Source organism: Pseudomonas syringae pv. tagetis (assembly GCF_022557255.1).
In the GTDB taxonomy this organism is placed as follows: Bacteria; Pseudomonadota; Gammaproteobacteria; order Pseudomonadales; family Pseudomonadaceae; genus Aquipseudomonas; species Aquipseudomonas caricapapayae.
The window spans coordinates 912,501-1,027,843 of sequence record NZ_CP092923.1 but is presented as its reverse complement, the minus strand read 5'-3'; the positions used below and the strand labels follow the sequence as shown (position 1 = coordinate 1,027,843).

General features: G+C 57.3%; 93 protein-coding genes, 1 tRNA gene, 2 rRNA genes and 10 pseudogenes (2 of these 106 cut by a window edge). 55 read left to right on the top strand and 51 right to left on the bottom strand.

Translation table 11 applies throughout. The features are described 5' to 3' along the window. The 3 genes from rfbD to MME58_RS04555 all read left to right on the top strand — a co-directional run. On the top strand, window positions 1-356 hold the 3' end of the coding sequence (gene rfbD / locus MME58_RS04565; protein WP_055006099.1) for a dTDP-4-dehydrorhamnose reductase. The gene continues 550 nt to the left of window position 1, outside the view; the window shows 356 of its 906 coding nt (coding positions 551-906); its start codon lies off the left edge, out of view; it ends in the stop codon at window positions 354-356. 8 nt (window positions 357-364) lie between these two features. Next, window positions 365-1,246, top strand: a complete 882-nt coding sequence (gene rfbA, locus MME58_RS04560) for a glucose-1-phosphate thymidylyltransferase RfbA (protein ID WP_055006098.1) — start codon at window positions 365-367, stop codon at window positions 1,244-1,246. A gap of 251 nt (window positions 1,247-1,497) precedes the next feature. Continuing rightward, window positions 1,498-3,420: a hypothetical protein gene (locus MME58_RS04555; protein WP_233590944.1), complete on the top strand. Its 1,923-nt coding sequence runs from the start codon at window positions 1,498-1,500 to the stop codon at window positions 3,418-3,420. A gap of 76 nt (window positions 3,421-3,496) precedes the next feature. Here the strand turns inward: MME58_RS04555 and MME58_RS04550 are convergent, their stop codons facing one another. From MME58_RS04550 to MME58_RS04500, 11 genes are all read right to left on the bottom strand, one after another. Then, complete coding sequence (locus MME58_RS04550; RefSeq protein WP_055006097.1) at window positions 3,497-5,419, bottom strand: hypothetical protein; 1,923 nt, start codon at window positions 5,417-5,419, stop codon at window positions 3,497-3,499. Window positions 5,420-5,447: 28 nt separating this feature from the next. Then, window positions 5,448-6,749: an NAD(P)/FAD-dependent oxidoreductase gene (locus tag MME58_RS04545; RefSeq protein ID WP_055006096.1), complete on the bottom strand. Its 1,302-nt coding sequence runs from the start codon at window positions 6,747-6,749 to the stop codon at window positions 5,448-5,450. Between the two features lie 30 nt (window positions 6,750-6,779). Next, on the bottom strand, window positions 6,780-7,814 hold the full coding sequence (locus MME58_RS04540; RefSeq protein ID WP_055006095.1) for a lysylphosphatidylglycerol synthase transmembrane domain-containing protein: 1,035 nt from the start codon (window positions 7,812-7,814) through the stop codon (window positions 6,780-6,782). After that, complete coding sequence (rfbF, locus tag MME58_RS04535; protein ID WP_055006094.1) at window positions 7,795-8,562, bottom strand: glucose-1-phosphate cytidylyltransferase; 768 nt, start codon at window positions 8,560-8,562, stop codon at window positions 7,795-7,797. Before rfbF ends, MME58_RS04540 begins: the two co-directional genes overlap by 20 nt. Window positions 8,563-8,571: 9 nt before the next feature. Further along, window positions 8,572-9,546, bottom strand: coding sequence for a glycosyltransferase family 2 protein (locus MME58_RS04530; RefSeq protein ID WP_055006093.1), 975 nt, complete (start codon window positions 9,544-9,546; stop codon window positions 8,572-8,574). A gap of 14 nt (window positions 9,547-9,560) precedes the next feature. Further along, window positions 9,561-10,373, bottom strand: coding sequence for an NAD-dependent epimerase/dehydratase family protein (locus MME58_RS04525; RefSeq protein WP_055006092.1), 813 nt, complete (start codon window positions 10,371-10,373; stop codon window positions 9,561-9,563). Next, window positions 10,370-11,452 (bottom strand): CDP-glucose 4,6-dehydratase, encoded by a 1,083-nt coding sequence (gene rfbG / locus MME58_RS04520; protein WP_055006091.1) that lies wholly within the window; start codon window positions 11,450-11,452, stop codon window positions 10,370-10,372. The genes MME58_RS04525 and rfbG overlap by 4 nt, the downstream gene beginning before the upstream one ends. A gap of 278 nt (window positions 11,453-11,730) precedes the next feature. Further along, window positions 11,731-14,220 carry a glycosyltransferase family 4 protein gene (locus MME58_RS04515; RefSeq protein ID WP_055006090.1) on the bottom strand — a complete coding sequence of 830 codons (2,490 nt, stop codon included), beginning with the start codon at window positions 14,218-14,220 and terminating at the stop codon, window positions 11,731-11,733. Next, the gene (locus MME58_RS04510; RefSeq protein ID WP_055006089.1) at window positions 14,220-15,863 is read right to left on the bottom strand and encodes a class I SAM-dependent methyltransferase; all 1,644 of its coding nucleotides are present in this window, start codon (window positions 15,861-15,863) and stop codon (window positions 14,220-14,222) included. The genes MME58_RS04515 and MME58_RS04510 overlap by 1 nt, the downstream gene beginning before the upstream one ends. Then, window positions 15,860-17,077 (bottom strand): ABC transporter ATP-binding protein, encoded by a 1,218-nt coding sequence (locus MME58_RS04505; protein ID WP_055006088.1) that lies wholly within the window; start codon window positions 17,075-17,077, stop codon window positions 15,860-15,862. Before MME58_RS04505 ends, MME58_RS04510 begins: the two co-directional genes overlap by 4 nt. Beyond that, entirely contained in the window at window positions 17,074-17,868 is a 795-nt protein-coding gene (locus MME58_RS04500; protein WP_055006087.1) for an ABC transporter permease, read from the bottom strand. Before MME58_RS04500 ends, MME58_RS04505 begins: the two co-directional genes overlap by 4 nt. 531 nt (window positions 17,869-18,399) lie before the next feature. On the opposite strand from MME58_RS04500, the gene gmd reads away from it, so the two are divergent. The 3 genes from gmd to MME58_RS04485 all read left to right on the top strand — a co-directional run bounded on the left by gmd (window position 18,400) and on the right by MME58_RS04485 (window position 21,555). After that, window positions 18,400-19,431 (top strand): GDP-mannose 4,6-dehydratase, encoded by a 1,032-nt coding sequence (gene gmd, locus MME58_RS04495; protein ID WP_054984475.1) that lies wholly within the window; start codon window positions 18,400-18,402, stop codon window positions 19,429-19,431. Continuing rightward, a complete protein-coding gene (locus MME58_RS04490; RefSeq protein ID WP_054984476.1) occupies window positions 19,431-20,327 on the top strand; it encodes a GDP-mannose 4,6-dehydratase in 897 nt (298 codons plus the stop codon). Before gmd ends, MME58_RS04490 begins: the two co-directional genes overlap by 1 nt. Before the next feature lie 115 nt (window positions 20,328-20,442). Then, on the top strand, window positions 20,443-21,555 hold the full coding sequence (locus tag MME58_RS04485; protein WP_082427437.1) for a glycosyltransferase family 4 protein: 1,113 nt from the start codon (window positions 20,443-20,445) through the stop codon (window positions 21,553-21,555). Window positions 21,556-21,615: 60 nt separating this feature from the next. On the opposite strand, the gene MME58_RS27735 is transcribed toward MME58_RS04485, so the two are convergent. Then, window positions 21,616-22,641, bottom strand: a complete 1,026-nt coding sequence (locus MME58_RS27735) for a methyl-accepting chemotaxis protein (protein ID WP_411741102.1) — start codon at window positions 22,639-22,641, stop codon at window positions 21,616-21,618. Window positions 22,642-24,009: 1,368 nt separating this feature from the next. On the opposite strand from MME58_RS27735, the gene MME58_RS04475 reads away from it, so the two are divergent. From MME58_RS04475 to MME58_RS04440, 8 genes are all read left to right on the top strand, one after another. Beyond that, the gene (locus tag MME58_RS04475) at window positions 24,010-25,131 is read left to right on the top strand and encodes a J domain-containing protein (RefSeq protein WP_055006085.1); all 1,122 of its coding nucleotides are present in this window, start codon (window positions 24,010-24,012) and stop codon (window positions 25,129-25,131) included. A gap of 117 nt (window positions 25,132-25,248) precedes the next feature. Further along, window positions 25,249-25,325: transfer RNA gene (locus MME58_RS04470), tRNA-Met, on the top strand. Between the two features lie 166 nt (window positions 25,326-25,491). Then, a complete protein-coding gene (locus MME58_RS04465; protein WP_055006084.1) occupies window positions 25,492-26,739 on the top strand; it encodes a tyrosine-type recombinase/integrase in 1,248 nt (415 codons plus the stop codon). A gap of 90 nt (window positions 26,740-26,829) precedes the next feature. Then, complete coding sequence (locus tag MME58_RS04460) at window positions 26,830-27,540, top strand: hypothetical protein (protein WP_055006083.1); 711 nt, start codon at window positions 26,830-26,832, stop codon at window positions 27,538-27,540. A 50-nt stretch (window positions 27,541-27,590) separates the two neighbouring features. Next, window positions 27,591-28,753 (top strand): IS3 family transposase gene (locus tag MME58_RS04455; RefSeq protein ID WP_103715205.1). Its coding sequence is split into 2 segments (ribosomal slippage): window positions 27,591-27,846 and window positions 27,846-28,753, totalling 1,164 coding nucleotides; the frame shifts between segments, so codons are not numbered across the junction. Window positions 28,754-29,140: 387 nt separating this feature from the next. Continuing rightward, on the top strand, window positions 29,141-29,407 hold the full coding sequence (locus MME58_RS04450; RefSeq protein WP_055006525.1) for a helix-turn-helix transcriptional regulator: 267 nt from the start codon (window positions 29,141-29,143) through the stop codon (window positions 29,405-29,407). Beyond that, window positions 29,408-29,704, top strand: a complete 297-nt coding sequence (locus MME58_RS04445) for a helix-turn-helix domain-containing protein (protein ID WP_055006524.1) — start codon at window positions 29,408-29,410, stop codon at window positions 29,702-29,704. A gap of 299 nt (window positions 29,705-30,003) precedes the next feature. Continuing rightward, window positions 30,004-30,159 carry a hypothetical protein gene (locus MME58_RS04440; RefSeq protein WP_162838978.1) on the top strand — a complete coding sequence of 52 codons (156 nt, stop codon included), beginning with the start codon at window positions 30,004-30,006 and terminating at the stop codon, window positions 30,157-30,159. 1,118 nt (window positions 30,160-31,277) lie between these two features. Here MME58_RS04440 and MME58_RS04430 read toward each other — a convergent pair. Further along, window positions 31,278-31,595 carry a hypothetical protein gene (locus MME58_RS04430; RefSeq protein WP_055006521.1) on the bottom strand — a complete coding sequence of 106 codons (318 nt, stop codon included), beginning with the start codon at window positions 31,593-31,595 and terminating at the stop codon, window positions 31,278-31,280. Beyond that, on the bottom strand, window positions 31,592-31,798 hold the full coding sequence (locus tag MME58_RS04425; protein WP_055006520.1) for a hypothetical protein: 207 nt from the start codon (window positions 31,796-31,798) through the stop codon (window positions 31,592-31,594). The genes MME58_RS04430 and MME58_RS04425 overlap by 4 nt, the downstream gene beginning before the upstream one ends. Window positions 31,799-32,541: 743 nt before the next feature. On the opposite strand from MME58_RS04425, the gene MME58_RS04415 reads away from it, so the two are divergent. The 5 genes from MME58_RS04415 (at window position 32,542) to MME58_RS04405 (ending at window position 37,440) form a co-directional block, all read left to right on the top strand. Next, a complete protein-coding gene (locus MME58_RS04415; RefSeq protein WP_055006518.1) occupies window positions 32,542-32,787 on the top strand; it encodes a helix-turn-helix transcriptional regulator in 246 nt (81 codons plus the stop codon). A 1,138-nt stretch (window positions 32,788-33,925) separates the two neighbouring features. After that, on the top strand, window positions 33,926-34,060 hold the full coding sequence (locus MME58_RS27435) for a hypothetical protein (RefSeq protein WP_277623050.1): 135 nt from the start codon (window positions 33,926-33,928) through the stop codon (window positions 34,058-34,060). After that, entirely contained in the window at window positions 34,060-34,188 is a 129-nt protein-coding gene (locus MME58_RS27430; protein ID WP_267898493.1) for a hypothetical protein, read from the top strand. Before MME58_RS27435 ends, MME58_RS27430 begins: the two co-directional genes overlap by 1 nt. Further along, window positions 34,185-34,757: a hypothetical protein gene (locus tag MME58_RS04410; RefSeq protein ID WP_147479881.1), complete on the top strand. Its 573-nt coding sequence runs from the start codon at window positions 34,185-34,187 to the stop codon at window positions 34,755-34,757. Before MME58_RS27430 ends, MME58_RS04410 begins: the two co-directional genes overlap by 4 nt. A 307-nt stretch (window positions 34,758-35,064) precedes the next feature. Beyond that, window positions 35,065-37,440, top strand: coding sequence for a right-handed parallel beta-helix repeat-containing protein (locus MME58_RS04405; protein WP_055006515.1), 2,376 nt, complete (start codon window positions 35,065-35,067; stop codon window positions 37,438-37,440). A gap of 131 nt (window positions 37,441-37,571) precedes the next feature. Here MME58_RS04405 and MME58_RS04400 read toward each other — a convergent pair whose 3' ends face one another. Further along, window positions 37,572-38,426 carry a S1 family peptidase gene (locus MME58_RS04400; RefSeq protein WP_055006514.1) on the bottom strand — a complete coding sequence of 285 codons (855 nt, stop codon included), beginning with the start codon at window positions 38,424-38,426 and terminating at the stop codon, window positions 37,572-37,574. Window positions 38,427-38,587: 161 nt separating this feature from the next. On the opposite strand from MME58_RS04400, the pseudogene MME58_RS04395 reads away from it, so the two are divergent. Continuing rightward, window positions 38,588-38,764: pseudogene (locus MME58_RS04395) on the top strand (glycoside hydrolase family 19 protein); the annotation flags it as partial. A 296-nt stretch (window positions 38,765-39,060) separates the two neighbouring features. Continuing rightward, entirely contained in the window at window positions 39,061-39,678 is a 618-nt protein-coding gene (locus MME58_RS04390; RefSeq protein ID WP_055006513.1) for a recombinase family protein, read from the top strand. 113 nt (window positions 39,679-39,791) lie between these two features. On the opposite strand, the gene MME58_RS04385 is transcribed toward MME58_RS04390, so the two are convergent. Further along, window positions 39,792-40,157: a hypothetical protein gene (locus MME58_RS04385; RefSeq protein WP_233591006.1), complete on the bottom strand. Its 366-nt coding sequence runs from the start codon at window positions 40,155-40,157 to the stop codon at window positions 39,792-39,794. Between the two features lie 1,234 nt (window positions 40,158-41,391). Between MME58_RS04385 and MME58_RS04380 the strand changes: the two genes are divergently transcribed. Next, on the top strand, window positions 41,392-41,721 hold the full coding sequence (locus tag MME58_RS04380) for a hypothetical protein (protein WP_080398003.1): 330 nt from the start codon (window positions 41,392-41,394) through the stop codon (window positions 41,719-41,721). Between the two features lie 411 nt (window positions 41,722-42,132). Here the strand turns inward: MME58_RS04380 and MME58_RS04375 are convergent, their stop codons facing one another. Further along, window positions 42,133-44,217 (bottom strand): hybrid sensor histidine kinase/response regulator, encoded by a 2,085-nt coding sequence (locus MME58_RS04375; RefSeq protein ID WP_055006511.1) that lies wholly within the window; start codon window positions 44,215-44,217, stop codon window positions 42,133-42,135. Beyond that, window positions 44,207-45,706 carry an ATPase domain-containing protein gene (locus MME58_RS04370; RefSeq protein WP_082427532.1) on the bottom strand — a complete coding sequence of 500 codons (1,500 nt, stop codon included), beginning with the start codon at window positions 45,704-45,706 and terminating at the stop codon, window positions 44,207-44,209. The genes MME58_RS04375 and MME58_RS04370 overlap by 11 nt, the downstream gene beginning before the upstream one ends. A gap of 431 nt (window positions 45,707-46,137) precedes the next feature. Between MME58_RS04370 and MME58_RS04365 the strand changes: the two genes are divergently transcribed. Continuing rightward, window positions 46,138-46,401, top strand: a complete 264-nt coding sequence (locus tag MME58_RS04365) for a hypothetical protein (protein WP_054984481.1) — start codon at window positions 46,138-46,140, stop codon at window positions 46,399-46,401. Window positions 46,402-46,556: 155 nt separating this feature from the next. Here the strand turns inward: MME58_RS04365 and MME58_RS27730 are convergent, their stop codons facing one another. Together MME58_RS27730 and MME58_RS27725 are read right to left on the bottom strand one after the other, a co-directional pair. Beyond that, window positions 46,557-47,282, bottom strand: coding sequence for a methyl-accepting chemotaxis protein (locus tag MME58_RS27730; RefSeq protein ID WP_375233084.1), 726 nt, complete (start codon window positions 47,280-47,282; stop codon window positions 46,557-46,559). 180 nt (window positions 47,283-47,462) lie between these two features. Then, window positions 47,463-48,437: pseudogene (locus MME58_RS27725) on the bottom strand (cache domain-containing protein); the annotation flags it as partial. Between the two features lie 479 nt (window positions 48,438-48,916). On the opposite strand from MME58_RS27725, the pseudogene MME58_RS27720 reads away from it, so the two are divergent. Then, window positions 48,917-49,831 (top strand): annotated as a pseudogene (locus MME58_RS27720) (methyl-accepting chemotaxis protein); the annotation flags it as partial. Window positions 49,832-49,870: 39 nt separating this feature from the next. Further along, window positions 49,871-50,734, top strand: coding sequence for a methyl-accepting chemotaxis protein (locus MME58_RS27715; protein ID WP_375233083.1), 864 nt, complete (start codon window positions 49,871-49,873; stop codon window positions 50,732-50,734). Between the two features lie 150 nt (window positions 50,735-50,884). Here MME58_RS27715 and budC read toward each other — a convergent pair whose 3' ends face one another. Further along, entirely contained in the window at window positions 50,885-51,649 is a 765-nt protein-coding gene (budC, locus tag MME58_RS04350) for a meso-2,3-butanediol dehydrogenase (protein WP_054984486.1), read from the bottom strand. 224 nt (window positions 51,650-51,873) lie between these two features. On the opposite strand from budC, the gene MME58_RS27425 reads away from it, so the two are divergent. The 12 genes from MME58_RS27425 to MME58_RS04295 all read left to right on the top strand — a co-directional run bounded on the left by MME58_RS27425 (window position 51,874) and on the right by MME58_RS04295 (window position 62,012). Beyond that, window positions 51,874-52,002 (top strand): hypothetical protein, encoded by a 129-nt coding sequence (locus MME58_RS27425; protein ID WP_259641491.1) that lies wholly within the window; start codon window positions 51,874-51,876, stop codon window positions 52,000-52,002. A gap of 140 nt (window positions 52,003-52,142) precedes the next feature. Then, the gene (locus tag MME58_RS04345; RefSeq protein WP_055006509.1) at window positions 52,143-53,411 is read left to right on the top strand and encodes an OprD family porin; all 1,269 of its coding nucleotides are present in this window, start codon (window positions 52,143-52,145) and stop codon (window positions 53,409-53,411) included. Window positions 53,412-53,602: 191 nt separating this feature from the next. Next, on the top strand, window positions 53,603-54,427 hold the full coding sequence (locus MME58_RS04340; protein WP_054984488.1) for an NAD-dependent epimerase/dehydratase family protein: 825 nt from the start codon (window positions 53,603-53,605) through the stop codon (window positions 54,425-54,427). A gap of 42 nt (window positions 54,428-54,469) precedes the next feature. Next, window positions 54,470-55,354: a glucurono-1,5-lactonase gene (locus tag MME58_RS04335; RefSeq protein WP_054984489.1), complete on the top strand. Its 885-nt coding sequence runs from the start codon at window positions 54,470-54,472 to the stop codon at window positions 55,352-55,354. A gap of 56 nt (window positions 55,355-55,410) precedes the next feature. Continuing rightward, window positions 55,411-56,436: a TRAP transporter substrate-binding protein gene (locus MME58_RS04330; protein ID WP_055006508.1), complete on the top strand. Its 1,026-nt coding sequence runs from the start codon at window positions 55,411-55,413 to the stop codon at window positions 56,434-56,436. A 61-nt stretch (window positions 56,437-56,497) separates the two neighbouring features. Continuing rightward, a complete protein-coding gene (locus MME58_RS04325) occupies window positions 56,498-57,025 on the top strand; it encodes a TRAP transporter small permease (RefSeq protein ID WP_055006507.1) in 528 nt (175 codons plus the stop codon). Further along, a complete protein-coding gene (locus MME58_RS04320; RefSeq protein WP_054984492.1) occupies window positions 57,026-58,306 on the top strand; it encodes a TRAP transporter large permease in 1,281 nt (426 codons plus the stop codon). Between the two features lie 81 nt (window positions 58,307-58,387). After that, window positions 58,388-59,371 carry an EamA family transporter gene (locus tag MME58_RS04315; protein ID WP_055006506.1) on the top strand — a complete coding sequence of 328 codons (984 nt, stop codon included), beginning with the start codon at window positions 58,388-58,390 and terminating at the stop codon, window positions 59,369-59,371. Then, window positions 59,346-60,224, top strand: coding sequence for an aldose 1-epimerase (locus tag MME58_RS04310; protein WP_055006505.1), 879 nt, complete (start codon window positions 59,346-59,348; stop codon window positions 60,222-60,224). The genes MME58_RS04315 and MME58_RS04310 overlap by 26 nt, the downstream gene beginning before the upstream one ends. 113 nt (window positions 60,225-60,337) lie before the next feature. Further along, window positions 60,338-60,529, top strand: a complete 192-nt coding sequence (gene vapB / locus MME58_RS04305) for a type II toxin-antitoxin system VapB family antitoxin (protein WP_055006527.1) — start codon at window positions 60,338-60,340, stop codon at window positions 60,527-60,529. A 308-nt stretch (window positions 60,530-60,837) separates the two neighbouring features. Continuing rightward, the gene (locus tag MME58_RS04300; protein WP_054984526.1) at window positions 60,838-61,350 is read left to right on the top strand and encodes a sigma-70 family RNA polymerase sigma factor; all 513 of its coding nucleotides are present in this window, start codon (window positions 60,838-60,840) and stop codon (window positions 61,348-61,350) included. Continuing rightward, window positions 61,350-62,012, top strand: a complete 663-nt coding sequence (locus MME58_RS04295; protein ID WP_055006504.1) for a ChrR family anti-sigma-E factor — start codon at window positions 61,350-61,352, stop codon at window positions 62,010-62,012. The genes MME58_RS04300 and MME58_RS04295 overlap by 1 nt, the downstream gene beginning before the upstream one ends. A 22-nt stretch (window positions 62,013-62,034) precedes the next feature. On the opposite strand, the gene MME58_RS04290 is transcribed toward MME58_RS04295, so the two are convergent. The 3 genes from MME58_RS04290 to MME58_RS04280 all read right to left on the bottom strand — a co-directional run bounded on the left by MME58_RS04290 (window position 62,035) and on the right by MME58_RS04280 (window position 64,878). After that, window positions 62,035-63,291 (bottom strand): 3-phosphoshikimate 1-carboxyvinyltransferase, encoded by a 1,257-nt coding sequence (locus MME58_RS04290; RefSeq protein WP_054984496.1) that lies wholly within the window; start codon window positions 63,289-63,291, stop codon window positions 62,035-62,037. 96 nt (window positions 63,292-63,387) lie between these two features. Next, window positions 63,388-63,870 (bottom strand): PAS domain-containing protein, encoded by a 483-nt coding sequence (locus MME58_RS04285; RefSeq protein WP_055006503.1) that lies wholly within the window; start codon window positions 63,868-63,870, stop codon window positions 63,388-63,390. A 3-nt stretch (window positions 63,871-63,873) separates the two neighbouring features. Beyond that, a complete protein-coding gene (locus MME58_RS04280; RefSeq protein WP_055006502.1) occupies window positions 63,874-64,878 on the bottom strand; it encodes a response regulator in 1,005 nt (334 codons plus the stop codon). A 265-nt stretch (window positions 64,879-65,143) separates the two neighbouring features. On the opposite strand from MME58_RS04280, the gene MME58_RS04275 reads away from it, so the two are divergent. Further along, window positions 65,144-65,593 (top strand): DUF2384 domain-containing protein, encoded by a 450-nt coding sequence (locus MME58_RS04275; RefSeq protein WP_055006501.1) that lies wholly within the window; start codon window positions 65,144-65,146, stop codon window positions 65,591-65,593. Then, on the top strand, window positions 65,590-66,051 hold the full coding sequence (locus tag MME58_RS04270) for an RES family NAD+ phosphorylase (RefSeq protein ID WP_055006500.1): 462 nt from the start codon (window positions 65,590-65,592) through the stop codon (window positions 66,049-66,051). Before MME58_RS04275 ends, MME58_RS04270 begins: the two co-directional genes overlap by 4 nt. A gap of 165 nt (window positions 66,052-66,216) precedes the next feature. Here the strand turns inward: MME58_RS04270 and MME58_RS04265 are convergent. The 12 genes and pseudogenes from MME58_RS04265 to MME58_RS04210 form a co-directional block, all read right to left on the bottom strand. Then, window positions 66,217-67,221, bottom strand: a pseudogene (locus MME58_RS04265) (alginate O-acetyltransferase AlgX-related protein); the annotation flags it as partial. Continuing rightward, a pseudogene (locus MME58_RS04260) lies at window positions 67,208-69,314 on the bottom strand (tetratricopeptide repeat protein); the annotation flags it as partial. The pseudogenes MME58_RS04265 and MME58_RS04260, both read right to left, overlap by 14 nt. Then, entirely contained in the window at window positions 69,290-70,501 is a 1,212-nt protein-coding gene (gene bcsZ, locus MME58_RS04255; protein WP_055006499.1) for a cellulose synthase complex periplasmic endoglucanase BcsZ, read from the bottom strand. The pseudogene MME58_RS04260 and the gene bcsZ, both read right to left, overlap by 25 nt. 3 nt (window positions 70,502-70,504) lie before the next feature. Next, window positions 70,505-72,587: pseudogene (bcsB, locus tag MME58_RS04250) on the bottom strand (cellulose biosynthesis cyclic di-GMP-binding regulatory protein BcsB). 188 nt (window positions 72,588-72,775) lie between these two features. Continuing rightward, window positions 72,776-74,997: pseudogene (gene bcsA, locus MME58_RS04245) on the bottom strand (UDP-forming cellulose synthase catalytic subunit). Beyond that, window positions 74,994-76,133: a cellulose biosynthesis protein BcsQ gene (bcsQ, locus tag MME58_RS04240; protein ID WP_055006498.1), complete on the bottom strand. Its 1,140-nt coding sequence runs from the start codon at window positions 76,131-76,133 to the stop codon at window positions 74,994-74,996. Before bcsQ ends, bcsA begins: the two are co-directional and overlap by 4 nt. Before the next feature lie 279 nt (window positions 76,134-76,412). Next, the gene (mltA, locus tag MME58_RS04235) at window positions 76,413-77,603 is read right to left on the bottom strand and encodes a murein transglycosylase A (RefSeq protein ID WP_054984504.1); all 1,191 of its coding nucleotides are present in this window, start codon (window positions 77,601-77,603) and stop codon (window positions 76,413-76,415) included. 127 nt (window positions 77,604-77,730) lie between these two features. Further along, complete coding sequence (locus MME58_RS04230) at window positions 77,731-78,972, bottom strand: phospholipase D-like domain-containing protein (RefSeq protein ID WP_055006497.1); 1,242 nt, start codon at window positions 78,970-78,972, stop codon at window positions 77,731-77,733. Between the two features lie 64 nt (window positions 78,973-79,036). After that, entirely contained in the window at window positions 79,037-79,687 is a 651-nt protein-coding gene (locus tag MME58_RS04225) for a MotA/TolQ/ExbB proton channel family protein (RefSeq protein ID WP_055006496.1), read from the bottom strand. A 25-nt stretch (window positions 79,688-79,712) separates the two neighbouring features. Then, entirely contained in the window at window positions 79,713-81,995 is a 2,283-nt protein-coding gene (locus MME58_RS04220; RefSeq protein WP_055006495.1) for a TonB-dependent receptor, read from the bottom strand. 20 nt (window positions 81,996-82,015) lie between these two features. Continuing rightward, window positions 82,016-82,780 (bottom strand): energy transducer TonB family protein, encoded by a 765-nt coding sequence (locus MME58_RS04215; protein ID WP_055006494.1) that lies wholly within the window; start codon window positions 82,778-82,780, stop codon window positions 82,016-82,018. 2 nt (window positions 82,781-82,782) lie between these two features. Next, the gene (locus MME58_RS04210) at window positions 82,783-83,190 is read right to left on the bottom strand and encodes an ExbD/TolR family protein (protein WP_003380333.1); all 408 of its coding nucleotides are present in this window, start codon (window positions 83,188-83,190) and stop codon (window positions 82,783-82,785) included. Between the two features lie 201 nt (window positions 83,191-83,391). On the opposite strand from MME58_RS04210, the gene MME58_RS04205 reads away from it, so the two are divergent. The 3 genes from MME58_RS04205 to ycaC all read left to right on the top strand — a co-directional run bounded on the left by MME58_RS04205 (window position 83,392) and on the right by ycaC (window position 86,300). Continuing rightward, window positions 83,392-83,955 (top strand): GNAT family N-acetyltransferase, encoded by a 564-nt coding sequence (locus MME58_RS04205; RefSeq protein ID WP_054984509.1) that lies wholly within the window; start codon window positions 83,392-83,394, stop codon window positions 83,953-83,955. Beyond that, window positions 83,952-85,520: an alkaline phosphatase D family protein gene (locus MME58_RS04200; RefSeq protein ID WP_055006493.1), complete on the top strand. Its 1,569-nt coding sequence runs from the start codon at window positions 83,952-83,954 to the stop codon at window positions 85,518-85,520. Before MME58_RS04205 ends, MME58_RS04200 begins: the two co-directional genes overlap by 4 nt. 153 nt (window positions 85,521-85,673) lie before the next feature. Then, window positions 85,674-86,300, top strand: a complete 627-nt coding sequence (gene ycaC, locus MME58_RS04195) for an isochorismate family cysteine hydrolase YcaC (protein WP_005746486.1) — start codon at window positions 85,674-85,676, stop codon at window positions 86,298-86,300. 9 nt (window positions 86,301-86,309) lie between these two features. Here ycaC and MME58_RS04190 read toward each other — a convergent pair whose 3' ends face one another. The 4 genes and pseudogenes from MME58_RS04190 to MME58_RS27705 form a co-directional block, all read right to left on the bottom strand. Beyond that, window positions 86,310-87,170 (bottom strand): SH3 domain-containing protein, encoded by an 861-nt coding sequence (locus tag MME58_RS04190; RefSeq protein ID WP_054984512.1) that lies wholly within the window; start codon window positions 87,168-87,170, stop codon window positions 86,310-86,312. 26 nt (window positions 87,171-87,196) lie between these two features. Beyond that, window positions 87,197-88,465: a hypothetical protein gene (locus MME58_RS04185; protein ID WP_055006492.1), complete on the bottom strand. Its 1,269-nt coding sequence runs from the start codon at window positions 88,463-88,465 to the stop codon at window positions 87,197-87,199. A 158-nt stretch (window positions 88,466-88,623) separates the two neighbouring features. Then, window positions 88,624-89,058, bottom strand: a pseudogene (locus MME58_RS27710) (methyl-accepting chemotaxis protein); the annotation flags it as partial. 165 nt (window positions 89,059-89,223) lie between these two features. After that, a pseudogene (locus MME58_RS27705) lies at window positions 89,224-89,847 on the bottom strand (PAS domain-containing protein); the annotation flags it as partial. 398 nt (window positions 89,848-90,245) lie between these two features. Here MME58_RS27705 and MME58_RS04175 point away from each other — a divergent pair. Continuing rightward, a complete protein-coding gene (locus tag MME58_RS04175) occupies window positions 90,246-91,439 on the top strand; it encodes a GGDEF domain-containing protein (protein WP_054984515.1) in 1,194 nt (397 codons plus the stop codon). An 83-nt stretch (window positions 91,440-91,522) separates the two neighbouring features. Further along, window positions 91,523-91,960 carry a GNAT family N-acetyltransferase gene (locus MME58_RS04170; RefSeq protein WP_055006490.1) on the top strand — a complete coding sequence of 146 codons (438 nt, stop codon included), beginning with the start codon at window positions 91,523-91,525 and terminating at the stop codon, window positions 91,958-91,960. Between the two features lie 8 nt (window positions 91,961-91,968). Here the strand turns inward: MME58_RS04170 and MME58_RS27700 are convergent, their stop codons facing one another. The 3 genes from MME58_RS27700 to MME58_RS27690 all read right to left on the bottom strand — a co-directional run bounded on the left by MME58_RS27700 (window position 91,969) and on the right by MME58_RS27690 (window position 93,615). Further along, on the bottom strand, window positions 91,969-92,154 hold the full coding sequence (locus tag MME58_RS27700; RefSeq protein WP_371913018.1) for a hypothetical protein: 186 nt from the start codon (window positions 92,152-92,154) through the stop codon (window positions 91,969-91,971). A 7-nt stretch (window positions 92,155-92,161) separates the two neighbouring features. Then, entirely contained in the window at window positions 92,162-92,644 is a 483-nt protein-coding gene (locus MME58_RS27695; RefSeq protein ID WP_395569316.1) for a methyl-accepting chemotaxis protein, read from the bottom strand. 257 nt (window positions 92,645-92,901) lie between these two features. Then, the gene (locus MME58_RS27690) at window positions 92,902-93,615 is read right to left on the bottom strand and encodes an MCP four helix bundle domain-containing protein (protein ID WP_371913020.1); all 714 of its coding nucleotides are present in this window, start codon (window positions 93,613-93,615) and stop codon (window positions 92,902-92,904) included. A gap of 266 nt (window positions 93,616-93,881) precedes the next feature. Here MME58_RS27690 and MME58_RS04160 point away from each other — a divergent pair, with 266 nt between their 5' ends. After that, on the top strand, window positions 93,882-95,894 hold the full coding sequence (locus MME58_RS04160) for an alkaline phosphatase D family protein (RefSeq protein ID WP_055006489.1): 2,013 nt from the start codon (window positions 93,882-93,884) through the stop codon (window positions 95,892-95,894). 87 nt (window positions 95,895-95,981) lie between these two features. Then, a complete protein-coding gene (gene pcsA / locus MME58_RS04155; RefSeq protein WP_003433808.1) occupies window positions 95,982-96,701 on the top strand; it encodes a phosphatidylcholine synthase in 720 nt (239 codons plus the stop codon). Between the two features lie 66 nt (window positions 96,702-96,767). On the opposite strand, the gene MME58_RS04150 is transcribed toward pcsA, so the two are convergent. The 3 genes from MME58_RS04150 to MME58_RS04140 form a co-directional block, all read right to left on the bottom strand. Beyond that, window positions 96,768-97,976 carry a sugar transporter gene (locus MME58_RS04150; protein WP_054984518.1) on the bottom strand — a complete coding sequence of 403 codons (1,209 nt, stop codon included), beginning with the start codon at window positions 97,974-97,976 and terminating at the stop codon, window positions 96,768-96,770. 268 nt (window positions 97,977-98,244) lie between these two features. Continuing rightward, on the bottom strand, window positions 98,245-98,676 hold the full coding sequence (locus MME58_RS04145) for a thiol-disulfide oxidoreductase DCC family protein (protein WP_054984519.1): 432 nt from the start codon (window positions 98,674-98,676) through the stop codon (window positions 98,245-98,247). Between the two features lie 108 nt (window positions 98,677-98,784). Further along, entirely contained in the window at window positions 98,785-99,129 is a 345-nt protein-coding gene (locus tag MME58_RS04140; RefSeq protein ID WP_054984527.1) for a zinc ribbon domain-containing protein YjdM, read from the bottom strand. Window positions 99,130-99,406: 277 nt separating this feature from the next. Between MME58_RS04140 and MME58_RS04135 the strand changes: the two genes are divergently transcribed. From MME58_RS04135 to MME58_RS27680, 4 genes and pseudogenes are all read left to right on the top strand, one after another. Beyond that, window positions 99,407-101,428, top strand: a complete 2,022-nt coding sequence (locus MME58_RS04135) for an acyltransferase family protein (protein WP_055006488.1) — start codon at window positions 99,407-99,409, stop codon at window positions 101,426-101,428. 65 nt (window positions 101,429-101,493) lie between these two features. Further along, window positions 101,494-102,153: an HD domain-containing protein gene (locus tag MME58_RS04130; protein ID WP_055006487.1), complete on the top strand. Its 660-nt coding sequence runs from the start codon at window positions 101,494-101,496 to the stop codon at window positions 102,151-102,153. A 119-nt stretch (window positions 102,154-102,272) separates the two neighbouring features. After that, window positions 102,273-102,854: pseudogene (locus MME58_RS27685) on the top strand (MCP four helix bundle domain-containing protein); the annotation flags it as partial. Window positions 102,855-103,073: 219 nt separating this feature from the next. Then, complete coding sequence (locus MME58_RS27680) at window positions 103,074-103,937, top strand: methyl-accepting chemotaxis protein (RefSeq protein ID WP_395569315.1); 864 nt, start codon at window positions 103,074-103,076, stop codon at window positions 103,935-103,937. Between the two features lie 71 nt (window positions 103,938-104,008). Here MME58_RS27680 and can read toward each other — a convergent pair whose 3' ends face one another. Continuing rightward, window positions 104,009-104,647 (bottom strand): carbonate dehydratase, encoded by a 639-nt coding sequence (gene can / locus MME58_RS04120; RefSeq protein ID WP_002552086.1) that lies wholly within the window; start codon window positions 104,645-104,647, stop codon window positions 104,009-104,011. Window positions 104,648-104,809: 162 nt separating this feature from the next. Between can and MME58_RS04115 the strand changes: the two genes are divergently transcribed. Then, window positions 104,810-105,214 carry a hypothetical protein gene (locus MME58_RS04115; protein WP_055006485.1) on the top strand — a complete coding sequence of 135 codons (405 nt, stop codon included), beginning with the start codon at window positions 104,810-104,812 and terminating at the stop codon, window positions 105,212-105,214. Between the two features lie 6 nt (window positions 105,215-105,220). Here the strand turns inward: MME58_RS04115 and rimI are convergent, their stop codons facing one another. Together rimI and MME58_RS04105 are read right to left on the bottom strand one after the other, a co-directional pair. Further along, window positions 105,221-105,676 carry a ribosomal protein S18-alanine N-acetyltransferase gene (gene rimI, locus MME58_RS04110; RefSeq protein ID WP_054986305.1) on the bottom strand — a complete coding sequence of 152 codons (456 nt, stop codon included), beginning with the start codon at window positions 105,674-105,676 and terminating at the stop codon, window positions 105,221-105,223. After that, on the bottom strand, window positions 105,669-106,466 hold the full coding sequence (locus MME58_RS04105) for a hypothetical protein (RefSeq protein ID WP_055006484.1): 798 nt from the start codon (window positions 106,464-106,466) through the stop codon (window positions 105,669-105,671). The genes rimI and MME58_RS04105 overlap by 8 nt, the downstream gene beginning before the upstream one ends. Window positions 106,467-106,610: 144 nt before the next feature. On the opposite strand from MME58_RS04105, the gene mksB reads away from it, so the two are divergent. The 4 genes from mksB (at window position 106,611) to MME58_RS04085 (ending at window position 112,823) form a co-directional block, all read left to right on the top strand. Continuing rightward, on the top strand, window positions 106,611-107,888 hold the full coding sequence (gene mksB / locus MME58_RS04100) for an Mks condensin complex protein MksB (protein WP_055006483.1): 1,278 nt from the start codon (window positions 106,611-106,613) through the stop codon (window positions 107,886-107,888). After that, complete coding sequence (gene mksE, locus MME58_RS04095; RefSeq protein ID WP_055006482.1) at window positions 107,878-108,585, top strand: Mks condensin complex protein MksE; 708 nt, start codon at window positions 107,878-107,880, stop codon at window positions 108,583-108,585. The genes mksB and mksE overlap by 11 nt, the downstream gene beginning before the upstream one ends. Next, complete coding sequence (gene mksF, locus MME58_RS04090; protein ID WP_054986309.1) at window positions 108,582-111,401, top strand: Mks condensin complex protein MksF; 2,820 nt, start codon at window positions 108,582-108,584, stop codon at window positions 111,399-111,401. Before mksE ends, mksF begins: the two co-directional genes overlap by 4 nt. A gap of 171 nt (window positions 111,402-111,572) precedes the next feature. Continuing rightward, complete coding sequence (locus MME58_RS04085) at window positions 111,573-112,823, top strand: right-handed parallel beta-helix repeat-containing protein (protein ID WP_055006481.1); 1,251 nt, start codon at window positions 111,573-111,575, stop codon at window positions 112,821-112,823. Between the two features lie 135 nt (window positions 112,824-112,958). Here MME58_RS04085 and rrf read toward each other — a convergent pair. Both rrf and MME58_RS04075 read right to left on the bottom strand, forming a co-directional pair. Beyond that, window positions 112,959-113,074: ribosomal RNA gene (gene rrf, locus MME58_RS04080) — 5S ribosomal RNA — on the bottom strand. A 149-nt stretch (window positions 113,075-113,223) separates the two neighbouring features. After that, window positions 113,224-115,343, bottom strand: a 23S ribosomal RNA gene (locus MME58_RS04075) (it continues 774 nt past the right edge of the window).

Sequence of the window (115,343 nt, the reverse complement as noted above, 5' to 3'; positions counted from 1 at the left end):
ACGGCGCACCGACCGGTGCCGAGTTGATCGCCGACGTGACTGCGCAGATCCTGCATCGAGTGCGCGTCGATCAAAACCCTACGGCACTGGCTGGCGTCTATCACCTGGCCGCAGCCGGTGAAACGTCGTGGCACGGCTTTGCCCGGTTCGTTCTGGAGCACGCCGCACGTAATGGCGCAGCACTGAAAGTATCGCCCGACCAGATCGGCGCGATCCCTACGGAAGCTTATCCACTGCCGGCACCGCGTCCGCACAATTCCCGGCTGGCTTTGGGTAAACTCGAAACCGCTTTTCAATTGAAGATGCCGCCCTGGCAACAAGGCGCACAACGCATGCTGGATGAAATTCAGCGCTAAGGACTCTCATGGCTCGTAAAGGAATCATTCTGGCTGGTGGCTCGGGTACCCGTTTGCACCCGGCCACGCTCTCTGTCTCCAAACAGTTGTTGCCGGTGTACGACAAGCCGATGATCTACTACCCGCTGTGCACGCTGTTGCTGGCGGGGATCCGTGACATTCTGATCATCTCCACCCCCCAGGACACGCCGCGCTTCTCGCAGTTGCTGGGCGACGGCAGCCAGTGGGGCCTGAACCTCAACTACGCAGTGCAGCCAAGCCCCGACGGCCTGGCTCAGGCCTTTACCATCGGCGCAGACTTCATCGGCAACGACGCATCGGCTCTGGTGTTGGGCGACAACATTTTCTACGGCCATGACTTCCAGTCGCTGCTGCTCAATGCCAGCAACCGCGAATCGGGTGCCTCGGTTTTCGCGTATCACGTGCAGGATCCCGAGCGTTATGGCGTGGCCGAGTTCGACGACAGCGGCCGAGTGCTGTCGCTGGAAGAGAAGCCCAAAGTTGCCAAGTCGAACTACGCCGTTACCGGCCTGTACTTCTACGACAATCAGGTAGTTGACCTGGCCCGCCAACTGAAGCCCTCCCCACGCGGCGAGCTGGAGATCACGGATCTCAACATGCTTTACCTGGAGCAAAAGCAGCTGCACGTCGAGATCATGGGCCGTGGCTACGCCTGGCTGGATACCGGTACACATGACAGCCTGCTGGAAGCCGGTCAGTACATCGCCACGCTGGAAAAACGCCAGGGCCTGAAAGTCGCCTGCCCCGAGGAGATCTGCTACCGTGCAGGCTGGATCGACGCGGCACAGCTTGAAAAGCTTGCCCAGCCGCTGATCAAGAATGGCTACGGCCAGTACTTGAGGAATGTCCTCAAAGAAAAGATATTTTGATGCCCCCCTCCTCGCAGGCATGACGTCGCGACGATCGTGCAGGCCTTGAACACCCGCAACGGTGGAAAGCAGCGTTGATAGACGCAGCTTTCCACCGTGAGCAACTTTCAACTATCAACGATAAACGCTTGGCTCATCCCCCGGAGCGGCACTGGGGCTAAAAGCAGTGCAGCGCCATGTAGTTTAAAATCCGCCATGACCTATGCTGTTTAAAGGCCTGTGAAGCGGCCACGTGGACATGACTATACTTTATGGAGACGCCTGAGAAAATGAATGTCCATGAGCCGAGGTTCAATATCTCGACCTGTGCCACGTACGCCACTATTTTTGTATTTATGGCAACGGCACTGGCCATAGTGATATATCTATTCACCGGCCCCAATCAGATTCTATATTGGAAAAGCGATTACGCCATCTTTTTAATAGACATGTTTCACGCGTCGCAGTTTAGCCAGGAGATTGGCATATCGTCGCGGTTTGGCTGGGCGCATCCGGGCCCGTTCAATTATTACATGCTGGCTCCCTGGTACTGGCTTTTTGGCGAAAAGGAAGCAGGTCTGATACTGGGAACCTTCCTCTATAACCTGGGCTTCATTGCGGGATCCACGTGGGCAGTGTCAAGGATCAGCGAGAGAAACACGGCCGCTTTGTTTCTGACCACAGTAATCCTCTATTCATCCGTCGCGTTAGGGGCAAGGGTTTTTCTCGACGTACTTCTGCCTTATTCAACAATATTCCCCTGGGTGTTTGCCCTAAGCCTTTCCCTTGCGGTCATACTGAAACACCGTTACTTCATCCCCCTGCTCGCATTGGCACTGAGTTGTGTCACACAAATGCACATCGCATTCTGGCTGCCCGCTGCCATACTGGGACTGAGCACATTGGCAGGCTCGATGTTAAACAAGAGGCCTGAGCGAACGGAAATACTGTTATGGGTGGCTGCCGCATTTTTATTCGCAATCACATGGATACCGCCCCTCCATGAGCTGCATAACATCTCGAAAATTTTCGAATTCTTCACATCAAGACCTCGCGCTGATCACACACTTCCCGAGGCCGCGCATGCGCTTGCCGTTCTGATGGGAGAGCCCATGCGAGGGGCGACGTTGAGTTATGGGGCAGAGCAGCCGGGAGGCTTGTCACTGTATCTGGGATCACTGGCCATCACAGCCTCGATGCTCTGTACCCTGGTGGCGCGGAGAAACAACAACAAACCTGCGTTGATACTGGGCTGCCTGATCCTGATTCAACTTGTAACCTATCTGTATGCGTTATCAAAAATGGCAGGCCCCATTCTGCATCACAGCATCACATTCATCCCGATGATCAGTATATTTATCGTGCTGCAAGCCCTGCTGCTTATCAACGGCACGCCCCCGAGCACGCGTGTAAAAAACGCGCTTGCTTTATCAGGCAGCCTGGCCAGTCTGGTGTTCATAGCCACGCATTACCAGCAGATGACCCAGTCTGTTGTCATCGCTAAAACACCGGACCAGCACATATCGCGCTTGTCTACAGATCTTGAAGAAGCCATGCATCGCTGCACCGGCACGCCAACCATTAATATGAATCACTCCCTCTGGGAGCCTGTCATGGGTGCAGTGTCCGTGGCGTACCGAAGTGGACAAGCCTTTAGCATCACGCCGTCATTCTGGTCGATTGTATTTGGATGGCGCGTTCCGACAGAGCCTACCCAGTGCGTGATAAGTTTTACCCAACAACATGATCGCATTGTTGTCGATATCAACGATTACGAGAAAATCGGTAAGGTCGACGGATTGCCGGTTGTCAGTCTCGATACGTTGACATTCGAACAATACGGGACGGCGCTTTTCGACAAGGGACGTTTACGCGTCTCTTCCGATTCGTTCACTGACGCCGGTTTTGTGTCCCAGGAACTGACGCTGCCAGCGGGAGCGTACCGATTACATGCGACTCTGGATTCATCAGCCCTTTCTGAAAAACCCGGCAGCAATGCAGGGCATCTTTCATTTCATGGCAAGGGCATGATCTATGCGATAACACAAGCCACTGCTGCACACCAACCCATCACGGCCTACTTCAACTCGGATGGAAAACCGTTCAGGCTATCGTTTGGATTGGGCGGATGGTCTACCGGGAAAGGGTATGTTCAACTGAACAGTCTGGGAATTGAGCTTTTAGAGCAGCAGTGAGTGAAAAAAACCACACCGCCCGGCAAGTGACTGTCGGGCGACATAGGACTGATTTCGCACTAACCGTAACACGGCTTCATTTAAAAGTGACAGCCCTCACAAATACACTCAAGGAGCGTGCATCTTCACTCATACCCAATTGTTGGGGAGAGATCGAATCCGGTGTCGAAAATGTGATAACCATCTTATCGCTGCTCAGAGGCGGCAATTTAATTTCTGTTGCCGTACCTGCCGGATTGGTCAATACCGAACTGTATTGCTCCACACCATTGACGAGTACCTTCACCGCTTGCTTGGGATGCTGAGGGCTCACAAACGGACGCCAGTCTATAATCATTACCGTTGGGGGCTGAGGGTCGACGATACAGTTAAGCTCGGCGCTTTTTCCTACGACCCATGTCCCAGCATTTTCTGCTGAACCAAAGCCCTTCAACCTACGTGGATCAACTAATCCATTTGTTGAGAAGTCGACATGCCCGCGGCAGTAGCTTGACTCGTTTGCCCGCTCCGACAAACATTGTGCGCTGGCCACTGACACACCGGCACCCGAGGACGTCCGGCATTCCTTCGTGTCATACCTCTTGACGCCGCTGGTTGTAATGACGTGACTGTAATTAGCGTAGTTCTGCAACGCGTTAGCGATGAGCACATCCGATATCGCCAGTTCTCTCTGTGTTTTGAAAATAGAGATAGAAAACAGGTAGTCGAAAATGGGCGATCTGCCTTCCAGCCCGATCACCACGTTATTTTCTCCATTCTCGGTAGCCGGTAACTGTAACGCTAATGCGTCCAGTTTTTTCTCCAGCTGCACCAGGTCCGAGAGATCGTATGATTCCAGCGTCAGTATTGAAGCGTTGAAAACAGCATAAAAGCTGACGGCGACAAACGCAGCGTGAACCAACGACTCTCTGTTCGAGGTGTCCGGATCCTCAGTCGTTTTACGACAAAACGCAAAACCCAACAGAATCGCAAGCGAGACAAAAAGATGGCTGACGATGCCAAATACATATTTCTTTACAGCGTAGTCCGAGCCCATTCCAAACTTGACGAGTACCATTTGCAGCAGGCAGAGGCAAGACACCGCCCCACCATAGATAGCAAGGTACTTTACAGCCGGATAGCCCAGCATCGACCTGTTCTTGACGTGAAGTATCAACAGCACCAGCGAAAGAATAATACCCAGCACACACAACGTCGCGACGCCGGTCGGATAGGTAATATTGAAAAAGCTTAATGAGCCGTCATTTTCTGAAATTTTTCTCATTGAAGAAAAGGCGGGATTTAAAACAACCCCCGCCAAGGCCACAACGGGAATCAGAAGGCTGGCTACGGCAGCCGCAACGCTGAGCTTCTTGTCAAGAAAGTCTGAGTAGGCGTTAAACAGTACCAGGCCAGCCAATAAACCAAGCAGTTCCAGGGTCGGCAGCAAATGAACGCCCGTGTTGAGGGCGATGACGCCGATCAAAAAGACATACGCCGTGCCTCTGCCCCTGCGCACCTCAAGAAACACAGCGACAGCCATGCCAAGAACAGCGACGGCCTGACCGACTAATTGGGAGTAAAAATAGTTACCGACTATCTCCGCACCGTGTACGTCGAAATGGAAGACGTACCGATTGACTAAAAGCAGTAGAACAAGCGTTAACGTGGAAGCCCTCGCCACACGCCTGGGCAGCGTGTTCAGCATATAGATGAAGCCGCCCCAGAGGGCGGCCAGCGACAGCAAAGAGACGACCTGCAGCCCCAGGAATGTCGAGTGCAGCGGCCAGCCGACTATCGCAGCCATTACATGGCTGAGCCTGGGGTAGTAATTCATCTCTCCCAGCGTAGGATCGTTTGAGTTTACCAGGTTAAAGTTTTCAGCTATCCGATAGGCCAAGGCATAGTGATGTGCCAGATCAACGGATTGACTTCTCAGCACATCAATATGTGACACCAGCAACCACCCTGTTACCAGCAGCAGCGTGTAGCAGAACAATCGCGACGGTAATAGTTGCATTCGATTCACTCAGACGATCCCTTTCCGGTTAGAGCTTTTGGGCGATCAAACGACCTTCGCGAATCGCGTAGTTCGTTCCCCGGTCCTCTGGATAAATCTGAGCCATCGTCGAAATCAACGCATTATCGAACGGTGTAGAGGCATCAGGTACGTACTGAGAGTAATTACGCTCGGTCACCGGCTGAGCATACTCGGAGCGCCAGACCTTGAAGTCGACAACCCACTCTTTCTCGAAATGAGGGAACATCCGCTTCAGGTGTGACAGGGCGAAATCAAGGTACTCATCATCACTGTAGCCCCAGACCGGATCTTCAGTGGCCAGGTAGCGAGACAGGTAGGCGATGTGAGTGCCCTTGTAATTTTCCGGCGTGTCAAAGTTTGTGTGCTCGATAACACCCACAAACGGGAAGCCCGGGTCATTGACGTTGAGCCAGTAGGTATCTGACAGGCTGTGCTTCAGGCGCAGCACCAGGCACATGTTGCCCAGGTATTTGACCCTGCGCAATTTCGCCAGCCATGCATCGTCTGCGGAGTTCTGAAACATGTCCGCAATCAATGGAAACGAAGGCGTAAACAGGAACTTGTTACCTGCCACGTCACCGTCGTCGGTGGTCACGGCAGTGACTTGTTTACCTGCGGTCACCAGCCCGGTGACTTTGGAATTAAAAATCACTTCACTGCCATTCGCACGAATTGCCGACACGAGCGCTTCCGCCAGGCGTCCGAAACCGCCCTTGAAGTAAGCAAGCTCTTCGCCGCCCTTGTCGTTGCGCGTGCTGCCGCGCAATACCAGCTTTTTCCACATCCAGACGGCGTTGACGGCCTCTGCGTAGACGGAGAACTTGGAGTTGATCAGCGGCTCCCAGACCACTTTGTAAACTGACTTGCCGCACATGCCTTCCAGCCATTCGCGGATACTCAGATGTTCGATCGTCTTCCAGTCCTTGATACGGCGCACTTGAAAAACAAGAAGCCCGAGACGTATGCGATCTACCAGGGACAGCGCCTTGAAGCGAAGCAAATCCAGGGGAGTGGAAAGTTTCCACATTCTGCCATTGAAATACATGCCGGTTCGCGTAGGGAGGAGAATGACATCGCCTTCCAGCCCCAGCTCCTTGACCAGCTCCGGCACAAAGACGTCGTTATTGAACCAGTGGTGATAAAACTTCTCTACACGGACGCCATCATTGAACTCGAAGATCCCGGCCAGACCGCCGGGTGTGGAGTCTGCTTCAATGACTTTTACTCGCTTGCCCTGTTTTGACAGCACGTAAGCAGCCGTGAGGCCTGTGAAACCAGCCCCTACAATCACCACATCATAGTTATTCATTAACATTTACCAGTATAGAGTTTTTCATGGTTATGTCCGCGCTGCCTTGAATAGCGCAGGCCGCGACCATATCGCCAATGCTCCAACAATCGTCGTTGGTAGCCAGAGGGCCAGATGTACAATTATCGCATAGCTGCCTGCTTGAGCCGCAGAACCACCAATGAGCGTCACTGCAGTGAAAGCAGCGAGATGAAACGGACCTACATAACCGGGTGACGAAGGTGCCAGGGTGGACAGTGTTGCGATTGCCATTACCAGCAAGGCCATGAGAGGACTCGCGCTCAGGCCCAGCCCCATCAACGCAAAGTAAAACAAGCCTGCCTCACCCGCCCACACAAGCACTGACAACCCCAGCATCGCGCCAAGCACGCGAGGACGCGACATCACTTCGAAACTCTCGAAAAGTCCTCCGACAGCGTGAAATATCTGCTGCACTCTGGTGGGCTTGATCTGCTCTGACTGACTGCCCCCCAATGAATGAAACAGGCGGGCGAAGCTGCCGGAAAAGAAAAATCCGATCGTCAGCGCCATACCGCCCAATACGGCAAGAACGACAGCCGTCTGGCGGAGTGCCGGAGGCACTTCCACCGTTTGTATGGCAAGTACGCCGAGCGCCAGACAGGCCAGCAGAGTGACCAGGTCTATAAGTCTCTCCACCACCAGACTGGTTGTCGCTGCGGTCTTGGTAACCCCCATGGCATAAGGAAATACCAACGCGCGCACAACGTCGCCCAACCGCAACGGCAATACATTGTTGAGCGCGATAGCGCCCAGAAAAGGCGCCGCACAGTTCCTGAATCCTACGCGGGTACCTGTCGCCGAAAGCATTACAGACCATCGAAAGATACGAACGGAATAGCCGAAGGCGAGCGATAGAACTCCCAGTATCAGGTAGCGCCACTGGAAATGCTCAAGGGCCTCCATGACCTCCGAAAACTTCACCAGACGAAAAATTGCGATAAGGCAAATGAGCGTTATGCCCCCGCCAATCACGTGTTTTATCCAGCGCCTCTCTTTCGTCTGCTGCGTCTGTGTCATGTCTGTCTCAAATCCGCCAAGGGGCATTGTTGGTCGCCCACAAAGCTTCCAGTTCGCGCTTGTCGCGCAAGGTGTCGCACGGCTGCCAGAAGCCGGAATGCTGAAAGGCACACAGGTGGCCATCTTTGGCAAGGTTGGTTAGCGGCTCACGCTCCCAGGATATGCTGTCGCCGTCGATGTACTTGATAACTTCCGGTTCCAGTACAAAGAACCCGCCATTGATCCAGCCGATTTCATCGGCCGGCTTTTCAGAAAAGCTGGACACGTTGTTCTCTGCATCGATATTGAGCACGCCGAAACGTCCAGGCGGCTGCACCGCAGCAACCGTTGCCAGTTTTCCATGTTGACGGTGAAATGCTATTTCTGCACTGATATCAATATCTGAGAGGCCGTCACCGTACGTGAGGCAGAAGGTTTCGTTGTTCAAATAAGGCGCCACGCGCTTGAGGCGGCCACCGGTCATGGTTTCAGCACCGGTATCGACCAGCGTAATCTTCCAGTCTTCGGCCTGGCTGTTCAGAATTTTTTGATCCCCGGTCGCAAGATCGATGGTCATATCTGACATGTGGTTATAGTAGTTGGAGAAAAACTCCTTGATCACATAGCCCTTATAACCCAGGCAGATGACAAAATCCTTGATGCCGTGGTTCGCGTACGAACGCATGATGTGCCAAAGCAAAGGCTTCCCGCCGATCTCCACCATGGGCTTCGGTTTGGTGTCCGATTCTTCCGCGATGCGAGTTCCCAAGCCACCGGCCAAAATTACAGCTTTCATGCTTTCTCCTTATAACTTGAGATCGGAATGTTCGAAATTCAGACTTTGCTGGATGACTGCAATGGGGTCTGCGCGCAGCACAAGGTAAATACGCAGCAAGTATTCACCGATGATCCCCAACAAAAAAGAGTTCAGTCCTATGCCGAACAGCACCAGAATATGAATACTGGCCAGGCCGGGCGGCAACTCAGGGTGGAACAGGCGCAGCAATACATAATACAGCGCGCCTAACACGCTGACCGCCAGAATCAACACGCCGACAAACGAAGCCGTGCGCAACGGCACCGTTGAATGGTTGAAAACAGCGGTGAGCCCCAGCTGAAGCAGTCGACTGAGGTTAAACTTGCTCTCGCCGGCGATACGCGCATCCCGATCGTATGGGATGCCCGTCTGGTTAAAGCCAATACCGGCGATCATTCCCCTCAAATAAGGATTGGCCGTCTTGGTCTTCAGCAGTACGTCGACGACTTTCCTGTCGATCAGTCGAAAGTCGCCCACGTCACGCGGAATAGGGTGTTCGCTGACTTTGTCGATTGCCCAGTATCCCAATCGACGGAAGTTGTTCAGCAGCCAGCCTTCTGGCCGTTTGCGACGTACGCCATACACAACCTCATGGCCTTCCTGCCAGCGAGCAAAAAACTCCTCGAGCATCTCGGGAGGGTCTTGCAGGTCGGCGTCAATTTGCATCACTGCATCGCCTTTCGTGTGCATGTAATTGGCAAGAATAGAGCGCTGAAAACCGTAATTCCGGGAAAAACGTATTGCCTTTACTCTTGTATCTTTGGCCGCAAGTTCTGCCAGCATCGCCCACGTATTGTCATCCGAATGATTATCTGAAAAGACAAACTCCAGATCACAACGGTCTTTCATCTTGGTGGCAAGAGCGTCCAGCCTACGGTACAGGGCTTCGATGTTTCCCGACTCGTTAAGCACCGGGATCGAGATCGATACCAGTGGCCGCTTGCCTGACGTTAAATTTTCCATAAAGAACTCTGCACTCAGGCGTTTATCTGCATTTTCATATAATCAACCACCGAACCCAGGCAGTCGCGAAACACCATCCCCTCCAGCACATCCGGCCGTTCAAAAACATGACCGAAGTTTTCCTGGGCAGGCTCAGGCAATGCGCCCAGGCGGAGGAGATGAGACTTACCGAACGCTTCGAAGATGGCCCCTGCCAAATCCCTGAGGCTGACAGGCTTGCCATGACTCAGCTCAACGACACCCTCGACATGATTGTCCACCAGAAACCTGATGGCGGCCGCATCGTCCATAACATGGTGGTACTCGCGCAATTGCCGTCCCTGCGTCATATCAAAAGGGGTGCCCTCACGCAGGGCGCTCAATATCTGCCCAAGAAACATGAAAGGGCTGGGTTCCGCAGCACCGTAAAGTGTATGGATACGTATGTGCGTCGGCTTGCGCCCCTCGACAACATTCTCGACGAACTGACTCAGCATCAGTTTGCTTTGCACGTACGCATTCGATACGGGCGTGCGCTCCATTGCCGTCCCGAACGTCACGACGTGAGTGCCCAAGGGGGCGACAGCGGCAATAATATTTCGCGGCAGCAAAAAGTTTACGTCGTGTAACTGCGTTGCAGGCAGTCGAGGATCAAGCAACCCGGAACAGATGTACACGACAGAGCTTTCAGGCGCCTGTGCCGAGAAGTACTCGGCAATCGCGGCTGGCGAATCAGGTGCGGCCCAACGCTCATAGACAGCCCGATCAACGCAAACCACTTGATCCGATGGATACTGCCCGGCGATCGCCTGTCCCAGTCGTCCGCGGCTGCCTATGATGAAGATCATTCCTGAATGCCCGCTCGCCACCCATTGATTTGAGCGAGGGTAATGTCCCGTGCACATCCAGGGCTGGCGTAGAAATCCCGGTACCAGGATGCTGTTTTTTCTACCACCTCTTCTGTGTTCCATACCGGAATCCAGTTCAGCTGATTCCTCGCAATGGAACTGTCCAGAGCCAACGCACCCGCCTCAGGCAACGGGTTGTCCATGAATTCAAGATTAGGACGCTGCCAGTCGGCACTCATCAACTCAAGAACATCTCTGACTGAGTACTGCTTCAGCTCTTGAGGGCCAAGGTTCCATGCCTTGGCAACCCGGGCCGGGTTTTCGGACAGCAGTCCGGCGAGAATGACGAGGTAGCCGTGAACAAGCGCCAGAACATGCTGCCAAGGCCGGGTGGCATCGGGATAACGCAGGGTCATGACTTGCCCTTCGTTTACGGCCCGCACGAAGTCAGGGATAAGACGGTCTTCGGACCAATCGCCACCCCCAATGATGTTGCCGCCTCTGGCAGTAGCAACCGCAGGTCCCAGCCCTTGGGAGAACGGGTAGGAGGCAGCATAGCTCTGGATAATCATCTCGGCAGCGGCTTTTGATGCGCTGTAAGGATCTTTGCCACCCAGCGGATCGTTCTCACGATACGGCCATGCCCATTCGTTGTTTTTATAGACTTTGTCTGTCGTTACACAAAGCACGCCGCGCACGCTCTTCACCAGCCGTGCGGCCTCCAGAACGTGCGCCGTTCCCTGAGCATTGACCATGAAGGTCTGCACGGGCTCGCGGTAGGACCTGCGAACGAGAGGTTGAGCGGCCAAATGCAGGATCAAATCCGGCTGGAAAGCTTCAACGGCCTGCAGCAGTTTTTCGAAGTCGCAGATGTCACCCAGCACACTGGTGACATCGTTTTCCAGCCCGATCTCTTCAAAAAGAGAGGGTCTGGTTTCAGGGGCAAGCGAATACCCCGCAACCTCAGCACCGATAGACGTTAGCCAAAGACATGCCCACCCCCCTGTGAACCCGGTATGACCGGTGACCAATACCTTTTTCCCGGCCAGGCTGTCTTCGAACTTGAGTCTGGATGTCATTTTCCTACGCCATCGGTGTTGTGATAATAACTCGTCCCTGATCAACAACGACCAGGGACATGGACAATAAAATCAGCCGTCAAGAATACATGGCTATCACGGCTTTGTGGAGATAAAGGGCACGGAAGTGCCCGCTAGCCCGCCGGAAGATGTCGAAATTTGCCAATGCTAAAAGTCACGGTGACTTTCCAGGCCACCGATGCAACAGTCATTCGCATTTTGAGCACCCGGCTCACAGGTGAACGATCCAGGATTCAACCTGGAAGGCACCTCTCGCATTATTTCGTTATCTCGCCGAGAAGCTGTTGTGCACTTTCTTCCCATGTCAGCCACGGCATTGTTACTGATGCAGGGTGCTCGCCAAGGTCAAACAGCTGCAGCCAGGCCAGAACTGCGGAAGCCAGGTCGTCAGCGCCCATGCCCTGAAAATAAAATGCATGCTCGCCGGCAATTTCCCTGAACACGGGAAGATCACGAATGATCATCGGCATGTGATGCTGAGCCGCTTCAATCAGTGGCAGGCCAAATCCTTCACCTTCTGATGCCGCTATCAGGCAAGTCGAAGCCGAATAGATCTTTTCGAGGTATTCGTCGCTGATACCTTCCAGCCAGAAAAGCCTGTTGTCCTTTTCAGGATGTTTCTCGAGGCGCACAACAAGTTCATCGACAAGCCAGCCTCTTTTGCCGACGATCACCAGATTGATATCCTGGCCTTGCTCCCACAGCGCTTCAAAAGCAGCCAGTGTCTGTGCATGGCCCTTGCGCGGCTCAATGGTGCTTACCATCAGAAAGCTCGGTTTTTGCGCCAAGCGTGCCAACAGGTCCCATGCATCATCAGGTAAACCTGCTGAAGGCATGCTGTTGTCGATATCGGCGCCCAGGTGGAAGCTTTTAACATTCGGCTTGTTGCCGGCACACTTGTCTGTGTTGTCCGCGAGCCATTGCCTGAGTTCGTCTGCAACCGCGCCTGATATGCAAATCAGGTCGCTCGCGACCATGCTGATCTTCTGCAGCCAGTCGTTGAACAGCTCGGCGTTCGGTGCGACCCACCAGTCAGGACGGTGAAACAGCAGCAGGTCATAGACGATATAGCTGACCTGCACACCCATCTGACGCATCTGGCTGTGCAGGGGATAAAGTTGACTCGCCAGATGCATGTTCAAGTCCAGGGACAAATAAATGTCATCCTGAGCAAAGTCGATAATGGCGTCGGTCGCTTCGGGAAACTCCGCGTATATGCGCGACGCGAAGGCGTTGGCGTAGTAATACTGTCCGTCCGCGTAGTAGATAGGACGAACGTTGAGACCTGCGGGCTGCTTGTTCAGAAACTCATGGAGCAGGCTTCGCACAACGCGTTGAATGCCTGACTTGGCATCACTGTGAACAATACTGGATACGTCGAGCAACAGCTGCCGATGCTCGGCCCCTACGAAATCGAAAGCGATGCTTTTCGCGATCTGGAACAGCTCGATATCGGTAGGGACGGTATCGGAAAGCGAAATCAGGCGTTCCAGCAATTCGACAGCGGGGTCAGCTTGATCAGACACCTGCTCAGTAACCGGCGAATGCCTGAGTTCAAGCGCGGCGAAGGCTTTCTTGGCTGATTCGTCCCAAGAGAACTTCGTGCACTGCTCTCCTGCATTGGCAAGCAATCTGGCACGGAAGCCTTCGTCTTCCAGGCCTTCGATCATTTTCCCCGCGATGGACTTGACCGACAGCGGATCAAACAACGCGTCGGCAAAGCCGATGACTTCTGGAACACTGCTGCAGTTGGAACCGATAACGGCGGCACCGCATGCCATCGCTTCCAGCACCGGAAGACCGAAACCTTCGTGCGTGGACGGGAAAACAAACAGTTTGGCCAGCGAATACAGGGCAATCAGGTCAGCGTCATTGACGTAACCGGTGAGCACCAGTTCCGAAGATTTGACTCCGTATTGCTCTGCAAAAGCGAGCAGCTCCATTCTCTGCTGAGCATGCAGCTTACTGGCGATAACCAACTGATGACGGGCCTTCAAGGCGTCGGGCAAGGTGCTATAAGCCTCAAGCAACCGCGCGAAGTTCTTCCGCGGATCAAAGCCACCAGGTGCGTACAGGATGAATTCGGACTTGACGCCAAGGCGCTCAAGCATCGCTGAGCTTTTGGTCAGGTTAACTTCATCGGGAATAAACTGCTCGCCAATGGCCGCCGATATGTTGGCTATACGTGCGCGGTCAATGCCCAGGTGAGTAACCGCCTCCTGACGCGATGAGTCGGAAATGGCCAATAACGTGTCGGTTTTTTTCAACCAGTCTATTTTGCGATGGTAGTAGTCCTTAAGCTCCACAGTAGGCAGATAGACGTCTTCATTCATGAACGGAATCAGATCATAAAGAATGACGGCAGTCTGATACGCCGCAGGGATGGCGCCAACTGACGTTACCGCGTTGGCCCAGTAGCCTTCAAACAGGCTGCTTACCAATACGACGTCTGGCTTGAGCGTGGCCAGAAAGGATTCACGCACCACTTCGGATGCCCGCGCTACCCAAGGCGTGGGATTAGCATCGCTGGGCATATCAAATATGCGGATTCGGCTTTCTGGAATAAGCCCGGAAAACGCGGCCCTGATGTCGGGAATACTCTCCGACATGCAATTGTTGAGTGCTAGCCAGATTTCATGCTCGCCAGCATTACGCGCCATGGCTTGCGCCAAGGAAAGAGAGTAGCGACCAATACCGCGAAAGCGACTTTCAGACTGAGCGCCTTGTAGATCAATGACGATACGCATTAACGGTTTTCCTTGCGCTCAAAAGCCAGCTTCAAATCAGAATAGACACGCGCCACTCTTGGGCTTGCAGTCGGAAAACCATCATCAGATGCCTCTGTTGCCGATATAACAGGGCTCACTTCATGAGGTTGAGGCTGAATAATCCCATGACGCAAGGCAAACTGCCTGACGCTGTTGAACAGGTTGGGGTATGAGCGGGCCTTGTTGGCCAAACGGGTCCGCAGGCCAGGCCTGTTCAAAACAAAACGCAAGGAACGAGCCAGCACAGAGCGCGTAACGCGCCTGGCCACACTCATCGGCAACCTTGCTGCTGTGCCGGTAAGCTTGGCAGAACGGCGTAATGGCCGGGTGAGGCGCCACGATTTACTGTTCTCAAGTTGAGCGATATGCGCTTCGTAAGCAGTCGCTTTGAGCCACCAATTGTGCGCGTTGATTAGCGAATCGTTCAGGCGAACATGAAGGTCATGTAGTTCCTGGTGCTCGGCTTGCGCAGCAGATGTCTTGTTGGCAGTTGCGCCATGTTGTAACTCGTCTAGCTGTGTTTGAACATGCTGCAGCGCTGAAAGCGCCTGACCCAAGCGTACTTCGGAGTCACGGGCTCGAAGCTGAGCAGCCTCCTGGTGCAACTGAACATTGTGAAAGCGTGACTCGGCCAGCTCTGCACGTAGCGTCGCCTCGCGTATCTGGGTTTCCAGATCGTCGTTTTCTTCCAGTGCACGCACAGCGGTCTCGAGGTACTGACCGTGTTGCATAACCTGATTCAGTTGCTCACGAACCTCGGCGTATTGCTCACGTACCTCGGTATATTGCTCACGCAACTCAACATGTTGCTGATGCAATCCTACGTGCTGCTCACGCAATTCAGCATTGGACGCATGGGTTTGCTCTACCCAGCCAGCCACCTGGGCGTCGTAACGACGCGACAACGACTCGAGCGAAAGGCCATATTCTCGACCGAAGACAGTATCGAATTTATCCAGTTGCTCAGGCGGTGCACCTTTTTGCGCAACAATCGCGTAATCCGGACTCACGCCGTGCAGCACGCTGAACAAATCGACGGGACCACCCTCTGCGAGCTCGGCCGACTCTTGAAGGCGAAGCAACTGGGTACGGCTGAACTGAGAGTACTCAGCCAGAAAACTCAATAGCAGGTGCGGTATAGGGCAGTTATGCGTAGGGTCCAGATAGAACGTCTGCGTGCCGACCACCAGATTTTCAGAGTTAGGCGTCTCCAGAATCAGCAGCCCGGCAGGCTTGAGCACACGAAGTGCCTCGGCTACCAGCACTTTCAGATCGCCAAATGGAATGTGCTCAGCGAGATGAAAGCCCGATACTACGGTCAGGCTTTCATCTGGCAAACCTTTCAGTTTTTCCAGCGCGTCAATGTTTTCAACCGGTAGCCCTAAAGCCTTGCAGGCCTCGAGCATGCCCGTGTCCAGATCTATACCCTGCGCCTGAAACCCGTTCTGAATCAGGATTTCCAGCCATTCCCCGCGACCGCACCCCAGATCCAGCGCCAGGCGTTCCGGGTACAGTTGCTTCAACGGCTCAAGGAACGGTATGTAAACCTGCTGGCGCTCATGAATGAGTTCACGAGAGCCGCGATAGCGGTCTTCAAAAGCACGATAAAATGGAATACTCATCGGCTGCACTCCACCTGCGGTGGCAACCAGGCCATACCGACAAACTCGCTTTGGGAAATATTGACTACATTAAACACGAGCGTTAAATCCACCCATTCATAATTGCGTGATAGATGACTGTCGGTAGTATGCAGTGCCACGGCAACCGAATACGAACCCGGCCCAAGATTGGCAGTAAAGTTGAAAGCGTAATCCAGCGATTCACCCGGCTGCAGGTCGCTGACCTTGCAACCCATATGATGGGTATTTGTGCCATACACGGGCTGACCCAGTCGGTCCTTGATCAGATACCCTACTACCAGCTCAGGAATGGCACTGTTGACCTGGGCATTGATGCGCAGGGAAACAGGCTCGCCGACGGGCACATATTCAATGCGCTCACCGGCCGCGTTGTGCAGGCTTACCGGGCCTATTGTCGCTTCGCCGCTGCCAGACCGCGTCTGTACCGAACCATCTTCCAGTTCGCGCAGTTGAACCGTTGCATTCTCTTTTTCAGCGATCAGTGCGTTATAGAAATCCATGACTTCTTCAGGTTTGCCGTCTTTTATGACGGTGCCCTTTTCAAGCAGGATTGCCCGATTGCACAGGGCCTGAATCGAGCCGCGGTCGTGCGAAACGATAAGCAGCGTCGTGCCCTGCTGCTGAAACTCGCGAATGCGATCAAAGCTTTTATGCTGGAAATAGCTGTCCCCCACCGACAATGCTTCGTCGACGATGAGGATTTCAGGTCTGATCGCGGTGGCCACGGCAAACGCCACGCGCATTTGCATGCCGCTGGAATAGGTGCGCACCGGCTCGTCAAAGTAGGTGCCGATTTCGGCAAACGCTTCGATTTCCTTGATGACTTCGTCAATACGGTCAGCGTTGAAGCCCATGAGGCCCGCAGCGTGGTACACGTTCTGACGACCTGTAAGGTCAGGGGTAAAGCCCATGCCCAGCTCAAGAATCGCGGCGATACGTCCATTGACCTGCACATTGCCTTCAGTGGGCTGCAATGTACCGGTGATCATTTTCAGCAGAGTCGATTTGCCCGCGCCGTTCTGCCCGACGATACCAATGGCCTCGCCAGCCTGAATCGAGAAATTGACGTGCTTGAGGACCCAGTGCTCTTCCTTGGGTTTGGTGCTGATTCCGAACCAGCGCCCTATGCGCTGAAACTCGGACGCGTAGACGCGATAGGCCTTGCCCAGGTTCTTGACAATCAACAGGCTCATAGTACGTCCACCATTTCCGGTGCTGCGCGGCGAAACATGAACAGCCCCAACAGCATCAGGCCCACCGCAACCGCCGAAGTGACGGCCATGCTTTGCAGATCAGGTGCTCGCGCATAAACCAGCACATCGTGATAGGCGCTGACGATCGGGAACATGGGATTGATGCCCATGACGCTCTTGAACTGCTCGGGGATGATGTTGAGCGGGTACACGATAGGGGTGAACCAGAACCAGACCTGCAGCAGGATCGGGATGACCTGACCGACATCGCGCACGAAGACGTTCAGTACACCCAGAATCAGTCCGAGACCTACCGCCAGCGCCGTGACCACAAGGGTCAGCGGGATCAGCCAGAGCATTTGCCAGTGCGGCCATTGCCCCAACGCAGCGAAGACCAGCAGGATCGCCGCAAACAACAGGACATAGTTGAGCAGGCATGAGCCCGCGACAATCACCGGCAATGTAATGCGCGGAAAGCGCATCTTCTTCATCAAGTTGCCCTGATCGATGAACAGCGTCAGGCAACGACCGATGATCTCTGAAAAATAGCTCCAGGCCAGCATGCCGGCCATCAGGTAGACCGCATACGCATACTTGTTGTCAATGCCGGGCAGTTTGGCCGCCAGCACGTTGGACAGAACCAGCGCGTAGATCGCAACCTGTGCCAGCGGGTTGATGATCATCCACAGGCCACCCAGGCGGCTGCGGGCGAAACGTGCGGAAAACTCATTGCGTATAGATGAAAAGACGAATCCCCGGTAACCCCAAAGGCTTCTGAACAGCTCCAACATTGATGACTCCTGAAAAGGGTGAAGTCGCGCTTACCCTGAGTGTTCCTGTTTCGTGCAATCAATACACAAGGCCCTGCCGCAGTGCGCGGGACGCTGGTTTTAACAGGCGACGAAACGCAAAAAGCAGAAAAAGGTTTCTGGGGGCGCACTATATCGCCTTCGCTGGAATAGTCACCGTTTAGTCTTTAAATCGGCGCTTTACAGACGAATTATTCATCAATGGCACTGCAAGAAAATCATGAAATCCACATAAAAATCAGGAGATTGCAGAACACGTCCGCAGGCGTGCACTTATAGACGTCGACGAGTGGACCGGGCGCGATGATGCCTTATCGCCACATTGCTAATCGCGGCACAGCCCTGGCGCAGGCGCCCATCGGTCCCCGAATCGGCATAATATCTGCCACACAAATGGGTGCAACAGTCGTCTACACGCTTGCTAACCTGTATCATGGCACGCCTCGAATACAGCACTAGCCCCCCGTGAATAATCTGGGGCACCCGATCTTTGATGGAGTTAAAAAATCTAGCATGAAAGCAATCATTACCGGCATTACTGGTCAAGACGGCGCTTACCTGGCTGAGCTGCTGCTCGAAAAAGGCTATACCGTTTACGGCACCTACCGCCGTACCAGCTCCGTCAATTTCTGGCGTATAGAAGAGCTCGGGATCCAGAACAATCCTAATCTGCATCTCGTCGAGTATGACCTGACTGACCTGTCTGCCAGCATTCGCTTGCTGCAAACCACTGGCGCTACCGAGGTTTACAACCTTGCGGCACAAAGCTTTGTGGGTGTGTCGTTCGAACAGCCGCTGACCACTGCCGAAATCACCGGCATCGGCGCTGTCAACCTGCTGGAAGCCATCCGTATCGTCAACACCAAGATCCGCTTCTATCAGGCATCGACTTCCGAGATGTTCGGCAAGGTTCAGGCGATCCCGCAAGTAGAAAGCACTCCGTTCTACCCTCGCAGCCCGTACGGCGTGGCCAAGCTTTACGCTCACTGGATGACCATCAACTACCGTGAGTCGTACAACATCTTTGCCACCAGCGGCATCCTGTTCAACCACGAGTCGCCACTGCGCGGCCGTGAGTTCGTGACCCGCAAGATCACCGATTCGGTTGCCAAGATCAAACTGGGCCTGATCGAGTCGTTCGAACTCGGCAACATGGATGCCAAGCGCGACTGGGGTTTTGCCAAGGAATACGTCGAAGGCATGTGGCGCATGCTGCAGGCTGACGAACCGGACACCTTTGTACTGGCCACCAATCGCACTGAAACCGTACGCGACTTCGTGAGCATGGCGTTCAAGGCCACAGGCGTGACCATCAAGTGGGAAGGCGAAGCCGAGTCGGAAAAAGGCATTTGTGCTGCCACTGGCAAAGTGCTGGTTTCGGTCAATCCGAAGTTCTACCGCCCTACCGAAGTGGAACTGCTGATCGGTAACCCTGCAAAAGCCAAGGATGTCCTGGGCTGGGAGCCGAAGACCAACCTGGAAGAGCTGTGCCGCATGATGGTTGAAGCGGATCTGCGTCGTAATGAAAAAGGCTTTTCGTTCTGATGAGTATTGCCGGCAAGCGCGCACTGATCACCGGAATCAACGGCTTTACAGGCCGTTTCATGGCGAACGAGCTTGCCGCCCAGGGCTGTGAAGTCCTTGGCGTCGGCAGTCAGCCTTCTGACAGTCCCGGCTACTACCAGGTGGATCTGGCAGACGTGGCAGGTCTTCGCAAGCTGCTGGCAGACACTCAGCCGGATATCGTCGTGCACCTCGCAGCACTGGCGTTCGTCGGGCATGGAGCAGCGGATGCTTTCTATCAGGTCAACCTGATCGGTACCCGCAACCTGCTCGAGGCGATTGATGCCTGCGGCAAGGTGCCTGACTGTGTGTTGCTGGCAAGCAGCGCCAATGTCTACGGCAATGCTTCATCCGGCATGCTGGATGAGACGACTCCGCCCGCACCGGCCAACGACTATGCCGTGAGCAAACTGGCGATGGAATACATGGCGAGCCTCTGGCAAACCAGGTTGCCTATCGTCATCGCCAGGCCGTTCAACTACACCGGCGTCGGGCAGGCAGAAAACTTTCTGCTGCCCAAGATCGTTTCGCACTTCGCACGCAAGGCCAGCACCATCGAGCTGGGCAACCTTGATGTGTGGCGTGATTTCAGCGATGTACGTGCGGTTGTCAGCGCCTACCGGGGCCTGCTGGAAGCCCGTCCGGTGGGGCAGACGATCAACGTCAGCTCCGGCGTGACGCACTCGCTGCGCGAAGTGATCGACATGTGCCGGGAAATCACTGGTCAGGATATCGACGTTCAGGTGAACCCTGCGTTTGTCCGGGCCAATGAGGTCAAGACCCTGTGCGGGAACAATGCTCGTCTGCGAGCACTGGTCCACGACTGGGAGACGCCGCCGCTTCGCGAAACCCTGAGCTGGATGTTGCCTGCCGGTTGAACGGCTGGCAGTTACAAATAAGGCCTGTCTACCCTGTAGACAGGCCTTTCCTTTTTAAACACCCTCTAAAGCCCGTGGTGAAAGACTCAGCACGCATGACTGAATCAGGCAAACAATGATCAAGGTTCTTCACTTCTTCAAAACCTACTACCCGGACACTACCGGCGGGATAGAGCAGGTCATTTTCCAGCTTGCTCAGGGCTGCCGTGCGTTGGATGTAGAAAGCCAGGTGCTGACGCTGAGCCCATCCCCCTCCCCCGCTCGCCTGCAGGTCGCAGACCACCAGGTCACGCGCGTGAAGGAAAACTTCAATCTGGCGTCCACGGGCTTTTCTGCAAGCGTCTTCAGTCAGTTCAGGGAAATGGCCGCGGAAGCCGATCTGGTTCATTTTCATTTCCCTTGGCCGCTGATGGATCTGGTGCATTTCGCCACCCGTCATGGCCGGCCAACGGTGCTCAGTTATCACTCGGACATCATCAAGCAACGCACGCTTCTAAAGCTCTATAGCCCGTTGATGAACCAGTTTCTCAAACGCATGGACCGCATTCTGGTGGCCTCGCCCAATTACTTGCGGACCAGCGAAACCCTGAAGCCTTTCGCTGACAAGACCGTGGTCGTTCCTTACGGGCTGGATCAGTCGGCTTATCCGGTGGTACCGGCGCACAAACGAGCAGAATGGCAGCAGCGTGTGCCCGGCAAGTTCTTTCTGTTCGTCGGCGTGCTGCGCTACTACAAAGGCCTGCATACGTTGCTCAGCGCTCTGGAGGGCGTCGATTACCCGGTAGTGATCCTGGGTGGCGGGCCTCAGGAAGCAGAACTCAAGGAACAGGCCGAAAAACTCCAGTTGCGCAATGTCCTGTTTCTCGGCCGGCTGGACGATGAAGACAAGGCATGCCTGCTGCAGATGTGTTACGCGCTGGTGTTCCCTTCGCATCTACGCTCGGAAGCATTCGGCATCTCGTTGCTCGAGGCCGCGATGTACGGCAAGCCAATGATTTCTTGCGAGATCGGCACGGGCACGACCTATGTGAATATCGATGAAGACACCGGGCTGGCAGTGCCACCGGAAAATCCGCCGGCATTGCGCGAAGCGATGCGCCGCTTGTGGGAATCCCCGGATGAAGCCGCCGGTTTCGGAGAGAACGCGCTGGCAAGGTTTGAGCAGCTGTTCACCGCTGAACGAATGTGCGCATCGACCGTGCAGGTTTACCACGACCTGCTGAAGTGAATATCCACCATCCGTTGATGGAAAGCCCCATCACCAGGGCTTTCCATCAACAGCAACGCCTCACGCCAAGCGAAACCGCGCTGTATTGTCGTTCAACGCCCGACTGCCCTGACTCAACGTATCCGCCGCCTGATTGACCGCTCGTGCACCTTCCAGCAAGCGCCCGGCTGCCTGATCGACCTGCTGGATGTTGCTGCTGACTTCGTCGGCAGTCGATGCCTGCTCTTCCACCGCCGTCGATATCTGCGCCAGCGTATCGGTAACGCCCTGCACTGCCGTAGCGATTTCGCCCAGTCGGATGCCCAGACCGGTTACCGATTGTGCGTCGTTGACCGCTTGTCCGCAGGCCGCCTCCATCAGGTTAACCGCCTGAGTCACGGTGGAGCGCAAGCTGTCGACCGTGCCGGCAATCTGAGCGGTCGAAGCCTGAGTACGTTGCGACAGGCTGCGCACTTCGTCGGCAACCACCGCGAACCCGCGCCCTTGCTCACCCGCCCGCGCCGCCTCGATGGCCGCGTTGAGCGCCAGCAGGTTGGTCTGTTCGGCGATGCCGCGAATGGCGTCCACCACCGATTGAATCTGCTGGCCCTGATCACTGACCCTGCCCAGCGCCGCGGCGGTATCGGTCAGACGCTGGTTGAGCTGCTGGATACTGTCGGTGGTGCGCTGGCTGTCCTGGCTGCTTTGCTCGGCAATGCGGCGGGTCTGCCTTGCACTTTCGGAGGCCTGTTCACAGCTTCTGGCAACACCCTGGGAAGTGGCCGCCAGCTCAGTGGCCGCCGCCGCAATCTGGCTGATCTGCTGTTGCTGGTCCTCGACTTCGGTCAGCGTCCCGCTGGACTGAGCATTCAGAGTCAGCACGGCGTCGCCGACGCGTACGGTCTCTTGGTTGACGCCCAGCAGGCTTGTACGTAACTGCACGACCGCAACATTGAGTGCCCTGCTGATGGCGGCAAGCTCGTCACGCCCCTGCACGGCCACTTCGACACATAGATTGCCGTCACGCAGGGACTCAGCCAGCGTGGTAATGCCGCGGGCGCTGTTGCGAATTGAAGATTGCAGACAGGCAAACAGATAGATCGCCATGACCACCAGCACACAAAAGATGAACGCCAGCGGAATGAACTCCATATTGGAGGTTTCATGGTAATAATCGAGGCGTCCATTGAGCGCTTCGAGCGATTGCCTGCGCAGATCCGACGTACTGCCGGTCAGGGTATCAATGCTCTTTTCGAACTCTTCCGGTTTGAGTTTGATGCTGCCGCCGAAAACGCCGTCGTCAAGAACCTTCAGCTCGGTCTCCAGCACTTGTTTGACCGCTGCGTACTTGTCGGCCCAAGGTTGCAACTGTTCGGGGAGTTTGGAGAGCAGCAGGCTGGCAGCCTTTTGCATCTGGTCCTTGGAATCATCGATACGGCCGCGAAGATCGCGCATCTGCAGTCGGCTCTGCAAGCTGAACTGGCCCGCGGCTACTGACGTCTGCCCGACGCTCGACAGGCGACCGATACGCTCGATCAGGTCAGGCACCTGCTGGGTAGAAAGTTGCATGAGCATGTAAGTTTCAAGCCAAGGGTCAAGAATCAACCCGCTGTCCATTGCGATCTGTTCGCGCAGCGCCTGAACCAGGTTCAGCACTGTGGTGAACCGGTCATAACCATCAGGCCACCAGCCAACCGTGCGCAATGACGCAGTATCCAGCCCCGTCACCGCCGCCTGAAGGGCCTTGAAGCGGTTCATCGTATCGGCCGGGGCGTTTTCGCGCTTCAGCGCGGCATCGACGCCTTCCAGCGCTTTGGTGATACGCGGGATGCCGGCATCGACATTGACCATCGCAGCCTTCGCAGCCGGCGTCGGCTCGCGCAGGATGTCGGCAGCTTTCCAGCGTGCGGCATGGTCGCGCTGCGCGGACAACTCGATATTCAGATCATCAAGCGCCAGGAGCTGACGCACGCCTGATTGCTCGCCGGAAATGACATCGAGCTTGTTGCTGTATTCCTTGGTGATGACCCATGCACTGCCCGCCAGAGGCAACATGAACAGCAGGAACAAGACCTGAAACTTGCGAGCAAAACCAAAATGTCCCATCAGGCGCATGCCTGGTGACAAAAGACTGTTCATGTCCTGCGACTCCCCGTGAACACCGGCCAGATCTGAACAAACAGAGGCGATGCTTTTTTTAAAAACGCTAACAGCAAAATGCCATGTTCTTGTTTCAATGGCGATACATGTCGCCTCACATTGGTACGAAAAGCGCAGCTGACGACTGGTTTTCACACCCAATGGCCCGGCAATTGACGTATCACCGACACTTAAGCAAAAACCGGACCGCATGCGAGACCGGAAGATGCTTTTACAGCAGCAAATTATTCACCCCGGATAAACCACTGAAAAAGTAAACTTTGAACACACCGACTGACTCTGCCTTAGCCGCACCCTCGTCAAGGAGGCTTTTTCATGATCACTCCGCCCGCCTCGCCCCGCATCGCTACGCAACCGTCCAAGCCTCAACTGAACGCCGGCCAGAAGAAATTCAACGCGCTGATGGAAAAGCTCGATACCCGGCGCAAACTGCTGCAGCAATGGCTCGTGATTTCAACAACCTGCGAAAAACTCTGGATCGAAGAGCTGGTCCCGTTGATCAACGAGCAATCAGCAAACGAGATAAGCAAGCTGCGCCTGCTTGACCAGGCGTTCGATCAGTTCCGTCTGAGCAAGAAAGACAGAGCCACGTTACTGGAGATCATCTGTGTCATGACGATGTCGCTCATGGGCGGCGAACACGATGAAGAGCTGAAGCGTTTCTACTTCAAATACACCGGCAATGATTACGACGAAAATGAGCGCCTGCAAAACCAGCTGTTCAAATCCTCACTGGAAGAGAAGCTTGGCGTAAAACTGGGAGACGACGTTGACCTTGACTCCGTCGAGGACGTGACCCGGCACGTTGAAGAAAAACGGCGCGAACAGGCCGAACAAGCCGAAAGCAGCCAAAAGCCGAAGAAGCCGACTGCCAGCGAAATACGTCGCGAACAGGAAGAGGCAGAAGGCAGCCAGTCACTACGCGAAATCTACCGCAAGCTGGTCAGCTCACTGCACCCGGACCGTGAGCAGGACACCGATGAGCGCGAGCGCAAGACTGCGCTCATGCAACGGGTCAATGAAGCGTATGAACATGATGACCTGCTGGCGCTGTTGCAGATGCAAATGGAGATCGAGCAGATTGACCAGGCCCACATCGACAGCCTCTCCGACAAGCGACTCAAGCACTTCAACCGGATCCTGAGCGAACAACTCAGAGAGCTGGAAGACGAGATCCACGACCGCAAGATGCTGATCCGGGAACAGTTTCTGATGGACCCCTATGAAGACCTGAAACCCAGAACGGTCAACGCACAATGTGCAAAGCAGCTCGAGGCCCTACGTGAAGTCCTTGAAGAGGCGCAGGATGAACTGCAGGCATTGACCGAGCCGAGAAGTCTTAAACTATGGCTCAGGGACCAGCGGGAGATGGCCGATATGCTGGAACGGCTGGACGAATTTGATGATCTGGAGCTACTGGATACCTTGCTGCGTTAAGAGCCCGGAATACGCGCCTTTCAAAGGGCCTGCCACCTAACCGGTTGATCGCGCGCAATTATTTTTCACAACAACGCTTGACACATATGCGTTCTCCGAGAATAATGCGCGCCACTTGGCTACATAGCTCAGTTGGTTAGAGCATAGCATTCATAATGCTGGGGTCCGGGGTTCAAGTCCCTGTGTAGCCACCAAGTACCTGTTTACAGATGTCTCCATGAGTCTCTAAACACCCCAAGAAGCCCGCCTAGTGCGGGCTTTCTTGTTTCTGGCTATCTCGTTCTGTATCCCCTCATACCTTCCCCCCGTGTATCCCTCTGTGTATCCTTGCCAAATAATTGAACCGAGGGGATACACGCTGTGAAACGCTCTGAAATCAAACGTCGCCCCCTCTCCGATACCACATTGGCCGGCCTTGAGCCTGATGCCAACGAGTACCGCGAGCTAGACGGGAGTGGCCTTTATTTCCGCGTGAAGCCTGACGGCCAAAAGTCCTGGCAACTCCGCTACAAGAAGCCCGACGGCAAATGGTCGTGGCTTGGGCTCGGGGGTTACCCCGATGTGAGCGGATCAGTAGCCAGGCAGAAAGCTGCCGAGCTGCGCACAGACGCCGCCGACGGCAAAAACCCCATCGTCACCAAGCAAGCTCGCAAAAAGGCAGATCGTGATACCGCCGGCGAAACATTCGAACCGTTAGCGCGGGAGTGGTATGCGTCTCGCCTGAACAATTGGGACGCAGGCACGGCGAAGCGGATCATCGGCGCCCTCGATCGTCATGTCTTCCCAGTTTTCGGCAGGCGTCAGTTCGCGCATATCACCTCGCTCGAATGGATGGATTTCCTGCGCGGCATGGAGCAAAAGGGAATCCTTGAGCAAATGAGCCGGGTTCGCTCCTACTGCCGCGACGTCTACGACCTGGCGAGGGTAACTGGCCGGGCCACTCATAATCCGCTTGAGGGGCTCCAGAAATACCTGCAGTCGGGCAAGCCTGAGAACTACGCCCACGTAGCGCAGGACGAGCTTCCCGGGTTGATACGCGCTATCGCCGCATATCCACACGCCCATGATGTTCGCCTCGGCCTGCGCCTCCTGAGCCTGTTCGCAGTGCGCCCCAGTGAGTTGCGCGAGGCCCGATGGACAGAGTTCGACTTAGATAAGAAAGTCTGGACAGTGCCGGCTGATCGCAAGGGCCGGAAAAAAGGACTTGAGCACCTGGTACCGCTTTCAACTCAAGCGATCGCCGCGCTTGAAGAGTTGCGTCACTACACTGGCGGCTATTCTCTCCTCTTCCCAGGACGAAGCGACCACACGAAGCCCCGAAGCGACACTGTATTTCTGATGGCACTACGACGGATGGGTTACGAAGGGCGCCAGACTGGCCACGGGTTCAGGCACATCGCGTCCACTGCCCTCAACGAAAATGGATTCGACGAGAATCACATTGAGGCTCAGCTTTCACATAAGAAGCCCGGCGTTGCCGGCGTATACAACAAGGCCAAATACCTGCCCCAACGCAAGGCGATGATGCAATGGTATAGCGACCACTTGGACGCCCTAGCGGTAGGTAACCTAGTAGAGATCAAGATGGTCCGAGACGGAGTTTCTTGATCCGCTTGACAGATATAGACTGAGATTCAGTGCTGTTCATATAGACAGGTGTTCTCTCACCAGTCTGGTAGCTAAATCGGAGTGGGTAAGATGAATAAGCTGTTCAAGCTGAAAAAATGGCTCACACTTGATGAGGCCGCAAGGCGACTTTCCAGCTCGGCCGAGGAGCCGATATCGGTAGCTGATGTCTTGCGACTCGCACTTGATGGTGAGCTGGTGTTGTCCGTCGACTTCGTAAACCATGCAAGAGCCCAGCCTTGGGTAAAAACACCCCGCGATCGCGCCAAAACATTAACTTATGACCCGAAACTGATGGGGCTAGAGGGTGAGCCTGAAGAGATTTTTGCCGGATTCGCTGTCAGCCAATACGAGCTTCTTCAACCAGTGAGTGTCGACGCCCCGGTGCGACTTCAAGGCGTATACGATTTGGCAATGTGGGGCTCTGAGGCTCTCGACGTGGAGAACATGTATCAGGAGCTTACTGACGGCCCTCTCGTGGAATTGATGAATATTGAGGGCGCATTCGTTAAGGGCGAGAACGACGAGTATTACCAAATTCTCGAGAGCTATGAGGATAACGGTTACATGCAAGGATCGAGAGCGAATCTCGAGAACATCGAGTCAAGGATCTTGCTGCAGGCCCTCAATTCCGAGGAGGCTAAAAACTTGCGAGAACGATATATGGAAAGTCGCGTATCGTTTTTAGAAAGCGCCTCCAAGAGTCGAGGTATAGACAATTATTATCCGGCTAGTGGACTGCCCTTGACCTGCAGGCTAGTGGTAAGAAATGCAGTGGTCTAATGATTCCGGACACTCATTTAGGCGAGAATATCGCCAGATAGAGGTGTCTGATGACCAAACAACGCCGTACCTTCTCTGCTGAATTCAAACGTGAGGCCGCAGGCCTCGTGCTCGATCAGGGCTATAGCCACATTGAGGCCTCCCGCTCACTAGGGGTGGTCGAGTCTGCGCTGCGTCGCTGGGTGAGCCAGCTCCAGCAGGAGCGCAATGGCGTAACGCCTCAGAGCAAAGCCCTGACGCCCGAGCAGCAGAAAATTCAGGAGCTGGAAGCGCGGATCGCTCGTCTTGAGCGGGAGAAATCCATTTTAAAAAAGGCTACCGCGCTCTTGATGTCGGAAGAACACGAGCGCTTGCGCTGATCGATCAGCTAGGTGCCCATGAGCCGATCGAATTGCTGTGCGAGGTGTTCGAGACACCTCGCTCGTGCTACTACGACCATTGCCAGCGGCGTCGGGCTCCAGACGCTGAGCGGGTTCGTTTACTCAGTCGAGTCAATGAGCTGTTCGGGCAAAGTCGAAGCGCTGCAGGCAGCCGCAGTATCGTTTCGATATTGCAGGAAGATGGCGAGCAAATTGGTCGGTTCAAGGTACGTGGCCTGATGCGGGAACTGGGATTAATCAGCAAGCAACCTGGCTCTCATGCTTATAAAAAAGCAACAGTGGAGAGGCCTGACATTCCGAACATTTTGAATCGGGAGTTCGATGTACCCGCGCCCAATCAGGTCTGGTGTGGCGACATCACCTACATCTGGGCGCAAGGAAAATGGCATTACCTGGCGGTGGTTATGGATCTTTATGCGCGTCGGGTGGTGGGCTGGGCGTTTTCAAACAAACCGGACACGGACTTGGTCATCAAGGCGCTGGACATGGCTTATGAGCAACGCGGCAAGCCTCAGGGCCTGCTGTTTCACTCAGATCAGGGCTCCCAATATGGGAGCCGACAGTTTCGCCAGCGGCTTTGGCGATACCGCATGCGCCAGAGCATGAGTCGCCGAGGTAATTGCTACGACAACTCGCCGATGGAGCGTGTATTCCGCAGCTTGAAAACCGAGTGGATACCCGCCGTGGGCTACATGACGGCCCAAGAGGCACAGCGGGATATCAGTCATTATCTGATGCATCGCTACAACTGGGTTCGGCCACACCAGTTCAATGATGGACTGGCACCCGCTCAGTACGAGAAAAACCTTAACGTCGTGTCCGGGATCAGTTGACCACTACAGAAACGAATCAATTCGGTTATTGGAAGACAGGCTGCTTGCAGAGCCTCTCTCCGATGAGCCTGACCGCGCAGACAACTTAAAGCCATCTCATTTCCTAGCAATATCGGCGTTGCTAGAGCTCCTCAAGGAGCCTGTGAAGCACCCCAGGCCGAACGGCTTGAATCAAGCGGCTGTCATTGAGTCGATCCTAGCGCGTTTTGAGTTCAGGGGATTAGGTAAGCGAACGCTGGAAGAAATCTTCTCCGTGTCGAATAAGGTTATGAAGTCATCTACCTAAAAGACTAGGCGCCGCAATTGCGATAACGCATTCCGTAATTGCGGTGCCTTAGCGTCCATACCTATACATCCTTATCCCGTCAACTATACGGGATAACCATCATGCAACCAGTTCAGGCTCCGCAATACTCAGTCAGCGTCTCGCGTAACTTCGATCCTTTCAGCACCATCATTCGTATGCCGGACGTAGAAGCCATTACCGGCCTCGCCCGGCCGACGGTCTATAAGCGCCTAAAAGACGACCCGACATTCCCCCGTCCAGTGCCGCTAAGTAACAGCAAGTCGCGAGGCTCTCCGGTGGGCTTTGTATTGGCCGAGGTCCACGCATGGGTGCGGCAGCGCATCGCGCTTCGAGGGGAGGCAGCATAAATGACAGACAAAAAAATGGCCGACCAACAGGCCAGCCACGAAATATCTCCAAGCAAGAATACCAGCATCAACGCCCAGAATGCACGCCTTGTTCCCCGGCTTAGGGAGGGATCTGCAGACACCTTTGCCATCATGCGCGAATTAAACATCTGCCGCCCAGGCGCGCGGATTTGCGATCTGCGTAAAGCGGGCTACGTCATCCACACGCAACTCATCACGCTTGAGGATGAGTGGGGTTGTAAGCATCCGAAGGTCGCGCTATACACGCTGCTGGCTGAGCCTGGAAAGGTGGCCTAATGGATGTGGGCAGTTGTTCGTCGCTTGCAATGCAGGATGATCACAGCTATCGTCATCAGGTCGCTGCAAACTCAGCGGCCAGGCTTGGCGGCCTGAACAGTACGAGGCGCAACAGCGCCACCGATTCGATTGCAGGCGCTTTTTTTGCGCCCGCAGCTTCGCATTATGGTGGGTTGCGTAGGAGCACCTTCGGGTGCGCCGGTCTCCTTGTACGCCGGTCCGCCAATCCTGCGCAACCCGCCACCCTCTTCTGCTTGGCGGCAGAACGTGGCGGTTCCTCAGTACAAGGAGCCTTACCCATGAACGCCCTCAATCCGTCTGATACACGCGCTGCCGCCCATAGAGCGATGGCCTTAGCAGCTCTCCGCGCCAACTCCTCCCTTGCTGTACGCCTGCGCCGCTATAACCACCACATGGATATCGCGCGCAGCATGGAGAGCGCCGAACGCGCCTGAGGGGCTTCTAATGGCTAAGAAAAGCAGCCTTCCCTATGACAAGGACGGCGGAGTACAGGCAATACAGCGCCGCCTTGTGAGGTCTCCCGAATATCTGGGGCTTACAGCCCAGGCGAAGGCGCTGATTCACCTCATGCATTCTTTCTGGACGCCAAGCGGCCCTATCGGCTTTGGCATACGCCAGGCTGAGCAAGAGATCCCGTGCTCGCGAAAGCTGGCCATGCGAGCCTTCGTAGAGCTCACGGAGGCAGGGTTCATTGTCATGGTCGACGAGAGTCTGTTCTGTAGCCGCGCACAGTCCAAGACCAGAACTTGGCGCCTCACCTGGATGCCTTGTTGGCGACATCGAGCCCCGACAAACGACTGGGAAAAAAGCCGAGTTTCGATTTCTACCGGTGTAAAAACGATACCTGTGAGGGTGCCACAGGTGTCGAATATGCACCATTGAAGCTGTTTTGGTGCTCCACAGGTGTCGTTTTCGATACCCGTGGAGCCATTTTGCTCATTCCACAGGTGTCGTTTTTACACCACTCCTACTACGCCATAGATACAACTATTCTCTAGGCGTAATTCCTGCCCGCCAACACTGAGGACCAGCCTGTGTCAGTGATTGATTGTGACTACCTGCCATCGCGCCCGAAAGTCGAGTTTCCGCCCGAGCTCGCACTGCTCATTGTGCGTAAAGCTGCTGCCATGGCGACGAAGTTCGAGGAGAAAGCGCTAGATCAGATGACGACTGACGCCCGGCGCGCTTTGCAGCGTGGCGTGGAGCCCCGGGTGATTGCTCGCCAGATGGGTCTTTAGGTCCGAATCGGCTCAAATGGTCTGTCTCGCTGGCCTGGCCAAGTCCCTCATTTTGAGGAAGTCCTGCCACCGTGTAAAAAACGACGCACTGTGTTGAAAGCTACACACTCGGGCTCGCTCGGGTAATTACGGGATCGGTCCAGATTTGGACGCATCTAGTTGTCTCCGCAAAGTGCTGCGATCCATCCAGTTTTGGATGCATTGAAGATGACCCAGATCTGGACCATCAAACGAAAAAGGGATGCACTCAGTTTCGAGGGCATCCCTTGATGGTGTCGTGAAACGCTACCCCGTAACAAGGTAGTGCCGCCAAACTACGAAAGTTTCGCTTTATCCTTGGTCTTGAGGGTCATCGTGGCATCCGAAGCTTGTGTAGCTACGTTATCGAGGCCGCCCATCAGCGAGCCGATGATCTCAAGCATCCATCCCACGTTGGCCACGGCATCCTCGTTCAGTCCTGTATCTTCGTTTGATGCCGCGCAGGCCAGCAGGTTGCCCAGGCCTGAAACGCCAAATGCGAGTGTCGTGAGACGTGATTCGGTCGCACTGGTAACCGCGTCGAGGCTATCAGCGTCCATTTTTGCGATGTCTTCGCGCTTGATCAGCAGGTCACACCAGTTCATGACTTTCATTGTGCGACCTCCGCTTGCAGCATCGATGCCCAGCTGATCGCGCAGTTGTAGGAGAGGATGGCCAGCGCCTGGGAGAGCACAGCCGGCGTGCGCGGATTGGAGATAGTGCCGGCCGCGAAGGCGAGCAGCTCGAGTACCACGGCCGTCTCGGCGATAATATCTTGATTTTTAACGGTATTAGTGGCATTTTGATATGATTGCATGACGTTTACCTTCAATTTTCGTCGTGTGATAGCCGGCCCGGTGGTTGCACACCGGGCTGGCACCTATTTCAGATTGGCAAAATTCTTTGCCGGTCTATTGCTTACCCTTCTCGCTGATCCACCCGGCCGCCCAACTGAGCGGGTCGAGTGAATCCATCGGCGCTAGCGGCTCGCCTTTCCGTGCCGCCCTAATCCCGTCCTTCGCTGTCTCCTCGTGAATCCATACAGCGGTGAGCTTGTATCCTGCTGCGCGCTGCCGCTCTTTGTAGTCCCGCTGCCTGGCTGCTGCTGAGCGGGGTTGCTTGGGCTGATCTGCCACTACCTGCCTCCGTTACTAGTTACGATGGATCGACGATACCGCTTCGTGACTAGTAACGCAATGGGGGGATGCAAAATAATTGCACCCCTGGACATTGGCTGATTTTCAAGCCGATCTATGGCATCCCCCAAATCTGGGGTGAGTGAGATGGCGGAAAGTTTTCCGGTATCTACCGGGATGTCGGTAGTTTCGGATTCGAGATCCAGAAGGGTGTCGTTTCAAGGAACGACACCCTTTTACGACCAGCTCGCGAAACCCATGGGGAACCGGCTGGGTTTTCCTCAAGCTGAGGGAATTGGTGTTCTGAGATGTGAGCGCATCGACCAATCCCGGCCGTCGCGCTCGGCCCTGCCCGTAATATGTCGGTGATAGTCTGAACCGAAAAAAGCCTATTAAGCGCAGCGTAGCGCGTGAGGAGCCTCATATGGAGCCCGAGATTATCCACATCCCTGAGTTAGCCAAGTTGTTGGGACGCACCGAATCATCGATCCGCAGCGCCAGGCAGGCAGGCGCTCCGTGGTTGCCACCATCGTTCAAGCAGGGCAGCCGCATTTGCTGGCGGGTCAACACAGTTCGGCAGTTCCTGCAGGAATTTGAAAACGGCTTGCACACTCCTGCGCGGCCGGGCCGAAAGCGCCAAGCTCCGTCGAAACTTCCCGGAGTGGAATAGCCCGCCGTGCCCATTCAGGGGAGCCCCATCTGTATCCGTCGAGTCGGCTGATCAAGGGCCTGAGGTCGATGTGAGCAAACCTGCTCACATCTGGATGTGGGGTCTAGCCCCCAATGGGGGATGGCTCAGATCTGAGCCATGAGTGGAGATGCTCCCCCGTTGGGGGAATACCTGCCATACCGAAACGGGAGGCCAGGTGCTGGTCCTGTCGGAGATGCCCTGAAAGTTGAGGGCATCTTTCTGTGAGCGGGTTAATCAGTTGAATGCGGGATTTTCCCAACGTCCCCCAGTGGGGAGAGTTGAAAGCCACCATCGGTGGGAAAGCCGGACAGCGTGCTGGAATAGGTGAATGAATCGTTCACCCCATCAGATCGGCGTAGCTCGTCTCAATAGGTATTCATCCTCGGATTGAGGGTGGACAACATCATCCGCGCCACGAAATGGCCTGCTCGTATTTCGTGGCGCGGAACAACTCTCTCCCATTAGGGCGGCCGTTGCCCAACCTCAATCTGAGGCTGGGCCGCTGAGCTGAAAATTTAGCTCTGTATCACTTTGAGTATCCTCGCCTTACTGCAACAAAATCTCTCTCCAAGGCTTTACCGTTCATCCGCTTTTAAAGGGTCTTTCCGTCCAGTTCTGTCTCGTTCTGTGTATCACTCAAAGTGCACTCAAAAAGCACTGGATATACAGTCAGATCAGTTCTAATTTGGCCACGTACATCGGTACGCAGCCAATTGAGGATTGATCATGCAGGCCAACCATTCGAAGCAACGCGGCCCACAAACCAAACCCACCCGGGCAGAAGTCGTCGCTGCGTGGGCGCGACTCCGTGCGGCCGCAGAAACGGGCAGCGTCGAGGCGAGCGCGTTACTGATCGCCCTAGCAGAGGGTCGCCCCCTTCATCTGGAGGGTCGCGCCGCATGAATTACTGCAGCCGCCCCAACATAGCTGGCAACAGCACGAGCACTAAGCGAGTGCGTCGACTCACGGCCGGCGGCGAGCTCTTCGTCTTGCGCCCTACCGTACGCATTCAAGAGCTGCGCCAGGCCGGCCGCCACATCGTCACTCGCCATTCGGGCCTGGAAGATGCGCAGCGCTACTCACGCCCAAGGCTTGCGACTTATTTGGGTGGAAGACCATGACCATGTTCACCGAATCCAAGCCGCGCGAAGCTGAATATCAGTACCGCGGGGCGTTGTCTCGACTCGCTAATGCCGAGATCCAACGGCAGCAACAGCGCAAACAATTAAACAGCCGAAAGGAGCAAAAGTAATGGGTAAAAAGATTTACACCAAAGACGTTATCGACAGCACGAACCGCGACCTGCTCAAGACATCGCCGAAGCCGGAACAGAAGGCGCAGCGCACCGTAACTCTCCCCGCACCCCGGGAGAAGAAATGATGGGCACGGCTGAGACGATCCGCAAAACCCTTACCCGCCTCGCTGAGCTCTCAAACGAGATTCCAGCTGCACAAGCTGCCTGGAAAGCGTCACTCCTGGGCGAAGGCGATCCGGGCGAGCTAGCAAAGCAAAAGGATAGTCTGACCAGTGAGCAGGTAGTCGAGGCCGCGCGTCTGGAGGCTTTGGAAGAGCGCCTGCGCTCTGAACAAGAAGCAGCCGATGATTTCGAGCAGCAGCGCAACGCAAAGGCTGCAAACGCCATTGTTAGCGAGCACGCCGCATGGGTGCAGCAGCTCAAGGACAAGGCCGGCGAGTTTCTTGCCATTATCAATTCCGCGCCGAGCACCGACACGTTCTACACGCTTGCTCTGGGCGCCAGTAAACATCTGGAAGCAATCAACGTCGCGAGCGTTCCGGACTTCTATGCCGATGCCGTAAAACTCAAGCACGCGCTGGATAAGACGATTGATCGAGTTGCACGTCCGGCCCGAGTGGTTGCAAGCATCCGCAACGCCCGCATCAGCCTGCAAATGAAGACTGCAGCCAGCCCGGCGCCGGTCCTGCTATGACGCTGCGCCCTGCCGAGCGTGGCCAGGTTTGCTATCGAGCGCTCCGCGGCTTACCGCAGCTGTACCACGTCAGGCTCAAACACCAGGGCCGGACCTTAGCCGTTCTGCAGGGCTGCACCGAGCAAGAGGCGTATGAACGCGCGCTGAGGCTCGCCGAGGGGCTTTCCCTCAGTGCCAACAGCTTCGCAATCATTCCGAACTGAGGCCCTTCCCATGACGGCGGCGCCCCTTCCACACAACTTGCTTAAACCAATACACGGCCCGCTGCTGACCGGCTCCGGTCGCTTGCGCCTAAAGGAAAATCTCCATGGCTGACCAAACGCAACGACTCGAAATCGCCACTGTAAGGGCTGAGATCGGCGGCAATATCGTTTACCACTTTGCCAACGATCCAGCAGCCAACAGTCCGATCCCTACCGACTCGGGATCTATTCCGAATCTCAAGCAAGTAGTCGCCCAGATCCAGGAAGACGGCGCCGAGAAGATCAGCATCGCCACCACTATTTACCAAAGCCCTGCTGCTGGCCTTGCCGCCACCGCCGCTGATGGCATCTTCCTAGTGCAGTCGGCAGATGCTGACACCATTTACACCGTATGGAAGAACCAGGCCGGCGCCGCGGTGAACACCGGCAAGAAAGCTATGTCGTCGCAGGCAGTGCAGACCGCGCTCGACGCATCAAACGAAGCTGCGCAGGCCGCAGAAAATGCGGCTGATATCGCTACTGCGCGCACGGCTGGATTTCTTGGCTCCGCGTCAGAGCCCCCCACCGTCCGCGATAACGGCCTGCCTCTTCAATTTGGCGACCGATATTTCAACACCAATGATCAGGCCGAATACATTTACAAGTCTGGAGGCTGGCTGATCAACGACAGCCAGGAGGCTGTAGACAACTTTCAGAACCGAACTGACCCGCAGAAAGGTGCATCGCTTCTGGGGTGGGATGGCGGGAGCGTCGGCGAGCAACTCAACCTTAGCAAGAACGTGCCCAGCTACAACGCATTGCGCGCCTACAGCGGTCCTCTGACGAAGTTCAGGATCGTCGCCGACGGCATGGAGGGATCTTTTGTAAAGAAGGCCTTCGCCAGCGGTGACGTAGACAATGGTGGGACACTACTCGTCTCTACCAGTGGCGCCTACTCGTTTCACCGCGTCGTGTCCGGAAAGATCAGCTCCCGGTGGTTTGGTGCTGTGCTGGACGGGATTACAGACGACTCCAGCGCCATCCAGGCCGCGATCAACGCGGCCCCTGCTGGCTCAACGGTGGAGATAGCGCCGAGCGCCGCCGGCTGCGTTGCCAGCGGCCTGGTGGTGAACAAGAAGGTTCACATCGTCGCGGACGAAGGAGCGCTCAAGCAAAAGGCGGCAACTGACGCTCCCTTCATTACCTTTCTAGGAGTTACTGGTTTCAGGGCCAAGGGCTTGAGGATTGACGGCAACAGGGCAAACCAGTTATCTCAGGTTTCGGGAATTGAGATTAAAGGATGCTCGGGATTCCAGCTTAATGATGTTGAGGTGTTTGATGCAAAATACTGTGGTGTTCTAGTGGAGGCCAATACAGATGTCCATCCAAGTAAGTCGTACTTAAGAAACGTCAAATGTCCAGGCTCTGGATATTCAGGAATCCTTATTTACGAGGGCACCAGACTTGACATAATTAACTGCTCCGGCACAAATAACGATGGTTTTGGTCTTGCCTACGATGGAACAAAGGAAGAGTCTGGAAGCGATATTAATATCAGTGGCGGAGATTACGACCACAACGGATACAGCGGCATCCTTTTCCCCTACTTAAACTATACGACTCTGAAAGGACGTTGTGGAAAAGTCAGGATTTCCAACGTTAGTGCCTGTTATAATGGGCAGAATGGCATTACCTTGCAGGGCAAGGATAAACAGATAATTGGATCTACTATCAATAATAATGGATTGTCAGGAGTTCTTGTCAACGGTCAGCAGTGTACTGTTAACTCCAATGAGCTGAAATTCAACGGCAGTGTCGGTGTTGACTGGGGGGATTGCGAAGACATCACATGCGTCGGTAATCAGGCTATTGGAAACGGCGATATGGGCATTGAGGTAAACTCCTGCTTGAGGGGAGTCGTAAGCGGTAATACTGTCAATGGCAACAACACAAAGGTCAACATCCTCAAAGCTGGAATCGTCCTCCAGCTTGGTGCGGGCGGCTACCCATTTACAGGCCCAACCTCAAGCATCGCGGTAACAGGGAACTATGTAGGCCCCGGCCCAAATCAAGACTATGGCATCCTGCTCACTGCTGACACTTCGGGGTGTTATGTCGACGCCAATGTTGCCTCTAACTCTGGCGCCGTTCAGGACATACGATGCATTTCGTCATTCAACATTGTAAGGCCAGGCGCTTGTCGGGCCAGCCATATGGCATCGCCTTCTCAGATAACGGTCGCGACTGCTGCGACCGTTACTATTCCTGATGCTGCTGAAGTAGTTTTTTTGACGGGCACAGTGAATGTTTCCACAATCACTTGTGGCAACTTATATCCAGGTCGTGAGTTAACGCTGATCTTTAATAGCTCTACACCTTCGATTTTAAATACAGGTAACATACTGTCGTCAGTATCTCCGGTGGCTACATGGCGTCCGATATACCTCACCTATATCAAGTCGATTGATAAATGGGCGGTTATGGAGACAAAAACATTCTAGTTGGTATGTGATATGAAGAACTTTTTGGTGTTACCATTGCGCGCCGGGTAATCCATGGAGAGATAGCTTGCCTCTCCAAGATTGACTGAGATCAATAAATAACAGGCCACCTTATTGGGCGGCCTGAATTTTTATTTTCCGTTTTTAGATGCTCTTATCTCATCGGCTCGCTTAATTATTCCAATAACTTGGTGTTCCATGCGCATTATTTCATCTGACTTTATTACATACCCCAAGTGCATCATGTTTTTCAGTTCGAAAGTATTTGGGTTTGATAGTATAATTGCTCCTGTTGCTGTGATGGTGGGGCCTGCGTGCAATATTCCTAATAGCTTTAACCTAGCTGCTCCTGCTAGATAAGAATGTAGTTGCTTGTCATAATATCCGTCTCTGTTGTATATGAATACAGGGGAGCCTGATGAGCCTGGGAAACAAGCCATATCTATCAGGAATTCATTTTTGCCATTGTATTTTCTGCTTACATGAGAGGCGGTAATCCCCTGTCTTGCGATTGGAAAGTTATTCACTTCATCAGAGAGCCCATTAGGGCATCCTATCATTGTCACAGTTTCAATTGCGTCAAAATTTTTCCATTCTGAGTCTGACGGTATTTGTTCTTTTACTAGGTTTCTAAAGAAAATTCCATGCCCTAATCTATTGAATTCATTTATTGCATTTCCAATGAGAATAGCGCACAAATCAGTTTCCTGATCCTCATGCAAAACTAATGTCATTTCATTTAGATCTATCGTTATTCTTGCAAACGGCCTTGCCTCTGATGAATGTTGCTCAGTATGAAATATAGCCGTTATGCTTTCGCAGTCATGTACAACGTGCTTGTTAGTTATGAGTGCTGGTATCTGTCCTTTTTCATCAGAAAAATTGAAAATAAATCCCGATCCAGTGCTGGCGGCGACTCCGTTTTTGTTTGAGGTTATTTTGATTGTTGTATATAGAAGCTCTTCGCCTACTGAGAGTTTACTCATTATATATTCCTAGGTTGTTGGGTTTGCCTTTGGAAGCTAGTCCATGTATGCAGTTCGGTCAAATATCATGGCGATAATAAAATGTGACAAAACCGATCACGGAAGTGAAAGAAAATAAATACCCATCTCGCGGTTTAGCGGTTTCCATACGGAGAAAAAATATGCCCATCACCACGCAGCGGCTGCTGCATATTCTCCCGAACGCCGGAAAGAAAGCCGGCGTTTTTGCACCCGTCCTCAATACGGCGATGAGCAAGTACCAGATCGTGAGCCCGCTGCGCATCGCCGCGTTCATTGCCCAGGTCGGCCATGAATCTAGCCAGCTATGGTACAGCCGCCGTTGGCGGTTGGGATATCCACGCCAGTTGCAACAAGGCGGTCAATCGACCGTTTCACATCGTCATGGAGGGAGCGGACCAGGTCGGCGATTTCACGCGATGACATCGCGCGCGCCACCGCTGACAATGACCACATCAAAACCACGAACTATGAATGACTGCTACAACGTTCCTTTTTAGGGTATGCCTGAGCTGATACGAGCATATCTTCGCATATTAGGTCTTTTCGCTTGATATGTGACACCCAAAGTGCAACAGTATTAGTGAGACATCCAAACTGATACGGGAAGCACTTCATGTTCATCCGCGCATACCTCAGAGCATCGACCGACGAGCAGGACGCTGGCCGCGCAAGGGCATCGCTCGAGCAGTTCGCTACGGACCACAATAAGGTAATCGCCAGCGTCTACCTGGAGAATGCCAGCGGAGCGGCTGCTGACCGGCCGGAGCTGCTTCGCCTGCTCAAGGATGCGCGCAAGGGTGATGTGCTGCTGGTGGAATCAATCGACCGCCTCTCACGCCTGCCGGTGGATGACTGGCAGAAGCTCAAAGCCGCGATTGACTCCAAGGGGTTGCGCATCGTTGCACTCGATCTGCCGACCAGCCACCAGGGGATGCAGGACACGAAAGGCGATGAGTTCACCGGCCGGATGCTGGGCGCAATCAACTCGATGCTGGTGGAGATGATGGCCGCAATTGCCCGCAAGGATTATGAGCAGCGACGCGAACGCCAGGCGCAGGGGATCGAGAAGGCGAAGGCCGAGGGCAAGTATCAGGGCCGCCCGGTCGACGTCGATCTGCACAAACGCGTGAAAGAGTTGCTGAAGGCCGGACTGGGTATCCGTGCCACTGCCCGGCACGCCGACTGCTCAACTACAACTGTGATGAAAATCAAAGACTCAATCACAGCATAGCCTGGCTTTACCGCCCTTCCCTAGCATGACGCCCGACGTCAGTCGTTCGGCCGATATCAAAAAACAATGGTTTCCACATAGGTTTCCACGGAATTGCCTGGAAACCATGCTGCCTACTCGGCTGGCAGCGGTGGGGGCGAATCCCATAGCCTGAGAGCTTCAGTACTATCAGGGGAGGCAATCAATTCTCTCGCATCTTTTACCTTTGCCAAAATCTCCGATCGCTCGCGTTCTGTCAGATTGGCTGAGCGAGCAATGATGTCATCGAAGAAATCACCGACTTTTCTGCTCTCACTCCATCTGTCGATTATTTTCAGCAAACTCTTGAGTGAGTCTTGCCGGGATTTTTCGATCACCGAACGCTGTTGCTCCGCCTGGAAAATCGCGCGCGCCACCTGCCATTGCTCATGCTCCTCTTCAGCTTTTTTGTTTGCCTCAGAGACCAGCACCTTGAGATCGCTGGCAGCGGAGATCAGCAACGAGACAATCTCGTCTATTTGTTTTGAAAGCCTTAAATCATCCTATGTCCAGGTTAGAGCCCATTCCACTCGGTAGTATGGGCTGTAGGCTTTCAAGCAGAGACGGCCAGAGGGGGCAGGCAGAATGCTTTTCGTGTAAGCGGTCTTCGTCCTACGATCCCATAGACCCGGATTGAGAATTCTCGCCTCATGCACCGGCAGAGACTGTCCATCGATGTAGACCATCTCTTTCTCGACTGTCTGCTCATAAATAGTCAGTCCAATTGCAACATCGCCGATAAAAACTACTGTTGGCCTGCCTGGCGACCAAATAGTGTTGGTTTCGAATATCGAGCGTTTCAATCTACCTTGCTCGTCTGTAAGTGCTTTGCGCGTAAATCCGGTTTCCCCGCATGCCACAGAGATACGATGCTTCTGATCGCGGAAACGGGTCGCGATTTTCTGGAGTATCGTCGCAGCCCGGTGAAGAGTGGGCTCGGTGACTACCAGATCAGGGAGGTTCCGTTTCATCGGTTTGAGGTAGCCGTCACCCGCGACCCTACCGCTCGTGAACGGTTCGAGCGATCCCATCACCATCAAACGACTATCACTTAGGCCGTTCAACGCAGCATCAACGGGCGCAGCTCCCTTACTGCGGAGTAGCTGATCACCCTTCCTCCAGTCGGCAGGATCTCCAACCCTCAACTTTGGGAGAGGCGGAATACTCAGCTTTTGTCCCGAATTCTTTTTCGCCCAATAACCCCGGGGTGGACAAGGCACGTTCAGGCGGGCACAGACCCGTGACAGAAAAACCGCTGACACTCCGTACTTGGGAGCGAGAGAAAGCATGGGCGTGGCCCATACTTCGGCGTAGAGCGTATCTCTGTGAACGCGATCCTGATCCATCTCACTACCCGTGTGATTCGACGTGCGAGGCTTCAGTGATCACGCTCGCATCTTTCATACTGGTCGTCAAAAAACGCTTTCCTTCAGCCAACGCGGATCTGTCCGCCATTCCACCTGTCGGTTTGACCGTTGCTCCAGCGCGACTCCTCCAGTACGTTGGAGCTGTCGGGACTTCGTGTCTCGGCCGGCTAGCCTGGTATCCATAAAGCATGGCCGCTCGCTGCGCCAGGCTGGCCGTCATGCGATCAGCGCGTCAGCATTTGATTGACGTCTCAAGGGCACTCCCGTGAACAATACAGTCATTCCGCCGCGAATTCTGAGAGCGAACCAGGCGCATGGCTACCTAGGGATGTGCCGGGATGAATTCAACAAGACAGTACGCCCGAATGTGCGCGAATTCCCCATCGGCAAACAGGGGGTCGGATTTGACCGCTTGGAGTTGGATGCATGGGCGGACGCTTACATCGCGGCAAACTCGGTTTATAAGCGACAGCCCTCGGACACGCCGCCTTTACCGAAACCCGGAAAAAGGGCTATGGGTAGAGTCGGCGGCCAAGCACTCGCAGCAAAGCCTGATCCTCACGCGAAGTCAAAAGAGGAGTTCGACAGAGTACTCGCGATGGTTAGGGGCAAACCTGAAGCAAGCCGATCACCCAGAGACACCAAAAAGCAGGATTGACGAGATTGCCCGTCAAATGCACATGATCGAATCAGCCGTTCGTCGGTCCGATCGGTGATTGAAATCGTGCCGAACGACTGTGCAATGGGACCGAAAAACATCACAGCAGACAGCATCGTGTATCCCCATATGTATCCCTTACAAGATCAATGAAAATAATACTTAATAAATACAAATAGTTATCAACCCAGTTCAAATGACTGTGTAGCCACCAAGTACCGATCCATAGATGTCTACAGCAGTCTATGAATCCCCCCAAGAAGCCCGCCTTGTGCGGGCTTTCTTGTTTCCGGGATTCCACCCGCCCCGCCCCCTTGCCTCGCCATCGCGCATGCCTTGATGGCGGGTTCAATAAATACCTATCCGGAAAGTGGGCGCCATTTCGACCACACAGGTGTGCTGCCGAAAGGTCTATTCCAGAGCCACGCGCTCATCGACTTCCAGCATGCTGGCTACTGTGACGGCAAGCGACTCCAGGGTGAAGGGTTTTGTCAGAAGCTGCATGTAGGGACCGAGAAAGTCGGCCCTGGCCAACGCGCCCTCGGCATATCCTGTCAGAAACAGAACGGGCAGGCGCGGCCGGAATTGCTGGAGAATTTCGGCCAGTTGACGACCGTTCATGCCTGGCAAACCGACATCCGTGAGCAGCAGGTCGATCTTTTCCAGGTCGTCGAAAACCCTCAAGGCCTCTTCGCCGTCACGTGCGACGTGAACCCGGTATCCAAGCTCCTCCAGGACCTCCTGGTTGATCAGGCGCACCGAGTCGTCATCTTCGACCAGAAGAATACTCTGGCCCTGGCCTGTGCTGAACTTCGAGGAAGTGAGCGGCTGATCCGATTTGACTTCCTTATGCTCGGGCAAGCAGATGGACACGGTGGTTCCGCTCCCGACCGTGCTATCGATTGAAAGCCGTCCATTGCTTTGATTCGCAAACCCGTAAACCATTGATAGACCCAAGCCTGTGCCCTGGCCAATAGGCTTGGTCGTGAAAAAGGGCTCCGTCACCTTGTCCAGCATGTCCTTGGGGATGCCGCACCCTGTATCGCGCACCTGCACGCATACATGCCGCGAAGAGTGGTCCTGGGTTCCCTGCTCCACGCGTGTAGCAATGATCAACCCACCGCCATGCGGCATGGCATCCCGCGCGTTGATTACCAGATTGAGTAAGGCGTTCTCCAACTGGTTGGCGTCTGCAAAAATCCAGGGGTCTTCGGCGCTCAAATCGAATTTGATGATGACTTTTTCGGTGACGGTCTTCTGGAGCAGATCGGCAAGAGCATTGATGAGCTGATTGACCGAGACCGCTTTTTCATCCAGAGACTGGCGTCGGGAGAACGCAAGCAGTCTGTGAGTCAGTGAAGCGGCCCTCTGGGCAGAAATGAGCGCGGCGTCCATGAATCGCTCAACGCCCTCCAGTCGGCCTTTTGCCATCCGAAGCTTGATCAGGTCGAGCGAGCCGATCACTCCGGTCAGCATGTTATTGAAGTCATGCGCGATCCCGCCGGTCAACTGGCCTACCGCTTCCATTTTCAAGGATTGTCGCAATTGTTCTTCGGCGCGGGCTCGCTCTTCACTTTCGGCCTTGAGCTGCTCGACCGCAGCGTTCAGCTCTTGCGTTCTGGCCTCGACCTGGACCTCCAGCTCCTCATTGAACCTGCGCAAATTCAGCTCAGCCTGTTTTTCGTCGTTGATATCGACGATGACGGAGGCGGCACCAATGATGTGCTGCTTTTCGTCATACAGGGGCACAGCACTGACACGCATCCACGATTCGCGACCGCCATCCTGGCGATGATAGAAGTCCACGCCGGTTGCCGCGTCGCCCCTCAGCGCTCTGGCACCGGGAAACATGGCGGGCTCCAGGCGTTTACCCAGTGTGTCGAGCCCCACCCACCGTGCAGCGCCATCTGGATGCCTGGAAGGAATCACATCATCCGGCACATATTGGCGATACAAAGGATTGCTCACTAGCGAGGTCCCTTGGGTGTCCATGAAACACACACCAACCGGGATATTTTCAAGCAGGATCTGCAAACGGGTTCGTTCTTCGGCCAACTGAGTGAGACTCTGCCGCATCTCGAATTGACGCTCACGCGCTCGCCAGGCTGCGGCGATGGCGCTCAATAACGAGGCCGAGCTGAGCGGACGCTCCAGGACGATCACGTGCCCTGCCGACTTTGGCAGCCTGCGCCTGGCCATCTCGGTGTCCCGACCGGAACGACCCTTGTTCGACGCGAGCAGGATAATCGGGATCTCCGACCACGCCGGTTGCAGGTCCAAAGCCTTTCCGAGACTCAGCACATCCCCGGAAAGGCTTTCCTCCGTGAGTATCACCAGACCGGTACTTTCACCCAGGGCGGTCGAAAGCGAGGTCAGGTCGTGGTGAGTCTGAAGGGGATAGAGATCACCGAACAGCTTGCCGAGGCTGATTGCATCGCCCTTGAACGGCGCTACGATCAGCAGGGTTTTGCTTTCGGATAATTGCTCAGTCGTCACGCTTTCGCCCTTCCATCAGCGGAAGATCGGCCCCGAAATACTCCGGAGTACCCGTCAACACGCCGCGGAAATCAACCAGTGGCTCACCGACTCGAACACCTTTGGAGTCAATCCGAAGTTCACGAATCGCGTCCTCATGGGCGCCGGTGCGGTGTTTAAGAACAGAGACGGCCTTGCGCAGACGCCCCTGCGCCTCAAAGAAACGAATGAGGATGACAGAGTCTGCGACATAGGAAATATTCAGGTTGGTTGACATCGACCCGACCAGACCATGCTGAGGGTTGATCAGGAACGTCACGACACCCAACCGGCTCAGATATGAAAGCAGTTCATGCATCTGCAGGATCAGCTGCTGTTCCTGAGGCATCGCCGCCATGTACCCGTTAAGGCTATCGACCACGATCATGGTACTGCCCCGCTCTTCGACCTCCGAGCGAACTCGCCACGCAAATTCCCCGGGAGAAATCTCGGCAGGGTCAATTTGTTGAATGACCAACTGACCGCTCGCTATATGGCGACTCAAGTCCATGCCCATGCTGTCCGCCCGGGAGACCAGGGTAGCGATGCGCTCATCGAACTCATATATGGTGCATTTCTCACCCCGAGAGCAGGCTGCGGCCAGATAGGCCAGACAAACGGTGGTCTTTCCAGAGCCCGCAGGCCCTGTGACCAAAGTGCTGGTCCCTCTGAGCGGACCGCCGACCAGCAAATCGTCCAGCGCCTTCACCCCACTGGGAACAGGCTCGGCCTTGAACGGGACGTGGTGGGTGGCGGCGATCAACCTCGGATACACCTCCAGCCCGCCTCTGCGGATGGTGAAATCGTGAAAACCGGCAACGAAGTCAACGCCTCGCAACTTCTGCACCTGAAGTCGCCTGCGGGCTGCACCGAAATCCAGTGTCAGTCTTTCAAGCGTGATTACACCGTGGCACAGGCTATGAAGATGGTTATCTCGCTCACCCGAGGACCCCGTGAGATCGTCCACGAGTAAAACAGTGATATTGCGACCTGCAAAATACTGCTTGAGCGCCAACACCTGGCGACGATAGCGCAGGGGATCCTGAGCCAGAAGCCGCATCTCGGAAAGGCTGTCGAATACCAGTCGTCTGGGCTGAAGCTTGTCGACTCGTTGCTGGATAAGCTTGATGGTATCGCCCAGCTCCGCTTCCCATGGATGCAGGATGGACTGCTCGTACTCATCACCCAGCACTTCCTCGGTCGAGGAAAACTCGAACAGGTCAATGCCGTCCAATGACCAGCCATGTGAGTGCGCGACACTTTCCAGCTCTTCGCTGGTTTCCGAAAGTGTGATGTACAACACGGGCTCGCCAGCCCTGACACCGTCAAGCAGGAACTGAAGTCCCAGCGTGGTCTTGCCTGCCCCGGGCGTACCCTCGAGCAAATACAATCTGTTGCGAGGCAGACCACCCTTAAGGATTGAGTCAAATCCGGCATTGCCAGTCGAGACAATCGGGCGGGGTAGCGTCATTTTAGCCTCAAGGGAGAAATGCAGGAGCATGTGCAAGGCCTTGCAGTATGGGGCCACACTGAAAGCTGCGCCATCAGCAGATGAGCCCTTTCAAGAATAAATTGAACTTTACGAAGTTAACGATTACGCCTGTAGAAAAAAACAGTATTCGCAAGGGTACATTGGCCGTGCATCCGCAGCGTGGTCAGAACATTGCGCTCGAGCGCAATTGTCGGGAAGTCTTACCGATGCCCTCTCGTATCGGCATCGGCATCGGCATATCGGCGATGCACGGCCCATTGTTTTATAGCAGTGAATCGCCAGCGTGACCGCCCGAATGCTCATTCGTGGCGGTTCGCAGGTCGACGAGCTGCGCCCCCGCACTGCCTGCCTGGTCTATGCTCGAAAATGATGGCTTATGAAGGGCCAGCATTTTTCACAAGGAGCAAAGCATGCGCAAACTCGTACTCTCAATGACTGCCGCCCTCTTGCTGGCGGGTGCCGTCGCGCCCGCTGCCTTTGCAGAGAGTGAGCTGGAAAAGGGCGTCCGACACGATAACCGTGAGCTGGATAAAGGTGTTGATCATGACGCGAAGGAAGTGGACAAGGGCGTGAAACATGACGCCGACGAAGTCGACAAAGGGGCGAAGCATGACGACAAGGAACGTCACAAGGCTGACAAACATGTCGATAAAGAGGTCAAAAAAGATCTCTGACAACACGCCGCCTCCAGGCAGACTTTTTATGTCGGGCTGAGGCCGGGCAGTCAGCCAGCCCGCTAACTGCCCGACTTCTCCCCTTTGCAACACTTTCCCCCCTTCGAAGGCCGGACCTCATATAAGCGGTCCGGCCTCTGTCACTGGATGTACGGTCAGATCTTGAAACTATCGACCAGTTGCTTCAATCGCCCCGCTTGTTGCGAAAGCGCAGCACAATCCTTCAGAGTTTCATTAAGGTTGGCCACACCTTGCTGGTTAAGCGTATTGATCTGGTTGATATCGATGTTGAGTGTTTCCACAACAGCGGTCTGCTCTTCCGTTGCAGCAGCAACAGATTGATTCATGCCATCGATATCGCCAATGCGGCGCGTCACATCGCGTAAACGACTGCCCGCCTGATTGGCAACTTCGACACTTTCCTGACTCGACACCTGGCTCTCGTTCATATTGAGCACCGCATGCTGAGACCCGGTTTGCAAGCCACCGATCATCTTGTGAATCTCATCGGCCGATGTCTGCGTACGGTGAGCGAGGTTTCGCACCTCATCGGCAACCACGGCAAATCCACGCCCGGCTTCACCTGCACGGGCCGCTTCGATAGCAGCGTTAAGCGCCAGCAGGTTGGTTTGCTGCGAAATACCTTTGATGACATCCAGAATATGACCAATGTTGTCGGTACTGGCATTGAGTTGCTCGATCTGCGTGCACGAATCACTGATCTTGGCCGACAGCGTGCTCATGGCGTTGATCGTTTTTTCAACCACCACCTGACCGTCTTCAGCCTGGGTTCGGGCCTCACTGGCCTGAATCGAAGCGTCCGACGCGTTGCGGGCTATCTCCTGAGTGGCGGCGCCCAGCTCATTGATCGCGGCAGCCACGCTGTTGGTTCGGGCACTCTGCTCGTCGAAGCCGACGATTGAAGAGTTGGAGGAATTGACCACCCGCTGCGACAGGTCATGCACCTGCAGCGTTGCCGAAGAGACTTCGGCAATAGACGCATGCACGCGCTCCACGAACTGGTTGAACGAGCCGCCCAGTTCGGCGAATTCATCCTTGCCCTGAATACTCAGACGCCGGGTCAGATCACCCTCGCCCTGGGCAATGTCCTGCATCGCACGGCCCATATCGGTCAGCGGCCGCATCAGCGCACGAATCAGCAGACTCAACAGCAAGGCGATCACGGCCACTGCAATCAGCACGGCAACCATCGCCGAGCTGCGGAACTGGCTCAACGGTGCATAGGCCTTGTCTTTGTCGATCGACAGACCGATGTACCAGTCGGCCGAAGGCAGCCCGGTGATCGGGGTAAACGACAGCAGCCTGTGCTGGCCGTTGAGCGTGACCTCACGCAAGCGTGCATCCAGGCTGAGGGTCTGCCCAGGGTAAATGTCCTTGAGGTTTTTCATCACCTGGTCCTTGTCGGGGCTGACGATGACCTGCCCGTCTCCGCTGACCAGGAAGGCATAACCGAGCCCGCCGAACTCGACCGAGTTGATGATTTTGACCAGCGTGTCGAGACTCAGATCACCGCCGACCACGCCCGTGATCTGACCAGCAGTCTTCACCGGACTGGCAATCGTCACCACCAGACCGCCCACGGAAGCCAGGTAAGGCGCGCTGAGAATGGTTTTGCCGGCGTCGACTGTGGATTTGTACCAGGGCCGCTGCCGCGGATCATAGCCAGCGGGCATGTCGACATCGGGTCGCTGGGTGAACGCGCCCTTGCTGTCACCGACGTAGGTGAATTGAAAGGTCGATACCAGTGAGGACTGCGACACCAGCCCGGTCAGATCGGAATTGATCCCTTGGAAGGCCACGTTCTGGGTGAGATTTTCCAGCACCAGAATGCGTCCGCTCAGCCAGTTCTGCACACTGCTGGCCGTCAGCTGACCCGCCTGGCCCACTGAGGACTCGAGGTTCTGATTGATGGTGGTACGTTGCAGGTAGTCGTTGTACAGGGTGAACAAGGCAAAGGCCAACACCACAACCCCGGCCGCAGCCAGGAGAATTTTATGACGAAACTTCAAGTTCATGAAAAGGCATCTCAACGGGACGGAAAGAGGCTCGGATGCCCGCGCAACTTGTGACATTAATGTGTCATGCCCTGCACACGCAATGAACCCACAACGGATAAGGTTTCCACTGTCGCGAGCATAGACAATATTTTGCCGTTGCTCTGGAAAGCGGCGCTCTATTTCAATGATTTCAACGGTTCCTTATAACGGCGCGCGACAACAATTGATAGGCCCTGAGCACGTCTTTCAAGCGACGTGAAACTTTCTCTTTTTTTTATTTTAGCTTGGCCACCCCCTGCCGATAGTGTCTGTATACCTTGCCCTGCCCCTGACCTGTACGCCATGCCTCTCAGGGGCCCTACTGCTTTAAATGGCTGTTGTTGGAGAATTCAATGAGTAGCTGGTTTGCAAATATCAGCGTCAATATGAAACTGGCCCTCGGGTTCGGTCTTGTACTTGTTTTTACTGCGATTCTTGCACTGACTGGCTGGACCAGCATGAGCGGGCTGATCAATCGCAGCAACTGGATGAGTGACATTACTTCACTCAATGCACAATTGACCAAACTTCGGGTAACACGCCTGCAGTACATGGTGGCCGACGGCGACGAGAAGGTCGCCGAAACCGTCCAGTCCTCACTGGACAGCTTCAAGGCGTACCAGGAGAAATTGCTGACCTCGTTCAAAAGCCCCGAAAACGTGAAAATGCTCGAGCAGCTGGCAGGGGTGATCGCTGACTACCAGAAATCCCTGAACAACATGCGCAGTGGCTACAAGGCCAGCACGACTGCGCGTGATGAACTCACCACGCATGCCGTCAAAAGCCTTGAGGTGTTCGAGAAGCTTCAGGCTGAAGTCAAAGACATGGACCCGGCTGACGCCAACCGATTCGAGCAATACCGGATCGTCACCGATGCAAAAGATGACTTGAGACTTGCACGCTATGAGGTGCGCGGTTACACCACCAATGCCACCCCCGAAACCGAGCAGGCAGCCGTCTCGAAACTGGATGCGGCCATCAAGGATCTCGATGCGCTGAAAGCGAGCTTCAGCGGTACCCAGGCCGATCAACTCAGGCAGCTGGACAGCTCGCTGACGGCCTACCGAACGACTCTGCAAAACTTCAAGGTTGCCACGGGCAATATTGTTCAGGCGCGCAAGGAGATGACCACCCAAGGGCAGGACATCGTCAAGATCAGCGAAGCCATGTATCAGTTGCAACTGGATCGCCGCGATCAGGAAAGCGCACAGGCTCGCACCACGCAAATCACCTGCACCCTGTTGGCAATCATCTTGGGCATCGTTGCCGCCGTCGTCATCACCCGGCAGATTACTCGTCCCCTGCAGGAAACCCTGGCAGTGGTTGACCGCATTGCGTCCGGCGACCTGACCCAGACCCTGGCAGTCACCCGCCGCGACGAACTGGGTGTTCTGCAACAAGGCATCCAGCGTATGGGCAGCACCTTGCGCGAGCTGATCGGGGGCATTCGCGACAGCGTTGTGCAGATCGCCAGCGCCGCCGAAGAGCTGTCGGCGGTCACCGAACAGACCAGCGCCGGCGTAAACAGCCAGAAAGTCGAAACCGACCAGGTGGCCACCGCCATGCACGAGATGTCGGCAACGGTTGCCGAAGTGGCCCGTAATGCCGAACAGGCCTCGCAAGCGGCCTCCGACGCCGACCGCGAAGCGCGTGACGGTGACAAGGTAGTAGGTGAGGCGATTGTCCAGATCGAGCGTCTGGCCAACGAGGTAGGTCGTTCGGCCGATGCCATGAATCAGTTGGAGCAGGAAAGCGACAAGATTGGCAAGGTCATGGACGTTATCAAGGCGGTGGCCGAGCAAACCAATCTGCTTGCCCTCAACGCTGCGATCGAAGCCGCCCGTGCCGGGGAAGCCGGACGTGGTTTTGCCGTGGTCGCCGATGAAGTCCGCGGCCTCGCACAACGCACGCAGCAATCCACCGTCGAAATCGAAACGCTGGTCGCTGCCTTGCAGAGCGGCACGCGTCAGGTTTCCAGCATTATGCTCAACAGCCGCGAGCTGACTGTCAGCAGCGTACAGCTCAGCCGTCAGGCGGGTACATCGCTGGGCAGCATCACGCAGACGGTTTCCAACATCCAGGCCATGAACCAGCAGATTGCAGCTGCTGCGGAAGAGCAGAGCGCGGTTGCCGAAGAGATCAGTCGCAGCATCGTCAATGTGCGCGACGTGTCCGAACAGACCGCTTCAGCCAGCGAAGAAACCGCCGCTTCCAGTGTCGAACTGGCGCGCCTGGGCGGGCAGTTGCAAACGATGGTCAGCCACTTTCGGATCTGATACCTCGCAACGACCTGCAAGCCCGGTTTTTACCGGGCTTGTTCGTTTCTGGTATCGGCAAAAGTAACGACTTTAATTCGGCAAGCTCTGCCACTGATGGCTATAAAAAAGGCTCGGGGCTGTAACAACTCCCGTACCTCGCCAACGTCATCAAGCCTGAGGCGGCTGCCCGTTGGACGCTGACAGACCACCATCCACCGGCAGATTGACACCGGTTACGAAACGCGCGTCGTCGCTGGCCAGAAAGGCGACAACGTCACCAACGTCTTCTGCTTCGCCCGGGCGTCCAAGCGGAATGCGCTCCATGAATTTGGCCATCAGCGCCTTGTCGTCCAGCATGTCTTCAGTCAGTTCACTGCGGGTCAGGGACGGGCAGACAGCATTGACGCGCACACCGTCGGCACCGTGGTCCATGGCCAGCGCGCGGGTGAAGTTGGTGATTGCGCCTTTGGCTGCGTTGTAAAAACTCATGCCCCAGTCGCCGCCCAGGCCGGAAACAGACGAGACGTTGATGATGTTGCCTTTGCTGGCAACCAGCGCTGGCATGGCGCTACGGGTGCAATAGAACACGCCGTCCAGGTCCACTGACATCAGCTCTTTCCAGTCTTCTACACCCAACTCGGTGATTTTGCCGGACTTGACGATACCGGCATTGTTGACCAGTACATCCAGGCGCCCGAAACGTGTGGCTACTTCTTTGAAGAGTGCCTCCACATCGCTTGGGTCAGCCACATCGGTGGCTCTGATCAAGTGCCCTTCGCCCGCCAGTTGCTCAGCCACTTTGGCCAGCTTGTCGCGGTTACGTCCGACCAGCACAACGCTTGCACCTTCCTTGGCAAAACGTTTTGCCGTGGCTTCGCCGATCCCGGAACCGGCACCTGTAACAACGATGACTTTCTGGGTGAAACGGTTCATTGAGCATTCTCCAAAAAATGAATGGGGTTAACGGGTGGACTGCTCACTCCCCTTGAGCGTTCACTCGCATTCAATTTGCGTTTTCAAGCCGCATGAAACACTGGTGAATCGTTAAACCTCGGCCCTGGCTCGTTGACAAGTACGCGGCAGCCTGCAAATAATCCGCGTTGTTGTACGACAACCTATAACGCCAAAAATAAAAACAAAACAGGGGCCTGTTCACCATGAAGATTCACGCCTGTACATCTGCGCTTTCCATTATCAAAGCCTCCATTGTCGACATTACTGAAGCCTCGTTCACGCTGGCTGCTGAGCAGCACCTGACACCTTTCCGGATTCACACCATTCGCTGATACCCGGCGAACGGTACTCGGCCGTCTGTTGGCCGAGGCCATGCCTGGCAACGGGCATCACGCAATCCTCACAGGAGTCGGCTGCTGTTCGTGCGGCCAGAAAAGGGGACGGTTTCAATAAACAAGGGAGCAAAACAATAATGACATCTCACACTTCCCGCTCACGCATTCTGCTGAGCGTTGGCGGCATGACGCTGATTTTCCCGATGCTCGGCATGGCCGAGGGTTTCGTCGACGACACCAAAGCCACACTGACCCTGCGTAACGCGTACTTCAATCGCAACTTCACCAACCCCGCGTTCCCCAACAGTGCCGCACCGCAGAACAAGGCCGAGGAATGGACGCAAAACTTCATTCTCGACGCCAAGTCGGGCTTCACTCAGGGCGTGGTCGGTTTCGGGGTCGATGTGCTGGGCCTGTATTCGATCAAGCTCGATGGCGGCAAGGGCACCGGCGGCACCCAGTTGTTGCCGATCCACAGTGACGGTCGCCCGGCCGATGACTTCGGACGTCTGGGTGTGGCAGGCAAGGCGCGGGTTTCCAAAACCGAACTGAAGGTCGGCGAATGGATGCCGGTGCTGCCGATCCTGCGTTCCGACGATGGTCGTTCGTTGCCGCAGACGTTCCGCGGTGGCCAGGTAACGTCCAAAGAATTCGACGGCCTGACACTGTATGGCGGGCAGTTCCGCGGCAACAGCCCGCGCAACGACGCCAGTATGGAAGACATGTCGATGAACGGACGCGGCGCGTTCACGTCCGATCGCTTCAATTTCGGCGGTGGCGAATACGTCTTCAATGACAAGCGTACCCAGGTGGGGGTCTGGTACTCGGAGCTACAGGACATCTATCAACAGCAGTTCTTCAACCTGCTGCACAGTCAGCCAGTCGGTGACTGGACCCTGGGTGCCAACCTGGGTTACTTCATCGGCAAGGAGGACGGCAACAAACTGGCTGGCGACCTCGACAACAAGACCGCCTACGCGTTGCTCTCGGCACGCTACGGCGGCAGTACATTCTATGTCGGCCTGCAAAAGCTCACTGGCGATACAGCGTGGATGCGGGTCAATGGCACCAGCGGCGGCACGCTGGCCAACGACAGCTATAACTCCAGCTACGACAACGCCAAGGAGAAATCCTGGCAGTTGCGCCATGACTATAACTTCGCGGTGCTTGGCGTCCCCGGCCTGACCCTGATGAACCGCTATATCAGCGGCGACAATGTACACACCGGCAACATTACCGATGGCAAGGAATGGGGGCGAGAGTCCGAACTGGCCTATACCGTACAAAGCGGCGCGCTCAAGAATCTGAACGTCAAATGGCGCAACTCCAGCCTGCGTCGTGATTTCAGTACCAATGAGTTCGACGAGAATCGCGTGTTTATCAGCTACCCGATTTCACTGCTCTGAAATGCATGGCAAAGCCTGCCTGAAAGCTCGGCTGCACAGACAGGTTTTGCCTTGTTACAAATGTATCGGGCCAAGTGAGCCAGCGGGTCGTTTTTATACTTTGGCCGCGTTGACAATCAACGTATGCGGTGCCGATAATCCGGCAAGTCATACGACAACAGATGACAACAATAACAATCGGGACTTTTCTCATGGCATCGGCTCATACCACTCAAACTCCCTTTACTCGCCTGCTGCTGACCGGTGCGGCAGGTGGCCTAGGCAAGGTATTGCGTGAAACACTGCGCCCTTACGCAAACATTCTGCGACTGTCCGACATTGCTTACATGGCACCCGCGGTCGGTGGTGAAGAGGTTCAGGTCTGCGATCTGGCAGACAAGGACGCCGTACACCGTCTGGTCGAAGGCGTTGACGCGATTGTGCATTTCGGCGGCGTATCGGTCGAGAGACCGTTCGAGGAGGTTCTCGGCGCTAATATCTGCGGTGTTTTCCACATCTACGAAGCTGCCCGCCGCCATGGCGTGAAACGCGTGATCTTCGCCAGCTCCAACCACGTGATCGGTTTCTACAAGCAGAGCGAAACCATCGACGCGAACTCCCCTCGCCGTCCGGACAGTTATTACGGTCTGTCCAAGTCCTATGGCGAAGACATGGCCAGTTTCTACTTCGATCGTTACGGCATCGAAACCGTCAGCATTCGCATCGGCTCGTCGTTCCCTGAACCACAGAACCGCCGGATGATGAGCACCTGGCTGAGCTTTGGCGACCTGACCCAGTTGATCGAGCGCTCCCTGTACACGCCAGACGTCGGCCACACGGTGGTCTACGGCGTTTCGGACAACAAGACGGTGTGGTGGGACAACCGCCTGGCCAGCAAACTGGACTACGCCCCCAAGGACAGCTCGGAAGTTTTCCGCGCCAAGGTCGACGCTCAGCCGCCGCTGGCAGCCGATGACCCGGCAATGGTCTATCAGGGCGGTGCCTTTGTAGCCTCCGGACCCTTCGGCGATAAATAAGCAGCGCCTTCCTGTTGCAGAACTCTGGAGATACGAGCCGTCATGGATGCCGAACTGATTGCCGATGCACAGAATGCCACCGGCGAAAGCCCCGTCTGGAGCGTACGTGACCAGGCGCTGTACTGGGTGGATATTCCCAAAGGCGAGCTGCATAGCTGGCGTTTTGGCGAGGACAGCACCCGCAGTTGGAAAGCCCCGCAGATGCTGGCCTGTATCGCCGCCGACAGCCGAGGTGGCTGGATTGCAGGGATGGAAAGCGGCATTTTCCATCTACAGCCCTGCGAAGACGGCAGCCTGATCAGTACGCTTCTGGCAAGCGTCGAGCATGCACAGACCGGCATGCGCTTCAATGATGGCCGTTGCGACCGACAGGGCCGTTTCTGGGCGGGCACCATGTTGATGGACATGGCGGCAGGCGCAGTGGTTGGCGCGATGTATCGCTACAGCGCCGGGCAGAAGACGCTTGACGCACGGTTGAAGGATTTCATCGTGCCCAACGGCCTGGCGTTCAGCCCGGATGGCAAGACGATGTACCTGTCCGACTCCCACCCCAGCGTGCAGAAGATCTGGGCGTTCGATTACGACACCGACAGTGGCACGCCACACAACCGTCGCCTGTTCGTCGACATGAACCATCACCTGGGCCGCCCCGACGGTGCCGCGATCGATACCGATGGCTGCTACTGGATCTGCGGCAACGATGCCGGCCTGATCCACCGCTTTACGCCCAATGGCAAACTCGACCGCTCGCTGTTCGTGCCGGTGAAAAAACCGGCCATGTGTGCCTTTGGCGGACCCGATCTGGACACCCTGTTCGTCACCTCCATTCGCCCGGGTGGCGATCTCAGCGACCAGCCACTCGCCGGTGGTGTGTTCGCGTTGCGACCTGGCGTCAAAGGCCTGGAGGAACCCGTTTTTCAGGGCTGACAGCGCTCACCGAAAATCCCGTAGCTCGACCAAAAATAACAAAATCGGAGATATCCATGGATTTCAAACGCAAGCTCCTCATCGCTGCACTCCCGTTGGCCTTCTGCGTATCGGGCATGGCCCAGGCAGAAGTCAAAATCAAATTTGCCGAAGTTCATCCCGCAGGCTACGCGCCGGTGGTGGCTGAGCAAAACATGGGCAAGAAACTCGAAGAACAGTCCAAGGGCGAGATCAGTTTCAAGATGTACGCGGGCGGCGTGCTCGGTTCCGAAAAGGAAGTCGTCGAGCAGGTCCAGAGCGGTGCCGTACAGATGACCCGCGTCAGCCTCGGCATCGTCGGCCCGGTCGTGCCGGACGTCAACGTCTTCAACCTGCCGTTCGTGTTCCGCGATCAAGCGCATATGCGCACGATCATCGACGGCGAAATCGGCCAGGAAATTCTCGACAAGATCACCAACTCGCCATTCAACATGGTCGCGCTGGCCTGGATGGATGGTGGCACCCGCAACCTGTACACCAAGAAGCCGGTACGCCAGATTTCCGACCTCAAAGGTATGAAAATCCGCGTTCAGGGCAACCCGGTGTTCATCGAAACCATCAACGACATGGGCGGCAATGGGATCGCCATGGCCACCGGGGAAATCTTCAGCGCCCTGCAGACCGGCGTGATCGATGGTGCCGAAAACAACCCGCCGACCTACTACCAGCACAACCACTATCAGAACGCCAAGTTCTTCACCATGACCGAGCACCTGATCCTGCCCGAGCCCATCGTGATGTCGAAGGCCACTTGGGAAAAGCTCAAGCCCGAGCAACAGACGCTGGTGAAAAAGCTGGCCCGTGAAGCGCAGATGGAAGAGCGCGCGCTGTGGGACAAGTCGTCAGCCGATGCCGAGACCAAACTCAAGGCAGCGGGCGTGGAGTTCATCACCCTGACGCCGGAGCAGAAGAAAGCCTTCTACGACGCCACCCAGCCGGTGCGTGACAAGTTCGGTGCGCCTTACAAGGATCTGATCAGCCGCATCGAAGCGGTCCAGACCAATCCGGCACTCGCGGCGAACAATACCCAAGCGGCCCAATAAGCCTGTCCGATCAAGCTGCGGGGACGAGTGAAAGCTCGCTCCCGCCGCAGTGGTGAGCCCCATGAAAAATACGCTATTGCGCGTCAATGACACGATTTATCGGGTCTGCATCGGCATTGCCGGCCTGTCGGTGCTGATCATGACCCTGATCATCCCCTGGGGCATCTTTGCCCGCTACATACTCGGCAGCGGTTCCAGCTGGCCTGAACCCACTGCCATTCTGCTGATGGTGGTGTTTACCTTCTTCGGTGCCGCCGCCAGCTACCGGGCCGGTGCGCACATGGCCGTGTCGATGGCCGTTGACCGCATGCCGCAGCAGGTGCGCAGAGTCGCCAGCGTGGTGGTGCAGATTCTGATGGCGATCGTCGCCCTGTTCATGATTTTCAAGGGCTTCAAGCTGTGCGCCACCACCTGGAATCAGTTTGTCGGCGAACTGCCGTTTCTGCGCGTTGGCATCTCGTATCTGCCGATTCCCATTGGCGGCATCGTGACCCTGATTTTTGTGCTGGAAAGGCTGTTGCTGGGTGACCAGAGTCATCGCGCGGTCATGCGTTTCGACGTCATTGAAGAAAGCGAAGGTGCCGCATAAATGGACGCTTTTATACTGTTGGGCAGCTTCATTGCGCTGATTCTCCTCGGCATGCCTGTTGCCTACGCGCTGGGGCTGTCAGCGCTGGTCGGGGCCTGGTGGATCGATATCCCGGCCGATGCGTTGATGATTCAGATTGCGGGGGGCGTAAACAAATTCTCGCTGCTGGCAATTCCGTTCTTCGTGCTGGCCGGAGCAATCATGGCCGAAGGCGGTATGTCGCGACGCCTGGTCGCCTTTGCCGCAGTGCTAGTGGGCTTCGTGCGCGGTGGCCTGTCGCTGGTCAATATCGTGGCCTCGACCTTCTTCGGCGCGATCTCGGGTTCCTCGGTAGCGGACACGGCCTCGGTGGGTTCGGTGCTGATCCCTGAGATGGAACGCAACGGCTACCCGCGGGACTTCTCGACGGCAGTGACCGTCAGCGGTTCGGTTCAGGCTTTGTTGACGCCCCCCAGCCATAACTCGGTGCTCTATTCGCTGGCTGCGGGCGGTACTGTCTCGATTGCGTCGCTGTTCATGGCCGGGATCATGCCGGGACTCTTGCTCAGTGCGGTGATGATGGGCATGTGCATGATTTTTGCGCGCAAGCGCAACTACCCAAAAGGTGAAGTGATTCCGCTGCGTCAGGCACTGAAAATCGCCGGTGAAGCACTCTGGGGCATGATGGCCATGGTCATTATTCTCGGCGGTATTCTGTCGGGGATCTTCACTGCCACCGAGTCGGCCGCCATTGCCGTGCTCTGGGCGTTCTTCGTCACCATGTTTATCTACCGCGATTACAAATGGCGCGATCTGCCCAAACTGATGCACCGGGCAGCACGCACCATTTCCATCGTGATGATCCTGATCGGCTTTGCTGCCAGCTTCGGCTACATCCTGACGCTGATGGAAATCCCGATGAAGATCACCACCGCGTTTCTGACCCTGTCGGATAACCGCTACGTGATCCTGATGTGCATCAACGTGATGTTGCTGCTGCTGGGCACGGTGATGGACATGGCGCCGCTGATTCTGATCCTGACCCCGATATTGCTGCCAGTCATCGTCGGCGTCGGCGTGGACCCGGTGCATTTCGGCATGATCATGCTGGTCAACCTGGGGATCGGACTGATCACGCCGCCTGTCGGTGCTGTGCTGTTCGTCGGTGCCGCAGTGGGCAAAGTCACCATCGAAGCCACCGTAAAAGCGTTGCTGCCGTTCTATGTTGCGCTGTTCCTGGTGCTGATGCTGGTCACCTACATTCCTGCCATCTCACTGTGGTTGCCGAGCGTCGTGCTCTAAAGCCTCTGGTCATACGGCTGCCGGGGCTCCTCGCGAGCGTCGGCATGCCATTTCCCTCTCCAGCCAAGGAGGCTGGTCCGCATGTCCGCCCCTGCCCTCTTCCCGCGCCATATTGCTGTACTGATCCTGGCGTTGCTGGCCTGTTCGTTCGCCGGCAACCACATCGCCGCCCGTATTGCCTTCGATCATGACACCGGCCTGCTGCTGGCCATCCTCTGTCGCTCCGGCGTGACCCTGCTGGTACTGGTCAGCCTGGTGCTCTGGCAGCGGGAAGGGCTCGGCCTTCCCGCCAGCACCTGGCGCTGGCAACTGCTTCTGGGGCTATTGATCGCCACGCAGAGTTTTTGTATCTACTCAGCGGTGGCACGTATTCCGGTGGCGCTGGCACTGCTGGTGGTCAATGTATCGCCGATTCTGCTGGCACTGTTGACCTGGGCACTGGGGGGTGCCAGGCCGACGCGGCGCGCAGCAGGCCTGATGGGGTTGATCCTGTTTGGCCTGGCGATGGCGCTCGACGTGCCACAACGCTTGTCGAATCCGGGCAGCAGCGAGCCGCAATGGCTCGAGGGCATCGCCTACGCGTCCACCGCTGCGGTGGTGTTCGCCTTTGCGCTGTGGATTACCGATAACAAGCTGGCGGGCATGCGCGGCAGCGTACGCAGCATGTTGACCATGGCAGTAGTGTTTGTAATCGCCGCAATAGCAGGCAGCAGCGGCGTGCTGCCCGGCGGTGTGGGTCTGCCGACAAGCTCTGTCGGCTGGACCGCGCTGGCCAGCCTGGTGGTGCTGTACGGCCTGGGCTTCTCGCTGCTGTTCATCTGCATGGCGCGTCTGGATATCGCCCGCAACGCGCCGGTGATGAACATCGAGCCGGTGGCAAGCCTGCTGTTCGGCTGGCTGATTCTCGATCAATTGCTCAGCAGCGGTCAGGTCATCGGCGGGCTGATGGTCGTCAGCGGTATTGTGTTGCTGACTTGGCGGCGCAGCCCATCGCAAGCACCTCAACCTTCCAGTCCCTCACCCAGCAAGGCCCTGAAGCATGCCCGCGAACGTACTGATCCTTGAAGATGGCCTGACCCGCCTGACACTGGCCCCCGACATCGGCGGCAGTATCGTCAACTGGACCATCCTGGCCAGCGGGCAACCTCTGCTGCGCCCCAGCGACGAACAGGCTTTGGCGGCCGGGACGCCCCGTCGGCTGGCCTGCTACCCGCTGGCACCGTGGTCAAACCGGATCGGCAACGGCGGTTTCGACACGCCGGACGGCTGGCTGGCCTTGAAGCCAAACAGCGCCAATGACCCGCTGCCGATCCACGGCAGTGCCTGGCAACAAGCCTGGACGGTTATCGAACAAACCCCGCAGCAGGTCTGCCTGCAACTCGACAGCCTGATACCGTTCGCCTACCGCGCCCAACTGCGCTACACCCTGCAAGGAGGCAAGCTGAGCATCGAACTGAGCACCACCCATCAGAACAGCCGCGCCGTCTGGCACGGGCTGGGCCTGCACCCGTACTTGCCGCGCACGGCCCACACTCGTTTGCAGGCCAAGGCTGCGCAGGTCTGGCTGTGCGACGAAGCCGGTTTGCCAAGTGACTTGCAGGACCTGCCCGCCGAGTGGGACTTCCGGCATGGCAACGCGCTGCCCGACACACGCCTGGACAACGGTTTCACCGGCTGGGATGGCCACAGCATCATCAGCCAGCCTGACCTGGGCTATGAGCTGCACTGCCAGGCCACCGAAAGCGAATACTTTCTGGTGTTCTGCCCACCGGGGCTGGATTTCTTTTGCTTCGAGCCGGTCAGCCACCCGGTCAACGCGCATCATTTGCCAGGGCGGCCAGGATTGAGGCTGTTGCGGCAGGGGGAGTCGATGGGGTTGGAGGTCAGTCTGTCTTATCGGGCATTGAAACCAACATAATCTGATACCTACTTGAGTAGCTGTTTTGCAACATTCAGGAGCGATGGAACGATTACATGTCCTTGAAACGTCATACTCAGCTTGTCCGGCTTACCGGCCTTGAGAAACACTCCATGCAGCAATCAACAGTATTCAAAAATAATCGTAGTCAGGTCATCCTGCTGCCGAGGGCAATAGCGCTGCCAGACGACGTGGAACGCATCGATATTGTAGTGGCGGGCAAAACCCGCATCATCTCGCCTGCAGGTGCATCCTGGAACAGTTGGTTCGATGGCGAGAACGTCAGTCGCGCGCTATCGGGCTGATCATTGCCACTAAAAATCTGCTCGATTTTCAGCGCATCAGTGCTTCTTTTGGATGACGGGCTCATCCACTGAATACACCCTGCAAGTGCAAAAAACTGTGACACCCGAGCTGACGCACCGCTCGTCACATCCTGTGATCCGCTCCCCATCCCGCTACGTAACACCTGTGCATCGCGAACCAAAACCAGACAATGGTGATCAGAAGGTGGATCATGCGCACTACTGCCAGTCTCAGGATCTTCTGTCACTTGTCCCCTCCTCACAGCGAATCGACGATAACCCGACTTTGGATCGATGAAGTCACTGCCGTGGCCCGCCAGAGGGACCGCGAAAGCTTCATGCGCATCTACGATCACTTCGCACCGCGGTTGTTGCGTTATCTGACCGGTCTGAATGTACCCGAGGGGCAAGCTGAGGAGCTGGTGCAGGAAGTGTTACTCAAGCTGTGGCACAAGGCCGATTCGTTCGACCCGGCCAAGGCAAGCCTGGGAACATGGCTGTTTCGCATTGCGCGCAATCTTTACATCGACAGCGTGCGCAAGGACCGCGGCTGGGTGCAGGTGCAGAATTCGCTGGAACAACTCGAACGCCTGGAAGCACCGGTGGATCGGACGCTCGATTACAGCCAGCGCCAGGAGCAGCAATTGAACATCGCCATCCAGAACCTCCCCACCGATCAGGCCCGAGTGCTGCGAATGTCTTATTTCGAAGCGCTCAGCCACCGGGAAATTTCCGAACGTCTTGGTATGCCACTGGGCACGGTGAAGTCCTGCCTGCGCCTGGCCTTTCAAAAATTGCGCTCGCGGATAGAGGAATCATGATGAGCCCACGACATCATCCGGATGACGCGACTCTGGTCAGCTACGCTGCAGGAGCGCTGTCGCAGGTCATCTCTGTGGTCACCGCCGCGCACCTGGAACGCTGCGCCGAGTGCCGGGCACGACTCAGGCAGGCTGAAGAGATTGGCGGAGTATTGATGCAGCAGCACACCAGCAGCGTGGTGCCGCTCAAGGGCAGGTCGGCGATGCTGGCGCGTCTTGATGAAGCGGCAGCGAGCACTGAACCGGCAATCTATGCGATGCCGGCGGCCAATCAGGACCCGGACCTGCTGCCTGTCTGCATGCAGGCGCATTTTGGTCGACAGCTGAGCACTCTGAAGTGGAAGACCCTGATCCCCGGTGTACAACGCGTCCGCGCCGAAGGTATCCAGCATGGCAACCTCATGCTGCTGAAAATCGCCCCCGGCGTCAGCATGCCGGTGCATAGCCATGAAAGCGGCGAGATGACCATGGTGCTCAAGGGTGCGTATCACGATATACAGGGAGCGTTCGGGCTCAACGATGTGGCCGATCTGGACAGCCATATCCAGCACCAGCCCATCGCCTACCCCGATCGGGAATGCATCTGCGTGCTGGCGACCGACTCAAGGCTGCGCTTTCACGGGCTGATGGCGCGGATGATGCAGCCGTTTTTCGGGATTTGAAAAACGGCCTTCATGCCTGCGTTCAGCGCTGAACGCTGACACCCAGCGAAGCCAGCGCGTCCCAGTACCCCGGATAGGTCTTGCCGACACAATCGGGGTCGAGAATGCGAATACCGGCAATTTTCAAGCCTGCCAGCGCAAAACACATGGCGATGCGGTGGTCGGAATGGGTGTCGATCAGTGCATCGACCGTAGTCCCAGCCAGCGCCGGGTTGGCGTGTACCAGCAGATCGTCACCCTCTTCAACCGCAAGGCCGGGTGCGATGGCACACAGGCCGTGTGACAGTGCTGAAATACGGTCACACTCCTTGACCCGCAGATTGGCGATGCCGACAAAACGCACCGGTTGACGATTAAAGGCGGCGAGTACCGCCAGCGTCGGAATCGCGTCCTGCATCTGCGAGCCGTCGATCACGGCGGGCATGTTCGGAAAGCTGTCGATGATCTGGCTGGCCAGTGCATCGGGCTGAGTAAACGCATCGCTGGCCACGCCGAGGTCGATAGCGCCCTCAGTCAGGGCTTGCGCGGCCCACAGGTAAGTGGCGGCCGAGGCATCCGGCTCGATGTGGAAATCCGTAGCGCGATAGCCGGTAGCCGAGACTTTCCAGGCGGCGTCGCCAATGGTCTGAACCTCGGCACCGAACGCCTGCATGGCCGCCAGCGTCAGGTCGACGTAACCGCGAGCACCGATCTCGCTGCCGGTCAGCGCAACTTCCACTGGCCCCTTGCCGCAGGCACCGGCCATCAGCAGCGCCGACACGTACTGGCTGGACAGGTTGCCGTCGATTTCTATCCGGCCGGCCTCAAGACCGCCCTTGCCCTTGATAGTCACTGGCGGGCAACCGCTGGCGGCGCTGACTTGCACGCCCATGCGCTGCAAGGCATCCACTAATGGCCCGATCGGGCGCTTGCGCATGTATTCGTCGCCATCGACGACGAAGTCACCTTCGAAGTTGGCCAGCGCAGCGGTCAGGAAACGCGTTGCCGTGCCGGCGTTACCAAGAAACAGCGCCTGCTGCGGCGCTTGCCAGTGTCCGCTGCTGGTTACCACAAAGGTGCTGTCATCCGGCTCGTCGACCTGCACACCCATCAAACGCAATGCTTCGGACATCACGCGGGTGTCGTCACTCTTCAGCGCACCGGTCAGGCGGCTGGTGCCTTTGGCCAGCCCGGCCAGCAACAACGCACGGTTGGTGATCGACTTGGAGCCCGGCGGGCTGACGCGCCCGACCAGAGGGCGCTCGACAGGCAAAACAGTGAGGGTGGCTTGAGGTCGCATGATGTCCCTGAGCGTCAGCGGAAAAATCGCGATCCTAGCACGAGCGGGATCAAGCCCGCAGTGCAGGTTTCAATCATCGACGCGCATCGGCACACGTCAGTTTTTAACTGCACCCGACAGTTGCTGCAGCTTGTCGTTGGCCGCCAGCAACTGATTGCGGTTGGCCGCCACGTCGGTAACGTCGTAGATCACCAGACACACATGGCTGATTGCCCCGGTGGTCGAACGCAGCGGGAACAGTGTGGTGTTCTGGTACATGAACTCTTCGTGGCCAGTGATCGGCTGGTAATTCTTGAAGCGCACCAGGTAGGGTCGTTGCTCCCAGATGGTGAACGCCGGTGTGCCGAGGGTCACGACGTTATCTATTTTCTTGCTCAGCCATTGCCGGTTCACTTCGGGAAACAGCTCGAAGAACGTCTTGTCGATGGCCACATAGGGCACCACGCCCGAGCGGTTTTCCATGAAGGTATTCCAGACCGTCACCCGGTAGTTCAGGTCCAGCACCACAATGCCTACGTCAATGTTTTGCGTGACGGCCAGCAACCAATGAAGCTCGTTGATTTCAATAGCGTTGCTCATGGGTCAGCTCATCATGTAGGCAAGTTTTTTGGTAAGCAGCTCGACCGAATCTTCGGTGAACAGCATCAGCAGATCGAAGTGAATGTTATGGCCTTCCACGCTGTAACTGATTTCAACCGCCAGGGTCTTTTTCCAACGCTGCTGATTGATACGGATAAGCTCGTCGATGCCGCCCTGCGCACCCAGCAGTTGCGGGTGGCCTTGCGAGAACGCGATGTCGATCTGCTCGGCGATACCGCTCAGGCAGGCACCAATGAGGATCGTCGACAAGTCGAGAAGCATCTCCATGTTGGAGCTGTCGGACTGATCGCCGCCCATCAACTGAGACATGCCGGAGATTTCCGAGTCGTGGAAAATCAACAACGCTTCGCCAGCAATACCGCCACCTATGTAGCCCTGGCACACCGCCGTCAGGCGCTGGTCACTGTGGGCGTCGGCCAGCGCCATGTGCAGCTCGCCGACTTCGAGCATGTTGACGTTGGGCACCGGCAACTGCACGAACACGCCCAGCACCTTGGCCAGTAACGCCGCCGCCCGGCCCATGGCCACGTTGATGGTTTCGCGGAAGGCATCCTGAAAGCTGATTACCCCGCCCTTGTTGTTGAGCGCCGGCAGCGCAACCGGTGACGCCGCCGGCTTGCCCAGCAGCCCCAGACGCTCCAGTGTGCTCTTGAGTTCGTCCGGGTCGGCAGGCTTTTTCAAAAACGCCAGCGCACCCAGTTCCATCACCCGGCGAACGGCCTCGTCCTGAACGTCACCTGACACCACGATGACCTTGGCATCCAGGTTTTCGTCACGAATCGCCGTCAGGGTCTGGTAGCCGTCCATCACCGGCATGGTCAGGTCCAGCAGCACCACCTGACCCTGGCCTTTACGAATGGCCTCCAGGCCTTCCTGCCCCTGGGTGGCCAGTGTGACCGACACATCCCAGTCGGCAGGCAGCGCGCGCAGCAGCTGCTTTCGCGCCATGTTCGAGTCATCGCATATCAATAGTGCAAGCGTGGACATCGTGTAATTCTCACTGCGAAAAAATCAGGCTGACAACGGCGGACAGCACGTATACGTTCGACGGCACTATCGAGATCGACTGACACCGAGCCTATAACGCGCGCTCAGTAACATTCAAACTAAACCTATAGCCTAAGTCGGTGATTTTTCGAGTTTCTGTAGTTTTATTCGCCATCGATTGCCATAAATCAATATCGCGACGTCACAAACATGCCTATTATCAAGTGATAGATTTAATAGCAATCACTCGATAGACAGGTGTGCCATGTCTCTGCCCATAAGCGATTACCATCCAGCCCTGCCCCGGCCGGACGATTTTTGGCAGCATCTGGGCATTCCGGCGCGTGGTACGCGTCTGTACTCGGCATTGCACGATGGCCTGCCTTATGAAGTCTTCGAACGCCTTGCACATTACACCGACCTGAACCGCTCGACCCTGGCCGAGCATCTGGGCATCGCTCCGGCAACGTTGCAGCGGCGTCTCAAGGTGCGTCGTTTCAATGCCGAGGAAAGCGACCGTCTGTTTCGCCTGGCAGCGGTCTACAAGGCGGCGCTGGACCTTTTTGAAAACGATGCCGAAGCGACCCGACTGTGGCTGGCCAGTCCGGTCTACGGGCTGGGCAATCGCAGGCCGCTGGAAATGCTTGCCACCTCGGCCGAGGCGCAGGCAGTGCTTGATCTGATCGGTCGGCTGGAACACGGTGTCGGGGCGTGATTGCAGTCTACCGTCTGGTCAAACGCAAATGGCTGGCCCAGGCGTTCGACGGTGAAGGTGCCAAGCTCTACGGCGGACGCTGGAACAGCAAAGGCAACGCCTGCGTGTACTGCGCAGGCAGCGAATCGCTGGCGCTGCTGGAAGTGCTGGTGCATCTGGGCAATGCCAGCGTGGCTCAGCACTACGCGATGCTTGAACTGCAGATTGCCGAAGCGTACATCCTCAATGCACGCTTCGACACCCTGCCCTCCGACTGGCGTGAAGAGCCCGCGCCTCCGGCCACCGCCTCGTTCGGCGACGACTGGCTGGCCTCTGGCCAGAGCCTGGCGCTGGCCGTGCCCAGCGTGATCATCCCGCGTGAGTCCAATTACCTGCTCAATGTCCAGCATCCGGAATTCCGGGCTGTTGTGGCCACTGCAAAAGAGCTGGAGTTTGTGGTCGATCCGCGTTTGAGGTGAGATGACTGGGCGATTAGTACACCAGACTTTTTCGTGAGGGCCTTCTGGCTTTAGATGAAAATGGCCACACGGTCAAAGGCCCCCGCTGGAAGGAACTCGCTTTCATCTGCTTTCAGCTGGCACTTGGTAATCGTAACAGCGTCTCGAACAGGGTATACCCAACGTTTATTTTAAGCGTGTATCTAACCTGTCGATTCCCCCATCAACCGTCTGCAGATCCCGCTCCGGGATTTCCCATATAAGCAATTTTGGGGGTGTCTGGCGGAAGGCCGGGCTGTCGAAGTAGACGTTGGCAGCGCCCGAGAACTCGCCGCCGTCCCTGGCAAAGTTGCCGACCGGTGCCCCCAGTGCGCGCTGTAGAAACCCGACAAAACCCGAATTGCGCGAGAACGACGTGCCGATCAGTGCGACGTTGGGCAGGTTGCTGTCGCCGAACAGGTCGTCGAGGTTATCGCTGCCCGTTGCTGATTCGCTGGCAAGCTCGGTAATTTGCGTGACGGCCACGCTTTGCGGCGCAGGTTGTAATGACGACGGCAGCCAGTCGAGCCCGGCGAGGCGCACCAGGTCGCCGGGGCGCTCGGCAATGGGTAACGTCTGAACCTGAAACTGACGCTGCGGAGTGGCCTGAATACCGGCTTTTTGCACCTGCAGACCAATGGCTCTGGCGGCGCTGTTGGCACCACTCTCACTCCAGTGCGTGTCGGTGCGCAGATAAGCCGTTTCGCCCAGCGGTTGCAGGGTCGCGGTCAGGTCCAGGGCATCGACGCCGGCAGCTTTCAGGTCGCTGATCCAACGCTCGACACGGGCCTGCAACACGTCAGGCCGATAAAGGCCGCACAGTCGGGATGCCGCAATGCGGCTTTTGTCGGGCACTACGGCGACCAACAATTCGATGCCACGTTTCTTGAGGCTGCGCTGCACAGCGATCACCGCCTGGACCTTGCGTTGCGCATTGGTCTGCGCATCGCGATTGAGCCTGAACTCATCGGTCAGGAACAACCAGCCCGGGCACCCCTTACGCACCCGCGGGCCGGTGTCATGAAACAGCAGCCAGCTCGCGCCACGCTCGATACTGGCCGCACGCTGGGCCAGAAAAGTCCCGGACAGCTGTTTGGCCAGTTGGTGAGTCACCTCGCCGTGCAGCGCTGCGTCGAGGGTCAGCGGCTTCACGCAACAGATCGGCCTGACGGATGCGGTAGCGATACAGCAGGTCGTCGAAACGTTTACGGGTCTGCACGCTCATGGGCTGGCCCTGCACATTACGCAGGATCGCATTGACCTGAACGTCATCCCCCGCCGCGAGCAACAGACTGGCGTATTGCAGTAGCAGATCAGGTGACTGCGCAGGTGCCTGAGCGATGGCTGCGCGGGCCATTTCCCGACCACGCTCCGGCTCGCCGGCGTCGATATAGGCACTGGCCAGCGTGAGTTGACGCTCCGGGCTGCCGCTGGCGACCGGCTGCAGACGATCGAGCAGCGCCAGCGCTTCCTGGCGCTGACCGCGCCTGGCGGCACCGATGGCCAGGTTGATCTGCACGGTCATGCTCACTTCGTCGGCAAGCGCCTTCATGTCCGGGGTGCGCTGGTCGACAGGAATGCGCGCAAAGGTGGCCTGCGCGTCTTGCCACTGGCCCATCTCCACCGACAGCAGCGCACGGGTGTAGAGCGCGTCGATATCGTTGGGCCGAGACTTGAGCAGCTCGTCGATCAGCGCGCGGGCCTTGGGCGCTTCGTCGGTCTTGAGGTTCAGACGCGCCAGGTCGAAACGGGTCCAGACACTGTCCGGGTCATCTTTTACCGCTTCCCTCAGAGCCGCCTGGGCGGCACGGAGATCGCCGTGTTGCTCGGCCAGACGTGCAGTCTGCGTGGCACGTAACGCCTTGAAGCGACTGCTGTCGCCCAGTGCAGCCTGGTCGGCAGGCGATAAGGTATCGAGCAGGCGCAGCGCTTCATCGGCTTGGCCGCTTTGCGCCAATACGTTGATCAGCCCGCGCATGGCTTGCGGATTGCCGCTGGGTCGCCAGCACCTGACGATAGCCCGCTTGGGCCGCGTCGAGCTGGCCGGTCTGAGCCTGCAGATCAGCCTGAGTCAAACGCACATCAACGCTGTTCGGGTTCTGCCGCTGCACCTGGGCCAGCAACTCCTGAGCCTTGCCGGTCTGACCCTTGGCCTGCAGGTCGCGGGCCTGTTGCAGGGATGTCCAGAGCTGCACGCTCTCGAGTGCGCTTTTCCAGCGTGCACCGCCGGGCTGGCGATTTGCGCGGGTCAGCAGTTGCTCGGCTTCCGCCAATCGATTTTGCTGCTGGCGGACCACACCCAGCCCACCCAGCGCATCGGCATCGTCGGCCTTGATTTTCAGGCGCGCGACAAAGGCCTGTTCAGCAGCGGCATGATCATTTCGCTCCAGCGCCTTCAGCCCACGTGCTACCAGCGGGTCCTGCTGCCAGCCTGAACCAGCGCCGCTGGCGTGCTGCTGGCGGCCCTTGTTCAACTGGTCGCAAATCTCCTGATCATCGGGATGAACCTTGAGAAACGCGTCGAACAGCGGCACTTGCGCCGGCGTGGGCGGACCGATCCAGACCAGCGCCATACGCCAGCTCTGATCGGCGTCCCCGGCGATATCCGGGTGCGTACTCAGCCGTGCCAGCGCAGCGATACCCTCGGCTCGGGTGTCTTCGCGACGGGCCAGATGCTTGGCGAAAAACAGCGACAGAATCGAGTCGTCCGGGTTCTGCCGAATCAGGCGTTCGAAGCCTTTGCGCGCTTCGGGCCAGTCCGCGCTGCTGAAACCCAGGTTGGTGTAGTACTCGCGCCCGACCGTGCCTTCAGGCAAACGGCCGTTGAACAGTTGGCGAAAGACCCCGGTCGCCTTGTCGCGCTCGCCGGCATCGGCCAGGCGTCGGGCATCATCCAGCAAGGCCTGATTCTGCGGCTGACCGAGGGCAATGTCCTGCTCCAGTTGCACCGCCTGCCACGGCACGGGCGACAAGGCCTGCAGCCGAGCCAGATAAGCCTGCGCCTGCTGCGGCTTGTTCTGTTTGACGCCGATCAGCCCCATGCCATACAACGCATCGATCTGATCGGGCTCTATCTGCAGCACCTTCTGCCAGACCTCGGCGGCGCGCAATGCGTTCGAGCGAGCCTGCCAGTACTGGCCCTGCTCGATCAACTGCGCCTCGGCGGTGGCGGCCTGAGCATGAGGAACGCTGGCTGCAATCGCGGCAACCAACCCGATGACTAACGTGTGGCGGCGCGCGGGCATGACGTCTCCCAGGACAATTCAAGGGTTCCGTCTTCACGGAACCGATAGCGTTTTTCAACCCAGCCCAAGGCAAACAGGCTGAGCATGAGGTTGTAATAGGCCGGTTCGGTGCGGTCTTTCGGATCGCGGGCCAGCGCCTGGCTGACCCCGGCTTCGACCCTGCGCTGCTGCTGTTCAGCCAGCCATGTCTGGCCCTTGGCCTGGAAATACGGCAGCAACGCCGCCGAATAACCAAACGGTGCCTGGCCCTGGCTCACGCCACTCATCACCTGCACCTTTTCCGGGGGAATACCGCTGGAGGCCGTGCTTATCGACATTCCGTCGAGACGCGCCAGCAAGCGCGCAGCCAATGGGTCGGACGCAGGCGTCATGCCCGCCCAGAGGTAGACGCGAATCGCGTCATAGCTGCCCAGCTCGCCCGTGACCGGGTCGACCACGAACAGTCCGGTGTTTGGCGATGTACCGCGATAACCCACCCAGTCGGCGATAAACCCTTTCGGGCTTGATCCGTCGATCAGTTTCGCCGTGTTGTCAGCGATTTCCTTCCAAGAACCACCTGGTACTTCTCTGGCCAGACGCCGCAACAGCGGCACCGGCAGGTAGCTGGCGTTCAAGCGCCACAGGTGGTCGGGCTGCACAAAACCTTCCGGGCCGGGCAGGAGCATCTTGCCGAACCCCGGCAGGTTGACCACCAACCGGGATTCCACGGTCTTGAGCAGTGCCAGCGCATCGTTTCGATAAACCGGGTGCTGCCAGATGCGGGCGGCTTCCAGCAACGCATAGATGATCCACAGATCAGCATCGGACGCGGAGTTGGCGTCCTGCAGTTTCCAACTGCCATCCTCGCCCTGCCCCCACAACCAGCCGGGCAGGCGGGTCTTGAGGTCGGCACCGGCCATGTTCTCGGCAGTCCATGTCCAGAGCCTGTCGAAGCGCTCGCGATCATTGGCCACCAGCGCAAAGAGCATGCCGTAAGACTGGCCTTCGGAGGTGCTGTGGTTGGCTTTCAGGCTGGACTCGAGCACGCGCCCGTCGGCCTGCACATAGCGCGTGGCGTAGTCCTGCCAGAACGGCCAGGCCGGACTGTCGCAGGTGCCGGCCGCAAGAACCGGCGTCAGCATTGCCGACGCCAGCACACCGCTCATGCAGCCAAAAGCACGACGCAGACTGGTTAACATGGCCGGCATGATTTATTCATGCTCCAGACGGCGTTTGGCAAGCGAACGCAGGGTCAGGTAAGCCACCCCGGTGACCAGCACTACACCCACGACGACCGCCAGCAACAGCCACAGCACATTGCGCGACATCAGCCACTGCACGTACTTGAGCGGCCCTAGATCACCAACGTAGTAATTCTGTTCGGCAACCAGCGCTTCGACCGAGTCGCCGCGCACCACTACCAGACTGCCCTGCACCTTGTCGCTGCTGCTCAGCGCTCGGGTGACATCGCTCATGCCGCCTGGCTGGCCGCTCGAGATCAACACCACGCTGCGGCCTTTTTGCAGGGGCGATTCGAAGCCGGTCAGGAAGGTGCTGCGCGCATCGCTGGAGAACGCCATCGCCACCCGCGCCCTGCGCTGATTTTCATCCGGGTCCGGGCTCATCCACTCACGCAGGCGAAACGACAGATCGGAAAGCTCGAAGCCCTGCTGCTGGCCGTTGCCGGAGGTCGGCAGGCGGTCGGCCCATTGTTTGAGCAGCGGCTGATCGGTGCCAGAAGACATGACCAGAATGTCCTTGTCAGCGGCGCTGGCGATCTGTGCAGCCTGCATCACGGTCACGCCAGTCGCCGGGTAACCGGTGGACTCACCAAAACGTCCCAGCACATTCAGGTACGCACTGACGTCCTCGGGACTCGGCTGGTCAGCCAGTACCACCGCAGTTTGCGACAGGTCAGCCAGACGCGTGAACGGGAAGCCCGAATCCTTGAACACGCCCAGGTTGGGCATCGCCATGAAGTGGTCGTAGCCGCTGAAATCCAGGGTTGATTCCGGATCTATGCTGCCGCGCATGTTGTCGATGATGATGTCGTCACACTCGCCCTGCTTGAGGTAATCGAACATGTAGCGCAGTTGCAGACGCGATTGCAGCGCTGCCGAAGTGAGCGGCAGGTACACATGCGCTTCACGCGCTGATCGTGTCGTTGCCACCGGTCAGCCGGGCCACGATCGAATTGCTCAGACGGTCAACCGATGGCAAAGGCTCGGCCTTGATCAGGGTATCGTTGAGGCTGACCATGATCGATGAATTGTTGGAGCGCTCCTGCGGCGTGTAGCGGTACTTGAGGTGCAGCGGTACGCCGTCTTCGCGCCAGTTGAACAGGTCTGGAGGCAAGTTCAGCGGCACGGTGATATCGCCCGGATCGTAACCGGAGACACTCAGTTTGTTGGCAGGCATCAGCTCGCCCAGCTTGATCGGCCGATCACTCGGCAGCCAGTTCGGCGCGTCGTATGGCTTGCGCGGCGCAAGCATGTCGACCTGTTCGATCAGCGCACTGCTGCCGACCAGGCTCTGCCCGCCGACCACCAGCGCGTTGACCGCTGTTTTAAGCTCGGCGGAAGTACGCCCGGTGATCACCAGCAACTTGCTGTTGGGGTCGCTGGGGTGCGTCACCATCGTCAGGGTCGGACCTTTCGGCGCAGGCATGGTCAAGGCGCCCAGTTGCAGAGCACCGTCGCCCTTGAGCAACACCAGCGCGTTGCCCCTGGCCGGCAGCTCATTGAAGTGCGCCGGGAAGCTGGCCATACGCGAGCGGGTCTTGGCCGCACCGATCCACGACGCCAGTGCGCCCGCCGCCTCCAGAGTCATGTTATCGGGTGCCGCCCCCATCACCACGGGCAGGTTGACGTCACGGTCATCGCGACGGTCAAAGAACGGCAGCGGCAGAATCGCCAGGTCGTTGGACAGCGCGAATGGCGTAACGCGGATGTCCAGACGCGTGTCGTTGTTGATCCGCGCCCAGAGGCTGGAGTGCCTGGGGTCTTCGCAGCTCATTGTGTAGTGGCCGATGAACTGCAGATTCAGGCGGTTGAACTCGGTGATCATCTGCGGTGGAATCTCGATCACCTGAGTCTGCGGCTTGCCTGCACCCTCTTTGGGCAACGGCAGGGTCGCTGCGACTTCGTCGTTGATCATGACGTTGATCTGCGACAAATCGGCAAGCAATGCCGGTGAATAGCTGTAACTCAAGGTCAGGCTCGCCCCGGTCACCACCTGATCGGCACGCACGTTGAAGTTGACGCTGTCAGTGGCGTCCACACCGCGCAGGCTCATGGGGTAATTACGGCCCAACTGCTTGAGCGTTACGCTGTAACCATCGTTTGCAGCGGCTGTTTCGGCAGCAGTTGCGACACCACCCGTGGAGAGCACGGACAACGCACAGGCCAACAAAGCCCATGAGCGGCGAACGGCGAACCGTTCGGCACCGATAAAATACCGTTTGGTCATGACTACTCAATCCATCAGTTTGCGGGAGGTGGGGAGATTTTTTTACGTGTTGGTAACAGGCGGCTGAAATCCTTGCGGGTGGCCTTGAACAGCTCGACAACACCACGGACGCCGATGTGGCTGACTTCGCGCAGCGCGGTCAGCGGTGTATCCGGTTTGCCATGCCCCCAGGTCGATGCCCAGGTGTCGGCCCGACCAAACGTCAGGCGTACCAGTTCGCTCTGCTGGCGCAGTGACAAATCATCGAAACGAGTACCCAGATAGCAATCGCGGCAGAACATCACGGTTGCGGGGAAATGGCTGGTCTGCGCGCCGCGATACAGCGATACCGTGATGCTGTCGCCACTGTCGATGCCCGAATCGGCGGGCAGTACCAGCCCGAGGCCGGTCTGGGAAAAATCCTGAGTCACGGCGTCGAATACCACGCCGTCAGCGCGCGTCACGCGAATCGGCAGTCTGGCCTGCACCCGCGGTTCGGTGCGCACCTGGCGGATCTCGCTGGCTACTGCAATTGCAGCGCTGGTAATAATGATGTTGTAGAGCGTCCAGGCCATGTTGATGATGATCGTCAGGGTGATCGCATCGTTGTTCCAGCCCAGTTGATACAGGCTGTAGATACCGAGCGCGAAGACCACCACGTTGAGCGTCAGCAGCACGATGTAAGGTCGCGCCAGCGTCCAGTCAAAGAACTTCTCCTCGACCACGCCACCTTTGTCGGTGACGTTGAAACCACCGAACTTCGGGTTGATAAGCGCCATGAGCACCGGGCCCATGATGTACCAGGCCAGCACGGCCTCGTAGACCTCGTTCCAGAACGAATGGCGGAAACGCCCCTGAATCCTGGAGTTGGTCAGACTGGCGTGGGCCAGGTGCGGCAATACGTAAGCGGTGATCATCAGCGCCGAGGCGTGCATGACCTCGGCACCGAACAGCAGATAGGCCAGTGGCGCAGTAAGAAACACCAGACGCGGCAGGCCGTAAAAGAAGTGCAGCATGGAGTTGGCGTAGCACAGCCGCTGACCCAAAGACAGACCTTTGCCCAGTAGCGGGTTGTCGGTGCGAAAGATCTGCGCCATCCCGCGCGCCCAGCGAATGCGCTGGGCCACATGGCGCGACAGGCTTTCAGTGGCCAGCCCCGCCGCCTGCGGAATTGCCAGGTAAGCGGTGTTGTAACCGGCGCGGTTGAGCTTCAACGCAGTGTGCGCATCCTCAGTCACGGTTTCGGTGGCCACGCCGCCAATTTCCAGCAACGACGAACGCCGCAGCACTGCACATGAGCCACAGAAGAAGGTCGCGTTCCACAGGTCATTGCCGTCCTGCAACAGGCCATAAAACAGCTCGCCTTCGTTGGGCACACTGCGGAAGGTGTCGAGGTTCTTTTCAAACGGGTCAGGTGAGAAGAAAAAGTGCGGCGTCTGCAACATCGCCAGCTTCGAGTCCTTGAGGAACCAGCCCATGGCGACCTGCAGAAACGAGCGGGTCGGCACGTGGTCGGCATCGAACATGGCGATGTATTCGCCATCAGTCGACTTGAGCGCTTCATTGAGGTTGCCAGCCTTGGCGTGACGATTGTTGTCACGGGTCAGGTAGCCGACACCGATCTGCTCGCAGAACTCGCGAAAATCTTCGCGGCGACCATCATCGAGGACGTAGACCCGCAGCTTGTCGCGCGGCCAGTCGATGGATTGCGCAGCAAAAATGGTCAGCTTTACGATGCTCAGCGCTTCGTTGTAAGAAGGGATGAACACATCCACCGTCGGCCATTGGCTGGAATCGCTCGGCATGATCACCGGTTTGCGCTGCAGCGGCCAGGCTGTCTGCACGTAACCCAGCACAATGACGATCAGCGTGTAGAACTCGGCGACGATCAGCCCATAACCCAGCAGACTGTCCAGCCAGTTGTCGAAATCCAGAGTCGACGTCAGACGCCAGTACATGTAGCGGAACGATGCCAATAGCGAAAGCGTCACCAGAGCGAGTACCGAAATACGCCCCGGTATCTTGCGAATCACCAGCATCGCGGCAAAGCATGCCAGGGCAAAGAAGCACTGCGCGTAGAGATCTAGAGGCACGGTGACGACCAGCGCCATCACCAGCAGCCCGATAACGCTGGCCACGGTTTTCAGTGTGCGGCGCAGGGTTCTGGACTGCTGGCCGAACGTTGCCGACAAAGCATTCAGCCACAGCGATAAGCGCGTCCGGGGGGGGGGGACACGTCGAGCGACAGGTCAGTCATGACAATCGGGTCTCTTCTACGTCCTGAGTCAGCAGTCTGGTTGTCAGCAAGTCACTCAGCACGCGCAGGTCTTGAGCACCGGATGAGGCGCCCGGAACCTGTACTGCGTTGTGCCCGTAGGCCAGCGCTTCTGCGAGCGCATTATCCTTGTGCACGATGCCCAGCAAACGGCCGCCCAGGCGTTTCGCCATTACATCGCGCATGTCGCGGCTGAATGCACGCGACGCATCGAGCTGATTGATGACGTAGTGGCAGACCGGCGGCTGCGGACCGGCCAGTACCGGCTCAAGCCAGCCCTGCATCTGGTCCAGCGTGAGATAGCACGCGGCATCGGCAGTGAGCACCACCAGCACCTGGCTGGCGGCATTCAGCGCCTGCTCCAGCATGCGTAAATCACCGCACGGCACATCGAGAATCACCACGTCGCGAGCACTCAACTGCATGCGCGCGATCTGGCGGACCAGCCAGTCCGGGTCACTGTCCTGAAAACGCTCCAGCGAACGACGCTCGTCAAGCTGCAATGTGCCGTACGCAAGCACCTGCGTGTCGGCAGACCCGTTGAGCAACAGGGCACGCCAGTTTTCGCCGCTCAGACTGGCACCGCCGAGGCCCGCCACATCCGGGCTGGCGTTGAAATGATGCTGTAAGGCGTTCTGCGGATCGAGGTCAATGGCCAGCGTCTGCCCGCCAGGCACTTTGACCAGGGTGGTCAGCGCCGCGCTCAGGGTGCTTTTACCCACCCCGCCTTTGGCCGACACCACGGCGATGACGTGCGCCGGGGCTCTCGAAGGTTGCCCCTTGAGCATCGACTGAGCCAGTGCTTCGTTGTTACGCGCCTGCGCCTCGGCCTGCCGCGCCTGAGCGGCCTCGGCCAGCAGATTCGCCAATGCAGCAGAGGTAGTGCGTCTGGTGGTATCGGTCGTTATCGAATCAAGTACAGTGGCGCTGACTTGCGCCGGTTGCTCTGTGCGAGGTTGCTCCAGAGACGGCTGAGAGGTTGCGCCTTGCAATGCGACCGAGTGGGTCCCGGGAGCCAACGATTCCTGATAAACCAGGCTGTTGTCGATCTCCAGATAACCGTCCGAGCTCGCGCCAAAACGTTGAAACAGATTGGCCACATCGTCAGCACGACTCATTCTGTACAACCTCGAATGGGGCCGCTAAGTACGATCCCTGTGAAAAAGCATTAATGCTAATGTGTGATGTCATTGTGACAGTGTCAAGAAACTGATATATGACGTCCATGATTTACCGATGAGCGGTAAGTCACTCACAATTTCGACATTTTATTGGCGTTAAAAAATTGTGGATTTGGCACGTATTGGCGGGCAAACGGCTTTGAATCGAGGGTTTCATGCACCTGAAGCCATGCATTCATTTTGAATGTATAGCTTCAGGTAGAGGATCAGATTGAATCAGTGGCTGGCTGGCGCAGGTGCCGCATCGACTGTCTGAGGCAACGCCATACCCTTGGGCCACAGCAACCAGATGTTACCTTTCTGCTTCATGTCGCCGGCCAGCTTGCCCGCTTCATCGCCCGTGCCCCAGAACAAATCGGCACGGACTTCACCGGCAATCGCACCGCCTGTGTCCTGCGCCGCAACCGGACGCACCACGCTGCTGCCGTCAGGTCGAGTGGTGGACAGCCAGAGCAGACTGCCCAGCGGAATCACCTTGCGGTCGATGGCCACGCTGTAACCCGGCGTCAGCGGCACGTTGAGCGAACCGCGCGGGCCTTCGTTGCTGTCGGGGTTACGAGCAAAAAACACGTAGCTGGGGTTGCTGGCCAGCAACTCGCTGACCCGCTCCGGGTGCGCCTTGGCCCAAGCCGCGATGCTGCCCATGGTCACGTCTTCCTTCTTCAACTGCCCCTGCTCTACCAGCCAGCGACCAATTGCGCGATACGGTCGGCCGTTCTGATCGGCGTAGCCCAGACGCAACTGCGAGCCATCCTCCAGACTCACTCGCCCGGAGCCCTGAATCTGCAGGAACTGCAGATCCATCGGATCGGTCAGCCAGGCAATCACCGGCGCGTTCAACCCTTGCGCGTTGATCGTCGCGGCATCGTCGTAAGGTTTGAGCACCCTCCCCTCAAGCCGACCACGCAGACGCTTGCCTTTGAGCTCGGGATAAATGCTGTCCAGATTGACCACGATCAGATCGTCCGGGATGCCATACACCGGCACATTGGCGGTGGCAGTCTGGGTCAGGCTGCCCGGATAAACAGGCTCGTAATAGCCTGTGATCAAACCATCGGCACTGCCCCCGTCGGCGCGCAGGCTGTAGACCTGCAATTGCTCCTGCAAAAAGGTCCGGATTTGCGCAGCCTCCGGCGCAGCCGCAAGACTCGCAGCCGCCGCGCACGTTGGCCCCCATACCGCATCGGCCTTCAAACGAACGCACGCGCTGCGCCACGAGGCAAAACCGGCCTGCAGATCCGCGTCGGACACCGCTGGCAGCGCGTCCCAGCCAGCCTGGGTATAAGTGGTGTGCGGCGGCGCAGGAGGTGTCACCGGCTTGTCGGACTTGTCACACGCAGTCAGCAACGCAGCCAGTGGCAAAACCAGCGCCAGGCCCCGCAACCATGGCTTTAAAGAGAGCATCATCGGCAGCACCAATCCTTTTACAGCCCGCAGCAGGCTGATGGGTAAAAAGGCGTCATTGTGGCTGATGCGGGCAGAGGAGCCTAGGGGGTCGGGGCGGATTGCACGACGAGCCTCTCGAACAAAGCCCTCAAGGCTGGCCCGGATGCGGCTCTGGGTAATCGCGATTGATGTCGATGGGGTTGGCGTACGGCCCATCCCAGAGCTGCTCGTGCAGTTGGCCGATGCGTTTGGCCATCGCGCCGTCGTGCATCACCACTTCCAGATTGCGCGAATTGTCGAGGTAGCCGCCCAGCCAGTTGCTGGTGCCTACCCAGGCAACCTGATCGTCAATCTCCATGGTCTTGCTGTGGATCACGCGCGCATACGGGATGAAGCCCTGAGCAGCCATTGGCAACGTGACGATGCGCACTTGTACGTTGGGCACCAGGGCCAGACTTTTCAGGTAGGCGACTTCTGGCATGCCAGTGTTCCAGTCGGACACCATGAGTTTTATCGACACGCCGCGAGCGGCTGCACTGCGGATGGCGTTGTCGATTACCGCGTAGTAAGGCCGGGTTTTATCAGGCCCGTAGGACAGGGGCGCGTAATCCAGCAACTGGACACGAACTTCGCTTTTGGCTTGTGCCAACAAGCGCGGCAGTTCGGCCTGAGAGTCGACTACCCCTGGCGGGTTATAGCGCTGCGGGCTGGCGATCAGGTAGTTGCCGTCAGGCAATGCGCTATTGATCGGGCGCGGTACAGGAACCGGTTTGCCCTCGGTAATGGCAGCCAGGGCAAGCCAGTCCTGATCGAATATGGCCTGCGTCTGACCCACGATAATCGGCTGGTCAATGCGCAGGCCGGTTTCATGGATATGCTCCAGTGAGCGCCAATCGAAGTTCTGGCTGCCGATGAACGCCTGCCGGCCATCCACGACCAGGAATTTGGCGTGAATGATGCCACTGCCCGTGAGCTTTGCGTAGGGCAGCACGCGCAAGGTGAGGTTAGGGATCGCGCGAAGCCGCTCAAGGGTCTGTGGGTCGGATAGTTTCAGGCCTTTTTCCTCAAGCAGAAAACGGATTTTCACTCCGCGTTGCCCGGCTGCCGTCAGGCTTTCAAGCACCTTGTCCATGACCGAGCCTGCGTGGTCTGCGACATAGAACTGTTCGATATCGATACGCTCGCGAGCTCCGTCAAACAGCTCGCGCCAGACCTCGCCAGGTGCTCGCAGGTCGGGTGTCTGCAGGTCAGACCCGACCGGAACGGTGTGTACCAGCTCGAAACCTGGAATGGCGAAGTCTGCCTGCGCGCAAGAACTGCCCAGCAGTAACGCTGCGATCACGGCGCGGTAGCTCAGGGACAGTCGACGATACGAAGGATAAAAGGGCATTGCGAGCCTCGTCGCCACATACAGACAAGATGGCGCATGCCAGAGGCACGCGCCGCCAGGAGGATCAGGCAGTCCGGTATTTCGGCTGAGCTGACGCAGCCGGATGCTCGGCTTCATCCTGCACACGTGCGTTGCTGGAAGCGCGGATCAGCAGGATCTTGAGCTGGTCATTGATGCGTTCTAGGCTGTCCTGAAAGTAGTTGTGAAAGGCCACGCAGAACAACGCAATCGCAATACCCAGCCCGGTCGCGAACAGCGCCGTACCGATACCAGCGGAAATCTGCCCAGGGTCTGACACACCCGCACTGGCCAGGGCTTTGAACGTGTCGATGATACCCAGAATCGTCCCCAGCAAGCCCAGCAATGGCGCAGCGGTGGTGATGGTTTCGATCAGCCAGAGGCTGCGGGCCAGCGGTGCGCGAGTGCTCAGGTACTGGGTTTCGATGACGTCATCCAGATCCCTGCGCGAGCCCTGCGCATTTTTTTGCGCAAGCACCGGCAAGACCATTTCCAGCGGCAGGCTGCTCCGGCGCGTCAGCGTCTCCGGCAGGTCCTTTTCACTGTGCACCGAAGCGCCGAGTGCCGCTTGCAGCGCCCGTGACTGTCTACGCACGTAAGCAAAGTAGATGCCTCGTTCAATCGCAACAAAGATCGCTATCGCGATGGCGGCGTACATCACATAGAAGGTGATGTCGTGAAGCTGATTCATGTCCATGGCACGGACCTCTGGTCAATGAAGATTAGAAATTGGCTTCAAGAGAAACGGTAACGGTACGCTCGACCCCGACGATGTAGGCCGGGTCGCCATCGCGAAAACCGCTGTACGTGGCCGCGTTGGTTTTGGTGGTATACACGCCGTCCAGGTATTCCTTGTCGAACAGGTTGTCGACGTTCAGACGCAGGGTGGCGTCCTTGACGATTTTCTTGTCCACCGGGAGGTAGATCCCCGCGCCCAGATTGAAGATGGTGCGCCCCGGAATGCTTTCGTCGTTGGTCAGGTCGCCATACAGCTTGCTGGTGAGCTTGGCGCCAAAGGTCCCGTAATAACTGCCGTCGTCGTAGCCGATGTTGGCGGCCAGCATGTTCTTCGGCACGTTGGTGAACTGCTTGCCGCGGGTGGGCAACTCGATGGCTGCGCCGTTATTGAAGACGGTCAGGTCATCTTTCTGTTTGGCGCGGGTGTAGGTGTACGAGGCGTAGTAATTGAAATGGTGCGGTAGCAGGCCACTCCACTCCAGTTCCAGACCGCTGTTGTCAACGGCACCGGCATTGATGTCGGCAAAGTCGCCGTTGATGTCTCTTGATGACACCTGACGGTCCTTGAACTGCAAGTAAAACAGCGTGGCCGCCAGTGTCATGTCCTGTTCGGTGTAGCGCCAGCCCAGCTCATGGTTCCAGCTGGTCTCCGGCTTGCTGTTGATGGAGCCGGTGCCCGGGTCATACAGAACGTAGTTCTGCGGCACGCGCATGTTGCGTGACAGGCTATAGAACAGCTGGTCGCGCTCATCCAGTTGATATTTGAGGCCGACGTTCGGTAACAGCTTGTTGTAGGTCTGGTCACGCTTTTCCGGCCGCTCGGTCAGACTACCGTGGTTGGTGCCTTCACGCTCGACATTCATGTAGGCCAGGCCGCCGACCAGCGTCCAGTCCGGGGCGAAATACCAGGTGTCCTGAGCCCATACTTTTTGTGCAGGCGTTACGGTATAGCGATCACGGCCCTGGATCTCATTGCCGTTGGCATCGACCATGTAATCCGAGTCTGGCCAGATACTCTCTGGCTTGCCGTTGCTCTTCAGGCGAATGAAAGGCTGGGTCTGCAACTGACGCGCGCGCTCATACCAGTAGCCGACTTGCACGCTGTGCTCGTCGTTGACATCCCAGTTCAACTTGGTGGTGATCCCCGGACGCCAGGTCTGGGTGCGCGAAGGTCGGTAATACACGCCAGTGGTCGATGAGCCGTCGGCGTTATAGGCGGCTGCCGTCGGCAAGTTGCTCAGGTCAAACACACCGTTCTGATTCGAGCCGCGATTGAGCGCATAGGAAGAACTGTTCACGCCGCTGCCGTTACCCCAGAAATAATAGGGGATGACTGAAAGAGCCAGATTGTCGGCCAGTTTGAACTGGGTATTGAGCACACCTGTGAACGTCTGGAACGGGTTCTGCGCCAGCTCGTAGTAGCTGGACAACTTGCCGTTGCTGCCCCGCGCGGGCGTCGAAGGATAAGGGTCAAACTTGCGCCCGTTCTGCTGGAACTGGCTCTTGGTGAGCTGGCTGTAGCTGTTGTTGTCCTGCTCATGATATTTGAGGATCAGGTTGGCCGTATTGCCCGAGCCCATGTCGAAGAAGCTGTTCCATTCCACCTTGTCGGCACGCACTGCACCATCGCCGCGCCATTTCTGACCTTCAGTGTGAGACATCGACAGCCAGTTGCTCAGCCCGTTGATTTCTCCGGTGTTGAGTCGCGCGAAGGTCTTGTAAGTGCCATTGCTGCCCGCCACCTGCTTGACGAATGCGCCGGTGTCCTTGGTAGGCCGGATGGTGACGATACCGATGTTGCCGCCGCTGGAACCGATGTGCGGGCCATCACTTTCGGCAGAGCCTTGAGTCACGAAAATCTGATCGATGTTTTCCGGGTCACCCAACAGGTTGGAATACAACGCGTAGTTACCGGAGTCGTTGATCGGCATGCCGTCTACCGACATGCCGACCTGGTCGGAGTTGAGGCCGCGCATGGTGAACTTGAAGCCAGAAAGACCCGTGGCGTCCTCACTGGAGATATTCAGGCCCGGTGTGTACTTGAGTTTATCGATCGCATTACCTGTTGCGGTCTGCTTGTCGAGCGCCTCCTTAGTCACCGTGGAGCGCGCCTTGATGCTCTCCTCCTGCACCATGTAACCGCCCCCAACCGTCGCCTTGCCTTGCACACCGATGGTGCCGACGTCACTGGCACTCGAGTCGGCCATAACCATGCCGTGGCTCATGCCCGCGGCGACCAACGCAAGGTGAATTCTGGAAAGCTTCATCACTCTGTTCCTTGTCAGTACTATTGCACGCTGTAGTTGAAGGTGGCGGTGAAGCGCTGTTCGCTACGCCCGCCGAAGGCTTGCTCGGGAAACGGTTTGACTTGCTTGATACGTCGCAGGCTGTTGGCTGCCGCGCGGTTGAGCAGCATGCTGGACGCCTGGGTCTGAATGCCGGAGTCCAGCACTCTCCCCTGGCGATCGACCAGCAACCACACCACCACCTCGCCGCTCGGGCGTTCCAGCGAGGCCTGTCGTCCGGTCGGGTACTGCTTGTAACCGTCCAGTTCGCTGCGCAGCCCTTTGAGGTAGCCACCTTCCATAGCCTGAGTGTCGACTTTCGGCGGTGCGGGTGGCGCAGGCGGTGCGGGCGGCGCAACCTGGGCGCTGGCTATCGGCTTGCCGGGGGCCTGAACCGGCTCGACGGGTTTTGCCACTGCCGGCTTGGGCAAGGGTTTAGGCCGCGGTTCTGGCTTGATCTCCGGCTTGGGTTTTGGTTTGGGAACGGGCTTGGGCGGCGGCGGTGCCGGTTCGACCTCTTCGCTTTCCACGACAGGAGGCGGTGGCGGCTCTTCGGGCTGAACCACAGGCAGTTCAGGCGGCTCAGGCTGAGCAACGGGCTCGGGCGCAAGCGGCTCGGGCTCGACAAGCGCCAGCTCGACGGCAGATTCGTCGTAGACCGGTTCCATTTTCAGAGGACGGGTCTGCACACCGATCACGATTGCGATGAGCGCCACCAGCGCAGGCAGGCCGCCGAGCCACTGACGTACACGAAACAGGAAATACATGGTCAGGATTTGCGCGTGGCGATGGAGACTGACGTGAAACCACCCAGACGCAGGGTGTCCATGATCTCGACCAGACGGGCGACTTCCACGCCCTTGTCACTGTTAACGATGATCGTGGTTTTAGTGTCGGGCTTTTCCAGCGCCTTCAAGGCAGGCACCAGGGCGTCGACCGTGGTCGCCTTGCCGTCGAGCTGTAATTCGCCGTTGAGCCCCAGAGTGAGGATCGATTTATTCTGCGGCTTCAGTTGCTGCGAACTGCTGGCGCTCGGCAACTGGGTTTTCATCCCCAGTGCCGGAATCACGTTCAGGCTTACCAATACGAAAAAGACCAGCAGGAACATCATCACGTCGATCATGGGGATCAGTTCGATGTGCGCCTTGCGCTTTTTAGGTTCGTCCCACGTTCTCATGCCAGCCTCTCGCTTTCTTCTTGGAGGCCGAGAATCTAGCAACCGAACATGACCGATCGGTTGGTTTTACAAGACCGATACGTGACTGTTACATGGCTGTTACCTGCACATCTCATGGCACTTAAATGATTCTTGAGGCTGTCACGGAAATGCCATAGCAACGCGGCAGCGTTTGAGCATTCAACCCGATGGAAAATACGGATGAGTCACCCGTTGCCCACTATCAGAACCTCGCGCTTGCTGCTCGCCGCGTTGCAGCCTGAACAGGCACTCACCTTGTCACGCCTGGCCGACGACCCGACGATTGCCGCCATGACCTCTGCGCTGCCCAGCCCCTACACCCTTGAGCATGCGCGGGCATTCATCGCCCAGACCCACGACCAATACGCCGCCGGTCAGACGTTGAGCCTCGGGGTTCACCTCCAGGAAACCGGCACGTTGATCGGGATCGTCTCGCTGCGCCTTTCGATGGCGCATCGCAGTGGCCATCTGGGTTACTGGACAGGAACGCAGTACCAAAATCAGGGTTACGCCTGCGAAGCGACTCAAGGCTTGCTGAAGCATGGCTTCACTGACATGAACCTCAATCGCATCGCCGGCCAGTGCTTCAGCGACAACCCGGCCAGCGCCAGGGTTCTGGAGAAGTGCGGGTTATCGTATGAGGGCTGTACGAGAGAGGCGTTTCTGAAAAACGGTGTGTTCAAGAACATGTTGCTGTTCGGACTGTTGCGCTCGGAATACGAATCGTCGGAGGCCGCGTCATGACCGATTTCAACCCGGACCGTCGACGCATCATTACCGGAGTCGCCGGTGCCACGCTGCTGTCGATCCTCAGCCCGTTCGCGCGCAGCGCGGGTGTCGATTATCCATTCACGCTGGGCGTGGCGTCTGGCGATCCGCTGCCGGACGGCTTCGTGATATGGACACGCCTGGTGCCCAAGGTGATGACGCCCTCGGGTGATGGCGGCCTGAACAAACCTGTCGAGGTGCGCTGGAAGATCGCAAGCGATGCGGCCATGGCTCACGTGGTCCGCACAGGACAGGCCACTGCCCACCCACGCCTTGCCCATTCGGTCCATATAGAGGTGAGCGGCTTGCAACCTGGACGTCCTTATTGGTATCAGTTCGAGAGCCTGGGAGCGCAAAGCGCTGTCGGTCAGGCGTGTACTGCACCGCTGGCAAGCGCAATGGTCTCGGCGCGGTTCGGCTTTGTGTCGTGTTCGCACTGGGAGGCCGGGTATTTCAGCGCATATCGCCACCTGGCGGCAGAGCGCCCGGACCTGGTGTTCTTTCTGGGTGACTACATCTACGAGTCGAACGCGTCTAAAAAAAGCCCGGCTGCGCGCAGCCATGCCACGTCCGAGCCAATGGACCTGGCGGGCTATCGCAACCGATACGCGCAGTACAAGACCGACCCCGATCTGCAAGCGCTGCATGCCTGTGCGCCGAGCGTGGCCACCTGGGACGACCACGAAGTACAGAATGATTACGCCGCACAATGGTCACAGGATCCAGGCGTTCCCGTGGACAGCTTTTTGCGCCGCAGAGCCGCCGCCTATCAGGCGTTTTACGAGCACATGCCCTTGCGCGCCAGCAGCCTGCCCAAAGGGCCGGACATGCGTATTTACCGGAACCTGGATTATGGCCGGCTGGCACGCTTCCATGTACTCGACGGTCGACAATACCGTTCCGAACAGCCGTGCATCCAGGCCAATGGCAGCCGTCAAGGCCACGTCGCGCCCAGCAAATGCACGGATCCGCGCGATCCGAAACGCACCATGCTTGGTTGGCAGCAGGAAGCCTGGCTGGATCGCAGCTTCGCCCGGTCACCGGGGCAGTGGAATGTCATTGCGCAGGATTTGCTGGTCGCACCGCTGAAGCAGCGCGACCCGAACACTCAGGAGCTGGGCCACTGGACCGACGGTTGGGATGGCTACATGACGACCCGCGAGCGCATGCTGGCCTCCCTGCAACGCCACCGGACCCGCAACCCGGTGTTCTGGGGTGGCGATATCCATTCGTTCTGGACCACCGACCTGCACGCCGATGCGGACAATCCGGATTCAGCCGTCGTCGCCACTGAGTTCGTCGGCACTTCGGTGACCTCCAGCGGACCGTCGTTCGACGCCTTCAACAGCATTCTCGGGCTCAACCCCCATGTGAAGTTCTTCGACAGCCGCCAGCGCGGTTACGTCGCGGTGGACCTGAGCGAACAGCAGATGCTGACCCGCTTTCAGGTGGTGTCGGATGTGCTCGACCCCGCCGCCAGCGTGTCGACGCTCAAACGCTTCACGGTAGAAGCTGGCAAGGCAGGGGCTGTTCCTGGGTAGGCAAGCCTTTGGACAAGTCGGACCTGGACAATATTGTCCACTGTGAAGAGACAGTAAAACCCGCTTCAGGCGCTTTTTCCCTTTCCGGTGAGCCACTACTCTGAGCCCATGTTGAACGCCAGACCTCACCTACCCAAACGAAAGGACTTGACCATGAAAAACGCCCCATACAGCCGCCTGAACAAAGATGACGCCATCGTACTGCTGATCGACCACCAGACAGGCCTGATCTCGCTGGTACAGGACTTCTCGCCGAACGAGTTCAAGAACAACGTCCTGGCCCTGGCTGATCTGGCCCGGTTCTTCGAGCTGCCGACCATCCTCACCACCAGCTTTGAACAAGGTCCCAACGGCCCGTTGGTTCCGGAGCTCAAGGCCATGTTCCCTGACGCGCCGTACATTGCCCGTCCGGGTCAGATCAACGCCTGGGACAACGAAGACTTTGTAAAGGCGATCAAGGCGACCGGCCGCAAGCAATTGATCATTGCCGGGGTAGTGACCGATGTCTGCGTGACCTTCCCCACCCTGTCGGCACTGGCCGAAGGCTTTGAGGTGTTCGTGGTCACCGATGCGTCCGGCACCTTCAACACCACCGTCCAGCAAGCCGCCTGGTCCCGTATGACCCAGGCAGGCGCGCAGTTGATGAACTGGTTCTCGGTGGCCTGTGAGCTGCAGGGTGACTGGCGCAACGATATCGAAGGGCTGGGCAACCTGCTTTCCGAGCGGATCCCGAACTACCGCAACCTGATGAACAGTTATTCGGCACTGACGGCTCGGTAGGGGCCTGCGTCAAATCAACTCCCACGTATCGTTGGCCTGCCTGCAGAATGTGTTTTCCTGCTTTTCAGTGGTGCTACCGCTGGCTTCCAGGCTCACAGTAAGCGGTCGACAAGTGGTCTCGACGGCCGTTTTGCCGGAGGGCAGTGAAGAGATAGAGCCCAGATCGAATGCCTCAGTCTCTTTGCTGCCCGTTACGTTCATATCATCGAGCCTGGCTGCGGCAAGCCTCTTACTGGCGTCGGCATCAGACTGCGTCATAACGTAGTCCCTGTGCACGTAGCCCACGGTCACGCCCTTGCGTCCGACCAGAATCCAGTCGCCGGTAGAACCCACGGCAGTAAATTGTGTATTGCCCGGCAGGCTGCCCACCTTGTCGGCATACATGTTAGGTGCCGAGCGGACGTTGAGGGTGGATCGGGTGACATAGGGCTTATTGATCAGCTTCATCGACGGTACGCCCTGAATGCTGGAGGTACGCTTGACTTCGATGGTCCGGACCGCCTTGTATTCCGGGCCCGGCGTAATCCTGGCGCTTGCATTGGAATGATCGGAACGCCAGATAGCAGTGGACTGCGCCACAGGGGTCGCAGCCTGATTCAGAACTTCCTGAGTGCGCAGCGCCAGCGCTTGCTTGTCTCTGTCGTCGAGCAACTGACCGATACGGTTACCGATGTAGCCACCGATGCCTGCAACGATCAGCGCGGCGGCGATCTGGCCTTTGCCCTTGCCCATCGTTGCGCCCACCGCCAGACCGGCGATGCCGCCGATCACAGTACCCGCCTGTTCCTTGCTGATGCCCATCTGCGCGCATCCGGTGACTGAGGTGGCGACCGTTATCGCCAGAACTGATGCAACGAACTTCCTGCGCACTGGACCTGCTCCTTTTTAAAAACGCCTCACTCCGCGTCGAGCAGAGGTCTGGTCAAGTTGTACAACATGGCTTCTGCAGACATCGCCCAATGAAAGACACCGGCCATGAGGGTAGGGCCGGCCTCGATACTCTTGAACGCGGTGCGATAGCCTGGCGATTGAATGATTGCGTTGCCGGCAAGCAGTGGAACCACCACGATCAGGATGACTGCTGCCGCCCTGAGGGCGACACGCCTCTTATGTATGAACGCACGCTGCTCGATGGTCGACAGCAGCAGACCGGCGATATTGAGGGCACCCATGAAAAGACCGCTCAGCAATGACCAAGGTACGAACCACATGTTTTTGAGGACGCTCAGACTCTGCGCGCCATGTACATCAGTGCTCGCAACGTCGCTGGCCATGTTGACGGCAATGCCATTGAGATAGGTGTTGAACTGAGTGCGTGTGGCAAGCAGGTCCATACCCTCTACATATAACGGGCCCAGGGCTCGACGTGCCATGCCGCGAACCTCTGCGGTATTGGCCATCGCTTGACGGGTACGCAGGCCTGAAGGCATCGCCAACGCGTAGTCTTCGGCACTCGGCAAGGCCTGTTGTTGAGTAGCGACCGACGGCGGGGCAAGCGCTTTTCGTTTATTGCCCGTTGCGCCAGCGCGCCGCAATGCCTCTATCCTCACGTATTCACGGGCGATATCGTCAAACAGCGGGATGACTTCGGTCTGTAAACGCACATAGAGCTTATCGGCATTGCGCCGAGCATATCCCCTGAAGACGGTTTGAGCAAAGCCCTGAAAGTTGTGGCCGATCTGCTCGACGTACGAGCCCTGCACACTCATGAGTACGCCAAGGTTGGCGATGAAGGCTTTGCCCTCGCCCTTGTCCCGATACTCCTGATAGGGAATGCCGGGTATCTGCACCGAATCGTAGAGCAGACCTTTCTTGGTCACGTAGGCGTAAAGGCTGTAAACCTGAAGTTCGGCCGGAAACTCTTCAGCAATTGCGTCCGGGACCACCCCCTGAACCCACCAGGTCAGCGGGGCCAGTATCGCAGTGCTGAGCAGGATGGAACGCACGAGATGCTGCTGATGCCCCCATTTTCCATGGGCCCAGATACACAGGCGCCACGCCGCCAGGCATACGCTCACGGCTGCAAGAGTCTGCCCGTATATTTCCAGGGCCTGCAGGTTTTTAAGGGGAATATCGGCACCTGCCTTGTTCAGCAACTCTGCGTTGAACAGCAAGCCACCTATAAGGCAAAAGGCATTGAGAGCAGTAAGTGCAACAAGCAGCATCCAACCAATCCTTGTCAGAGCGGGACCAGCGAGTCACAACACATGAGTGCGAATGTGCCCACTGACCAACTGCCGGGCATTCTGCCTGCCGTCCAAAAATGATGCCAGAGCTATCAGGTGTTGCCGGTCATCCGTGACACGCAACACCCTAAATACAGTCACTTCAACTGATTGGCAAACCGCCCCACCGCACCCACCACCTGTTTGGCCCCCTCCTGAATCTCGACGATCACCGCGCCTGCCTCGTTGGCCAGTGCCAGCCCTTGTTCGGCCTGGGTGCGGCTGTTGGCCATGCCGCGCACGGCTTCATCGGCCAGTGCCCGGTTCTGCTGCACGACGTTGACGATTTCTTCGGTCGCCGCGCTGGTGCGGCCAGCCAGCTGACGGACTTCATCCGCCACCACCGCAAAGCCCCTGCCCTGCTCACCGGCACGCGCGGCTTCGATGGCGGCGTTGAGGGCCAGCAGGTTGGTCTGCTGGGCAATGCCACCGATGGTCTGCACGATGGAGCTGATCAACAGTGACTGCTTGCCCAGCGCTTCAATGCCTGAGGAAGCCGACTGCATCTCTTCGGAAATCTTGCGCATGGTCTGCACGGTGTTCTGCACCACGTCCGCGCCACGCTGGGCACTGACGTCGGTCTGCTGGGAGATTTCGAACGCCACGCTTGCCGCCTGGCTCACTTCGTCTTCGCGGGCTACCTGATCGGTCACCAGGGTGGCGAACTTGACGATCTTGTAGAGTTTGCCCTGAGCATCGTGAACCGGATTGTAGGTAGCCTCCAGCCAGACCTCGCGCCCGCTGCTGTCGATACGTTTGAAACGCCCGGCAACGAACTCGCCACGGTTGAGCCTCGACCAGAATTCCCGGTATGGCGCCTGCGAGGTTTCCTGCGGATCGCAGAACAGGCTGTGGTGCTTGCCCTTGATCTGCGCCAGGCTGTAACCCATGCCACGCAGGAACTGTTCGTTCGCGGTCAGTACATGACCACTCAAATCAAACTCGATCACCGCGGTAGAACGCAGCAGCGCCTGAATGAATGCAGAGTTCTCGGCAGCCGTTTCGACAGTCTGGGTGATGTCCGACCCATAGCATTGCAACGTCACCAGCTTGCCCTGGTAGTCCAGAACCGGCTGCCACATGGCCCGAATCCACACCAGGCTGCCATTCGCATGCAAAAAGCGGTAATTGTCGATCACCGACTCGCCCTTCTGCACCGCCAGCTTGAGGTTGCGGTAGCAATCGAGCTGTTTGACGTAGGTCGGCACCATCTGGTCAAGGTCCTTGCCCAGCAACTGTTCGGCGGAATAACCAAGCGCCCTGAGGAAGTTGTCATTGGCATGAACGATGTGATTGCTGGCGTCCAGGCTCAACGACACCATGCGCGCGTCCATTCCTTTCCGCATTTGCCGATACATGGATAACTCGGCGTGTTGTGCCTGTAATTCCCTTTTCAAGCGAGTGTTGAACATGACGGCACCAGTAGTGGGGTTATACGTGGGTATCGGCATAAGCGTAGACGGCGTTAAGGTATTTCGTCTGAAGAGGGCACATGGAATTAATCTATGCCGCCCGGCCGTTCACGCCCCTCATGCGGATTGACAATGACCTGCTGTAAGCGGCGGAAAACGGCTGTCGTTTCCACCGCAGGCTTGGCTGCGCTCATCAGTCGCCCACGGCAACCGCCGGTCGACTTGAACATTCATGCACCACGCACTAATAGCACTAAGACATCATTCGTGATGTCCTAAGTCTCTCGATGTTAATGTACCGGTGTCACATGCTCGTTTCTGCGCTTGACCGTCCTACCCCTGAAGATGCGCAACTCCTTGCAGAGGTAGAGCAGACGATTATTTCGGGCGTGGGTGCGTTGCGTTTCAGCCGTATGCTTGAGCGGCGCTATCAGACTGAAACCCGGCCACAGCGGCGCGAGTTCCTCACGGCGGTCGGGATTGGGGGCAGCCTGATCTACAACCTGTTTCTGATCAGTGACTGGTTGATTCTGCGCGATGTGTTTGTTTACGTGGCGCTAGGGCGTCTACTCCTGATCACGCCGATGTTCGTTGTGCTGTTAGTGCTGGCGCGGCGCTTTTCTTCTCGCTGGGCAATGGAAACCACTGCGGCAGTCGCGACGGTGCTGTGCTCGCTCATGCCAATGCTGGTGATGATCCACAGCGAGAGTCCGTATCAAATCTTTTATCAACTGGGAATGCTGCTGATCATGGTCTATTGCACCATGATTCAACAATTACCCCTGCGCCATGCAGCGGTCGCACTGTCATGCATGCTGATCATCCAGCTAGTGACCACCTACATTGCCAATTTCGCAGATTTCGTGATCTGGCAGGCCAATGCCGTGTTGTTCGTCTCCACAGTCATGCTGCTGCTGATGGCCTCCTACTTCCTGGAACGCGGCAGCCGCATGAGCTACCTGTTTGCGCTTCGCGGCCGCCTGCTTCAGGTGCAACTGATGGAGTTTGCGCGTACCGACGGGTTGACCCGCCTGTTCAACCGGCGCTATCAGGACGAAGTGATGAACTCAGTCTGGGAACGCGCGCGCAAAACGCCGGCGAACGTGGCCATCATCCTGCTGGACATTGATCACTTCAAATCCTACAACGACAGTTACGGCCATCCACAAGGCGACACCTGCCTCAAGTTGCTCTGCCAGAAAATCCAGCAAAGTGCACATGAAAACGGCGCTGTGGCGTTTCGGTTTGGTGGCGAAGAGGTTCTGGTCCTGATGAATGGCGATGCCGGACAGGCCAGAGACATGGCCAACGCCTTGCAGAGCGCTGTAGCCGCGCTCAAGTTGCCGCACCCGGTGCTGGGCGAAAGCGCCTTCGTCACCGTCAGCCTCGGGGTCGCGTGTGCAGTGGCTCCCCAAATCACGTCCGACAAGCTGATCAGCGCTGCCGACAATGCACTCTACGCCGCCAAGCGCGCCGGACGAAACTGCGTGTGTTTTGCGTGAAATGACACGTTGCGGGGCCTGCCTTTACCAAATGTCTCTGCCGCTCTAAGCTCGTCGCGCACACTACGGCTGGGAGCCATCGCATGAGCGTTTATATTGACGTCGACAGCAACCCTACGGAAGAAGATCGCCTGGCGATTCTGGAGCCACTGCGGCGCTTCAACGCCGAGCAGGCGGGTGACGGCAAGTCCGAGAAGGTGGCAATGTTCATTCGCGATGATCAGACCCGGGAAATTCTCGGTGGCCTGCACGCACGTATTTTTTATCAATGGTTGTTCATCGAGCTGCTGGTAGTGCCGGAGCAAACACGTGGACAGGGAATGGGCTCGCGTTTGATGCAGATGGCCGAGGATCTGGCGATCGAGAAGGGCTGCGCAGGGATCTGGCTGGACACTTTCGACTTCCAGGCGCCCGAGTTCTATCGTCGCCACGGTTACACCAAGTTCGGCCAGATCGACGATTATCCGCCCGGCAACAAGCGCTTCTTTTTCCAGAAGCGCCTGCCGTCTACAACGTCCTGACGCCTGCGTCAGACTTTGAACCTGCCTACCAGGTTGTTGAAGGAAATCGCCAGACGAGACAGCTCCTGACTGGAAGCGCTGGTCTGGTGAGCGCCGGCAGCGGTCTGGGTGGAAAGGTCCTGAATATTGACCAGGTTGCGATCCACCTCGCGCGCAACGTGAGACTGCTCTTCGGACGCCGTAGCAATCAGCATGTTGCGATCATTGATCTCGGCAATGCTTTGCGTAATGCGCTCCAGCGACTGGCCTGTGGCCTGTGGCCTGAGCCAGGGATTGAGTATTGCAGGCAAGGGTGCGGCTGTTGCCCATGGCTCGCACAGCCTGATCGGCACTGGCCTGAACGCTGCCGATCATGGTTTCGATTTCACCGGTGGACGCCTGGGTACGAGCGGCCAGAGCACGCACCTCATCGGCCACCACGGCAAAGCCGCGGCCTTGCTCGCCTGCACGCGCTGCCTCGATAGCGGCGTTGAGGGCCAGCAGGTTGGTCTGTTCGGCAATACCACGGATCACATCCAGCACCTGACCAATCTCGCGAACACGCCCGGCAAGCTCTTCGACCATCGAAGTAGAACTGCTGATCTCGGCGCTGACGTTGTTGATCGCACTGACCGCCTCACGAGCCTGATCACGTCCGGTAGCCGCTTCGGTACTGGTTCGCTTTGAAGCATCAGAGGTAGACATCGCGTTACGCGCCACTTCCTCGACGGCAGCCGTCATTTCGGTAACAGCGGTGGCAGCCAACTGGATTTCGTCGTTCTGCCGCGTCAGGCCACGGCTACCCTCTTCGGTAACGGCATTAAGCTCTTCAGCAGCTGAAGCAAGCTGATCAGCGGCGCTGGAAATCTGCCCGATGGTGCTTTTCAGGCTGGTCTGCATGTCACTCAGCGCGGCGAGCATAAGGCCAGCTTCGTCACGACGGGTGCTGACAATCGGCTGGGTCAGATCCCCCCCGCGATGCGCTGTGCACTGGCAAGCGCAGAGGAAATGGGTGAGCTGATGACACGACTGATAAACAGTGCCAAAACAAACGCAGCGACGAAGGCAATGCCGATACCCAGGTACAGATTGAGGTTGGCTGAGGACTCGGTCTTCTCAGCCGCGGCGGCACCTTCGCCTATCTGACGGTTGTTGGAGCCGACCATGATGTTCAGTTCGTCCATCACCGTCAGGTAGGCTTTGCGAACGTCACCCTCGACCAGCGCCCTGGCCGCTGCAACGTCTCCGGAAAAAGCCACGGTCACAGCACGATCGACCAGTGCCTGATAGACGGGCCAGTCCTGGTCCATCTGATCGCCCGCAGCGCGCTCGTCATCTTCAAGCGGCGTTGCGCGATAGGTGGCATAGGCCTTTTCTGCTTCCGCCCGATTATTTTTAAGGCTGGCGAGAATTTCATCCTTGGCGCTTTGCGGTGCATTGGCAGCGGCCATCGAAAGCAGACGATACACATCACGGTTCTGCTCGACCACATTGGTGGTCGCCTCGTTGGTTTTCGACACCGAGACCAGGTTATTGGAGAACGCAAGTTTCAGGTTAGTGGCGAGTTCACCAATCCCCCGGCTCGCAACCATGCCCACCGCGAGGGTAATGACCGCGCAGAGTGAGAATGAAATAAACAGTTTGGTGGACAGCTTGGCGTTATAGAACCAGTTCATGGAAAGATCTCTAGTTTGAAAAGCTGGCTGAGGCTGAGCAGCGATGCAGGGGAACCGGCAACTTCAGGCTCTATATAAAAGCGGCTATCGGCAACATTGCACACCACTGAAGGGGCATTCATCCGCTTTGGCGCTCCGATGCTCCAACTCTCTGGTGCAATGCTTTGAAACAGGCTGGGGACCACGGTGCATCTGTGTAACAAGAACTTTCCACACTGACTGCGTTAGTATTTCCTGCCCACGATCAGCCAGAGTCTTGAATCAGGATGCCGTCTTCGCCCGCCGAACAACCTGCTCCGTTACCGTCCATCCTCGCCGGCCCGCTGTTGCGCCGTCAGGAAGCCGGCCGCCTGGTGTTATGGCTGGTGGGCTCGCGCCCGCTCGACCTCACGTTGCGTCTGCGCCATGACGCCGATGATGCCGCGCGCGGCTTTACCGATCATTCACTGACTGGCCAGCGATGTCAGGTCATCGCGGTGGGTCGCCACGCATTCATTCATCTGATCGACCTGCAACTGGAGGCCGAACTGCCTCGGGACGCCTGGATCGATTACGACCTGGTGGTGAATGGCGAACCGGGCGGCATCGCCGAGTGGGCACCTCACCTGCTGTACGACGGTGCCCGCTATCCGAACTTCGTGGTGCGCAGCAGCATCGATCATCTGCTGCATGGCTCGTGCCGCAAGCCGCACCACAGCGCAGCAGAAGGTCTGCTCTGTGTGGACCGTCTGTTGGCCGACAGCAAGGCACCGCAGCAGCGCCCTGCCCTGTTGATGATGAGCGGCGATCAGATTTACGCCGACGACGTGGCCGGGCCGATGCTGCGTGCCATCCATGTGCTGATCGAACGGCTGGGGTTGTTCGATGAGCAACTTGACGGTGCGGTGGTCGATGACAGCAGCAGCCTGTATACGCATCCGGCCAGCTATTACCAGCGCGCCGATCTGCTGCCCGCCCTGAAAAGCAACGACACGCTGCGCGAGCGATTCTTTGGCGGCACCAGCAAGCCGGTATTTACCAGCAGCACTGCGGATAACCATCTGGTCACGCTGGCGGAAGTCATCGCGATGTACCTGCTGGTCTGGTCACCTACGCCCTGGACCCTGATCGAGCCCGGCAGGCCGCATCTGGAAGCCGACGAAGTCGAGCGTTATGCCAAAGAGCAGCACGTGATCGAGGCTTTCACCGCAGGACTGAACGGCGTAGCGCGTGCGATGGCTCACCTGCCGTGCATGATGATTTTTGACGACCATGACATCACCGATGACTGGAACCTGTCGGCAAACTGGGAAGAGACTGCTTACGGCCATCCCTTCTCGAAACGCATCATCGGTAACGCGCTGCTGGCCTATCTGCTCTGTCAGGGCTGGGGCAACAACCCCGACGCACTCAACGACCTGGTCCGGCAGGCACATGAACTGAGCACAGAGGCAATGCGCCAGAATAACTGGCTGGAGAGCACGGCCCAGGACGCACTGATCGACCAATTGCTGAAGTTTCAACAATGGCATTACGTGCTGCCGACCAGCCCCGCGCTGGTGGTCCTGGATACTCGCACGCGGCGCTGGCGCAGCGAGACGAATTTCAATCACCCGTCCGGCCTGCTGGACTGGGAAGCACTCAGTGAGTTGCAACAGGAACTGCTTGACCACAAATCGGCGATTATCGTGTCACCTGCCCCTGTGTTCGGCGTCAAGTTGATCGAGGCGATACAGCGGATCTTCATCTGGTGCGGCTATCCGTTGCTGGTCGATGCGGAAAACTGGATGGCGCACCGTGGCGCTGCCAACGTTATTCTGAACATCTTTCGCCACTCCAGAACCCCGGGCAACTACGTGATTCTGTCGGGCGATGTGCATTACTCGTTCGTCTACGAAATCCTGATTCGCCATCGCAGTGGCGGGCCTCGCATCTGGCAAATCACCAGCAGTGGCATCAAGAATGAATTCCCCCGTCGTCTGCTGGACACTTTTGATCGCTTGAATCGCTGGTTATACTCTCCCCGCTCACCTCTTAACTGGTTCACCAAGCGCCGCCTGATGAAGGTTGTTCCGCGCACGCCCGAGCACAGCAAGGCCGGTGAACGCTTATGGAACTCGGCAGGTGTCGGTCAGGTAGTGTTCAATGAACAAGGCCAGCCGACCCTGATCAACCAACTCAATGCCAACGGTGACGAGCCTACCTGTTTCGTCGAACCGGAAGACTACAGAGACGAGCGGTCTGACACAGATCGCAGTTTTCTGGAAAACAACCGGGAAACAAGGGATAGTCACCGCTAAACTTATCGGCAATTGCCGGGTCGATAGTTGCTACCGGTCAGGTTTGCGGCACACCCTGGCAAGCATTATTTCCTGGAGAGCGCCCCCGTGATAACCAATCAACGCATAGCCAGACTCAACGCATGGGGCGCGCATGGCTTCACCGCCACCGGCGTAGTCCTTGCGTTCCTGGCCACCATCGCCCTGTTCAACAATGAACCCAAGGCCTGCCTGCTGTGGCTGGGCGCGGCCCTGATCGTGGATGGAGTAGACGGCTCGCTGGCCCGCAAGGTCAATACAACGTCTGTTCTGCCGCACTTCGATGGTTCGGTGCTGGACCTGGTCATCGACTACCTGACCTACGTGTTCATTCCAGCATTGTTCATCTACCGCTACATTCCGGTGCCCGATTACACGCTGCTGCTCAGCGTATCGGTAATTCTGGTGTCGTCGCTGTTCTGCTTCTGCAACGTCGACATGAAAAGCAAGGACAACTATTTTCAGGGCTTTCCTGCTGCATGGAACGTGGTTGCCCTTTGCCTCTACATTCTGTCGCCCGCGCCGTGGCTGACCTTCATCACCATTATTGCTCTGGCACTGCTGACCCTGACCCGCATGAAGTTTCTGCACCCGTTCCGTGTGCGCCGCTTTATGCCGATCAATATCGCCGTCACCACCGTATGGCTGCTGTCCAGCGCCCTGCTGATCATCAACCATCCACACAATGGCCCTGTGGTAATGGGACTGTGGCTGGCGATGTCGGCGTACTTTCTGGGGATTTGTATCTGGAGAACGTCGCTGGAATGGCTGGGTCGGCTTAAAGCCTGATCTTCATGTCAGAACAAACAGCTCGCTGATCGCCTTGCGCGGTCAGCGAGCTTTTTTATGCGCGTCCTATTTGCTCTCGGCGTGCATCTCGGCAGAGGGCCGGACCTTGCCAAAGTAATGCGTGGTAAAACAGCACAACCCCAAACCGCCCAGGGCCAGCAGACCGCCTACGATACCGACGTTGGCAACCCCGAGATGGCTGCTGACCACGCTGCCGAGCAGCGCGCCGCCACCAATACCGATATTGAAAATGCCTGAGAACAGCGCCATTGCCACGTCGGTCGCATCGGGTGCCAGCGACAGGACGCGCGCCTGCAATGTCAGGCCGAAGCACATGATCGCCATGCCCCAGATAATGGTCAGCGTGCCGAGCGTTGCGGCATCACCGGAGAGTGGCAACAGCATAAGCAGGCAAACGGTCAGCGTGCCAATGGCGGTGATTAGTAGCCCATTCGGGAAACGGTCGCTGAACAGGCTGAAGATGATCGAGCCCATGATTCCGGCACCGCCGAAGACCAGCAGCAGGATCGTGGTCATTTCGCCGCTGAGCCGGGACACGGTCTGAGTGAACGGTTCTATATAGCTGTAGGCGGTGAAATGAGCGGTTACCACAATCGCAGTCAGCAGGTAGATCGCCATCAGCCGTGGGCGCTTGAACAGGATCGGCAGGCTGCGCAAGGACCCGGAGTTCTGACTGGGCAACAACGGCAGCGCGCGAGTCAGCAGGAAGACTACCAGCGCAGCAACGCCGGCGATGCCCATGAAGGTGGTCCGCCAGCCCAGCGCTTCGCCCAGCACGCGGCCCAGCGGAATACCCAGCACCATTGCCAGCGAAGTACCGGTCGCCAACAGGCCAAGCGCCTGAACCTGCTTGCCGGGCGGTGCGATGCGCACGGCCAGCGACGCCGTGACCGACCAGAACACCGCATGTGCAAACGCGATACCGACCCGGCTCACCAGCAGGATCGCAAAGCTGGGGGCGATCGCAGAGAGGACGTGGCTGACCACAAACAGGCCGAACACGAACATTAGCAACTTGCGGCGCTCGATGTTGCGCGTTGCCAGCATCATCGGCAACGACATCAGCGACACGACCCAGGCATAGATCGTGAGCATCAACCCGACCTGCGCCGGGGTCATCTCGAAACTCTGGCCGATGTTGCTCAGCAGACCAATCGGCACGAACTCGGTGGTATTGAAAATGAAGGCCGCCAGCGCCAGCGCGAATACGCCAAGCCAGCTACCTGCCTGCTCGTTTGGAGGTGAAGTTATCAAGAATCACAACGCCCTGAAAATGTTCCGACCCGAAGGCCGACCGCCACGCGTGAACACACACGCCTGACACCTGTATGGAAAACCGCGGCTCGCCCCACTGAAAAACCAACGCAAAAACGCTCCGCTCGACCTTCAGGATCGGGCGCAGTGTGCAAAGTGGATTATTGTGGGTAGTGGGAATGAAGCCAGATGAAACGAATTCTACGGACCGCCAGAGTGGATCACAACCCGTGCACACGTAACAGACGTGGCAATTGACCGCCGGTCGTCAACCATCAAGGAAGCGCTGCCGGTGCTCGGGCGAAGGCAACTGGCAGTGATCATGGCGTCCGAACAGGCGATATCGGTTGAGCGCGATACGGTTGTAGGCCCAGTCCCGAAGAAAGCGTGGAAAAATCCCCAGCACTTTGAGCAGCGGCCACGGCGCAGGCAGCAGCCCCATGATGTGCAGAAAGGCATCCGAGCGCACGAACACCCGATTGTTGACGATGACCGCGATGGTGTGAAAATCGTCCAGTGGCAGCCCGGCCCACTTCAACAATGCCTGTCCTTGCTCAGACTGCACTGCGGCCAACCGCAGACGCCGATGCGGGTCATGGCGAATCAGAAACTTCACCACGCCATTGCACAGCTTGCAGACGCCATCGAACAGCACGACGCATTCATCGGGTTTCAGATAAGGGGCGGGGGTAGTCGGCACGGTATTCACCTGTTCAGGAAAAACAGCCCTGGCGCGCCCGGAAACATGAACGCCCCGCCAGTCGAAAGACCGGCGAGGCGTTCAGGCTAAAGCCATTGCCCGGCAGAATCAAACCTTGCGGACGAACTCCGACTTCAGCTTCATCGCGCCGATGCCGTCGATCTTGCAATCGATGTCATGGTCGCCATCGACCAGGCGGATGTTCTTGACCTTGGTGCCGACCTTGACCACCAGCGAGGAGCCTTTGACTTTCAAGTCCTTGATCACGGTGATGGTGTCGCCGTCCTGCAGCACGTTGCCCGTTGAGTCCTTGATGACTTTCACGTCGTCGGACGCGTCGGTGCCAGCCGCGTCGGCAGACCATTCATGGGCGCATTCCGGGCAGATCAGCAGGCTGCCGTCTTCATAGGTGTATTCGGAATTGCATTTCGGGCAGGACGGTAAGCTCACAATGGTTCTCGCATCAGGGAGGGTAAAAACCATGAATTATAAAGGGCTTTTACGGTTTCAGGTGGGAACAGGCTGATCTGTTGTCGTAACCGCACGGTGTAAAGCAGCATCAGCCATTGGACAGAACTGAATACCTGAACTAAAAATACAGGCGTTCGAGCCAATCGGCCTCCAGCAATCCCCTCTGCTCCTTCATCCCCGACGCCTGCGCCACGCGCTGGCGGTAGCTATTGCAGCCCGCATTTACCGCCTTTCATCACTTCTTGCATCGAGCACACTCATGGGCATTTCTCATAACCCGGCGCTGGGCTATCGACCCGAAATCGATGGCCTGCGCGCGCTTGCGGTGATCCCGGTCATCCTGTTTCACGCTGGCTTGCCGCTGTTTTCCGGTGGATTCGTGGGGGTCGATATCTTTTTTGTGATCTCCGGTTATCTCATTACCTCGATCATTAGTGCGCAGATGTTCGCAGGCAGATTCTCGCTGATCGACTTCTACGAACGACGCGCCCGGCGCATTCTGCCGGCACTGTACGTGATGATGCTGATTTGCCTGCCCGTCGCGTGGTTGACGCTCGACCCGTCCGATTTGAAGTACTTCGCCAAAAGCCTTGTAGCGGTGCCGACGTTTTCATCCAACGTGTTGTTTTGGCTGGAAAGCGGCTATTTCGATGCAACGGCAGAGCTCAAGCCGTTGCTGCACACCTGGACGCTGGCGGTAGAAGAGCAGTACTACCTGTTTTTCCCGTTGCTACTGATGCTTGCCTGGGGCATGGGTCGCAAGTGGCTGATTGCCCTGCTGATCGGCATCGCCCTGGCGAGCCTGACGCTGGCTGAACTGGGTGCACATCAAAACGCCAGCAACGCGTTTTATCTGCTGCCTGCACGCGCCTGGGAATTGCTGACAGGGTCGTTTATCGCCTTTTACTTTGCCTGGCGACCGCGTGCTACCGAGCGCGCCAGCTTGCTTGATCAGGCGGCAACGCTGCTGGGGGTTCTGCTGATCGGTTACGCCGTCGCTTGCTTCGACAGCAGCACACCCTTCCCCGGCCTCAACGCGCTGGTGCCCGTGCTGGGGGCCGCACTGATCATCGTGTTCGCCACCGGCAAGACCTGGGTGGGCAAAGCGCTGGGCTCACAGGCAGCGGTTCTGATCGGCATGATCAGCTACAGCGCCTACTTATGGCATCAGCCCGTCTTCGCCTTTGCGCGTCAGCGCAGTCTGATTGAGCCAGACCTGCCGCTGATGCTGGCGCTGACCCTTCTGTCGATGGGCCTGGCATGGCTGAGCTGGCGATTCGTCGAGCAGCCTTTTCGCAAGGCCGGTGCGTTCAACCGCCGACAGATCTTCGCCTCCGCAGGCGTTGCCTCGACACTGTTCGTGGCGCTGGGGCTGGCCGGCTATCTCAACAACGGCTTTACCTGGCTCTTCGCTGTCGATCCGGCGATGCATCAGGCATTTACCGACCCGCAGATACGCGACAAATGCGACCGGAACCTTGCGGACAAGCGCTGGAACGTCGATTTTTGTCTGTTTGGCCTCGCGGACAATAAGGTTACACCGGACATGGCCCTGTTTGGCGACAGCCATTCCGAGGCTCTGTTGGCAACGTTTGACGCCGCCGCGCGGGATCAGGGCAAAACCGTCGCGCATATCGGGCTGGGTGGTTGCCTGCCGTTGCTCGGCGTGGACGTCACCAACGGCAACTATGCTGCCGGGGTATGCCAGGCGCTGGCCGATCGCGAGTTCGAATACGTGAAGCAGCGTCAGATCAAAAAGGTCGTGCTGGTTGCACGCTGGACGCTGTACACCGACGGCAATTACGGTGAGAGAAAGATGAGCAAGTATTTCCTGACCTCGCGCACCCATCCGGAAAAAAGCCGGGAAACCTCGCGGGAAGTGTTCAGGCAGGCGCTTGATACGACGATCAGGGCCTATCGGGAGATTGGCAGCGAGCTCTTCATCGTCGCGCAAGTGCCACAACAACGGGTCAACCCTGAAAGCCTCTATTACCGCCTGGCCCGAGACGCCTCGGACAGCAACGCACAAAAATTGCAGCGGGTCAGCGACCTGTCGGTGCCGGTCGAACAACATGATCGGCTGCAGCATTTTTCCCGCGATGCGTTCCTGCGCGCCAGCCGAGCGAAACAGATCAGGCTCGTAACACTGGATGAAGCCTTTTGTAAGAACAGCCAGTGCCTGATTGGCGACATGAATTCCTATTACAAGGACTTCAATCACCTCAACGCCAAGGGCGCAGGGCTGCTTGCCGGCCAGATCAGCCACATCCTTGATCAGTGACAGGGTTTTATGAAGCGGCATTGTCTGTAATGCTGATACCCGCACAGACGCCCGAGGAACACCGCATGACCCACGCCAGCTTCGCCCCGTTTGAGGATCTGGCCAGCCTGCTGATCCCGCACACCGGTGCAGAGAAAATCGACGGCTCGCATGATGTCTCGCACTTGTTGCGCGTCTGGAAAAACGTCTGCGCCATCCGTGACCGGGAAGGCGGCGATGCCCGCGTACTGATTGCCGCTACGTTGTTGCACGACTGCGCGTCAGTCGAGAAAGACTCGCCGTTTCGCTCCAGCGCTTCACGACTGTCGGCAGCGCGGGCCAGCGAACTGCTTACCGAGATGGGGTGGGATGAAGAAAGCATCGCTTCGGTCGCCCACGCTGTCGAAGCGCACAGTTTCTCGGCGGCGATAACCCCCTTGACGCTGGAGGCCCGGATACTGCAGGACGCTGACCGCCTCGATTCCCTGGGCATGATCGGCGTCGCTCGAACCTTCTACGTATCAGGGCGAATGGGCAGACGACTCTACGACCCGAATGATCCGCATGCCAGCCAGCGTGCCCATGACGACATGAACTTCGCCGTCGACCACTTTCACACCAAGCTGTTAAAACTTTCCGATGGTTTTCAGACTGATACCGGTGCGCACATGGCGAAGATCAGACACGACCGACTGAAGCGCTTTCTTGATGAACTGATGGAGGAAATCGGTGCGCCTCGGGCGTGAGTCGTCCGCTGCCCCTGACGAAAATACCCGATGTCATAAAGACATCACACAACTGCCCTATAAACGGCTCTCCGCAAAGGTCTGCGTGCTTATAGAGGTTGTGTGCCGTGAAAAGATTTATGCCTCGTTTCCTGCGTCGGCAAACCACAACGACAACACTCTTGCGCCGTTTCAAAATCACTCTGCGCCTGGTGATCTGCTTCGGTATCACCTCGCTGCTGATGGTCGCGCTGGGCGCGTTCTGCCTGCTGCAGATGCAGGAAATCCGCAAGCAGGGCGAAGCGGTCGAGAGTGGCGCACTGCCCAGCATCGCCATGGCCGATGCCATCGCCATCGGTCTGGTCAAACTGCGCAGCGAAACCATTCGTCTGATCGCCAATGCCGATGATCCCGGCGCAGTCATCAACAGCAGAATCAACGTCGAACAACTCAGGAACGAAGTCGAGAAAGGATTCTCGGAATACCTCGCACGCGTCCAGTCAGGCACTGAACACGACTCTATCGTCGCGTTGCAGGAAGCCTACAAGGCTTTCATGCCAGGCTTGCAGGATCAGATCGCACTGATCGAACAGAACAAGCTGGATGAGGCGAGAATGCTCGCCAATACCATGCTCGCGCTACAGGGCGACCTGATGGACATGCAGGTGCAGTTGCTGCGGGAACTGAACAAACAAAGCGCTGCCTCGGCCGTGGATTCAGCTGTCGCCAGCTACGAACAGACGCGAATCATTGCGCTCAGCGTCATCGCTGTCGTATTGGCACTGACGCTGTTGCTCGCCTGGCGTCTGAGCGTCAGCATCATTCACCCGGTGCGCCAGGCTTTACACATCGCCAGCACCATTGCCGACGGTGATCTGACCGAACACCAGATACCGGACGGCAAGGACGAAACCGCACAACTACTGATCACGCTGGGGCGCATGCGCACCAACCTGCACAGCACGATTGATCAGATATACGCAGCGGCAACACAACTCTCACAGTCGGTCCAGGAAATGGGCAGCATTGCCGAAGCCAGTGCGCTCAACCTGCAATCGCAGAACAGCGAAATCGAGCAGGCCGCTGTTGCCGTCAATCAAATGAGTCAGGCCGCCATCGAAGTCGCAGGCAACGCCAGCAGTACGGTGACCGAATCGCAGGCATCGACCCGTGCAGCCGCACAAGGACAAGAAAAACTGTCGGCAACGATTCTTTCGATCAAGGAACTGACAGAAAACGTGCTGAACTCCTCGCATCAGGCCGAGGGCCTGGCCGAACGCACACAGAGCATCAGCAGCATTCTCGATGTGATTCGCGCGATCGCCAACCAGACCAACCTGCTCGCCCTGAACGCTGCCATCGAGGCCGCCCGGGCGGGCGAAGCGGGACGCGGATTTGCCGTGGTGGCCGATGAAGTCCGCTCGCTGGCGCAACGCACCAGCGCGTCGACGGCAGAAATCGAAGGGCTGATCAGCGGCGTACAGCAAAGCACCCACCAAACCGCCAGTTCGTTGCGTCACACAGCAACACAGGCCAACCTGACCATGGAGCAGGCAGCGTCGACCGGCGAAGCATTGAAAGTGATCATCCATTCAACAACGACCATCAACGACCGTAACCTGTTGATAGCCAGCGCAGCGGAACAGCAAGCCCAGGTCGCGACTGAAGTTGACCGCAACCTGAGCAGCATTCGTGACCTGTCGAGCCAGACAGCGTCAGGCGCACAGCAGACAACCGTCGCAAGTAACGCACTGTCGATGCTGGCAACTGATCTGAACCTGATGGTCCAACGCTTCGTGCTGTGATACCCCGACTCGCCAGCAGCCAGCCGTCAGGGAAACGGGCTGGCTGACGACGATACAACCCGGGGCAGCTATCAGTCTTGCGGACGCAGACGGTATTGTGGCGGCAACTGCTCGAAACCGCTGATGGTCACGTCGAGACTTTTCCAGCGACCGTCCTTGATACCGTAGATGCAGCCATGCACAGACAGGCTCTGCCCACGGTGCCAGGCGTTCTGTACGATGCTGGTATGACCGACGTTGGCCACTTGCTGAATCACGTTCAGTTCACACAGGCGGTCGACACGCTCTTCCTCGGTCGGCAATTTGGCCAGCACTTCACGGTTTTCGTAATACAGATCACGAATCGTGCGCAGCCAGCCGTCGATCAGGCCGAACTGGCGGTCCTGCATGGACGCACGCACACCACCGCAACCATAGTGGCCGGTGACCAGAATGTGTTTGACCTTCAACACATCCACGGCGTACTGAATGACTGACAGGCAGTTCAGATCGGTATGCAGCACAACGTTGGCCACGTTGCGGTGAACGAACAGGTCACCGGGCAGCATGCCAACGATTTCGTTGGCCGGAACGCGTGCATCCGAACAGCCGATCCACAGAAACTCAGGCGTTTGCTGGCGGGCCAGCTTGGCGAAAAACTCAGGGTCTTCCTGCTTTATCGCATCGGCCCAACGTGCATTGTTATCAATCAGGTCTTGTAGCTCGTTCATGCTTTGACGCCTCGATAATGATGCCCAGACTTGGACTGGTGTCCGATCCCTCAAGTCACGCCTTGAATGCCATTACTTGATAAGAACTGTCGGTCAACAAAAAGGAATCTTCAAAGTGATGGCCGGTCCACCTTCTACGACCATCTGAAATGAGGATTTGTCATGAACGATTCACGCCGTCCGTTCGGTGCTACCCAGCCGGAACCCATCGACGACAATGAAGACCGTATGGGCTCAATGGAAACACTCGATTTCAATGAAGATGAGACCGCCCGTATCGGCGATCTTATCCCTGAAGACGAACTGCAACATGAAATTCCGGATCAACGCGTACGTGAGGCAGGCCTGACCGGTGCGTCAACTGAAGACCATCACCCGACCGACGACGATCTGTCGCCGGAAACCCTGATCCATGAGGACGGTGCCCGCTCGTCGAACGAACAGGGTGAAGATGTTCCGGCCGATCTGGACATAACGGTGGTCGATGAGGATGACATCGGCGGCGGCAACGGTCTGGACGAGGAAGAGCTGGCGATCGTCGATCCACTGGACGGCCATCAGCGCTGATGCGAGTTACTCTTCCAGCAGCGTACAGGCCATGACCACTGCGTCTTCACGGCCATCCGCTGCCGGATAATAGTCACGACGCCGGCCTATCTCGTTGAAACCATAGTTTTCATACAGACGATAGGCTGGACGGTTGCTATCACGCAGTTCCAGAAAGCATTCCCGTGCATTGAGCTGATAAGCACGCTTCATCAGATGATCCAGCAACAGCAAGCCAAGGCCACGGCCTTGATTCTCGGGCTTAACAGTGATGTTGAGCAGATGCGCCTCATCAATGATGACCTGGATGACACCGTGCCCGACCTGCTGCGCGCCCTCGAACATCAGCCAGATCTCGTAGGATTTGAGGCCATCGAGAAAGATGCCGCGTGTCCAGGGGTGGCTGAACGCTGCGTATTCGATTTTCAGGACCGCATCCATATCGGCTTCGGTCATGCGGCGGAAAGTTACGGCATCACTCATCGGTAGATTTCCAGCGCGTCATCAGCCGACGCATGGCTTTCCAGACATCCGCCTTGCGCTCAGGCTCGTCCATCATTAATTCAAGGCCCGGCAATGCCCAGGCAGTGCCCAGACCTTCGATCTGCAGTTCACGGTTATAAGACTCGGCATCGGCTTCACCGGCGTACTTCATCGACGGCAGACCGATCAGCCAGAGGCACGCGCAGGGCTCATCCTCCACCCGTGCACCGACAAAACCCTGCACAAAATCGCGCGCGGCCTCCGGGCCCTGATCCATCTGGCCACGCACCAGCAATGGCCAGCGCACAGGCTCGCCGATAATCTGCGGGCTGTCGGGCAGACCGGCAGCGCGCAGCATGTCCTTGAGCAGCAGATAGGACGGGTCGCGGCTCTGAAACGGCTGGCCGGTGGTCAGTTCGACCAGCAGCAGGCAACGACCGGCACGCAGTAATTGCAGAGTAAAACGCGGGGGCGGAACCACAGGTGCCTTGGGCGGTGCCGGTTCGGCCTCTTCGGCGGCCGGCGCAGCTGTGCGCGTGCTCGCCAATGAAGGACGCGGCAGGTCGATTTTTGGCCGCTCAGGCTGCCGTGCAGCGGGCTCAACGTTCGGCGTTTCGGCAGGCGCAGCATATGCCTCGGCAGACGCAGCACTCTGCACCTCGACCGGTGGCGGCACCGGGGCAAGCAATTGCGGACGCGACGGCGCGGCAAATGGCAGTTCTGTGCGCGGCAGCCAGTTGACCACCTGCATGGCGGTCAAATAAGCGCGGCGACGGGACTCGTTGAGCAAGGGTCGGCCACCTGTGGATAAGTTAAGCGCGCAATTCTAGCGTTGTTCGGCTTTTTGCGCTGCAGCATATCGCCCGCAGGTGAAATATCAGGCGACTGATGCAGTACAATTGCTGCTTTTCACTTGCCAACAGTCGGCCTAACGATGATCGAACCCAAGCGCGTCCTGCGCGCCCTTGCCGAGCACTGGGCGCTACTCGAGCCCTTATGCGAACATTTCGACCAGGGTACGTTGAGCCTGAGCGAGCTGCGCCTGCAACTGAGCGCCCAACAGCAGGACAGTACACCGCAAGACATCACCAACCTGCTGGACGTGTGGATTCGTCTGGACATTCTGGTGCCTGTCGCGAAAAGCCCCAATCGCTTTGAGCTCAACGCACAGATTCATGACTTCCTGTCCTACCTGCGCCGCGAGCACCGCCTGGGCCTGTGCCTGGAAATCGAGGCTTATCTGCGCCACCTGGAGCGACTGGCCGGTTATATTCAGGACGCGTTCGATATCCGCGATGCCAACGATCTGGCCAGGCAACTGCGGCTGCTGGATATGCGCGTACGCGACGTTCTCAAAAAACTCGCCAACGACGAACAGGCGCTGGTTGCCGTGGCCGACCGGGCCAAGACCAGCGACCGGCAGATTCCGTTGCGCCAGCGGTATGCAGAAGTTCTGGCAACCTGGGACGAATACGTCGAGCCGATGATCCAGCTGGTCAACGCCGATGGCGCTTTTGAGCAGGGCGTGCGCAAGGTCGAGAATGTGCTGCTGAGGCTGTTGACCGAGCAGCAACGGCTGGGTCATCTGGTCGACGACGACATGCTGCTGCGTACCCATGCGCGCATTCTCGAAATGCAGACCAGCGCCCAGTTGACCTTGCGTCATGCGCGCGAGCTGCTGCTGCCGCTGCGTGAGGAAGCGCGTCGCCATAACGCGGTGACCCGTGGTGCAGCGCTGGCCCTGTCGGCGATTCGTCGCAAGGGCCTGGACGCAGTGCCTCAGGCTGCAATGCCGTTGTTCACCCGTCCACAAAGTACGTTTCTGGGCAGTGCGAGTCAGGTCGAGGCTTATGTATATGCCTTGGCGCGATTCGAGCCCAAACCCGCGAAATTCCCCAAGGCCAGTGGCACTCGCAAGGGCGAACCGCCCCGTGCGCCACGTACGGTCAAGGAAATGCTCGAGCGCTGCGAAGACGCCTTGCCGATGCCTGACCTGATGGTCTGGCTGCTGGAGCAGGAGCCGACTGGCGAAACCGACGAACTGCTCTACTGGTTCTCGCGCCTGTCGCGGGACAAGCGCTTCGCACGCGAACGCCTCGAGCGTCGCGACTATTTCACCCGGGAGCACCGCGTCAGCCTGCGCTCCTTTGCCCTGCTCGCCGCGAAAGACGAGCAGCCAGCGCATTCCGAGAGCACCGTTCATGCATCTTGATCTATCCGAAATGTCCCAGCTTGCGCCGATCTTTCGCGAGCTGTTCAAGGGCTATCACATCAGCCGTCGCGACCCGGAGCTGTATGCCCAGCTCTCCAATTGCCAGGACCAGTACCGTGCGCTGTTCAAGGCGTTGGGCTACGAACTGGTCTGCGACACCCGCGGTTTCTATTATTTCGTGCCTGAGCTGGCAGCCGCGCAGGTCAACAAGACGGCTCAGCGTCTGGCGCTGTTCACCTTCATCCTCGTCGAGCATCTGGCCGATCAGGGCCGCGACCCTATGGCCGTGCTGGACGGCGGCAGCCTGGGCCGCGATGAGCTGCCTTCAATGCTGGAAAAGTACCGCGACCTGTTTCTCCAGGCGGAAGTGCAGACCCAGGAAGAGCTTGAAGAGAAGATCATGCGCCGCATGACGCAACTGGGCTTTGCCAGCGAAGAAGTCGGCATCTATCGCTTTCTGCCACCGATGCACCGCTTTCTCGATGTCTGCCTGTCGGTGCAACAGGACCGAGATCTGGCGGCCAGCCTGCATAGCGCCCTGCCCCTCCCGACGCCTGTGCTCATCGATGACGACAGCGACGAGAAGCTGCTGGAAACCGATGACCCGCTGGACCTCGCTGAATTCGGTGAAGAAACCGAGGAAGAGGCACTTGCCCGGGCAATCGCCGATGAGCAACGACAGGAGATGGACACATGAGCCAGGAACGTTATGGCATCCGCCGCTTTGCCCTGTTGAACACTGCCGGTTACAGCCTCGGCCTGTTCCCGCTGGAGAACCCGCTGTCGGTGTATGGCGCGAACAACCTGGGCAAGAGTGCCTCGATCAACGCTCTGCAGTTCCCGATTCTGGCGCGCATGTCGGACATGAGCTTCGGCAAGTACAGCCTGGAGCAATCCAGGCGCTTCTACTTTGCTTCCGATACCAGCTACATACTGGTGGAAGTCTCCCTGCCCCACGGCCCGCATGTCATTGGCGTCGTGGGCCGCGGTCCGGGCGGCGGTTTCGGCCATCAGTTCTTTGCCTATGCCGGCGAGCTGGATCTGGGGCATTACCAGAAAAACGACACCTGCCTGCGTCAGAAAGAGCTGTTCAGCAATCTGGAGAGCCAGGGCCTGAAAGCCTACGAGCTGAAGCCCGACGAATTGCGGCGTCTGCTGGTCGGCGGGCATACGTCCATTCCGCTGGACCTGACACTGATCCCGTTGCGCTCCACCAGTGAACAGAGCCTGAAGACCTTCCGCGCGCTGTTCATCAACCTGCTGCACATGCGTGAAATCACTGCGGCAAAACTCAAACAGTTGTTTCTGGATGCTTTCGAACACAGCCTGCGCTCTGGCAGCGTCGACTACATCGCTGCCTGTGAAGAGGCCTTCCGTGATGTACGACGCATGGAACAGGATTACAACTCGCTGGTGCTGGCCGGCCCTCTGGTCGAGGCGCTGGCTGCTGGCGTCAAACAGCGCGATCTGTTGCGCGGCAAGCTACATCGCCTGTCACCCATCCTTGACTCACTGCTCGGCACCTGGTCGGACTACTCCGGCGCGCGCAAGGAAGAACTGGTCATTCAGGCCGAGCACTACCGTGCTCAGCAGGATGAGATGCAAAACGATCAGCGCAGCAGCACCCAGGAACTGATGCGCCTGGAGCGCGAAATCAGCAGCATCCAGCGCTGGGTCGGCGAATTGGCGGTGCTGAAGAATCGTTTCGCACTGGTCGATGACGTTAAAGTGCTGGAGCAGCAACTGCTCGCGGCCAAAGACGCTCACGATGAGCTGGCGGGTGCGCTGGCCCAGTCCCGCCAGTTCAGCGCCGAAGACCTGGACGAGCGCCTGCGCGATCTCGAGAAACGCCTCAAGTCTGTCAGGCAGCAACTCGACCACGCGGATAACAACAGTTATGCCCGTCTGCGTGAAGAGTTTTCCCAGCCGGATGTCGAACGCCTGATGCGCCTGTTCAACAGCGCGCTGTTCAGCCTGCCACTGGGTGAGCAAGGTATTGCCCTCGACGACGGCGATGCGTGGGTCAAATCGCTGGAAACCATTCTGGACGGCTTCAAAGGCGATCAGTTCGCCGTGCCGGGGTTGACGATCAACCTGTCGAGCATCGAACCCCCTGCCCTGCAGGCGCTGGCCGATCGTGCTGCACTGCGCGATCAGAAAGAGCGACTGGAGAAGGAACTCAAGCAGCTGAAGACGCAGCAGGCCGTTGCTGCCGACCGCGCAGCGAGCAAAACCCAGACCGAAGCGCTGTATCAACAGGTGCTGGATGCGCAAAAAGCCCTTGAAGACTTCCGCCGGTGCCAGACCCTGAGCGCGGAAGAGTCGGGCAAGCTGGAAGATCTGGCGCAGATGGAGGCCGCTCAGGATGAATTGAAACGCTCCAGCGATGCCTTTACCGAGCGCGTCCAGCAGCTCTCGGCCAAGCTGCAACTGATCGCACGTCAGATTGGTGATATGGAATCCAAGCAACGCACGCTGGATGACGCGTTACGCCGTCGCCAGCTGTTGCCTGCGGACCTGCCGTTCGGAACACCGTTCATGGACCCGATCGACGATTCCATGGATAACCTTCTGCCTCTGCTCAACGACTATCAGGACAGCTGGCAAGGCCTGCTGCGCAGCGACGGACAGATCGAGGCGCTGTATGCTCAGGTACGCCTCAAGGGTGTGGCCAAATTCGACAGCGAGGACGACATGGAGCGTCGCCTGCAACTGCTGATCAATGCCTACGCACACCGTACCGACGAGGCGCTTACGCTGGGCAAGGCTCGCCGCGCAGCAGTCACCGACATTGCGCGCACCCTGCGCAATATTCGTAGCGACTACGACAGTCTTGAGCACCAACTGGCGCTGTTCAACCGCGAGATCAACAAGCGTCAGGTGTCGAACCTGGCAAGCTTCCGTATCGTGCTCGCGCCGAACAAGGAAGCGCTCAAGCACATCGACCAGATTATCCACAGCGCCGGGCAATATGAGGAAGGCGAGACGTTGTCGGTCTTCGACCTGAGCCAGAGCGCAGAGCAGGACAACAAGAACGAAGAGGCCAAGGAGTACCTGGCGAGGCTTGTCGCTGCCAACCATAACCAGTTGGGATTGAAGGACCTGTTCGAGCTGGCATTCGAGATCACCAAGGTCAATGGTCAGCCGGTTATCCACACCGATATCGACGGCGCTGCGTCCAACGGCACCACAATGACCATCAAGGCCTTGACCAACATGTACCTGTTGCTGCACTTGATGGATCGCGATCAGGCCGGTCGCGTACGCTTACCGTACTACCTGGACGAAGCCGCGGACATCGATGAGAAGAATCAGGCAGCACTGCTTGAAACGAGCCTGCAACTGGGCTTCGTTCCGATTCTGGCAAGTGTGAAGCCACAGGTCTCGGCCCATGTGGCCATCGACCTGGAAGGTGGCAGCGGGCCTAATGGCATCTACATCGATGAGGCGGACTGGAAATACATTCAGCGTCGCGACGATGTCAAACCAGAGGTTCCCGAGCTGGCTTCGTAAGGCTGTCAGTTGTCGTAAAAGGCCGCATGAAAATGCGGCCTTTTTTATTGTCTTTGAATCGAGTGAGGCCCTATCGCCAGGCTTCGTCGACCAAGCTCTTTATTCATCGAATTCATGATGGAAGGCTGCAAACACGCATACGATTCCAGGAGGCTGGCCTGGAATAACCTTATGAAAACGATACTGCTGGCATCTTTGCTGACCGTAGCGGCAACAGCGCAGGCAACCGATTACTACGTTGCCCCCGACGGCAATGATCACGCTGTGGGTACAAAAGCCGCACCGTTGCGGTCCATCATGCGCGCACAGCAAGCCGCAAGGGCCGGTGACACGGTGTACTTTCGCGGCGGCGTCTATGCCTACACGTCAGGCGTCAACAGCTGTGCCACGCGTATAGACACCGTCAATGCCATCACCCTTGACAACAGTGGCAGCGAAGGCAGGCCTATTCGTTACTGGGCCTATCCTGGCGAAACACCGGTCTTCGATTTCTCGGCGATGAAAGATGATTGCCGCGTCAAAGGCTTCAACGTCACCGGTAGCTGGTTGCACCTGAAAGGGCTGGAGGTGACGGGCGTACCGCAGCAGCCAGAAAACCATCTCAACCACGAGTCCTGGGGTATCTGGAATAACGGCAGCCACAATGTCTTCGAGCGGCTCAACCTGCACCACAACATGGGACCAGGACTGTTCATTCAGAACGGTGGCTACAACCAAGTCCTGAACACCGACTCCCATCACAACTACGACCCTTACACCTCAAACGGCGCAGGCCAGAGCGCCGATGGTTTCGGTGCCCATATCAAAGCGGGCCATCCAGGTAATGTATTTCGCGGCTGCCGCGCGTGGGCCAACTCCGACGATGGCTTTGACCTGATCAATGCTTTCTCCCCGGTAATCATCGAAAACTCATGGGCGTGGCAGCAAGGCTACTTGCCTGGCACGCTTACAAAACTCGAGGCGGGCAACGGCAATGGCATCAAAGCAGGCGGCTATGGTGGCAAGTATGTACCGAACGGCGTGAGACACATCATCCGTAACTCGGTTGCTTTCGACAACAAGGCTGCCGGCTTCTATGCCAATCACCACCCCTTGGCGCTGGACTTCATCAACAACACAGCCTTTTCCAACGGAGCGGACTACAACATGGCAGGCATCGCGCCGGACGGTTCACCAACCCCTCTTGGCAATCTGTTGAACAACATTGCCTACAGGGGACGGCTGACCATCAATACCGAAGGGCTGGATATGGCGCACAACTCATGGACCTTGCCAGCACCGGTAACGGACGCTGACTTCGACGATGTCTCGGACACAGGCTGGGACGCACCGCGTCAGCCTGACGGAAGCCTGCCGGTGCTGCGCAGCTTCCACCTGAAATCCGGAAGCAGGCTTGCTGGTATGGGGGCTTTCACTGAGTGACGGGGAAAGGACGTCGACTCGATAGCTGGATGTGTTGGAAACCATTCAAGTGAGGCAGCGAACAGAGCTTGAGTTTTCTAAACGCCAGAAAGACAAAACCCCATCTGCGTGAGCAGATGGGGTTTTGGAATTCAATCTTGACGATGACCTACTCTCACATGGGGAAACCCCACACTACCATCGGCGATACATCGTTTCACTACTGAGTTCGGGATGGGATCAGGTGGTTCCAATGCTCTATGGTCGTCAAGAAATTCGGGTACCGAATCGTGCCTTGCGGCGCGCTTCAGCAAATCGGGTATGTGATAGCTCGGTGCGTTCGTGATCGCAAACCTTCGGTTCGTGTCATCTTCACAGTCACCGCAATCTGCTCATCTCACGCAGATTGCTTGGGTGTTATATGGTCAAGCCTCACGGGCAATTAGTATTGGTTAGCTCAACGCCTCACAGCGCTTACACACCCAACCTATCAACGTCGTAGTCTTCGACGGCCCTTCAGGGAACTCAAGGTTCCAGTGAGATCTCATCTTGAGGCAAGTTTCCCGCTTAGATGCTTTCAGCGGTTATCTTTTCCGAACATAGCTACCCGGCAATGCCACTGGCGTGACAACCGGAACACCAGAGGTTCGTCCACTCCGGTCCTCTCGTACTAGGAGCAGCCCCTCTCAAATCTCAAACGTCCACGGCAGATAGGGACCGAACTGTCTCACGACGTTCTAAACCCAGCTCGCGTACCACTTTAAATGGCGAACAGCCATACCCTTGGGACCGGCTTCAGCCCCAGGATGTGATGAGCCGACATCGAGGTGCCAAACACCGCCGTCGATATGAACTCTTGGGCGGTATCAGCCTGTTATCCCCGGAGTACCTTTTATCCGTTGAGCGATGGCCCTTCCATACAGAACCACCGGATCACTAAGACCTACTTTCGTACCTGCTCGACGTGTCTGTCTCGCAGTCAAGCGCGCTTTTGCCTTTATACTCTACGACCGATTTCCGACCGGTCTGAGCGCACCTTCGTACTCCTCCGTTACTCTTTAGGAGGAGACCGCCCCAGTCAAACTACCCACCATACACTGTCCTCGATCCGGATAACGGACCTGAGTTAGAACCTCAAAGTTGCCAGGGTGGTATTTCAAGGTTGGCTCCACGCAGACTGGCGTCCACGCTTCAAAGCCTCCCACCTATCCTACACAAGCAAATTCAAAGTCCAGTGCAAAGCTATAGTAAAGGTTCACGGGGTCTTTCCGTCTAGCCGCGGATACACTGCATCTTCACAGCGATTTCAATTTCACTGAGTCTCGGGTGGAGACAGCGCCGCCATCGTTACGCCATTCGTGCAGGTCGGAACTTACCCGACAAGGAATTTCGCTACCTTAGGACCGTTATAGTTACGGCCGCCGTTTACCGGGGCTTCGATCAAGAGCTTCGCTTGCGCTAACCCCATCAATTAACCTTCCGGCACCGGGCAGGCGTCACACCCTATACGTCCACTTTCGTGTTTGCAGAGTGCTGTGTTTTTAATAAACAGTCGCAGCGGCCTGGTATCTTCGACCGGCGTGGGCTTACGCAGTAAATGCTTCACCCTCACCGGCGCACCTTCTCCCGAAGTTACGGTGCCATTTTGCCTAGTTCCTTCACCCGAGTTCTCTCAAGCGCCTTGGTATTCTCTACCCAACCACCTGTGTCGGTTTGGGGTACGGTTCCTGGTTACCTGAAGCTTAGAAGCTTTTCTTGGAAGCATGGCATCAACCACTTCGTGTTCTAAAAGAACACTCGTCATCAGCTCTCGGCCTTGAGACCCCGGATTTACCTAAGATCTCAGCCTACCACCTTAAACCTGGACAACCAACGCCAGGCTGGCCTAGCCTTCTCCGTCCCTCCATCGCAATAACCAGAAGTACAGGAATATTAACCTGTTTTCCATCGACTACGCTTTTCAGCCTCGCCTTAGGGACCGACTAACCCTGCGTCGATTAACGTTGCGCAGGAAACCTTGGTCTTTCGGCGTGGGTGTTTTTCACACCCATTGTCGTTACTCATGTCAGCATTCGCACTTCTGATACCTCCAGCAAGCTTCTCAACTCACCTTCACAGGCTTACAGAACGCTCCTCTACCGCATCATCCTGAGATGATACCCGTAGCTTCGGTGCATGGTTTGAGCCCCGTTACATCTTCCGCGCAGGCCGACTCGACTAGTGAGCTATTACGCTTTCTTTAAAGGGTGGCTGCTTCTAAGCCAACCTCCTAGCTGTCTAAGCCTTCCCACATCGTTTCCCACTTAACCATGACTTTGGGACCTTAGCTGACGGTCTGGGTTGTTTCCCTTTTCACGACGGACGTTAGCACCCGCCGTGTGTCTCCCATGCTCGGCACTTGTAGGTATTCGGAGTTTGCATCGGTTTGGTAAGTCGGGATGACCCCCTAGCCGAAACAGTGCTCTACCCCCTACAGTGATACATGAGGCGCTACCTAAATAGCTTTCGAGGAGAACCAGCTATCTCCGAGCTTGATTAGCC

What these genes read in the sequence shown, in the direction of transcription:
- rfbA (WP_055006098.1), top strand. Translation starts at nt 365, where the DNA reads ATGGCTCGTAAAGGAATCATTCTGGCTGGTGGCTCGGGTACCCGTTTG.
- MME58_RS04555 (WP_233590944.1), top strand. Translation starts at nt 1,498, where the DNA reads ATGGAGACGCCTGAGAAAATGAATGTCCATGAGCCGAGGTTCAATATC.
- MME58_RS04550 (WP_055006097.1), bottom strand. Translation starts at nt 5,419, where the DNA reads ATGCAACTATTACCGTCGCGATTGTTCTGCTACACGCTGCTGCTGGTA.
- MME58_RS04545 (WP_055006096.1), bottom strand. Translation starts at nt 6,749, where the DNA reads ATGAATAACTATGATGTGGTGATTGTAGGGGCTGGTTTCACAGGCCTC.
- MME58_RS04540 (WP_055006095.1), bottom strand. Translation starts at nt 7,814, where the DNA reads ATGCCCCTTGGCGGATTTGAGACAGACATGACACAGACGCAGCAGACG.
- rfbF (WP_055006094.1), bottom strand. Translation starts at nt 8,562, where the DNA reads ATGAAAGCTGTAATTTTGGCCGGTGGCTTGGGAACTCGCATCGCGGAA.
- MME58_RS04530 (WP_055006093.1), bottom strand. Translation starts at nt 9,546, where the DNA reads ATGGAAAATTTAACGTCAGGCAAGCGGCCACTGGTATCGATCTCGATC.
- MME58_RS04525 (WP_055006092.1), bottom strand. Translation starts at nt 10,373, where the DNA reads ATGATCTTCATCATAGGCAGCCGCGGACGACTGGGACAGGCGATCGCC.
- rfbG (WP_055006091.1), bottom strand. Translation starts at nt 11,452, where the DNA reads ATGACATCCAGACTCAAGTTCGAAGACAGCCTGGCCGGGAAAAAGGTA.
- MME58_RS04515 (WP_055006090.1), bottom strand. Translation starts at nt 14,220, where the DNA reads ATGCGTATCGTCATTGATCTACAAGGCGCTCAGTCTGAAAGTCGCTTT.
- MME58_RS04510 (WP_055006089.1), bottom strand. Translation starts at nt 15,863, where the DNA reads ATGAGTATTCCATTTTATCGTGCTTTTGAAGACCGCTATCGCGGCTCT.
- MME58_RS04505 (WP_055006088.1), bottom strand. Translation starts at nt 17,077, where the DNA reads ATGAGCCTGTTGATTGTCAAGAACCTGGGCAAGGCCTATCGCGTCTAC.
- MME58_RS04500 (WP_055006087.1), bottom strand. Translation starts at nt 17,868, where the DNA reads ATGTTGGAGCTGTTCAGAAGCCTTTGGGGTTACCGGGGATTCGTCTTT.
- gmd (WP_054984475.1), top strand. Translation starts at nt 18,400, where the DNA reads ATGAAAGCAATCATTACCGGCATTACTGGTCAAGACGGCGCTTACCTG.
- MME58_RS04490 (WP_054984476.1), top strand. Translation starts at nt 19,431, where the DNA reads ATGAGTATTGCCGGCAAGCGCGCACTGATCACCGGAATCAACGGCTTT.
- MME58_RS04485 (WP_082427437.1), top strand. Translation starts at nt 20,443, where the DNA reads ATGATCAAGGTTCTTCACTTCTTCAAAACCTACTACCCGGACACTACC.
- MME58_RS27735 (WP_411741102.1), bottom strand. Translation starts at nt 22,641, where the DNA reads ATGGCGATCTATCTGTTTGCCTGTCTGCAATCTTCAATTCGCAACAGC.
- MME58_RS04475 (WP_055006085.1), top strand. Translation starts at nt 24,010, where the DNA reads ATGATCACTCCGCCCGCCTCGCCCCGCATCGCTACGCAACCGTCCAAG.
- MME58_RS04460 (WP_055006083.1), top strand. Translation starts at nt 26,830, where the DNA reads ATGAATAAGCTGTTCAAGCTGAAAAAATGGCTCACACTTGATGAGGCC.
- MME58_RS04450 (WP_055006525.1), top strand. Translation starts at nt 29,141, where the DNA reads ATGCAACCAGTTCAGGCTCCGCAATACTCAGTCAGCGTCTCGCGTAAC.
- MME58_RS04445 (WP_055006524.1), top strand. Translation starts at nt 29,408, where the DNA reads ATGACAGACAAAAAAATGGCCGACCAACAGGCCAGCCACGAAATATCT.
- MME58_RS04440 (WP_162838978.1), top strand. Translation starts at nt 30,004, where the DNA reads ATGAACGCCCTCAATCCGTCTGATACACGCGCTGCCGCCCATAGAGCG.
- MME58_RS04430 (WP_055006521.1), bottom strand. Translation starts at nt 31,595, where the DNA reads ATGAAAGTCATGAACTGGTGTGACCTGCTGATCAAGCGCGAAGACATC.
- MME58_RS04425 (WP_055006520.1), bottom strand. Translation starts at nt 31,798, where the DNA reads ATGCAATCATATCAAAATGCCACTAATACCGTTAAAAATCAAGATATT.
- MME58_RS04415 (WP_055006518.1), top strand. Translation starts at nt 32,542, where the DNA reads ATGGAGCCCGAGATTATCCACATCCCTGAGTTAGCCAAGTTGTTGGGA.
- MME58_RS27435 (WP_277623050.1), top strand. Translation starts at nt 33,926, where the DNA reads ATGACCATGTTCACCGAATCCAAGCCGCGCGAAGCTGAATATCAGTAC.
- MME58_RS27430 (WP_267898493.1), top strand. Translation starts at nt 34,060, where the DNA reads ATGGGTAAAAAGATTTACACCAAAGACGTTATCGACAGCACGAACCGC.
- MME58_RS04410 (WP_147479881.1), top strand. Translation starts at nt 34,185, where the DNA reads ATGATGGGCACGGCTGAGACGATCCGCAAAACCCTTACCCGCCTCGCT.
- MME58_RS04405 (WP_055006515.1), top strand. Translation starts at nt 35,065, where the DNA reads ATGGCTGACCAAACGCAACGACTCGAAATCGCCACTGTAAGGGCTGAG.
- MME58_RS04400 (WP_055006514.1), bottom strand. Translation starts at nt 38,426, where the DNA reads ATGAGTAAACTCTCAGTAGGCGAAGAGCTTCTATATACAACAATCAAA.
- MME58_RS04390 (WP_055006513.1), top strand. Translation starts at nt 39,061, where the DNA reads ATGTTCATCCGCGCATACCTCAGAGCATCGACCGACGAGCAGGACGCT.
- MME58_RS04380 (WP_080398003.1), top strand. Translation starts at nt 41,392, where the DNA reads ATGTGCCGGGATGAATTCAACAAGACAGTACGCCCGAATGTGCGCGAA.
- MME58_RS04370 (WP_082427532.1), bottom strand. Translation starts at nt 45,706, where the DNA reads ATGACGCTACCCCGCCCGATTGTCTCGACTGGCAATGCCGGATTTGAC.
- MME58_RS04365 (WP_054984481.1), top strand. Translation starts at nt 46,138, where the DNA reads ATGCGCAAACTCGTACTCTCAATGACTGCCGCCCTCTTGCTGGCGGGT.
- MME58_RS27715 (WP_375233083.1), top strand. Translation starts at nt 49,871, where the DNA reads ATGGGCAGCACCTTGCGCGAGCTGATCGGGGGCATTCGCGACAGCGTT.
- budC (WP_054984486.1), bottom strand. Translation starts at nt 51,649, where the DNA reads ATGAACCGTTTCACCCAGAAAGTCATCGTTGTTACAGGTGCCGGTTCC.
- MME58_RS27425 (WP_259641491.1), top strand. Translation starts at nt 51,874, where the DNA reads ATGAAGATTCACGCCTGTACATCTGCGCTTTCCATTATCAAAGCCTCC.
- MME58_RS04345 (WP_055006509.1), top strand. Translation starts at nt 52,143, where the DNA reads ATGACATCTCACACTTCCCGCTCACGCATTCTGCTGAGCGTTGGCGGC.
- MME58_RS04340 (WP_054984488.1), top strand. Translation starts at nt 53,603, where the DNA reads ATGGCATCGGCTCATACCACTCAAACTCCCTTTACTCGCCTGCTGCTG.
- MME58_RS04335 (WP_054984489.1), top strand. Translation starts at nt 54,470, where the DNA reads ATGGATGCCGAACTGATTGCCGATGCACAGAATGCCACCGGCGAAAGC.
- MME58_RS04330 (WP_055006508.1), top strand. Translation starts at nt 55,411, where the DNA reads ATGGATTTCAAACGCAAGCTCCTCATCGCTGCACTCCCGTTGGCCTTC.
- MME58_RS04325 (WP_055006507.1), top strand. Translation starts at nt 56,498, where the DNA reads ATGAAAAATACGCTATTGCGCGTCAATGACACGATTTATCGGGTCTGC.
- MME58_RS04320 (WP_054984492.1), top strand. Translation starts at nt 57,026, where the DNA reads ATGGACGCTTTTATACTGTTGGGCAGCTTCATTGCGCTGATTCTCCTC.
- MME58_RS04315 (WP_055006506.1), top strand. Translation starts at nt 58,388, where the DNA reads ATGTCCGCCCCTGCCCTCTTCCCGCGCCATATTGCTGTACTGATCCTG.
- MME58_RS04310 (WP_055006505.1), top strand. Translation starts at nt 59,346, where the DNA reads ATGCCCGCGAACGTACTGATCCTTGAAGATGGCCTGACCCGCCTGACA.
- vapB (WP_055006527.1), top strand. Translation starts at nt 60,338, where the DNA reads ATGCAGCAATCAACAGTATTCAAAAATAATCGTAGTCAGGTCATCCTG.
- MME58_RS04295 (WP_055006504.1), top strand. Translation starts at nt 61,350, where the DNA reads ATGAGCCCACGACATCATCCGGATGACGCGACTCTGGTCAGCTACGCT.
- MME58_RS04290 (WP_054984496.1), bottom strand. Translation starts at nt 63,291, where the DNA reads ATGCGACCTCAAGCCACCCTCACTGTTTTGCCTGTCGAGCGCCCTCTG.
- MME58_RS04285 (WP_055006503.1), bottom strand. Translation starts at nt 63,870, where the DNA reads ATGAGCAACGCTATTGAAATCAACGAGCTTCATTGGTTGCTGGCCGTC.
- MME58_RS04280 (WP_055006502.1), bottom strand. Translation starts at nt 64,878, where the DNA reads ATGTCCACGCTTGCACTATTGATATGCGATGACTCGAACATGGCGCGA.
- MME58_RS04275 (WP_055006501.1), top strand. Translation starts at nt 65,144, where the DNA reads ATGTCTCTGCCCATAAGCGATTACCATCCAGCCCTGCCCCGGCCGGAC.
- bcsZ (WP_055006499.1), bottom strand. Translation starts at nt 70,501, where the DNA reads ATGCCGGCCATGTTAACCAGTCTGCGTCGTGCTTTTGGCTGCATGAGC.
- bcsQ (WP_055006498.1), bottom strand. Translation starts at nt 76,133, where the DNA reads ATGAGTCGTGCTGACGATGTGGCCAATCTGTTTCAACGTTTTGGCGCG.
- mltA (WP_054984504.1), bottom strand. Translation starts at nt 77,603, where the DNA reads ATGATGCTCTCTTTAAAGCCATGGTTGCGGGGCCTGGCGCTGGTTTTG.
- MME58_RS04230 (WP_055006497.1), bottom strand. Translation starts at nt 78,972, where the DNA reads ATGCCCTTTTATCCTTCGTATCGTCGACTGTCCCTGAGCTACCGCGCC.
- MME58_RS04225 (WP_055006496.1), bottom strand. Translation starts at nt 79,687, where the DNA reads ATGGACATGAATCAGCTTCACGACATCACCTTCTATGTGATGTACGCC.
- MME58_RS04220 (WP_055006495.1), bottom strand. Translation starts at nt 81,995, where the DNA reads ATGAAGCTTTCCAGAATTCACCTTGCGTTGGTCGCCGCGGGCATGAGC.
- MME58_RS04215 (WP_055006494.1), bottom strand. Translation starts at nt 82,780, where the DNA reads ATGTATTTCCTGTTTCGTGTACGTCAGTGGCTCGGCGGCCTGCCTGCG.
- MME58_RS04210 (WP_003380333.1), bottom strand. Translation starts at nt 83,190, where the DNA reads ATGAGAACGTGGGACGAACCTAAAAAGCGCAAGGCGCACATCGAACTG.
- MME58_RS04205 (WP_054984509.1), top strand. Translation starts at nt 83,392, where the DNA reads ATGAGTCACCCGTTGCCCACTATCAGAACCTCGCGCTTGCTGCTCGCC.
- MME58_RS04200 (WP_055006493.1), top strand. Translation starts at nt 83,952, where the DNA reads ATGACCGATTTCAACCCGGACCGTCGACGCATCATTACCGGAGTCGCC.
- ycaC (WP_005746486.1), top strand. Translation starts at nt 85,674, where the DNA reads ATGAAAAACGCCCCATACAGCCGCCTGAACAAAGATGACGCCATCGTA.
- MME58_RS04185 (WP_055006492.1), bottom strand. Translation starts at nt 88,465, where the DNA reads ATGCTGCTTGTTGCACTTACTGCTCTCAATGCCTTTTGCCTTATAGGT.
- MME58_RS04175 (WP_054984515.1), top strand. Translation starts at nt 90,246, where the DNA reads ATGCTCGTTTCTGCGCTTGACCGTCCTACCCCTGAAGATGCGCAACTC.
- MME58_RS04170 (WP_055006490.1), top strand. Translation starts at nt 91,523, where the DNA reads ATGAGCGTTTATATTGACGTCGACAGCAACCCTACGGAAGAAGATCGC.
- MME58_RS27700 (WP_371913018.1), bottom strand. Translation starts at nt 92,154, where the DNA reads ATGCTGATTGCTACGGCGTCCGAAGAGCAGTCTCACGTTGCGCGCGAG.
- MME58_RS27695 (WP_395569316.1), bottom strand. Translation starts at nt 92,644, where the DNA reads ATGTCTACCTCTGATGCTTCAAAGCGAACCAGTACCGAAGCGGCTACC.
- MME58_RS27690 (WP_371913020.1), bottom strand. Translation starts at nt 93,615, where the DNA reads ATGAACTGGTTCTATAACGCCAAGCTGTCCACCAAACTGTTTATTTCA.
- MME58_RS04160 (WP_055006489.1), top strand. Translation starts at nt 93,882, where the DNA reads ATGCCGTCTTCGCCCGCCGAACAACCTGCTCCGTTACCGTCCATCCTC.
- MME58_RS04135 (WP_055006488.1), top strand. Translation starts at nt 99,407, where the DNA reads ATGGGCATTTCTCATAACCCGGCGCTGGGCTATCGACCCGAAATCGAT.
- MME58_RS04130 (WP_055006487.1), top strand. Translation starts at nt 101,494, where the DNA reads ATGACCCACGCCAGCTTCGCCCCGTTTGAGGATCTGGCCAGCCTGCTG.
- MME58_RS27680 (WP_395569315.1), top strand. Translation starts at nt 103,074, where the DNA reads ATGCGCACCAACCTGCACAGCACGATTGATCAGATATACGCAGCGGCA.
- can (WP_002552086.1), bottom strand. Translation starts at nt 104,647, where the DNA reads ATGAACGAGCTACAAGACCTGATTGATAACAATGCACGTTGGGCCGAT.
- MME58_RS04115 (WP_055006485.1), top strand. Translation starts at nt 104,810, where the DNA reads ATGAACGATTCACGCCGTCCGTTCGGTGCTACCCAGCCGGAACCCATC.
- rimI (WP_054986305.1), bottom strand. Translation starts at nt 105,676, where the DNA reads ATGAGTGATGCCGTAACTTTCCGCCGCATGACCGAAGCCGATATGGAT.
- mksB (WP_055006483.1), top strand. Translation starts at nt 106,611, where the DNA reads ATGATCGAACCCAAGCGCGTCCTGCGCGCCCTTGCCGAGCACTGGGCG.
- mksE (WP_055006482.1), top strand. Translation starts at nt 107,878, where the DNA reads ATGCATCTTGATCTATCCGAAATGTCCCAGCTTGCGCCGATCTTTCGC.
- mksF (WP_054986309.1), top strand. Translation starts at nt 108,582, where the DNA reads ATGAGCCAGGAACGTTATGGCATCCGCCGCTTTGCCCTGTTGAACACT.
- MME58_RS04085 (WP_055006481.1), top strand. Translation starts at nt 111,573, where the DNA reads ATGAAAACGATACTGCTGGCATCTTTGCTGACCGTAGCGGCAACAGCG.